Source organism: Serratia sp. CY33525 (assembly GCF_052169115.1).
GTDB classification, from domain to species: Bacteria; Pseudomonadota; Gammaproteobacteria; order Enterobacterales; family Enterobacteriaceae; genus Serratia; species Serratia sarumanii.
In genome coordinates, this window is sequence record NZ_JBJNLK010000007.1 from 1 (window position 1) to 111835 (window position 111835).

Consider the following 111835-nt stretch of genomic DNA (forward strand, 5'->3'; position numbering starts at 1 on the left):
GAAAATCGCTGTGGCGTCAGGCCTGCGGGCGCGGGATGGGCGTAATGTAGTGGCCGAGGCAATCTACGCCGAAGTTGTCGAACCATTGCTGGCGGCTAACCGGGAGGCGCAGCCGGTGGAAGATGACGGTATTTTTAGGCCTGGTGACGCCGTTGGCGTTTTCAATGTTGGTTGCGAAACCTGCCCTGATCATCTAGTCGCCTGGACTGTTAAAGGCAAGAGCTTGCCAGTTGGTAACTACTGGCTCTACACCGCCCCGCCAGCGCCAGCCAACGCCGTGGCATGGGAAATGCGCTACTGGAGCGACGGTTATAACATCTGGGGAGAGTGGGAGCGCATCACAGCAGAACAGCACGCAGAGATGAGCGTGAAGTACGCGGCGGACAACGATTACGAGTTTCGTGTGCTGTACGATGCACCGCCAGCGCCAGCAGTGCCGGAGGGTGGGAATGATCACGATACCCGACGATAACGAAATCATCTCGCGGCTCAGCATTGTCGGCTCCACGCCGGATTCTGTCGCAAGCCTACTCCGCTGTGCTGGCTACAACGGCATGACCGGTAAAGCTATCCGCCAGCGCTTGATCAAGCTGGAAAAAGAAAACGCCGTTGAGAAAGTCCGCCGTCCTGGCATCCGATCCCCATGCTGGGTGCCAATCACCAAATAGCCCACCGGTAAAAATGAAACCACGAATTCCGCAACGAATCAGCGACAAAGCTGAGGGGGTTCTATGCGCCTACAGGGAGGGCAAAAAGAAACCCAACCAAACCTATCAGCACAAGTATTTGACGCTGCCAGTGGCCCGCTGCTGGCGAATGCTTTCGAAAGACAACGGCAACTCATGGGAGGTCATGAGCCATGAGCGCTACAACAACCAAATCAGGATCTGACATGAACAATTATGAGATGCTGCAATTCCTCATTGATGACGGGGGTTATTACACAGCAGTAGGACATTTCGATTTGCTGAAATCCCAGTTCCCAGAAATTACCGAGAATCACATAAAGTCATTGCGTAGCGCTATCCAACGCTCTCCTCTTGTCGTTTCCAAAAGCAAATTTGCAGAAGGGAAAAAGGCTTTTAAGGTTATCTCCATCGATCCAAGTTACATCACTTACGCCAGGGCAAGACCGCCGACCACGCCAGGGAAAATCACCGATAGCTACATCCGCAGTGAACCGCCGGAAGTGGTGAGAATGATTCTTCTTGTCCAGCAATTCAACCAACTGATCAACCCTATTGCCCACCAGCGCGCCTACTGAACCCGGAGATAACCATGTCATTCAAATACAAATCGTTGGCCCATCAGGCGGCCGAGGCGGAACGTCGCGCGCATTTTGCAGATGCTGCAGACCTATGGCGCCAAGCGATCGATGCGGCGCGGGCGGTAGATGTCGTCTGGGTTAACGTCCGCATAGAGTTTTGCGTCAACGCGGCCGCGCGCTGCTGGGGTAATTCTCAATGATATATCAACTTATCTATGCAGATCCGCCCTGGAGTTACGGCAACACAATCAGCAATGGCGCCGCCGGCAATCACTACAACACGATGAGCATGGCAGACCTGAAGCGCCTACCAGTATGGGCTCTTGCTGCACCGGATAGCGTGCTCGCGATGTGGTACACCGGCAACCACAGCCAGGAGGCGATCGAGCTGGCCGAATCTTGGGGGTTCAGCGTCAGAACGATGAAAGCGTTCACTTGGGTGAAGCTGAACCAGCAGGCCGAACTGCGGTTCAATAAGGCGCTGACGCAGCAAACCATATTCGACTTTACCGACCTGCTCGACATGCTCAACGCAGAAACCCGGATGAATGGCGGCAATTACACGCGCGCCAACTCAGAAGACGTGTTGATCGCCGTTCGCGGCCAGGGCATCGAGCGCGCCAGCGCCTCAGTAAAACAGGTTGTGTTCAGTTGCCTCGGCGAGCACAGCGCGAAACCCTGGGAAGTCCGCCGACGCCTTGAGCTGCTATACGGCGACGTGTCACGAATCGAACTATTCAGCCGTGGCGATGCGCCTGGCTGGGATCATTGGGGGAATCAATGCCCAGTAAACAGCCTGCACCTTCAGCCGGCAGTGTTCAGCAAAACGCTCTCCGATCAGTAGCGAAACGCTGTAACGACGAACTCCACGCCGCGATTAAGCAACACCCGAAAACCCCTTTCGACACCCTATCCCGCCCTATCATCATGAAGCATTTCGCACAGGTCGAACTGCTCGGCATTTCCTTGCCGCGATTCAACTACACGATCGGCATGCTGAATGGGCGTTTTACAGAGAGATGACCATGTCAGAAATCAACATAAACGATGTGCCGTTCACGCTCCCTGAAGCGGCTGCATTCATGAAGAAGTCGCCGAGAACCATTCGAGCACTGATTAAAGAGGGGCTGCTTCATGCCAACAAAAGCGGGAAGAAAGGCGGCGGTAGATGGGAGATTTTAAAGTCCGAGTGCCTTGCATATTACGCAAGAGAGACAGAAAATCGGGCCGTGAATGCAGACGGCCATCAACATAAAGGTAACAACAGATGGCCCTCAAACAACGTTACGGAAATTGGTACTGCGATTTTGTCGAACCGGGCAGTGGTAAAAGAATTAGACGCTGCCTTAACACGACGGACAAACTCCAGGCGCAAGAACTCTACGATCAGCTAAGGGCTGAGGCTTGGCGGGTAAACAAGCTTGGGGAGATAGCGGAGCATACTTTTGAAGAGGCGTGTCTCCGCTGGCTCACGGAGAAAGAAGAGAAAAGGTCATTGGACGACGACCGAACGAAGATAGAGTTTTTCCTTCAGCACTTCGCCGGCAAAACTCTCTCATCTATCACGGAAGATCGGATTATGGCCGCTGTCGCCAAAATGCCCAACAGGAAACATCGTCAAAGATGGGAACTGAAAAAGGCCGCAGCAGAGAGGAGAGGTAAACCGGTGCCTCCATACGAGCCTAAACCAGTATCAGCGGCAACTCGAAGCCAACACCTCTCTTTCATGAGGGGGCTGATGAAAATTGCGGCCGATGAATGGAAGTGGCTACGTAAAGCGCCGGTGATAAAGGTAAGGAAACCTGCAAGCAAGCGTGTTAGGTGGCTAACAAAGGAAGAGGCGGCCACATTGATCAAGTGCATGCCGGAACAGTTTAGGCCCGTTGTCGTTTTTGCTCTGGCAACTGGCCTACGCCGTTCAAATATCATCGATCTCGAATGGTCGCAGGTTGATATGCAAAGAAAGGTGGCATGGATTCACCCAGAGAACGCCAAAGCGGGCAAGGCTATTGGCGTTGCACTGAACGATACCGCATGCCGGACATTACGCGATCAGATCGGCAAACACTCACGGTACGTCTTTGTGCATACGACAGCACGGAAACGACCTGGTGGCGGAGTGACCCCGGCAGTTAGGAAAATGCGGGTTGATGATAACTCAGCATGGAACACTGGGAAACGGAGAGCGGGAATAACTGATTTCCGCTTTCACGATCTGCGGCATACGTGGGCGAGTTGGTTGGTTCAGGCAGGTGTGCCACTTTCGGCACTGCAAGAAATGGGAGGCTGGGAGAGCATAGAAATGGTTCAGCGCTATGCTCACCTATCCCCAACCCATTTAACCGAACATGCGAGAAAAATTGACGAAGTCTTGGCGGGCAATGTCACTAATCTGGCACTTTTGGAAAATCTTGCAGTGGGGGAATGAGCGTAACTCATTGATACTTAATGGCACGCCCTATAGGATTCGAACCTATGACCTACGGCTTAGAAGGCCGTTGCTCTATCCAACTGAGCTAAGGGCGCATTGAGATGCGGCAACCTGCGGCTGCGGGTTGGGATTATACGGTCAGAGGTTAGCGAGTCAATGCCTTTTCATGGCGTTACGGCGGCGGCCGTGCTTTATGGCGTTTTTTCCGCCAGCGCCCGCGCGGCGAGGGTTCCCGTCAACCGGGCGCCGCCATGCTGAGCCAGGCCAAAGCCTATGTAAATCGGCGCACGCTCAGCCCCTTGCCGCCCATCGCCCCGCCGCAGGCAAAGGCGCACGGACTGAACGACCGCCGTAATGTCGCCCCAATCGGCATGCTCAACCACCTGCATGTTGCAGGTCGCCTCCCCTCTTTTCCCCAGAGCGGAGTCAGGGCGTGCGCTGTTTAAAGAAGCCTGGCTCCCCGATGCCCAAACCAGCAACAGCGCGCAGCCTGCCCAGGCACAGCCTTTCATGCGCACAGCCTCCGCCACAGCGCACTCAGGCGCGCCCGCCACGACGGCGCTCCTTCATGCTTGCCGAGCCGATGCAGCGCGGTGAGTTGCGCGCTGTCCGCCGGATGCAGAGAAGAATCGAACACCGTTTCCCCTATGCGTTTAGGCTCCGCCGGTTGCTCGTCAGGCTGATGATGCAACGGGTAAAGCCGGGTTATCGCCCTCATGATCCTGCCCTCTTTCGCCCAGTGAACCGCCCCAGCGTATCCAAGTGCCGGTAAAAATGGCGTAGAGGATCCTGAGGCCGGCATAAAAAAAGCGTAAATCGGCGTCGGCAACGGCCGCGAGGGTGATTCTGCGCCTGACAGCGCGCTCAGCTTCTGCCAGAATAGCGGCATCCCCGCTTTTCTTAATTGATGGATTTCCACACTGATGTCAGCAAAGATTATTGATGGTAAAACGATTGCGCAGCAGGTTAGAAACGAAGTGGCTGAGCAAGTGAAACAACGTCTGGCGGCCGGCAAACGCGCCCCAGGGCTGGCGGTTGTGCTGGTCGGCGAGAACCCGGCTTCGCAAATTTACGTCGCCAGCAAGCGCCGCGCCTGCGATGAAGTCGGCTTCCTTTCCCGCTCCTACGACCTGCCCGCTGCCACCAGTGAAGCCGAGCTGCTGGCGTTGATCGACCAGCTGAACGCCGATGAGGAAATCGACGGCATTCTGGTGCAGCTGCCGCTGCCGGCCGGCATCGATAACGTCAAGGTGCTGGAACGCATCCACCCGGACAAAGACGTCGACGGCTTCCACCCGTACAACGTCGGCCGCCTGTGCCAACGCGCCCCTAAGCTGCGCCCGTGCACGCCGCGCGGTATCGTCACCCTGCTGGAGCGTTATAACATCGATACCTACGGCCTGAACGCCGTGGTGGTCGGCGCCTCCAACATCGTCGGCCGCCCGATGAGCATGGAGCTGCTGCTGGCCGGCTGCACCACCACCGTCACCCACCGCTTCACCAAGAATCTGCGTCACCACGTCGAGAACGCCGATCTGCTGGTGGTGGCGGTCGGCAAACCGGGCTTCATCCCGGGCGACTGGATCAAACCGGGCGCCATCGTGGTGGACGTCGGCATCAACCGCTTGGAAAGCGGTAAAGTGGTGGGCGATGTCGATTTCGACGCCGCCAGCGAGCGCGCCGCCTACATCACCCCGGTGCCGGGTGGCGTTGGCCCGATGACCGTTGCTACACTGATCCAAAATACCTTGCAGGCCTGCGAGGAATATCACGACGTTCAACCTAAATAAGTAAGGCAGTATGGAAATTTTCAATCTGGACAATCATCCCCACGTCGAACTGTGCGATCTGCTGAAGTTCCAGGGCTGGTGTGAAAGCGGCGGCGCCGCCAAAGAAGTCATCGCTGAAGGGCAGGTGAAAGTCGACGGCAAGGTCGAAACCCGCAAGCGCTGCAAGATCGTCGCCGATCAGGTGGTGGAGTTCAACGGCGGCAAGGTCATGGTTAAACCCTGACCCGCAGCCATAGAAAAAGGCGCTGAATTCAGCGCCTTTTTTGTTTTTCCCTGCGGCTGGATTACTTACGGCGCCAGGTGGTGCCCTGCGGGCCGTCTTCCAGCACGATGTTCATCTCGTTCAACCGATCGCGGGCGGCATCCGCCAGCGCCCAATCCTTCGCGGCGCGCGCTTCGTTACGCTGTTTGATCAGCGCTTCGATCTCCGCCACTTCGCCGTCGTCAACCTGAGCGCCCCCTTGCAGGAACTGCTCCGGCTCCTGCTGCAGCAGGCCGAGCACCTTCGCCAGCTTGCGCAGTTCCGCCGCCATGCCGTTGGCCGCCGCCATGTCTTCACCCTTGAGGCGGTTAACCTCGCGCGCCAGATCGAACAGCGCCGAGTAGGCTTCCGGGGTGTTGAAGTCGTCGTCCATCGCTTCGCGGAAGCGGGCTTCGAACGCTTCGCCGCCGGCCGGCGCGGCGTCGGCGTCGGTGCCGCGCAGCGCGGTATAGAGGCGCTCCAGCGCGGTGCGCGCCTGCTTGAGGTTCTCTTCGCTGTAGTTCAGCTGGCTGCGATAGTGGCCGGACATCAGGAAGTAACGCACCGTCTCCGCATCGTAATGGCCGAGCACGTCGCGGATGGTGAAGAAGTTATCCAGCGATTTGGACATCTTCTCTTTGTCGATCATCACCATGCCGGAGTGCATCCAGTAATTGACGTACGGGCCGTCGTGGGCGCAGCTCGACTGTGCGATCTCGTTCTCGTGGTGCGGGAACATCAGATCGGAACCGCCGCCGTGAATGTCGAAGTGGGTGCCCAGCTGTTTGCAGTTCATGGCGGAGCATTCGATGTGCCAGCCCGGACGGCCCGGCCCCCACGGCGACTGCCAGCTCGGCTCGCCCGGCTTGGACATCTTCCACAGCACGAAGTCCATCGGGTTGCGCTTCACGTCGTCGATCTCCACGCGCGCGCCGGCCTGCAGCTGATCCAGATCCTGACGCGACAGCAGCCCGTATTGCGGATCGCTGTCGATGGAGAACATCACGTCGCCGTTGCTGGCCACGTAGGCGTGATCGCGATCGATCAGGCGCTGGGTGATCTCGATGATCTCGGCGATGTGCTGAGTCGCGCGCGGTTCTTGATCCGGGCGATCGATCAGCAGCGCGTCGAAGTCGGCGTGCATTTCCGCCAGCATGCGTTCGGTCAGCTGGTCGCAGGTCTCATGATTTTCCGCCGCGCGGCGGATGATTTTGTCGTCCACGTCGGTGACGTTGCGCACGTAGTTCAGCGAATAGCCGAGGTAGCGCAGGTAACGCGCCACCACGTCGAAAGCGACAAAGGTACGACCGTGCCCGATGTGACACAGGTCATAGATGGTTACCCCGCACACGTACATGCCCACTTTCCCGGCATGAATGGGTTTGAATTCCTCTTTTTGACGACTCAGGGTATTAAAAATCTTTAGCATCGGGAGATTCCGTGGTGTGCGTGATAACAAAAAAGATAACCGGGCTTCAGGTTTCCGCCCGGTAGCGTATTGAAACCTGAAGCCTGATCTATTGCAAGGTTAAGGCCATGCTTTGCTGATTTCACGCGAATAAAATGCGCGAAATTCGGCGGCCGGCGTAATTGTTATAATATAACACAAATGCGATTACCACAGACAGTGCGCGGTTGAGCCGCTGCTGACTCGCTGGGGCGGATATGTTATAAGGGCGGTCTGAATGTTCACTCGCTTTACGTGACGTCTCACTTCACCTTGTTAGGATTAAAACTATGGTTACTTTCCACACCAATCACGGCGATATCGTTATCAAGACCTTTGCTGACAAAGCGCCGGTTACCGTTGAAAACTTCCTGAACTACTGCCGCGCCGGTTTCTACGACAACACCATCTTCCACCGTGTGATCAACGGCTTCATGATCCAGGGTGGCGGTTTCGAGCCGGGCATGAACCAGAAAGCGACCAACGCGGCCATCAAGAACGAAGCCAACAACGGTCTGAAAAACACCATCGGCACCCTGGCAATGGCGCGCACCAACGATCCGCACTCCGCCACCGCACAGTTCTTCATCAACGTGGCTGACAACGACTTCCTGAACTTCCGTGGCGAAAACGTGCAGGGCTGGGGCTACTGCGTGTTTGCTGAAGTGGTTGAAGGCATGGACGTGGTCAACAAGATCAAAGGCGTGAAAACCGGCCGCAGCGGCATGCACCAGGACGTACCGGTAGAAGACGTGGTGATCAACAGCGTGACCGTCAGCGAGTAATCGCGGCTGCATGAGTACGCTGTTCATCGCAGATCTGCACTTGTGCGCACAGGAACCGGCAATCACTGCCGGTTTTCTGCGTTTTTTACGGCGCGAAGCGGTGCACGCCGACGCGCTGTACATCCTTGGCGACCTGTTTGAAGCCTGGATCGGCGACGACGATCCCGAGCCGCTGCACGCGGAGATCGCCGCGGCGCTGAAAGCGCTGCAACAGGCCGGCGTGCCCTGCTACTTCATCCACGGCAACCGCGATTTTCTGCTCGGCAAACGCTTCGCCCGCGCCAGCGGCATGCAGCTGCTGCCGGAAGAGAAAGTGCTGGAGCTGTACGGCCGCAGGATCCTGATCCTGCACGGCGACACCCTGTGCACCGACGATCACGCCTATCAGCAATTCCGCCGTAAAGTGCACAACCCGCTGATTCAAAAATTGTTCCTGGCGCTGCCGCTGCGCTGGCGATTGAAGATCGCCGCCAAAATGCGCGCCCGCAGCCAGCAATCCAACCAGGACAAGTCGGAAGCCATCATGGACGTCAACCCGCAGGCGGTCGAGCAAAGCATGCTGCGCCACGACGTGCACTGGATGATCCACGGCCATACCCATCGCCCGGCGGTGCACCGGCTGGCGTTGAGCAACGGCGAAGCCCATCGCGCGGTACTGGGCGCCTGGCACGTCGAAGGATCGATGATCAAAGTCAGCGCCGACGCCGTCGAGCTGATCCAATTCCCATTCTGAATTCCGGACTGGCGCGCGAGTGAAAATTCGCGCTTTCGACGGTGAAAACCGGCGACGCAACCGTTTTCCTCGCCGTGCGCTCATGGTATGCTCTACGCCCTCATTCGGCCCTCAGCCGACGCCAGACAAATCACAGGAGCCTTACACCCATGGGAGCCAACGCTGCTTCAGCCGCCACTACCGGGGCGAAAATCGCAATTGTAATGGGATCGAAAAGTGACTGGGCCACCATGCAGTTCGCCGCCGAAGTCCTGACCCAGCTCGATGTCCCCTTCCATGTCGAAGTCGTTTCCGCCCACCGCACGCCGGACAAGCTGTTCAGCTTCGCCGAGCAGGCTACCGCCAACGGTTTTGACGTGATCATCGCCGGCGCCGGCGGTGCGGCGCACCTGCCGGGCATGCTGGCGGCGAAAACCCTGGTGCCGGTGCTGGGTGTGCCGGTGCAAAGCGCCGCGCTGAGCGGCGTAGACAGCCTGTACTCCATCGTGCAGATGCCGCGCGGCATTCCGGTGGGCACGCTGGCGATCGGCAAAGCCGGCGCCGCCAACGCCGGGCTGTTGGCGATGCAGATCCTGGCGCTGCACGACGCCGCGCTGGCGCAGCGTTTGGCGGACTGGCGTCAGGCGCAGACCGAAGACGTTTTGAACCACCCCGATCCGCGGGAGGATGCATGAAGCCGGTTTGCGTACTGGGCAATGGCCAGCTGGGGCGCATGCTGCGCCAGGCAGGCGAACCGCTGGGCATCGCCGTTTACCCTGTCGGCATCGATGCCGAGCCCGAAGCGGTGCCGTATCAGAATAGCGTCATTACCGCCGAGATCGAACGCTGGCCGGAAACCGCGCTGACGCGCGAGCTGGCGACCCACAGCGCCTTCGTCAACCGCGACATTTTCCCGCGCCTGGCGGATCGCCTGACGCAAAAACAGCTGCTCGATCAGCTCGGCCTGGCGACCGCGCCGTGGCAGCTGCTGGCGAGCGCCGCCGAATGGCCGCAGGTATTCGCTTCGCTGGGCGAGCTGGCGATCGTCAAACGCCGGGTCGGTGGCTATGACGGCCGCGGCCAGTGGCGCTTGCGTCCGGGCCAGGAAGCCGAACTGCCGGCCGACGCCTATGGCGAGTGCATCGTCGAGCAAGGCATCAATTTCTCCGGCGAAGTGTCGCTGGTGGGCGCGCGCGGCCACGACGGCCGTTCGGTATTCTACCCGCTGACCCACAACCTGCATGAAGACGGCATCCTGCGCACCAGCGTGGCGCTGCCGCAGCCCAACCCGGCGCTGCAGCAACAGGCCGAGCAGATGCTGGCGGCGATCCTGAACGAGCTGAACTACGTCGGCGTGATGGCGATGGAGTGCTTTATCGTCGGCGATCGGCTGCTGATCAACGAACTGGCGCCGCGCGTGCACAACAGCGGCCACTGGACGCAAAACGGCGCGTCCATCAGCCAGTTCGAGCTGCACCTGCGCGCTATTCTCGGCCTGCCGCTGCCGCAGCCGGTGGTGAGCACGCCGTCGGTGATGGTCAATCTGATCGGCACCGCCGTCAACGAACAGTGGCTGTCACTGCCGCTGGTGCATCTGCACTGGTATGAGAAAGAGGTGCGCCCGGGCCGCAAGGTCGGCCATCTCAATCTGAACGACCCGAGCGCCGCCGTTCTGCGCCAGGCGCTGCAGGCGCTGGCGCCGCTGCTGCCGGGCGAATACCAAAGCGGGCTGGCCTGGGCGCAGCAGAAGCTGCTCTAAGGCTGCTGCCGCAGCAGCAGAAAGCAAAAGGGGCCCTGTTCATTCAGGTGCCCCTTTTCATCTTCCTGAGATTGATGTGCCCATTTCGCGATACCGGCACCCGGCCTTTCATGTCCGCTATCCTTTCTTTGTGTTTTACAGCCGCGCTTTGTTTTCAGAACACTAATTCCCCGGGCGACAAGAACGGGTAAATTTCTGTTCAGTGACGATCGTTCCCCATTGATTGCCGATTTCTTCCTGCATCAGCTCAAAGCCAAAAGATTCATACAGCCGACGTGCGGCATCCAGTCCCTTGAACGTCCAGAGATGAACGGCCGAAAAACCCAAGCGATCGCAGAAAGCCATCGCGTTACTGAGCAGTTGGCGCCCTACGCCGCTTCCACGGCATCCTTCATCCAGTATGAACCAACGCAGATGGGCAGCGTTCTGCCCCAAAGCCTGCCCATCAATGGCCACCGATCCCACGATACGGTCATTGAGCATGGCCAGCCAAATCTGATTACCTGGCGGGTCCAGACGGCCGGTGAATTCCGCGAGGCCTGCAGCCACCTGACTCTCGAAGAACGCCCCGAAACCGGCGTGGCGGGAGTAAAACTCGGCATGCATTTCAGTGATTCGACCAATCATACCTGTCTGATAACCGGAACGAATGGTGAAAGGCGTCTGCAAAGTTTGTCCGGTGGCAAGACGGTGCGTTTGCAGGGCACCGGCATAGGCGCTCAGTCCCTGAGCAACGGTTTGTTGCTGCAATGGGTGCAGATGCGCCAGCGCCGTCGTAACCTGTTGCCGCCCATAGGCGTGGATCCTGGCCACCGTCTGTCTGCCGGTTGCTGAAAGACAGAGTGGTTTCAAACGGGTGTCATCTTCTCCGGCGGTTTCAATCAGCAATCCTGCCCGCATCAGTTTACCGACCATCCGACTGACGCTGGATTTATCCAGACCGAGTACCAGTACCAGCTGAGCGGCGGTCATCATTTCCTGCCGCTCGATTTCAAGAAGCGCATGTACAGCGGATGGGGAAAATTCAGTGCCTGCCAACGTCGTACGCATGAATCCTAATTCCCGCACTATGGTTCGGGAAGCCGTACGTATCGTTTCTATCAGAGAGTCTTCATTCATGTTTATGTATCTCGCAGAGAGCCGATGAACGCCCAAATAGTTGCAATATACAACCATATAGTTGCTTTATACAACTTACTTTAAAGTTCAATCGGCCATCGTAAGCGCTAACAACCAAGGCAGCGCCACGCCCTTTGCAATTGAACAGTCTGGGTTTTGGCAAGATTGCGGCAGCCCGAGAGCTGCCCCTAATCTTGCTTTACCTCAGCCATCATAACTGCGGAACAGCGCCCGGCCGCGCAGCAGGCGCACGCCCAGCCAGCCGCCGCACAGCGACAGCAGCAGCGCGCTGGCCAGCGGCAACGCCCACCACAGCACCGGCGTCGGCGTCCACGGGAAGTCGAACACCCGGCTCTGCAGCAGCCACAGCGCCGCCTCGGCGCCCACCGCCGCCGCGATGCCCGCCACCAGCCCCAGCAGGGCGAACTCGCACCACAGCGTGCGGCGCAGCAGCCGTTTGCCGGCGCCCAGCGTGCGATACACCACCAGCTCCTGGCGGCGCTGACGCATGCCGACCTGCACCTGTGCCAGCAGCAGCAGGCCGCCGCACAGCACCACCAGCACCACCATCACCTCCAGCGCGCGACTGACCTGCTGCAGCACGCCGCCGACCTGTTTCAGGATCGCGCCGATGTCCATCAGGCTGAGCGTCGGGAACTGGCGGTTGAGCTGGGTCAGCATCTGACCGTCGCCGTCGTAGCGGAAGCTGGTAAGCCAGGTCTGCGGCTGGCCGTCCAGCCCGCCCGGCGGGAAGATAAAGTAAAAGTTCGGCTTCAGGCTTTCCCAATCCACCTGGCGCAGGCTGGTGACTTTGGCGCTGAACGCCTGGGTATCGCCGCTGAAGGTCAGCGTGTCGCCCAGCGTGATCTTCAGCCGCCCGGCAATGCCTTCATCCATCGAAACCTCGCCGGTTTTCGGCGGCCAATTGCCCGCCACCAGCGGATTGTGATCCGGCAGATCGGCCAACCAGGTCAGGTTCAGCTCGCGGTTCACCGCCTCGCCGCCCGGATCGTCTTCATGCACCCGCTCGGTCGCCAGCTGCTGGTTTATCTCGGTCAGGCGCACCCGGACGATCGGATAATAGGTTTCCGGCTTGATCTGGTGCTGCTGCAGGAAGGTTTTAACCTGCGGCACCTGCGCCTCGGTCATGTTGAGCAGGAAATAGTTCGGGCTATCCGGCGGCAGCTGTTGCTGCCAGCGGTCGAGCAAATCGCCGCGCAGCACCAGCAACAGCGCCAGCAGCATAAACGACAGCGAGAACGCCGCCAGCTGGCTGATGGTCACCCACGGCTGATGCAGCAGGCGGTTGACCGCCAGCCGCAGCGCCAGGCTCTTGAGCGTGATGCGGCGCAGCAGCTGCAGGCTGCCCCAGTCGATGCCGCCCAGCAGCAGCGCCAGCACCGCCATGCCCGCCAAGATCGCCCACAGCAGCGTGCTGGCCCCCATGAGTGTCACCAGCAGCGCCACCACGATCGCCGCCGTCACCGGCAGGAAGTAGCGCAGCGGCCAGACGTTGGCCACCACATCGCGGCGCAGCACCCGCAGCGGTTGGGTGGCCAGCAGTTGACGGTACGGCCGCAGCCCGACCAGCAGCGAAATCAGCACCAGCGCGCCGAGCGCCCACAGCCACGGCCAGGCGCCGGCGGCGGGCAACGCGGCCGGCAACACCGGCTTCAGCAGGCGAATCAACAGCGCTTCAAACGCCAGCCCGATCGCCCCGCCGCACACCGCCGCCAGCGCCATCACCGCCAGCCACTGGCCGACGATCAGCTTACGCAGCGCGCCGCGCCCGGCGCCAAGGGTTTTCAGCACCGCGATCAGATCGTAGCGGCTGCGACAATAGTGGCTCATCGCCACCGCCACGGCGGCGATCGACAACAGCAGCGTCAGCAGGGCCGACAGCAGCAGGAACTGTTGGGATCGCTGCAGCGACTTGCCGAGCGCGCTGCCGGACTCCTGCAGCCCGAACCAGCGCTGATCCGGCGTCAACTGCGGCGTCAGCCGCTCCTCGTAACGCTGAATATCCGGCTCGGCGCCGGCGAACATGTAGCGGTAGGTCAGGCGACTGCCCGGCTGCACCGCGCCGGTCTTATCGACGTCCGCCAGGTTGATCATGATGCGCGGCGCGGTCTGGAACGGGTTGAAGCCGGCGTCCGGCTCCTGAATGATTTCACCGGCGATGCGCAGCGTGGTGTCGCCCACCTCGAGCGAATCCCCCACTTTCACGTTCAGCAGCGCCAGCAGACGCGGCGCCACCAGCACGCTGCCCGGTTCGGGCTTGATGTTGGCCGGGCGCGTTTCCAGCTTGCCATACAGCGGATAGGCCAAATCGGTGGCTTTCACGTCCGCCAGCTGCGGCCGGTCGCCGGCATAGGTCATGGTGGTGAACGACAGCTGGCGGCTCAGCGTCAGCCCCTGCTGCTGCGCGTCCAGCAGCCAGCCTTCCGGCACCGGATGCGCGCTGCGCAGCACCCGATCGCCGGCGATAAAATCGCGGCTCTGCTGGCTGAGCCCTTTGTCCATGCGATCGCTGATGCTGCCCAGCGCCAGCACGCAGGCCACGGAGAGCGTCAACGCCAGCCAAACGATCAGCAGCGACGGCGAGCGCCATTCGCGCCAGAACCAGCGCCAGATCATGCTTCCTCCCACAGCTTGCCTTCACGCAGCCGCAGCCGCCGCTGGCAGCGCGCCGCCAGGGTTTCGTCATGGGTCACCAGGATCAGGGTGGTGTCAAAATCGCGGTTGAGAGAGAACAACAGGTCGGCGATGCGATCGCCGGTCTGGCGATCGAGGTTGCCGGTCGGTTCATCGGCGAACAGCACCCGCGGCCGGCCGCTGAAGGCGCGCGCCAGCGCCACGCGCTGCTGCTCGCCGCCGGACAGCTGCGCCGGCAGGTGATCGAGCCGTTTGCCCAATCCCAGCTGTTCCAGCAGCTGCACCGCCTGCTCGCGGCTCTGCCTGTCGCTCTCGCCACGCAGCAGCGCCGGCAGCTGCACGTTTTCCAGCGCGTTCAGCGTCGGCACCAGCATGAACGACTGAAACACGAAGCCGACGTTCCTGGCGCGCAGCGCGGCGCGGCCTTCTTCGTCCAGCGCGGTCAGCGACTCGCCCAGCAGGCGCACCTCGCCCTCGCTGCCGTCATCCAGCCCGGCCAAAATGCCCAGCAGGGTCGATTTCCCCGATCCGGATTCGCCGATCAGGGCGATCGTCTGCGCGGGTTTGACAAGCAGCTCGACTCCGGTAAGGATGGTGAGCTGATGCTCACCCTGACCAACGTGTTTACTAAGATGATGAACTTCAAGAACGTTTTCCGCTGGCATCTTCCCTTCCTTTTGCTGTTGGGATTATTCAGTTTACGCGCTGTCGCTGCCGATACCTTGTTGATTTTGGGCGACAGTTTAAGCGCCGGCTACCGCCTGCCGATCGAGCGGGCCTGGCCGACGCTGTTGGCCGAACAGTGGCAGAAAAAACCGGGCGCGCCGCAGCTGGTCAACGCCAGCATCAGCGGCGACACCGCCGCACAGGGGCTGGCGCGTCTGCCCGCGCTGCTGAAACAGCATCAGCCACGCTGGGTGCTGATCGAGCTGGGCGCCAACGACGGCCTGCGCGGTTTCCCGGCACCGGACATGCAGCGCGATCTCGGCCAGATCATCACGCGGGTGCAGCAGGCCGGCGCACAGCCGCTGCTGATGCAGATCCGCATCCCGCCGAACTACGGCCGCCGCTATACCGAAGCGTTCAGCGCCGTCTACCCGGCGCTGGCCAGGCAGTTCAACATTCCGCTGCTGCCGTTCTATATGGAACAGGTGGTGGTGAAGCCGGAATGGATGCAGGATGACGGATTGCACCCCAATGGGGACGCCCAGCCGTTTATCGCCACCTGGATGGCGGAGCGCCTGGAACCGCTAGTAAAACATGAGTCTAACTAAATTAGGGTCGTACACTAGGTAAAGTTATGCAAAAAGCAGTATTGATAACCGGCTGCTCCAGCGGAATTGGATTGATTGCGGCGCAGGATCTGCGCAACCGCGGCTACCGGGTGCTGGCCGCCTGCCGCAAGCCGCAGGACGTGGAAAACATGCGCCAGCTCGGGCTGGAAGGCATCGAGCTGGATCTGGACGACAGCGCCAGCGTCGGGCGCGCCGCCGCCGAGGTGATCGCGCTGACCGGCGGCCGTCTGTACGGCCTGTTCAACAACGGCGGCTTCGGCGTTTACGGCCCGCTCAGCGGCATCTCGCGCAGCCAGCTGGAGCGGCAGTTCGCCACCAACCTGTTCGGCACCCACCAGTTGACCCAGCTGCTGCTGCCGGCGATGTTGCCGCACGGCGAAGGGCGCATTATCCAGACCAGCTCGGTGATGGGCCTGGTCTCCAGCGCCGGGCGCGGCGCCTACGCCGCCAGCAAGTTCGCGCTGGAAGCCTGGTCGGACGCGCTGCGCATGGAGCTGCACGGCAGCGGCATTCAGGTCAGCCTGATCGAACCGGGGCCGATTTCCACCCACTTTAGCCAGAACGTCAATCAGACGCAGAGCGACAAGCCGGTGCATAACCCCGGCATCGCCAAGCGCCTGACGCTGCCGCCGGAGGCCATTCTGCCCAAGCTGCGCCACGCGCTGGAAAGCCCGCGCGCCAAACTGCGCTACCCGGTGACCCTGCTGGCGCACGCCATGAGCGTGCTGCGCCGCATTCTGCCGGGCCGCTGTCTGGATTGGCTGCTGCGCAGCAACGCTTAATTCGCCCGCCGGGGTTGAAGAATGGCGGCGCGCCCCCATCTACACCCCATGGCTCCGCACGATCAGAGAGAAAAAAGATGCTAGCTCAAGCTGTTGTTGATATTAACGAAACTAACCTGCACCAGACGCTGGAACAGTCGATGTCCATTCCGGTGCTGTTCTACTTCTGGTCCGAGCGCAGCCAACACTGCCTGCAGCTCACGCCGGTGCTCGACAAACTGGCGGCGGAATACGCCGGCCAGTTCATTCTGGCCAAGGTGGACTGCGACGCCGAACAGATGATCGCCTCCCAATTCGGGCTGCGTTCCATTCCGACCGTCTACCTGTTCAAAGACGGTCAGCCGGTCGACGGCTTCCAGGGCCCGCAGCCGGAAGAAGCGATCCGCGACTTGCTGCAGCGTTTCCTGCCGAAGGAAGAAGATCTGAAACTGGCGCAGGCGCAGGAACTGCTGGCCGCCGGCAACGCTGCCGAAGCGCTGCCGCTGCTGAAAGACGCCTGGCAGAGCAGCCAACAGCGCAGCGACATCGGCCTGACCCTGGCCGAAACCCAGATCGCGCTCAGCCGCAGCGAAGACGCCGAAGCGGTGCTGGCAACCATCCCGCTGCAGGATCGCGATACCCGCTATCAGGGCCTGGTGGCGCAGATTGAACTGTTGAAGCAGGCGGCGGACACGCCGGAAATCCAACAGCTGCAACAGCAGGTGCAGCAGCAGCCGGGCAACGTCGAGCTGGCGGTGCAGCTGGCGCTGCAGCTGCATCAGGTCGGGCGTAACGAAGAAGCGCTGGAACTGCTGATGGGGCATCTGAAGAAAGATCTGGCCGCCGCCAACGGCAACGCGCGCAAGACCCTGATGGACATTCTGGCCGCGCTCGGCACCGGCGACGCGCTGGCCGCTAAGTATCGCCGCCAGCTGTACTCCCTGCTGTACTGATATACCCTTCGTCTTTCCAGCCGCATCGTTGTTGGCTGCACGTTCGAACCCCAGTCACTTAGTTATCTAAGCTCCTGGGGTTTCTCACGTTTGCCGCCTAGACGCAACTGGAAATCCATTGGGTATATGTGTTGTCCCAAAGTAAATATTGAAGGGTATCCCCTAAATAGTTCGAGTTGCATCAAGGCGGCAAGTTTGTAAGTCCCCGGGAACTTACTCAAGTAAGCGACCGGGGCGCGCAAACGCAGCCAACACAGATGCAGCTTGAAATATGACGGGGATATCAGCGATAGACCCGCACCCCGCCTTCCACGCCCGCCGGGCTGAACAACACCTGCCAAAGCTGAATGTTGCGCGAACGGAACGCGCCGGCGCAGGCGTTCAGGTAATAAGTGAACATGCGTTCGAAGCGCTCGGAATAGCCGCCGGCCAACTCTGGCCACGCCCGTTTGAAGTTCTCCAGCCAGGCCATCAGCGTGCGATCGTAATCGGCGCCAAAGTTGTGCCAATCCTCCATCACGAAACGCCCTTCGCTGGCCTCGGCGATATGCCGCACCGAAGGCAGGCAGCCGTTGGGGAAGATGTATTTGTCTATCCAGGCGTCGACGTTGAGATCGGTCTGATTGGAACCGATGGTGTGCAGCAGGAACAGGCCGTCGGGCTTCAGGTTGCGCGCCGCGACGCTGAAATAGGTCTCGTAGTTTTTCGGCCCGACGTGCTCGAACATGCCGACCGACACGATGCGATCGAACTGGCGATCCAGATCGCGGTAATCCTGCAGCAAGATCTCGACGTCCAGCCCGGCGCAGCGTGCCTGCGCCAGCTTCTGCTGCTCGGCGGAAATGGTCACGCCGTGCACCGAGACGCCGTAGTTTTGCGCCGCAAACTGCGCCAGCCCGCCCCAGCCGCAGCCGATATCCAGCAGCGTCATGCCCGGTTTCAGCTGCAGTTTCTCGCAGATCATCCGCAGCTTGGCCTGCTGCGCCTGCTCCAGCGTCTGCGCCTCTTTCCAGTAACCGCAGGAGTATTGCATGTAGGGATCGAGCATCGCCCGGAACAGGTCGTTGCCGATGTCGTAGTGCTCTTTGCCCACCTGCCAGGCGCGCTTGCGCGATTGGCGGTTGAACAGCCGGGCATAGGCGATGCGCGCGATGTCGCTCAGGCTTTTCGGCAGCCGCTCATCGACGCCGGCCTGCAGAATGCGGGTGAACAGCATGTCCAGCCGTTCGCACTCCCACCAGCCGTCCATATAGCCTTCGCCGAAACCGAGCGAGCCTTCCTGCAAAATGCGTTTGAACAGCGCCGGGTTGTGCACCCGGATATCCCAGGCGCGCGGGCCGTTGATGGCGACGCCGGCTTCCGCCAACATCTCCTCCACAATGCGATACCAGCGATCCTTCTTCTGGGCGAGTTCATCAACACTGAGCGAATCCATAACAATCCTTGGCCGAAATGTCATTTCAAAAAGCATAGTCGCAAATAAAAATGACAAATTTTTGACGGTAAACACCGGGGTGTTTTTACTCTAGCCAAGGCGAGCAACATCATGAAATGAATAAAAATTATTGAAATCATGCCATTTAGGCATACTTATCCGCGCCAGCGCGGGCGCGGATAAACCGACGGCGGCTAAGGCAAAATAGAGGTGCCGGCCTGGCCCGCCAGCACCGCGTCGATATCCTGCAGGCCACCGATATGGGCCGTGCGCCCGGTGCGATCGACGAAGCGGCTGACCGCCATGATCTTCGGCCCCATGGCGCCGTCCGCCACCGCCATCGGCGCCAGCTCCTGCGTGGTGGCGCGCCGAATGGCGCGCTGGCGCGGCGTGCCCCACTCCTGATATACCGCGTCGGCGTCGGTGAGGATCACCAGATGATCGGCTCCCACCTGCTCCGCCAACAGCGCCGCCGCCAGATCTTTGTCGATCACCGCTTCGCTGCCCGTCAGCCCACGCTCGCCGGCGATCATCGGGATGCCGCCACCGCCGTTGCAGATCACGATGTGCCGCTGCGCCAGCAGCAGCGTGATCGCCTCGATGTCGAGGATCTTTTGCGGCGCCGGCGAAGGCACCACCCGGCGGATGTAGTTGCCGTCCGCCTTCAGCGTCCAGCCGTATTTGGCCTCCAGCGCCTGCCGCTGTTCCGGCGCATACACCGGCCCGATGAACTTGCTCGGCGCCAGATAATCCGCATCCTGCGCATCCACCAGCACCCGCGTCAGCAGCGTGGACACCGGTTGCTGCGGATGGCTGGCGCTCAACTGCTGCGCCAGCATATAGCCGATCATGCCCTGGCTTTCGGCCACCAGAATATCCAGCGGATAGGGCGGCACGTCGCGGTACGCCAGGTTCTGCAACGCCAGCAGCCCCACCTGCGGCCCGTTGCCGTGTACGATGGCAATGCGGTATTTCTGCGCCAGCTTGCCGATGGCGTCGGCGATGAGGGCGATGCTCTTATACTGATTTTCCGCAGAGAGCACGGCTCCGCGCTGCAACAGGGCGTTGCCGCCCAACGCAATGACCAAGGTTTTCATGGTTTGCACCCGTAGTTGAAATCATACCGTTCCGGCCGGATCCGCGATCCGGCCCTCGTGTTCACACCGCGCGCCGCACAGTGCGTTAATCGTCGTCACCCCCAGCCACACGCCCAGCAGCGTGTCCGCTCCCGAAAAGTGCCCCAGGCTCAGCACCGCCGCCACCGCCGCCGATACCTCTTCAGGCGCCCGCAGCCCCCGCGCCAGCGCATGCAGCGGCGTGGCGAACACGCCCTGTTCGGCGTAACGCAGGTAGTGCGCACTCACCAGCGTGGTCAGCGCGTCCAGCGGTGGCGTCTGGGCGAAAAACGGCGCCAGCCCGGTAACCGGGATGCGGCTGTCGAGGTAGGCGCTCAGCAGCAGGCCGAGCAAGGTGTCGTCGTTGCTCGGCGTCAGCCCCGGCCCCTTGCCCAGCGCCTGGTGCCAGTCGACCGTGTCGCCCCGCAGCCAACGGGAAAAATCCCGCGCCAGCGCGGCCGGCTCCGGCGTTAACGGCCGCTTCACCAATCGGCCCAGCTCGCCGTGTAACCCGCACTGCGCCGTGCAGCGCTGCAATACCGCCGTCAGCGGCCGATCGGCAATGGCCGCGCGCGATGTCAGCGCCAGATCCCGCGCCGCCGCGGCGGGCCGCACCAGGAGCGCATCCAACGTGATGCCTGCGGCGGAGAAGGCGCAGCGCCCTACGGACGGCACCGCACGCCGCACGCGATCGAAATCCCGCGCGCCGAGCTGCCACCCCATCGGGCTCAGGCCGCTGCCGGCGCGGTGCAGCGTCAGCAGCCGCGCGCGTTCCGTCAGGAAATTGATCGCGTTGTTGAAGCTGCCGACGCAGCGCAGCGCGCCGTAGTCTTGCGTCGCATGGCGGCTGCCGGCCAACGCGATAATGTCCATACGCCCCTCCGTTCGCTTACGCCGTGATGCCGAGCTTATCGGCCAGCGCTTCGATCGCTTTCTCGAAGCAGCCGAGCGGCGCGCGCACCGTGCCGGCGCCAATTTGCCCGACCCCGGCTTCGCGGTGGGCGATGCCGGTGTTGATCAGCGGCGTGATGCCGGTTTCCACCACCCGCCGCGCATCCAGCCCCAGGCAGGCGCCCTGGAAGTCCCAGGTCGGGATCTGCAGCATCATGTTGCGCTCGAGGTAGATCTCCGCCATTTCCTCGGAGATGTCGGTGGCGGCGCTCATGCCGCCGGAAGCTCCGACGAAGCGCGTCACGCCCGGTGCCGCGACCATCGCCGCGCCGCCAATGCCGAAGGTTTCGGTGATCGCGCTGTCGCCGATGTCCGGGTTGGCGTCCGCCTGGCTGAAGCCGGAGAAGAACAGCCCTTCCGGCGTATTGACGGGGGCGGTGAACCAACGATCGCCCATCCCGCTGATCTTGATACCGAAGTTCTTGCCGTTGCGGGTCATTACCGTGACGATGGTGCCCTGCTCAATCTCCGCTCCCGCATCCATCGCCGCCTTGCAGTAGGCCATCGCCAGATTGAGGAAGAACTGATCGGTGATGCTGAGGAACTGCATCACCTGCGCCAGCTCCGCCTTATCGCGCGGCAGCAGGCTAATCTCCGGCGCCAGCCTGCGCATCAGCAGCGCCGAGGCCGCGATATTGCGCTGGTGGAATTCGTCCCCCATGCTGATCGCCTGCGCCATCAGCGCGGTCAGATCGATCCCCTCCTCCAGCGTCGCCAGTACCGCTTTCAACACCGGGGCCAGCGAGTCGCGCATCCAGCGCAGGCGCTGCTGCACGTCCTCGCCGTAGGCGCCGAAGCGCATCACCTTGCCGATGCCTTCGTTCATGTTGCAGTAGGCGTAGTTGCCGTGAACGGTGTTCCTGACCACTACCATCGGCATGTGGGCCGAGGTGATGCCGCCCATCGGCCCCACCGCGCTCACGCTGTGGCACGGGATGAACTCGATCTCCCCCTGCTCCAGCAGCGCCAGCGCCTGCTGCTCATCCTGCGCCCAGCCTTCGAACAGGCAGGCGCCGATGCAGGCGCCGCGCACCGGGCCGCTCATCTCTTGCCAGGTGACCGGCGGGCCGGCGTGCAGCAGCTTGCGTCCTTCGGCCAGCTGCGGGATCAAACGGTGCGCCAGATCCACATCCTGCCAGTGCGGGCGCGCCTCGCGGATACGGGCGATAACGGCGGCGTTTGCTTGCTCAATCGTTGCGTACATAGCGGTTCCTTACTTTAATTTTTTCAAGATGTTGGCTAATCGTTGATCGCCACCGGCCACCGGCGCCCACTGGTAATGCACCACCGGAATGTCGCTGGTTTGCAGGTCATCGGCGAAGCTGCGCAGCCCGGCGTTGATCACCGCGACGCCGTCCAGCAAGGCCGGCCGTTCGCGTTCAGGTGCGGGTAAGACGGGGGTAATCAGCTGGTGCGCCAACGCGACCGCCGCCGGCAGCGACGGCATCACCGCGATGCCGGCCTCCTGCAGGGTGGCGATTTGCCGCGAGCGCTGCTGTGGATCCTGTTCGGTGCCGGTGACGGTGGCGATCGCCGCCAGCGGGTGGGCCGCGCCGCGCGCCGCGCGCACGTTGGCCACCTCGGCCGCCAGCGACGCCGCCGGATCGTCCTGAGCGCCGAAGCCGATCACCACGTCCAGCAGCAACACGCCGGTCTGCGGCTGCTGTGCCAGGCGGGCGATTTCTTGATTGCGGGCGGTCGGGTCAATCATCGGGTGCGGTCGCCCCTGGGTATAAAAGTCATCGCCCATGTCGATGATGCGATGGCCGTCGGCCATCAGCATGGCGCCGCGCGGGTGCTCGCTATCCACCGGCAGGGACAGTTTTTCCGCCAGCAGCATCGCGCATTCGGCCGCCAGCGTGCCGCCGGCGTACAGCCCGGCGATTTTGCCGCCGGGCACCGCGGGCTGTTGTGCCGCCTGTTGCTGCACGTAGCCCAGCACCGCCGCCAGCCGCGCCGCTTCATCCAGCGTGGCGGCGAACGTGATGTTGCCCTCCTGACGCACGGCGGACTGCGCGCCGAGGAACAGCGCCACTACCGGCTTACCGAGCGCTTTCATCTCGTCGATCACCCGCTGGCGCACCTCGGGCGCCGGCGGTTTGGACACGAACGCCAGCACCAGACTCTGCGGATCCGCCGCCAGCATGCGCAGCGCGCTGATGGCGCTGATGCCGCCGATCTCCGCCGTCAAATCTCGCCCGCCGAGGCCAATGGCGTGCGAGATGCCCTGGCCTGCCAGGGTAATTTGCGAAATCAGTTCCTGAATGCCGGTGCCGGAGGCGCCCACCACGCCGATAGATCCGGCGGGCGCCACATTGGCGAACGCCAGCGGCGCGCCGGCGATGCAGGCGGTGCCGCAGTCCGGCCCCATCACGATCAGCCCGCGTTCGCGCGCCTTGGTTTTCAGCGCCACTTCCTGCGCCACGCTGACGTTGTCGGAGAACATCATCACGTTGCAGCCGTCTTCCAGCGCGCTATCCGCCAGCTCCGCCGCGTATTCGCCGGCGATCGAGATCAGCGCCAGATTGGCGGCGGGCAGCTTCTGCCTGGCGGTGCGCCAGCTGCGCGCCCGCAGCAGTTTTTTGCCGCCCTGGCTGCCCTGCGCAATCGCCTTGAGCGCCGTCTCCAGCGCCGCGCCGATCTCCTCGGCGATCGTCTCGTCGGCGGACTCCGCCTTGATCGCCACGCAAATATCGTTCGGCGTCGCTTCGCTAAACTGCGGGTGCCAGAAACCGGTCACCTCCAATAAGGATTTATTGGCCGGTGTCCCCATCATGACGGATATTTCCTCGACCTTGGGAGATTCACTGAGTTTGCGGGAGATCAACATCAGGCTGACGGAATCCTGAAAGCTCCCCTTTTTAATAAAAGCATGGATCATGGTGATATCCTTAAGACAGCATTTAATAATATCGGCAATATTCCCGCACCGGCGGCACGGCGACGCATTGAATTCAGCGAAAAGGTTAATTATCAAGCTACAAATTAAAATCGTGCCCCGAGGTGAGTACGGTCACACTTTATCCATTGTTAGAAAAAATAACTTAATCACCTGAATATTAGTTAATCCAGAAGGGAAAAAGCATTTATAAAAAAACTTCTAACAATGGCGATTTAATTCAACGAATTTTTAATCCAATCGGATAAAACGCATCTGGATCACATTATTCCCCCCCGGTATTTATACATTACAACGCAGAGGCGAATTAAATAAACCGTAGTGATAAAAGGACTGTATATGAAGGTCTCTAAACAACAATTACATCAGCTTATCCAGCAAAAAATTCACGCCGCCGGCCTGAGCCAGGAACACGCCGGCATCGTCGCCGACGTGCTGGTTCATGCCGATGCGCGCGGCATTCATTCTCACGGCGCGGTCAGGGTCGAATACTATTCCGAACGCATCAGCAAAGGCGGCACCAATAATCACCCGCATTTCACCTTTGAGAAAACCGGCCCCTGCAGCGCCATTTTCGACGGCGACAACGGCGCCGGGCACGTGGCGGCCAAGCTGAGCATGGATCGCGCCATCGAGATGGCGAAAGAGAACGGCGTGGCGGTGGTGGGCGTGCGCCGCATCGGCCACAGTGGAGCGCTGTCCTACTTCGTGCAGCAGGCGGCGCGCGCCGGCATGGTCGGCATTTCGCTGTGCCAGTCCGATCCGATGGTGGTGCCGTACGGCGGCGCCGAGGTCTACTACGGCACCAACCCCATCGCCTTCTCCGCGCCGGGCGAAGGCGACGAGCTGATCACCTTCGATATGGCCACCACCGTGCAGGCCTGGGGCAAAGTGCTGGACGCCCGCTCGCGCAACGCCGCCATCCCCGACACCTGGGCGGTGGACGCCGAGGGCAAGCACACCACCGATCCGTTCGCCGTCAGCGGGCTGCTGCCGATCGCCGGGCCGAAAGGCTACGGCCTGATGATGATGGTCGACGTGCTGTCGGGCATTTTGCTCGGCCTGCCGTTCGGCAAACACGTCAGCTCGATGTATCACGATCTCAGCGCCGGCCGGGAATTGGGCCAATTGCATATTGTCCTGAATCCGGGTTATTTCACCAACGAATCGGCGTTCCGTAAAAATATCAGCCAGGTCATGAAAGAGTTGAATGCCGTTAAGCCGGCGCCGGGCGTCAGCAAAGTGCTTTACCCGGGGCAGAACAGCCATGCGCGTGAAATGGAAAGCGAGAAAAACGGTATCGAAATCGTCGACGACATTTATCAATACTTAATTTCAAATGCTATTTACCAGCGTTCTTACGACCATAAAGATCCCTTCGCCAGTTAACGCTCTCTTATTATCGTGGGCTTTTTACGCCGCGGCTCGCGGTTGATATTTCTGAGCCGGGGAGAAAAAAGAAAACCTTCATCAGCGCGCTCAGCGCAATAGGTCGGCCGGCGGCGAATAGCCTCCGCCCTGGCCGCATCGCCGCTGAGACACAACATGCGGGCAGGTAAACATGAAAGACTTCCAACAAGAAATCCGTGATATTTCCGGCTGGTTATCGAAAATCGGCGCCGACCCCAGCGGCGGCATGACGCGTCTGCTTTATACCCCGGAATGGATCGAAGCGCAGCACGCGCTGAAAACCACCTTCGAGGCCGCCGGGCTGAGCACCCATTTTGATGCGGTCGGCAACCTGTTCGGCCGACTGGAGGGCAGCAAATACCCCGACCAGGTGATTCTCTCCGGTTCGCACATCGACACGGTGGTCAACGGCGGCAACCTCGACGGCCAGTTCGGTATCGAAGCCGCCTTCATGGCGATCAAACACCTCAAAGACACCTACGGCCCGCCGCTGCGCAGCCTGGAAGTCATCGCGCTGGCGGAAGAAGAAGGCAGCCGCTTCCCTTATGTGTTCTGGGGCAGCAAGAACATCGTCGGCCTGGCCCGGCGGGAAGACGTGCAGCACATTACGGACGCCAAGGGCGTCGGCTTCGTCAACGCCATGCACGACGCCGGTTTCGATTTCCCTCCGCCGCATCAGCCGCTGCGCAGCGACATCGCGGCCTTCGTCGAGATCCATATCGAACAGGGCAAGGTGCTGGAAACCGAAGGCAAAACCATCGGCGTGGTGACCAGCATCGTCGGCCAACGGCGTTATGACGTGCGGCTGCAGGGCGAAGCCAACCACGCCGGCACCACCCCGATGAGCTACCGCCGGGATACCGTGCACGCCTTCAGCCGCATCTGCTGCGAATCGATCGCCAAGGCGCGCGCCGAGGGCGACCCGCTGGTGCTGACCTTCGGCAAGGTGGAGCCGAAGCCGAACACCGTCAACGTGGTGCCGGGCTTCACCCACTTCACCCTCGACTGCCGCCACACCGATCAGGCCGCGCTGCTGCGCTTCACGCAGGAGATCGAGCAGGATATCCAGCGCATCTGCGCCGAGATGGGCATCGAGGCCGAGATCGATCTGTGGATGGACGAAGCGCCGATCCCGATGAACGAACAGCTGGTGGCCTGCGTCAGCCGCCTGTGCGAAACGCAGCGGCTGAATTACCGCATGATGCACAGCGGCGCCGGACACGACTCGCAAATCTTCGCCCCGCGCGTGCCGACGGTGATGATGTTCGTGCCGAGCATCGCCGGCATCAGCCATAACCCGGCGGAAAAAACCGCCGTCGCCGATTTGAACGAAGGGGTGAAAATCCTGGCGCAGACGCTGTATCAGCTGGCCTACACCGAACAGGGGGCCGAGGCATGAGCAACGACATCGACCCGCGCTACTGGAAAAAGATCGTCGTCGTGCTCTGTCTGGGCTGGGCGGTGATCTGGATCTATCGCACCGTCCTGACGCCGATCTTCCCCGAGATCCAACAAACCATCGGCGCGCACTCCAATGCGGAAATGGGGCTGATCGCCAGCTTCTACTTCTTCGCCTACACCGGGATGCAGATCCCGGCGGGCATCCTGGTGGACAAATTCGGCAAGAAGGTGGTGCTGATCCCGGGCTTCTGCCTGTTCATCATCGCCACGCTGCTGATCGGCAACGCCACCAGCCTGACCATGGTCTATGCCGGCAGCCTGCTGGCGGGCATGGGCTGCGGCTCTTATTACGGCTCGGCCTACTCTCTGTCGTCGGAGAATATCCCGCTGGAACGCCGTGGCCTGGCGACCGCGGTGATCAACAGCGGCTCGGCGCTCGGCATGGCCATCGGCCTGATCGCCTCCAGCCTGCTGGTGAAAAGCTTCAACATGAACTGGCAGATCATGCTGTTCATCATCACCGGCCTGCTGGTAGTGATGACGCTGGTGTTCGCCGTGGTCATCAAAGGCTCGCAGCCTCAAGCCGCGGCGGCCGTCAGCCAGACCGTTGCGCCGACGGCTGCCGAGCCCGAGGAGGACGGCCAGCCCAGCGGCCTGTTCAGCCTGCGCATGATCTCCGCCTACGCGATGTACTTCGCCACCTGCTACGGCTACTACATGATAGTCACCTGGCTGCCCTCGTTCCTGCAGCAAGAGCGCGGCTTTGAAGGGGTGGCCATCGGCTTCTCCTCCGCCCTGGTGGCGTTCGCCTCGGTGCCGGGCGCGCTGTTCTTCAGCCGCATGTCCGACCGTTTCCGCAACAAGAAGGTGCAGCTGATCATTTTCCTCGAGCTGTGCGCGGCGGTGATGCTGGTTTGCACCGTCATTTCGCCGGACTCCACCATGCTGCTGATCAGCCTGATCCTGTACGGGTTGCTGGGCAAGCTGGCGGTCGATCCGATCATGATCTCCTTCGTCGCCGACAACGCGCCGAAGAAAGGCTATGGCACCAGCTTCGGCGTGTTCAACTTCTTCGGCATGTCCTCGTCGGTGATCGCCCCCTTCCTGACCGGCGTGATCTCCGACAGCACCGGCTCCAAGGTGATGGGGTTTTACATCTCCGCCGCCATCCTGCTGGTGGGCACCGCCATTTTCTTCACCGTCAACGTCTTGATGAAACGCACTACGCCAACCCGAACGGCCACCGAGGCCTGACGGCGCTTTTTTACCGGGCGCCGCCGCGGCGCCCTTTCAACGATCAGGAGAATCAACGTGGGTTACTTCAACAATCAAACCGGATATCCAACCGACATTCTGTCAACGCGCGCCATCATCAAACGCGGCAACTATGCGCTGATCCCGCCGAACGGCCTGGTGCGCAACGTCATTCCCGGTTTTGAAAACTGCGACGTCACCATCTTGTCGACGCCGAAACTGGGCGCCACCTTCGTCGATTATCTGGTAACGCTGCACGACTGCGGCCGCAACACCAAAGGCTTTGGCGGCGAAGAGATCGAAACCTTCGTGTACGTCATCGACGGCGCCATCACCGCTTCCGCCGACGCCACCGACTACCCGCTGACCGCCGGCGGCTATCTTTACTGCCCGGCGGGCGTCACCCTGCGGCTGGAAAACGCCAACGGCGGCCAATCCAGCCGCCTGTTCCTCTACAAGCGCCGCTACCAGCGCATCAAGGGTTACGAGGCGCACGTGGTCAGCAACAACGTCGCCAACCTGGAAAAGATCCACTACGAAGGCATGAGCGAGGTGATCCTGCAGGATCTGCTGCCGAAAGATCTGGGCTTCGACATGAATATGCACATCCTCTCCTTCGCCCCCGGCGCCAGCCACGGCTACATCGAGACCCACGTGCAGGAGCATGGCGCCTACATTCTCAGCGGCGCCGGTGTGTACAACCTGGACAATGAATGGATGCCGGTGAAACAAGGCGACTATATCTTCATGGGTGCCTATGTGCAGCAGGCAGGCTATGCGGTGGGCCAGGAAACCTTCAGCTACATCTACTCCAAGGACTGCAACCGCGACGTCGAGCCGTAAGCGCTTCGCCGCCAAAACCAAGGCCACCTGCTCGCGCAGCGTGGCCTTCTTTTTTATCCCAATCGCCGGCCGATGCGCATCGCGCGGGCGACGTTGGCGGCGCTGCGCTGCAGGTTGAGCTCCCCTTGCGACAGCGCGATCTCCAGCGCACTCAGGCGCGGCAGAATGCTGAACATCGCGTCTATTCCCTGCGCGTACAGCGCCTCCGCCCCTTCCTCCACCACGCCGGCCAGCGCGATGACCGGCAGGCCGCGCGCCCGCGCCAGACGGGCGACGCCGGACAGCGCCTTGCCGCCCAGCGTTTGGCTGTCGATGCGCCCTTCGCCGGTGATCAGCAGATCGGCCTCCGCCAGCGCCTGCTCCAGGCCCAGCGCCGCCATCACGATCTCGATGCCCGGCTTCAGCGTTGCGCCGAGAAACACCTGGCAGGCGATCCCCATGCCACCCGCCGCCCCGCCGCCGGCGACGTGCCGCACGTCGTGACCGGTGCTCTGGCGGATCACCTCGGCATACTGCGTCAGGCCCTGTTCCAACTGCGCCACCATCGCCGCCGTCGCCCCCTTCTGCGGCCCGAACACCGCCGCCGCGCCGCGCGGCCCCACCAACGGATTGTCTACGTCGCAGGCGACCTCGATCCGGCACTGCCGCAGGCGCGCATCCAGCGTACTGAGATCGATTCCGCTCAGCGTCGCCAGCTCGCCGCCGCCCCACGGCAGCGCCTTGCCGTCCGGGCGGTAGAAGCGCCCGCCCAGCGCCTGCACCATGCCGACGCCGCCATCCACCGTGGCGCTGCCGCCGATGCCGAGGATCAGGTGGCGAATGCCCTGATCCAACGCATGCCGGATCAGTTCGCCGGTGCCGTAGCTGGTCGCCAGCAGCGGGTTACGGCGCGCCGCCGGCGTCAACATCAATCCACTGGCCGCCGCCATTTCGATCACCGCCGTCTTGCCGTCGCCGCTGATGCCGTAAAACGCCGCCACCCGTTCCCCCAGCGGCCCCGTTGCGGCCACGCTCACTTTGCGCCCGCCGGTGGCGGCCACCAGCGCGTCCACCGTGCCTTCGCCGCCGTCGGCGATCGGCAGGCAGACGCACTCGGCATCGGGATAAACCTCGTGGAAGCCGCGCGCGATCGCCCGCGCCGCCCGTTCTGCGCTGACGCTTTCTTTAAATGAATCCGGTGCAATAACAATTTTCATGCTGCCTCCTTTATTCGAGACGAAATAAAAATGGCCATGCCTTCCCCCGCTGAAATAATCAGATGAGAAATGCATGGCGAAATAAAATAAAACTGTTGCCGACTATTTAATGAAGATGAAGGGAAGCGTTATTTATTGACCCATTTCGCCGGCACGCTGTAGGTTAATATCGCCCCCAGTATCATCATTGTCGACAAGACGCACATCGCCGCCAAATTGCTGTGGGTCAGCTGTTTGAAATAGCCGATGATATAAGGCGAAATAAAACCGCCGATGTTGGCGATGGAATTGATGAGCGCAATGCCCGCCGCGGCGCAGGTGCCGGTAAAGATGGCGTTCGGCAGGCTCCAGAACAGCGGCGACGGCACCAGGCTCGACGCCACCGCCACGCACAGCGCCGCCATCACCACGTGCTTGTTGTCCGGGAACAGGCCGATGAAGATCAGCGACACCGCGGCGATGCAGAACGGCACGATGATGTGCCAGCGCCGCTCGCGATGCTTGTCCGAACTGCGTGCGGCCACCAGCATCGCCACCACCGCCAGCATGTACGGCAGCATGGTCAGCAGGCCGATATCCATCACCGAGGTCACGCCGGTGTCGCGAATGATGGTCGGCACCCAAAACGCCAGCCCGCCCTGGCCCATCACGGTGCAGAAGCAAATCAGCCACATTTTGGTGAACGCGGACGATCTCAGCATGCTTTTCATCGTCCACTCCTGCCCGCCGGCGGCACCCTGGCGCGGCGCGCTCTGCGCCATATCCTCTTTGATCAGCGCCTTCTCCTGCGGGCTGAGCCACTTGGCGCTCTGATAGGTGTTATCCAGGAAACAGAAGATGACGATGGCGATCAGCAGCGCGCGCGGGCCGCTGATAAAGAACAGCCACTGCCAGCCGGAGAGATTCATCAGGCCGTTCATGTGCTCGATGATCCACCCGCACAGCGGGCCGCCGATGATGTTGCTGACCGGGATGCCGCACACGAACAGCGCGGTCATCTTGGCGCGCTGGCTGGACGGGAACCACAGCGTCAGATAGAGGATCACGCCGGGGTAGAAGCCGGCCTCCGCCAGCCCCAGCAGGAAACGCGCCAGATAGAATTGCCAGGGGTTGGTGATAAAGATGCTCAGCATCGAAATCGCCCCCCACACCACCATCAGCAGCGCGATGATCTTTCTGGCGCCGTAGCGGCTCAGCAGAATATTACTGGGTACCCCGGCGATGATATAGCCGATGAAAAACACCCCGGCGCCCAGCCCGTAAACGGCTTCGGCCATCGAGACATTGCCGTTCAGAATATCGGGCATCATTTGAAATTTCGAAAACGAAATGCCAACCCGATCGAGATAACCGACGATATAGCTCACTAATAAAATGGGCATAATGCGCCAGGCGATTTTTCGATATAAACGGTTTTTGTCAGGGGCGGTAAGAATATCTTTATCAATAACAGCATTATCGGTTGCCATATTCAGTGTCTCCTCGGTTGGCATCCTGCTTTTTACTTTTTATTGTGCTGAATCATTTTTTATTGGATTGGCGGGGACCCTCTTTATTTATCATAAAGAGGGCGTTATTAATGTCGAACATCTCTGATTCTAACGATAAGCCGGCGAATTAAATGCCGGGGGTACTCTTAGCCGGCCACCCGGTGGTTGCCCATGATCTCCAGCGCCCGCACCAGCGCGGAGTGATCCAGTTCGCCGTCGCCATTGGCGGCGCAGACGTTGAACAGCTCCTGGCAGGTGGCGGTATTCGGCAGGCTGAGCGCCAGCGCCTTCGCGCCCTGCAGCGCCAGATTAAGATCCTTCTGGTGCAGCGAGATGCGGAACCCTGGCGCGAACGCCCGCTTGATCATCCGCTCGCCGTGCACCTCGAGGATGCGCGACGAGGCGAAACCGCCCATCAGGGCTTCGCGCACCCGTGCCGGATCGGCGCCGGCGCGCGAGGCGAAGACCAGCGCCTCGGAGACCGCTTCGATGGTCAGCGCCACGATGATCTGGTTGGCGACCTTGCAGGTTTGCCCGTCGCCGTTGCCGCCGATCAGCGTGATGTTCTTGCCCATCAGCGCCAGCAGCGGCTGCACCCGTTCGAAGGTCGCTTCCTCGCCCCCCACCATGATGGTCAGCGTGCCCTGTTTGGCGCCCACTTCGCCGCCGGAAACCGGCGCGTCCAGGTACTGGGCGCCCAGCTGGTTGATGCGCTGCGCGAACCGCTTGGTCTCCAGCGGTGAAATGGAGCTCATGTCCACCACCACTTTGCCGTTCAGCTTGCCGGCGGCGCAGCCGCGTTCACCGAACAGCACCTCCTCCACCTGCGGCGTATCCGGCACCATGATGAAGATCACGTCCGCCTCATCCGCCACCTGCTGCGGATCGCCGCAGGCAATGGCCCCTTGCTGCAACAGCGCCGCCGGCACCTGATGCCGGGTGTGGGCGTAAAGCGTGTGCCCGCCCGCCAGCAGTTTTTCCGCCATCGGCGCGCCCATGATGCCCAGACCGATAAATCCCACTTTCATTTTCATCTCCTCAAGACAGGTATTTTTTAATCCATGACAGGCCGCTTTCCGTGGTGGTGAGCGGTTTGTATTCACAGCCGATCCAGCCGCGGTAACCCATGCGATCCAGCTGCGCGAAAATAAACTCGCAGTTGATTTCGCCGGTGCCCGGCTCGTGCCGCCCCGGGTTGTCGGCGACCTGAACGTGGTCGATCTTCGCCAGCAGGCGCTCAAGGGTCTGCGTCAGCTCTCCCTCCATGCGCTGCATGTGATAAAGGTCGTACTGCAGATACAGGTTGGGGCTGCCGATCGCTTCGATCAGTTCGATCGCCTGCCGGGAGGTTTGCAGGTAGAACTGCGGCATGTCGTAGCGGTTGATCGGCTCGATCAGCAGGCGGATATTCTGCCGCGCCAGGGTGTCGGCGGCGTAGCTCAGGTTCTCTTTCACCCGTTCGTCGGTGGTATGGCGGCCGACGGCGGGATCCGGATTGCCGATCAGGCAGTTGATGCGATCGCAGCCCAGCGCCTGCGCATACTCGATCGCGCGCCCGACGCCGTCGCGGAACTCCGCTTCGCGCCCCGGCAAGCAGGCGATGCCCCGTTCGCCCGCCGCCCAGTCGCCGGCCGGCAGGTTGAACAGCGCCTGGCTCAGGCGATGCGCCTCCAGTTCGCTGCGCAGCGCGGCGATCGGGTAGTCATAGGGGAACATGTATTCCACCGCGCTGAAGCCCTGCTCCTTCGCCCGGCGGAAGCGCTGCATAAAATCGACTTCGGTGAACAGCATGGACAGGTTGGCTGAAAATTTCGGCATGGTAAGGCTCCTCAACGGTAATCAAAGAAGTTGACCGAGGTCGGCGCGTCTTCCGGCGTTGCCGCCACCGGCTCGAACTCGTTGACGTTATCCAGCTCGGTGCCCATGGAAATATTGGTGACGCGCTCCAGGATGATTTCCACCACCACCGGCACCCGGTGCTGCTGCATCAGTTCCTGGGCCTGACGGAACGCCGGCGCGATCTCTTCCGGTTTGAACACCCGCAGCGCCTTGCAGCCCAGCCCTTCCGCCACCTTGACGTGATCGACGCCATACTCGCCAATCTCCGCGTTGTTGATGTTTTCAAACGACAGCTGCACGCAGTAATCCATATCGAACCCGCGCTGCGCCTGGCGGATCAGCCCCAGGTAGGCGTTGTTCACCAGCACGTGGATATAGGGCAGCTTGAACTGCGCGCCGACCGCCAGCTCTTCGATCATGAACTGGAAATCATAGTCGCCCGACAGCGCGACCACCTTGCGCTGCGGATCGGCGGCGCACACGCCCAGCGCCGCAGGCAGCGTCCAGCCCAGCGGGCCGGCCTGGCCGGCGTTGATCCAGTGACGCGGCTCGAAAACGTGCAGCATTTGCGCGGCGGCGATCTGCGACAGCCCGATGGTGGTGACGTAGCAGGCGTCGCGGCCGAAGGCACGGTTCATCTCTTCATACACCCGCTGCGGCTTGACCGGCACGTTGTCGAAGTGGGTCTTGCGCAGCAGCGTTTGCTTGCGCTGCAGACAGGCGGCGCACCAGGCGTCGCGATTCGGCAACTCGCCGCGCTCGAAGCGGCGCTTTGCCGTGTCCACCAGCATTTGCAGCGCGATGCGCGCGTCGGAAACGATGCCCAGATCCGGGCAGATCACCCGGCCAATCTGCGTCGGCTCGATATCGATGTGCACCACCTTGCGCCCGGCGGTGTACTTGTCCACCGAGCCGGTGTGGCGGTTGGCCCAGCGGTTGCCGATGCCGAACACCAGATCCGAATCCAGCAGGTTGGCGTTGCCGTAGCGATGCGAGGTTTGCAGGCCCGCCATGCCCGCCATCAGCGGGTGATCGTCCGGAATGGCGCCCCAGCCCATCAGCGTCGGGATCACCGGCACGTTGCAGATCTCCGCCAGCTGCTGCAGCAGATCCGCCGCGTCGGCGTTGTGAATGCCGCCGCCGGCGATGATCAGCGGTTTTTTCGCCGCGCACAGCAGATCCAGCGCTTTGTCGATCTGCGCCTGGGTGGCCGCCGGCTTATAGGCGGGCAGCGAAGAGTAGGTGTCCGGATCGAACTCGATCTCCGCCATCTGCACGTCGAAAGGCAGGTCGATCAGCACCGGGCCCGGCCGGCCGGAGCGCATCAGGTGGAACGCCTGCTGCAGCACACGCGGCACCAGCGCCGGCTCCTGCACGGTGACCGCCATCTTGGTCACCGGCTTGGCGATCGATTCGATGTCTACCGCCTGAAAATCTTCTTTGTGCAAACGCGCACGCGGCGCCTGGCCGGTGATGCACAGAATCGGGATCGAGTCGGCGGAGGCGGAGTAAAGGCCGGTGATCATGTCGGTGCCCGCCGGGCCGGAGGTGCCGATGCACACGCCGATGTTGCCGGCGGCGGCGCGGGTGTAGCCTTCCGCCATGTGCGAAGCTCCTTCCACGTGTCGCGCCAGGTAGTGTTTGATGCCGCCGTGCCGCCGCATCGCATCGTAGAACGGGTTGATCGCCGCGCCGGGCACGCCGAACGCGGTGGTGATCCCTTCTTTTTCCAGCACGTGCATTGCCGCGTCTACCGCTCGCATAATTGCCATGTGATGCTCTCCTCAATTTATTGGAAAATTTTTCCAACTTAAAATTACGCTCAAAAAAACCCGTTTGCTCATCAAACGGGGAGTCTTGCTCCGCGCCGGTTCAGCCCGGCGCGCGACGTTTACGCCTTGCTGCGCGATTCGCCCAGCGCGGCGCTGATGTCTCTGGCCACTTCACCCACCAGTTCGCCCAGCTCCTTGAACCGCTCCTTGCCGACCCGCGAACTGGGCCCGGAGATGGAGATGGCGGCGATCACGTTGTTGTTGCGATCGAAAATCGCCGAAGCCAGGCAGTTCAGGCCGAGCGCGTGCTCTTCATCGTCGATGGTGTAGCCCTGTTCCAGCGACTGATGCAGATCCTTGCGCAGCAGGTTCACGCTGGTCAGCGTCTTCGGCGTATAGGATTGCAGCCCCGAACGCACGATCAGATCCAGCATCTCCTCTTCCGCCAGCGGGTACAGCAGCGCCTTGCCGGCGCCCGAGGCGTGCAGCGGCAAACGGCTGCCCAGCGGTGCGCACATGCGCACCATCGCCTGGCACTCGCATTGGCGAATCAGCACCGCGTCGAAATTGTTGCGGATCGCCAGGTTGGCGGTCTCGCCGGACAGCAGCATCAGTCGGCGCATGAACGGCCCGGCCACCGATACCACGTCGCGATCGTTCATGTAAGCGGAACCGACGGTGAACGACTGAATGCCGATATGCCACCAGCCCAGCTGTGGATCCTGAAAGACGAATTCCGATTTCTCCAGCACTTTCAACAACCTGAAGGTGGTGGAAAGCGGCAGCTCCAGCTTTTCGGACAGCACGGAAACCGACGAACTCCCCCCGGCGTTGGCCAGGTACTGGAGGATCTCCAGCCCGCGATCCAACGCCTGCGCCCCTTTGGTGGCGCCGGCTTCGGTGGCGGGTCGTCCTTTCCTGCGTAATTCGGTCATTCAAGCTTCCTTTGTCAGTGACGGCATGGGTGACGCTATGATAAACGCCCAGCGCGGCGTGCGGCCAGCGCTATGCCAAAACTATGCGATACGGCTCCGGCAAGCGGCTGACCACGCAGTTGTCGGCGCCCGCGCGGTCGATGGTGAAAAAGTCGGTGACCTTCGCATAGGCGAACAGCGGGTGGTGCCAGACATTGCGATGATAGTTGATCCCCTGTTTGCCGTTGGTGATAAAGGCGCGCAGCGTGCCAACGGGGATGGTTTCGCCCGGTTCGGCGACGATCACCACGAAGCGTTCGCCGTTCATCGGCACAAAGGCCTGCGACGAGAGCGGATGCTTTTCCAACAGGGAAAAGGTCATCGGCAGATCGCAGGGTTCCGCCCGGTTGATGCTGGCCAGCACCCGGTTGCCGTCGGACACCTCTATCCTGGCGAGATCGTGATAACGCTCGGTTTTCCCGTCATTGATATGAAAGAAACGCGAGCCCTCTATCTGCAATACATCGCCATAAGGCGCAAAGGCCGCCGGCGTTAATTCTTCGATGACTAAATCCATGTGATTCTCCCAAGCGCATGACCCAGACGACGATTGAACGGCGATATTTCACCCAACGCCTTCACTCTAGACAGCGCGTGGTGAATTTGACAGCATTTTTTTGGAAAATTTTTCCACAACAAGATCACCAGCACACTTTATGATCGAAGAGCAATATTAGTTGCCTTAAATCAATGAATTAAAAAATCGCCTGATTCATCATCGGGCAAAATGGGGCGGCACGCGTTCATCGCTGTCGGATGATTCTGTGACCGGGATCGTGGGGTTGCGCTTTGCCGCTGCCTATCGCGCCGCAACATCAGTAGATTCTTCTCACCGATAACCGAAAAGGCGGTGTCAGCCAAGGACCCCTCATGCTGGATCACGAAACCATTCGTTCGTTTATCAAGGTTGCCGAGTGCCAAAGTTTCTCCCGCGCGGCGGAGCTGCTGCACAAAACCACCGCCACCATCAGCTACCGCATCAAAACGCTGGAAGAGAGCATCGGCACGCAGCTGTTTATCCGCACCACCCGCACCGTCAACCTGACGCCGGCCGGAGAGTATTTGCTGGAGCGCTGCCGCCAGTGGCACACCTGGCTGGACGCCATGCCGGGCGAGCTGCGTCAAATCAACGACGGCGTAGAGCATCAGGTGAATATCGTGATCAACAACCTGCTGTACGACGCCGCCGCCGTAGCCGGGCTGTTAACTCACCTGCACGACAAATACCCGTTCACCCAATTCCACATTTCCCGCCAGGTGTACATGGGCGTGTGGGACGCGTTGCTGAATGAGGATTGCCATCTGGCGATCGGCGCGGCGGGCAATGAATCGCTGGAAAACAGCATCAAGGTGCTGCCGCTGGGCAAAATAGAGTGGGTGTTCGCCATCGCGCCGACGCACCCGCTGGCCGCCGCCGCCGATCCGCTGAACGAAACGCAGCTGCGCCCTTACGCCGCGATCAACGTCGAAGATACCGCACGCCATTTGGCCAAGCGCACCGCCTGGCTGCTGTCGGGCCAGCAGGAAATCAAGGTGCCGGATCTGCGCACCAAGCTGGAGTGCCATCTGCGCGGTCTCGGGATCGGTTTCCTTCCGCGCCGGCTGTGCCAAACTTATCTGGAGAGCGGCGAGTTGGTGGCCAAACAGCTCAAATACCCGCGCCAGTCTTCTCCCCTGTCGCTGGCCTGGTCCGATGCTCGCGGCGGCGAAGCAGTGCGCACCCTTATCAACCTGTTCCAGACGCGGGATCCGCTGATCGCGGGTTTGATCGGCGCTCTGGATTAAGTCGCGGTATCGGTAGGCATTTTTCCGGCGCTGACGTAATATCTGTTTACATATGTCTGACAGGAGGTTTGCATGCTTACTTTTATCCCCATCGTGATCGTCGTCGCGCTGATTGTGGTGTTCGCCGGCGTCAAAATTGTGCCGCAGGGGTTCCAATGGACGGTAGAACGCTTCGGCCGCTACACCAAAACGCTGATGCCGGGCCTGAACCTGGTGGTGCCGTTCATGGACCGCATCGGCCGTAAAATCAACATGATGGAACAGGTACTGGACATTCCCTCGCAGGAGGTGATTTCCCGCGATAACGCCAACGTCGCCATCGACGCGGTGTGCTTTATCCAGGTGGTCGATCCGGCCCGCGCCGCCTACGAGGTCAGCAACCTCGAACAGGCGATCGTCAACCTGACCATGACCAACTTCCGCACCGTGCTCGGCTCGATGGAGCTGGACGAAATGCTGTCTCAGCGCGACAGCATCAACAGCCGCCTGCTGCACATCGTCGATGAAGCGACCAATCCGTGGGGGGTGAAAATCACCCGTATCGAGATCCGCGACGTGCGGCCGCCGGCGGAACTGATCGCCTCGATGAACGCCCAGATGAAGGCCGAACGGACCAAGCGCGCCGACATCCTCGAGGCGGAAGGGGTGCGTCAGGCGGCCATTCTGCGCGCCGAGGGGGAGAAACAGTCGCAGATCCTGAAGGCCGAGGGCGAACGCCAGTCGGCATTCCTGCAGGCGGAAGCGCGTGAACGCGCCGCTGAGGCCGAGGCGCGCGCTACCCAGCTGGTGTCGGACGCCATCGCCAGCGGCAACATTCAGGCGGTGAACTACTTCGTGGCGCAGAAATACACCGACGCGCTGCAGAAGATCGGTTCCTCCAACAACAGCAAGGTGGTGATGATGCCGCTGGACGCCAGCAGCCTGCTCGGCTCTATCGGCGGCATTACCGAACTGCTGAAAGAAAGCAAAGGCAAATAATCATGCTCGAACTGATCGCGGCGAATCCGCTGTGGTTTTGGCTCTCCCTCGGGGGCGTGTTGCTGGCGGCGGAAATGCTCGGCGCCGGCGGCTACCTGCTGTGGAGCGGCGTGGCGGCGCTGTTGGTCGGCGTGCTGATCTGGCTGCTGCCGCCGCTTTCCTGGGCGTGGCAGGGCATGATCTTCGCCGTCCTGACCGTCGTCGTCGCCTATCTGTGGTGGTACTGGCTGCGCCGGCGCCCGGCGGCCGCATCCGGCGGTTCGCCGGTGCTCAACCAGCGCAACCGCCAGCTGATCGGCACTCGCGCTACGCTGACGGAGCCGATGCACAACGGCATGGGGCGCATCAATATCGGCGACAGCAGCTGGCGCGCGCAGGCGGCGGAAGATCTGCCCGCCGGCACCGAAGTGGAAGTGGTGGCGGTGGAAGGGGTCACGCTGGTGATCCGCGCCATCGGCCGTTAATTAGAACGACAGCATCCCGCCAGGTTGTTGATGATGGGGCACTCTGCCCCCTCGTCGCCCGGGCATTGGTCGGCCAGCGTCACCAGGCGCTGGCGCATTTCGCCCAGTTCGCTGATGTGCCTGTCGATCTCCGCCACCTTCTGCAGCGTGCGCGCCTTCACGTCGGCGCTGTGGCGGGCCGGATCGTTGAACAACGCCACCAGCTCGCGGCACTCGTCCAGGTTGAAGCCCACCTGCCGCGCCTGGCGCAGCAGCGTCAGCTCTTCAACGTGCCTGGCGGAATAATGGCGGTAACCGTTATCGCTGCGGATCGGGGCGGTAATCAGCGCTTTCTCTTCGTAAAAACGAATCGTTTTGCTGGTTAACCCGGTTTTTTTCGCGACGTCGCTAATATTCATTTTCCCTCCTTGACCTTACCCTTTCTGGAAGGTTTAAGCTCCATTCTTAGTGAAAACAGGTCCGGCGGTCAACCTTTAAACACCGCCGTTTAAGCAAGGAGTTCAATCATGTCACACACCACTATGCTGGCATTGCAGGGGCTGTCCTGCATGAACTGCGCGCAGCGGGTGAAAAAAGCCCTGGAAAGCCGCAGCGATGTCGAACAGGCGGACGTTAACGTGCATTACGCCAAAGTGACCGGCGACGCACCGGACAGCGCGCTGATCGACAGCGTGATCGCCGCCGGTTATCAGGCCGAAGTCGCGCCGCACGCCGATACCGAACTGCAGCTGAGTGGCCTGAGCTGCATGCACTGCGTCGGCACCACCCGCAAAGCGCTGGAAGCGGTGCCGGGCGTGTTCGCCGCCGACGTCGCTATCGACAGCGCGAAAGTGTACGGCGATGCCGATCCGCAGGCGCTGATCGCCGCGGTGGAAGATGCCGGTTATCACGCCAGCGTGGCGAGCGCCGCCGCCCCAAAAACTGAGCCGTTGACTGACGCAACACCTTCGTTGCCGGACGTTCAGCCAGCGGCGCAATCTCCCCTTCCGGCAACCGACGGCGCGGACGACAGCGTACAGCTGCTGCTCAGCGGCATGACCTGCGCCAGCTGCGTCAATAAAGTGCAGCAGGCGCTGCAAAGCGTTCCCGGCGTTGAGCACGCGCGCGTCAACCTGGCGGAGCGCAGCGCGCTGGTGACCGGCGCCACCGATGCGCAGGCGCTGGTGGCGGCGGTGGAAAAAGCCGGCTACGGCGCCGAAATGATTCAGGACGAGACCGAACGCCGCGAGCGCCAACAGCAGACCGCACGCGCCAACATGAAGCGCTTTAGCTGGCAGGCGGCGCTGGGTCTGGCGTTGGGTATCCCGCTGATGGCCTGGGGGCTGTTCGGCGGCAGCATGACGCTGACGCCGGAAACCCAGCGCCCCTGGCTGCTGGTCGGCGTCATCACCCTGGCGGTGATGGTGTTCGCCGGCGGGCACTTCTACCGCAACGCCTGGCGCGCGCTGATGAACGGCAGCGCCACCATGGATACCCTGGTGGCGCTCGGCACCGGCGCCGCCTGGCTCTATTCGATCGCCGTCAACATCTGGCCCGATTTCTTCCCGATGGAGGCGCGCCACCTCTATTACGAGGCCAGCGCGATGATCATCGGTTTGATCAACCTCGGCCATGCGCTGGAACAGCGTGCTCGCCAGCGTTCTTCGCAGGCGCTGGAGCGGCTGCTGGATCTGACGCCGCCTACCGCACGGCTGGTGACCGACGACGGCGAGCGCGATATCCCGCTGGCGGAGGTGCAGCTCGGCATGACGCTGCGGCTGACCACCGGCGATCGCGTGCCGGTCGACGGTGAAATCGTGCAGGGCGAAGTCTGGCTCGATGAAGCGATGCTGACCGGCGAAGCGGTGCCGCAGCAGAAAGGCCTCGGCGATACGGTGCATGCCGGGACGGTGGTCGACGACGGCAGCGTGCTGTTCCGCGCCGCCGCCATCGGCAGCCAAACTACGCTGGCGCGCATCATCAAACTGGTGCGCCAGGCACAGAGCAGTAAACCGGCGATCGGCCAACTGGCCGACCGCGTTTCGGCGGTGTTCGTGCCGGCGGTGGTGGCGATCGCCCTGTTCAGCGCGGCGATATGGTACTTCTTCGGCCCGCAGCCGCAGCTGGTCTACACGCTGGTGATCGCCACCACGGTGCTGATCATCGCCTGCCCGTGCGCATTGGGATTGGCGACGCCGATGTCGATCATCTCCGGCGTGGGCCGCGCGGCGGAGTTTGGCGTGCTGGTACGCGACGCCGACGCCCTGCAGCAGGCCAGCCAGCTGGACACCCTGGTGTTCGACAAAACCGGCACCCTGACCGAAGGAAAGCCGCAGGTGGTGGAGATCCTGACCTTCAATCAGGTCAGCGAACGGCAGGCGATCGGCTGGGCCGCCGCGCTGGAGCAAGGCTCCAATCACCCGCTGGCGCGCGCCATCATGGAACGCGCCGCCGGGCAAACGCTGCCGCAGGTGGCGCAGTTCCGCACCCTGCGCGGCGCCGGCGTCAGCGGGGAGATCGACGGCGTGCCGGTGCTGCTGGGCAACGCCGCGCTGCTGGAGCAGCATCAGGTCGCGACCGCCGAACTGGAAGCGCCGATGCGCGACCAGGCCGAACGCGGCGTGACGCCGGTGCTGCTGGCCGTTGACGGTAAACCGGCCGCGCTGTTCGCGATTCGCGATCCGCTGCGCGAGGACAGCGTCGCGGCGCTGCAGCGCCTGCACCAGCAGGGGTATCAGCTGGTGATGCTGACCGGCGACAATCCGGTGACCGCCAACGCCATCGCCAAAGAGGCCGGTATCGATCGGGTGATTGCCGGGGTGCTGCCGGACGGCAAAGCGGCGGCGATCAAGCAGCTGCAGGCGCAGGGCCAACGCGTGGCGATGGTCGGCGACGGCATCAACGACGCCCCGGCGCTGGCGCAGGCCGACGTGGGCATCGCGATGGGCGGCGGCAGCGACATCGCCATCGAGACCGCCGCCATCACCCTGATGCGCCACAGCCTGCACGGCGTGGCGGATGCGGTGGAACTGTCGAAGGCCACGCTGCGCAACATGAAGCAGAACCTGTTCGGCGCCTTTATCTACAATACGCTGGGCATCCCGATCGCCGCCGGCGTGCTCTACCCGCTGACCGGCGCGCTGCTCAGCCCGGTGGTGGCGGGCGCGGCGATGGCGCTGTCGTCGATTACCGTGGTCAGCAACGCCAACCGGCTGCTGCGTTTTAAACCCAGGAAGTGATCTCAGGGGCGCCGTCATGGCGCCCCACCGTTTTCCGGGCTTTCCTGCGCGGCGGATAGCGTTTAGCATGAATGACGATTTTCCCTCGCCTTTCATGCTGAAACGCGCACCCGTTATTCAGGAGCCACGCCGTATGGGTCAACTGTTACGCCGCCTCGCCGCCTTTCTCGGCCTGATCTCGCCCAAACGATACGCTTATCCGGCGCTGGACATCACTCTGCCGGGCGATCGTCGGCTGCATCTGGTGGGCAGCATCCATATGGGCACCGTCGATATGTCGCCGCTGCCGGCGCGGCTGGCCGCCCGGCTGCAGCAGGCCGACGCGCTGATCGTCGAGGCCGATATCACCGGCGCCGCCTCCCCTTTTGACCACGCAGAACAGCAGCCGGCGCTGGAACAGCGCCTGTCCGCCGAAGAATATCAACGGCTGCTGACGCTTTGCCACGAGCTGGGCGCCGATCCGCACGCCTTCGCCACCCTGCCCGGCTGGCAGGTGGCGCTGATGATGCAGGCGCGCCAGGCTCAGCGTCTGGGGCTACGGGCGGAGTACGGCGTGGACTATCAGCTGCTGCAGGCCGCCCGCGCGCAGGACAAACCGGTGATCGAGCTGGAAGGGGCACAGCAGCAGTTGGCGATGCTGGAACAGCTGCCGGAAGGCGGCATCGCGCTGCTGCGCGATACGCTGGAGCACTGGCACACCAACGCGCGGCTGCTGCAAACCATGGTGAGCTGGTGGCTGGACGCCAAACCGCGCGGCACGCTGGACACCCTGCCCGCCACCTTCAGCGCCGGGCTGTACGATGTGCTGATGCATCAGCGCAATCGCGACTGGCGGCATCAGTTGGAGGCGCTGCCGGCGGGTGACTATGTGGTGGCGGTTGGCGCATTGCACCTGTACGGCGAGGATAACCTGCCGGCGATGCTGCAGCCACAGGGCTAAAAAAGAGGCCAATATCGCTATTGGCCAGTCAAAGAGGAATTTCTTGTATTGTAGTTATACGCATAGCAACCGTGTTAACGGTTACAACAAACAGGGTAGCAACCCGGTGAATATCTTGGCAACCCGCTTTATGTAACAGCCGCTCAGGTTGCCGGGCGGGTTGGATTTTTGTATTTTTAAGGCTGGTTATCACCCCTTCCCCGTTAGGGACATTTTGGACAATACATTATGACGCCCGCAGTCGTTCTGCTCGAGAAACAAAAGGTCGCCTTCACCCTTCATCCGTATCACCACGACAGCGACGAAACCAACTTCGGCGACGAAGCGGTGAGAAAGCTGGGGCTGGATGCCGATCGGGTTTACAAAACGCTGCTGGTGGCGCTGAACGGCGACGCCAAACATCTGGCGGTGGCGGTCACGCCGGTCGCCACCCAGTTGGATCTGAAAAAGGTTGCCCGCGCGCTCGGCGCCAAAAAGGCCGAGATGGCCGATCCGCAGCTGGCCCAGCGCGTCACCGGGTATCTGGTGGGCGGCATCAGCCCGCTGGGGCAGAAAAAACGGCTGCCGACGGTGATCGACAGCCCGGCGCAAGCGTTCGCCACCATCTACGTTTCCGGCGGCAAACGCGGGCTGGACATCGAGCTGGCCGCCGCCGATCTGTGCCGCCTGCTGGCCGGCAGCTTCGCCGACATCGCCAAACGCGACTGACGCCGCCTTCTCAGCGGCACACCACCGTGGCGTCACAGGCCGCCAGCGTCTCGACCAGGCGATCCTCCAGCGCTTTCACCTCTGCGCCGGGCACCAGGTAGTTGTTGCTGATGATGGCGAACGCCAGCGGCCGCCCGGCCGCCGAGTCGACATAGCCGCTGAGCGACGATACCCCGGTCATGGAACCGCTCTTGGCGTGGGCGCGGCCGGCAGCCGCGCTTTTCACCATGCGGCTCCGCAGCGTGCCGCCCACCAGCAGCCCCGGCTGGCCCGCGATGGGCAAGGCGTTATACCAGTCGGCGAACCACGGCTGTTTTCTGGCCGCCAGCAGCAGCGTCGTCAGCTGCTGCGGCGTGATCTGGTTCATGCGCGACAGCCCGGAACCGTCCACCTGGCGGTACGCGCCGGCCTCGATGCCCTGGCTTTGCACAAACCGGCCGATCGCCTGCAGGCCGGCGGCCCAGTCCCCCTTGCCCTGCGTCTTGCGGCCCATCGCTTTGGTCAATACCTCGCCGTAACCATTGTTGGACACTTTCAGGAAGGTGACGGCCAATCGGGAGAGCGGCGGCGAGGTTTTTTCCGCCAGCAGCCGGGCGCCCGCAGGGGTCACGCCTTCTTCAGCGTTGCCGCGCAGCGTGATGCCGTGCGCGCGCAGGGCATTTTGCAATAAGGCGCCAACCACGCGGGCGGGCTGATCGACGGTAATCAAGCGTGAGCTGGCCTCCGCCTGCGCGGCGACGGTGCCGCTGACCACGATTCGGTTGCTGCCCGGCTGGCGATCGAACGTCAGTGCGGTGTCGCCGCCGGTGGTGGTGCGGTTGACCAGCGTCACCGCGTCATTGGCGGGATAGAAACTCACCCGCCCTGGCGCACCGGCGCGGGCGCCCGGCTGCACGTCCACCCGCACCACGTTGATATCGCCGCCGGGGGTAAAGGCGTAGTTCAGCGCCGAGATCGGCGCGGCGAAGGCGAAGGGTTCATCGTCCCAGCTCCAGCCGGCGCCGAATGGCGTTTGATCGAACGCGCTGGCGTCCAGGATCAGCCGCCCATGGATATGGCGAATGCCGCGCTGCGCCAGCGTGGCGGCAAAGGTGTCGAGATCGTCCGGGTGCAGCGTCGGATCGCCGCTGCCCTGCAGATAGAGATCCCCCCGCAAAGTGTCACCGCGCTGCTCGCCGGTGGTCAGCAGCCGGGTTTCAAACCGGTAATCCGCCCCCAGCACGCCGAACGCCGCCAGAGACGTGAACATCTTCATGTTGGAAGCCGGCGCCAAACGCTGCTGCGCGTGCGCCTGATACAGCACGGTGCCGCTCTCGGCGTCGCGCACCATCACGCCGTTCGACGCTCCAATCAGCGCCTTGTCTTGGCCGAGGGCCGTCAGCGCCTGGCTAAGCGTTTGCTCATGACGTTGGCCGGATGACGAACACCCCGCCAGCGCCAGGATGGCGGGCAGCAGCCAGCCTGCGGTTTTCAACATGTCATCTTCCTGCTTGCGTTATCAAAACCAAATTGCCGCTCAGGCTATCATTGGAAGGCGGCGGTGGCGAGAATGTCCGGCCCGTTTATCATTCAGATACGCTCAGGCAACGCCAAACGGCGCTCGTTGTGCACCACCCGCCACGCCAACAGCAGCACGCACAGGCTGCAGAGCGACAGCACGGCGCCCAGGTGCTGCGACAGCCCGGCCAGCACCAAGCCACCTCCTAGCATCAGGTAATACATCAGGCCAAGGATCGCGCCGGCGGTGCCCATGCAGTCTTTATAATGCCGCAGCGCGCGCGCCAGAATATTGGGAATGGCGATGCCGTACGCCATCACCACCAGCATCATCGGCAGAACGAACCACAAGCTCCCTTCCAGCAGCAGTACCAGCAGGCCGCCGGCCAGTGATAAAACGCAGGCCAGCATCAGCAACGCGGGGAACAGCCAGTGTTTGCCGATCAAAAACTTGTTGATCGCCGCGCCGATACCGACCCCGGCCGCCAACACCAAACCGGTATAACCGAACCACTGCGCCGGCAGTTCCAACGCCGCGAAGTGGAATGGCGCCAGCTGGTAATAGCTGAACATGCAAATATTGAACAACGCCACCAGCAGCGCACTGAGCCAAATATCCCCGTCCTTGATCATCCGCCCCAGCGTGCCGAAAAATGAATGCCTCACCACCTGTTGCGGACGCGTCTCCGGCAATTGCCAACCGGCATAGCCCAGCAACAGCGCCGCCAACAGCGCCAAACCGCCAAACACCCCCTGATAGCCCCAATAGTGAGTCAGCACTGCGCCGCTCAATACGCCAACCGCCGGGCTGATCGCCATGGCGATCCCCATCACCGAGAACACCCGCGCCAACTCATAACCGTCGAAGCGATCGCGAATCGCCGTTTGCGTCCCGACCGAACCGACCGCCGCGCCAAAGGCGGCCAGCACCCGCGCCGCCAGCAGCACGCTGAAGCTGCCGCTGAACAGTGCGACGATAGAAGCCAGCAGATAGAGCGTCAGCCCGGCCAAAATGGTGGGACGGCGTCCGATGACGTCGCACATCCGCCCCCAAACCACCACGCCCAGCGCAAAGGCGAAAAAGTAGCAAGAGAGCGTTTGCGCCGCCATTTCCGCACTTACCCGGAAACCATGCGCAATGTGCGTCAATGCCGGGCTGTAGATGGTCTCCACCACCTGGGGAAACATCATCATCGACGTCGCCAATGTCAGAGTCAGCTTACGTTGCATAACAGATCCTGTAGCCAAGAATAAGCTGCACAAGGTAGCATCTGCTCCCGGCGCCGATTACAATATAAAAGACAATAAATTTACAAAATCGGACATACTATGGCGTGGCTTCAGGCGCAGGACAGTTTTAATCCGGATACGCTCGACAACGGCGTGCTCGGGATCGCCGCCGAACTGGCGCAGCACGACTCTGGCACGCATTGGCATGACAGAGGCCAGTTGCTGTTCTGTCAGCAAGGCAGCATGCGTATCACGCTCAACCAAAGCATCTGTATGCTGCCGCCGGGCAGAGTTGCCTGGATCCCGCCGCAAGTGGCTCACCGCGTTCAGGTCAACGGCGTAGTCGGTTACCGTTCGCTTTATCTCGACGCCGATCGCTATGCCTGTCTGCCTGCGCAGCTTGCCGTACTGACAGCCTCGCCGCTGCTGCGCGAGGTGTTGGAACGCATCGCGTTCGCCGCATTCGACACCGACTGGCAGCATGGGCCTCACGCCAATATTCTGGCGGTCTGCCTGGACGAGATCGCCGCCGCGCCGCGCGAACTGACGTTGCTGCCGCTGCCCAGCGACCGGCGCCTGCGCCATCTGGCCAATCTGGACATGCTTCCGCCGCTGCACGAGCTATCGCGCTACAGCGGCGCTTCCGAGAAAACCATCAGCCGGATTTTCCGCCGTGAAACCGGCCTCAGTTATCAACAGTGGCGTCAGCAATGGCGCCTGATCAAAGCAATAGAGATGCTGGCCGCAGGGCTGAGCCAATCCAACGTCGCCGGTCGGCTGGCGTTTTCCAGCGACAGCGCCTTCGCCACTTTTTTCAAGAATATGGTGGGCTGCCCGCCGAGGGCGTATATGGAGAGAAGAAAGTAAGAGGCCGTCTAAAACGGCAACGCTGACAGAAAGCGTTGATGGGGAGGAAAAAAGCGACGGCGGGAACGGCGCCCCCGCGACAAGCGAGAAACGCCGTTCCGCTACGCCCTTATCGATAGACGATCTCGCCCTTCGGCTCGTAGGCCGCCGCATCCAGCGGTGAATGTTTCTCGATGTACTGCTTCAACACCTCGGCGTCGATAAAGCCGGTGTTGACGTAGCTCGGCAGCCCGTCCAGCTTCGGATAGCCGTCGCCGCCCAGCGCGTTGAAGTTCAGCGTCGCCATGCGGTAGGTTTTATCCGCCTGCAGCGGCTGGCCGTTGATCTTCACCTCGCTGACGCCCTTGCCGTCCGCCACCAGGCTGACGTTGGCGAACTGGGCGTAGGCGCCGGAATCCGGCTTCATGTTGGCCACCACCGCCAGGTACTGCTCAACCTCGCTGCCTTTCATATCGACATGCACCAGGGTGTTGCCGAACGGCTGTACCTTGAGCACGTTCTTATAGGTGATATCGCCGCTTTCAATCGAATCGCGCACCCCGCCGCCGCTCATCACCGCGAAGTCGGCATCGGCGCGCTCCCTCTGCGCCGCCAGCATCACCCGCGCCAGGTTGGTCTGCACGAAGCGCACCTTGCTGCGATCGCCCTCCAGCTTGCCGTTAACGCTGCCGATCTTCACGCCCAACTGCGCCTTGCCCTTCTCCTGGAACGGCGTCAGCAGTTTCATCATGGCCGGGTCTTCCGCGATCTGCTGGGTGTAGTACACCCGCTCGCTGGTGCCGTCCGCCTTCTCCACCTTCTTCTTCAGGTTTACCGGGATCAGCTGATAATGCACCAGCTTCAGCTCGCCGTTGCGGAATTCGAAGTCGGCGCGGCCCACGTATTTGCCCCACTCGTGCGCCTGCACGATCCAGGTGCCGTTCTGGCGATCCGGCGAGCACGGCGTGCCCGGCACGTAATCTGCCTGTTTGCGGTTGTCGCCGGCCATGCACACCGGATCCTGCGAGTGGCCGCCGACAATCATGTCGAGATACCCGGCTGGCAGGCTGCGCGCCATTTCCACGTCGCCCGGCGCGTTCGAGCCGTGTTCGCCGTTGTCGTAGTGCCCCATATGGGTGGCGGCGATAATCACGTCCGGCTTCTCGTCCTTACGCAGTTGCTCCACCACCTGCTTCGCCTCCTGCGCCGGCACGCGGAACTCCATGTCGGTGAAGTACTCCGGGTTGCCTATCTTGGCGGTGTCGTCGGTCGTCAGGCCGATCACCGCAATCTTGATGCCCTGCTTGTCGAACAAGGCGTAAGGCTTGAATAGGCGCTGGCCGGTGCTTTTCTGATAGATATTGGCGGACAGCAGCGGGAAGGTCGCCCATTTTTCCTGCTGCCGCAGCACGCTCAGCGGGTTGTCGAATTCGTGGTTGCCGATCGCCATCGCGTCGTAACCCACCAGGTTCATGCCGCGGAAGTCCGGCTCGGCGTCCTGCAAATCCGATTCCGGCACGCCGGTGTTGATATCGCCGCCGGACAGCAACAGCAGGCTGCCGCCCTGCGCCGCCACTTCCTGACGAATGCCGTCCACCAACGTTTTCTGCGCGCCCAGGCCGTATTCGCCATGATCGTTCTGCCAGAAGTGACCGTGATGGTCGTTGGTATGCAGAATGGTGATGGCGTAGGTCTTATCCTTTTCCCAGGCACTGGCGGCCCCCGACAGCAACGTCAGGGAAACGGCCAACGCACATGCGGTGGTTTTCAGCGAAAAACGCATGGCGGATCTCCGTGTATTAAATGGCTTTTATGATGAGGGCGAAATTGTAGCGCGAATCAATGACAGCTGATTTCAAATTTTTGCGATGTGAGTCTGATTATTTCAGATATGGTAAAAATTGCGCACCCTGCCTAAGATGTCTTCTCTGTGCTCAACAACTTATCAGGCTAATAATAATATGACCGACAGTAGCCAAAGCGCGATGCCGCCCGCCAAGGGCAGTGCGGTGAAAGGCACCGCCTTCTCCATCCTCGGCGCCATCAGCGTGTCTCACCTGCTCAACGATATGATCCAATCGCTGATTCTGGCGATTTACCCGATCCTGCAAGCCGATTTTCACCTCAGCTTCGTGCAGATCGGCATGATCACCCTGACCTATCAGCTGACGGCCTCGCTGCTGCAGCCGCTGATTGGTTATTACACCGATAAACACCCGCAGCCTTATTCGCTGCCGATCGGCATGGGCTTTACCCTGTCCGGCCTGCTGCTGCTGTCGGTGGCGAGCACCTTCCCGCTGGTGCTGCTGGCGGCGGCGCTGGTGGGCACCGGCTCATCGGTGTTCCACCCGGAATCCTCGCGCGTGGCGCGCATGGCCTCCGGCGGGCGGCACGGCCTGGCGCAGTCGCTGTTCCAGGTCGGCGGCAACTTCGGCAGCTCGCTAGGCCCGCTGCTGGCTGCGCTGATCATCGCGCCTTACGGCAAGGGTAACGTCGCCTGGTTCACGCTGGCGGCGCTGCTGGCGATCGTGGTGTTGCTGCAGGTCAGCAAGTGGTATCAACATCAGCACCGGGCAACTAAAGGGCAGCCGAAAAGCCCATCAACGCTGAAACCGCTGCCAAAACGTACCGTAGTCTACTCGCTGGGCATCCTGCTGGTGCTGATTTTCTCTAAATACTTCTATCTGGCCAGCATCAGCAGCTATTACACCTTTTATCTGATACATAAATTCGGCGTTTCGGTACAGAATGCGCAAATTCACCTGTTCGCCTTCCTGTTCGCGGTGGCGGCAGGCACCATTATCGGCGGGCCTCTCGGCGACAAGATAGGGCGAAAATACGTTATTTGGGGTTCTATTCTCGGCGCTGCGCCGTTTACCCTTGTTTTACCTTATGCATCGCTCTATTGGACCGGCATTTTAACGGTGATTATCGGGGTTATTCTCGCCTCGGCGTTCTCCGCCATTTTGGTCTACGCCCAGGAGCTGATCCCCGGCAAGGTGGGCATGGTTTCCGGCTTATTCTTCGGTTTTGCTTTCGGTATGGGCGGATTAGGCGCGGCAGTTCTTGGTTATGTCGCGGATTTGACCAGTATCGAACTGGTCTACCAAATCTGTGCTTTCCTGCCGCTGATCGGCATTATCACCGCACTGCTGCCCAATATGGAGCATAAACCGCAATAACCCCGCGACTAGCCCGGATGAAATTACTTATTCGTCCGGGTTATCTTACGGATAAATCAATGTTATTTTCCATATCTGGCACAAAACCCCCTCATTGCCGCGCCTTAAGTGAAATCCTCTGCCTTTTTACAAAAAAGGCCAAATTAGCCAAGCAAGTCGCGCACAAATGCAATAAACTAAATGTATCTTTTCGTAACTTTGTTGCGTTTCTCCCGTGCCGCGATGCATAGCCAGAAGGAGTATGGATGCATAATTCAACACCGCTCATTACCACCATCGTCGGAGGGTTAGTACTCGCCTTCCTCCTCGGCATGCTGGCGAACCGCCTGCGCATCTCCCCTCTGGTGGGGTATCTGGCCGCAGGCGTGCTCGCCGGCCCGTTCACCCCCGGTTTCGTCGCCGATACCTCATTGGCGCCGGAACTGGCGGAAATCGGCGTTATCCTGTTGATGTTCGGTGTTGGCCTGCACTTCTCTTTGAAAGACCTCCTCGCAGTAAAATCTATCGCCATTCCCGGCGCCGTAGCGCAAATAGCCGTCGCCACCCTGCTCGGCATGGGGCTGTCCAAGCTGCTCGGCTGGGATCTGATCTCCGGCCTGGTGTTCGGCCTCTGCCTCTCCACCGCCAGCACCGTGGTGCTGCTGCGCGCGCTGGAGGAGCGGCAGCTGATCGACAGCCAGCGCGGGCAAATCGCCATCGGCTGGCTGATCGTCGAAGATTTGGCGATGGTGCTGACGCTGGTATTGCTGCCGGCCTTCGGCAACATGCTGGGCAACGACAACGCCAGCAGCAGCCAGCTGCTGATGGAGCTGGCGCTGACCATCGGTAAGGTCATCGCCTTTATCGCGCTGATGATCGTGGTCGGCCGCCGGCTGGTGCCGTGGATCCTGTCAAAAACCGCCAGCACCGGCTCGCGCGAGCTGTTCACCCTGGCGGTATTGGCGCTGGCGCTCGGCATCGCCTACGGCGCGGTGAAGCTGTTCGACGTCTCCTTCGCGCTGGGCGCTTTCTTCGCCGGCATGGTGCTGAACGAGTCCGAACTGAGCCACCGCGCGGCGCACGACACCCTGCCGCTGCGCGACGCATTCGCAGTGCTGTTCTTCGTCTCGGTCGGCATGCTGTTCGATCCGATGATCGTGATTAACGAACCGCTGGCGGTGCTGGCGACGCTGGCGATCATCGTGTTCGGCAAATCCGCCGCCGCGTTCCTGCTGGTGAAAATGTTCGGTCACTCCAAGCGCACCGCGCTGACCATTTCCGCCAGCCTGGCGCAAATCGGCGAGTTCGCCTTTATTCTGGCGGGCCTCGGCATTGCGCTCGGCATGATGTCGGAACACGGCCGCAATCTGGTACTGGCCGGCGCCATTCTGTCCATCATGCTCAATCCGCTGTTGTTCACCCTGCTGGAACGCTATCTGGCCAAGACCGAAACCATCGAAGACCAAATCCTCGAAGAGGCGGTGGAAGAAGAGAAGCAAATCCCGGTGGATATGTGCAATCACGCGCTGGTGGTCGGCTATGGCCGCGTCGGCAGCCTGCTGGGCGGCAAACTGGCCGAAGCGGGCATCCCGCTGGTGGTGATCGAGAACTCCCGCCCGCGGGTGGAAGCGCTGCGCGAACAGGGCATCAAGACGGTGCTGGGCAATGCCGCCAATCCGGAAGTGATGGATCTGGCGCGGCTCGACTGCGCGCGCTGGCTGCTGCTGACCATCCCCAACGGCTATGAGGCCGGCGAGATCGTCGCCTCGGCGCGCGCCAAGCGGCCGAATATCGAGATCATCGCCCGCGCCCACTACGACGACGAGGTGGCCTACATCACCGATCGCGGCGCCAACCAGGTAGTGATGGGCGAACGGGAGATCGCCAACAGCATGCTGAACATCCTGCAGCTGGACACCCTGAGCGAAGAAGAAAAAATGGGCGGCTGCCCTATCTGAAGCGCCACGCGCGCAAAAAAAGGTCCGGCATGCCGGACCTTTTCTTTTTCAGCGGGTTAACGCTCCCAGTAAGACTCTTCCAGGCTGTCTTCCCGCTCCGGCAGGCCGCGAGTGAGGCGCGGCGAATGCTGGTTCAACACCTGGTAGCTGACGCGGTTGGCGTATTTGCACACCTGCGCCAGGGAGGAGTAAGTCAGGTAGCTGCGCACGTGCTTGCTGGAGTTCGGCACGTTGTGGCGGTGATAGCCGTTGGCGGCGATATCGTGCAGCAACGCCGACAGCGCGCCGTCGCCGGCGCCGTTGGTGTTCATAATCTTCTCCGGCCCGCCCATATACGGCGCGATGTGCGAATAAACGCGCAGCGGATTTTCACAGTGTTCGCGGCGCATGGCGCGGCTGAATTCGTAGCGGTTGAACTCGGCGATATGCCCCGGCAGCAGCGGGTGCTGGGTCTGGCGCTTGTTGGCCTCTTCGGTGTAGCCCGCCATATACAGGCCGTTCGGCCCGGCGGTGCACAGCACCAGATCCACCCACTCCAGCGCCATGTCCGAGGCGGTCAGCGGATCGCTCAGCCCGGTCAGCTCCAGCGCTTCGTCTTCGTTCATCGCCAGAATCGTCACGTTTTCCTTCAGGAAGTCGCGCCACCACTGTGGGTTGTCGGCAATGACGTACTTGGTGCCCAGCGTCAACACCACCGGCACGTCGTGCTTTTTGGCGTATTCGATCGCCTGCAGGGTGGCGGCCTTCATCGGCTCCCCTTCCTTGCAGCGCACCAGATAAGAGCTCAGCACCAGCGCCGACGCGCCGGCGATCACTTCTTCAGGAATGCTTTCCGGGCGCAGCTGGTTCATTTGGCCCGGGTTGATGGCGAAGGTGCGCTCGCCGCTTTCGCCAATCAGCGTGAAACAGCGGCCGATGGCGCCGTCTACGCCCTGCAGATAGTTGAGATCGGTACGGCTGGAGGTATTGCACAGGTAACGGTAGGCGTAGCAGCCGATTTTCACGTTGCTGCACATCACGCCGAGCAGCACCGAGCGATCGTCCGCCAGCACCGAATAGTTGTGCATGGTATTGCCGATGGTGCCGCCGGCGAACTGATGAGTAACCAGGTTGTTTTCATTCAGTTCCTGATACAGCGCCTCGGCGACGTCGTCTTCGATCACCAGAGAGTGGCCCAGGCTCAGGCCGTAGCGCTGGACAAAAGCGTCGTCCACCTTCGCCTCGATATCCACCAGCGTCTGGTCGATGCCGACGATATACGAGGTGCTGATTTCACTTTCGGGCTGGGCCTGCTGCAGAAGCGGATCGCGGGCGCTCACCGGGAAATAGTGTTTGGACTTGCGTTTACCAGGAAATTTCATGTGATTGGCGGTGGTGGCGGTTTAACAAGCGGAGAATGTTAACACATTCCCGCCCGATCACGATGATTCTAATATACAGATTATTGATGATTAGAGGCGCTGCGCCACCAGCTGCTGCATCATATCGATATGCGCCGGCTCGTCGTTCAACGCAGAGATATACTCAAACTTCTCGCCGCCGGCCTCGAGGAAGATCTCGCGGTTCTGCTCCTTGATCTCTTCCAACGTTTCCAGGCAGTCCGCCGAGAAACCCGGGCAAATCAGCTGAATGTGCTTCACGCCCTGCGCCGGCAGCCCCTTCAGGGTCTCATCGGTGTACGGCGTCAGCCACGGCTCGCGGCCGAAGCGCGATTGGTACGTCATCATCACTCGCTCCGGCGCCAGCGGCAATGTGGCGCTCAGCGCTCGCAGCGTATCCTCGCAGCGCTGCGGGTAGTCGTCGCCCAGGCGTGCATAGCGTTTGGGGATGCCGTGGAACGACAGCACCAACCGATCCGGCTGGCCATGCTCGGCGAACGAGCGCTCCACGCTTTGCTGCAGCGCGGCGATGTAGGCCGGGTGTTCGGCGTAATCGCGGATGAAGGCCACAGAAGGCAAGCGGCGATAGCCTTTCAGCACCCGCGCTACGCCATCCCATACCGCCGCGCTGGTGGAACAGGAATATTGCGGATAGAGCGGCAGCACCACCAGGTTGGTCACGCCCTGCGCCAACAGCTTGTCGATGGCTTCCGCCAGGCTCGGCGAGCCGTAGCTCATGCCCAGCTCCACCGGCGTATTCGGCATGCGCGCCGCCAGCGCCCGCTGTTGGCGGCGGCTGTACACCAGCAGCGGCGAGCCTTCTTCCATCCACACCGACTGATAGAGCTTCGCCACGCGCGGCGAACGGATCGGCAAGATCGCGCCGTTGAGGATCGGCCACCAGATCAGCGGCGCCGTGTCGACCACGCGATCGTCACTGAGGAATTCCTTCAGATAGCGTTTGACCGCCGACGAGGTCGGCGCATCTGGCGTGCCCAGGTTCACCAGCAATACGCCGTGTTTCTCTTGCTTCATCTCAGTTCCCCTCATTTCCTTTCCGGCCGGCATTCCGTTCTGGGTCGGGATGTCAGCAGCCATTAATGCCGGCTATTGTAACGGAAAAGTCGAGCATCGAAACCGATAACAGCAACAGGCTATGCCTGTGGGCCTCCCCCTTGCGCCAGTCGCCACACCGCCGCCACGTTGCGCGCCGTCACCTGCAGATTGCGATCGGCGCCCGCCAGCGCTTCTTCCAGCGTCACGATGCCATCGAGCACCGAAAACGCCGCGTCGATGCCGTGTTGATGCACCACCTGGTAATCCGACGTCAGGCTGCCGGCGATGGCGATCACCGGCACGCCGTGGCGCTTGGCCACCCGCGCCACGCCGATCGGCGTTTTGCCGTGGATCGACTGGCTGTCCAGCCGGCCTTCCCCGGTGATCACCAGATCGGCATCGCGCACCGCCTCATCCAGGCGCAGGGTTTCGGTGACGATCTCGATGCCCGGCCGCAAGCGCGCATTGAGCATGCCGAGCAGCGCCGCCCCCATGCCGCCCGCCGCGCCCGCCCCTGGCTGGGTGAGCACCGCGCGGCCGGTTTCCCGTTCCAGCAGCTCGCCATAGTGATACAGCGCCGCATCGAGCTGCGCCACCATCTCCGGCGTCGCTCCCTTCTGCGGCCCGAACACCGCCGAGGCGCCCTTTTCGCCGCACAGCGGGTTATCGACGTCGCAGGCGGCGGTCACGCTCACCCGTTGCCAACGCGCATCCAGCCCGGCGAGATCGAGATGCGCCAGCTGCGCCAGCGCCGCTCCGCCCGCCGGCAGCGGCCGGCGGGCCTTATCCAGCAACTTCACGCCCAGCGCCTGCATCATCCCGGCGCCGCCGTCGTTGGTGGCGCTGCCGCCGATGCCGAGAATGACCGCCTTCACGCCGCGTTCCAGCGCCGCCAGCATCAGTTCGCCGGTGCCGTAACTGGTGGTGATGCGCGGATCGCGCCGGCCGGGCGGCGCCAGGTGCAGCCCTGAGGCGGCGGCCATTTCAATCACCGCGGTTTCGCCGTCGCCCAGCAGGCCATAGAACCCCTGCACCGGCTCCCCCAGCGGCCCGGTGACCGTCACCTGGACGATTTCACCGCCGGTGGCCGCCACCATCGACTCCACCGTGCCTTCGCCGCCGTCCGCCATCGGCAGCTTCACGTAGTGCGCCTGCGGGTAAATTTGGCGGAACCCCCGCTCGATGGCGTCGGCGACGCCGAGCGCGCTCAGGCTCTCTTTGAAAGAATCCGGGGCAATAACCACTTTTTTCAGCGTTTTCATCACTGTTCCTTATCCCGCCAGGTTAAATACGCCAAACATCAGCGCCGAGATTGCCGCAATGGTGAACCCCACCAGCGTTTCGTACGGCAGCAGCTTCAGCCGCTCGTGCACCGCCATATTGACGCTGCCGCCGGTGGCGTGGAAGAAGCTGCCGTGCGGCAGATGATCCAGCACCGTGGCGCCCGCATGGATCATCGCTGCGCCGGCCAGCCCGCTCACGCCCAGCTCAAGCAGCGTGGAGCTGAACACCCCGGAAGCCACGGCGGTGCCGGCGGTGGTCGACGCGGTCGCCATCGACATCAGCGCGCCGGACAGCGGCGCCAGCAGCCAGGCCGGCAGCCCGGTGTGCGTTAAGCCGTTAATCAAGACATCCTTCAGCGCCGAGTTGGCGATAATGCCCGCCAGCGTGCCGGTGCCGAGCAGCATGATCGCCACCGGCGCCATGCGCGACAGGCCGGAGACCATAAACTGATTGCACTGGCGGATGCGCCCCATCAGCAGCGCGCCCGCCAAGCCGCCGGCCGGCAGCGCGATCAGCGGATCGACGGCGATGCCGGCGATCGGCCGCAGCGACAGCAGCAGGATCGCCACCAGCGGCGCGCTGATCGCTGCAGCGAAGCCTGGCCGCGCCCCTTCGGCATGCTGAGTCAGCTCTTCGGCCATCACTTTGCTGCCTTTATCGCTCAGGCGGCGCGCCAGCAGATAGGCCACCACCAGGCCGCACAGCCCCGGCACGATGCCGGCCATCATTACCGAGGTGAGCGGCACGTGGAAATTGTCCGCCGCCGCGATGGTGTTCGGGTTGGGCGACATCACGTTGCCGGCCTTGCCGCCACCGATCATCGCCAGCAGGATCGCCGCGCGCGAAATGCCGGCCTTTTGGGCTATCGACAGCGCGATCGGTGCGACGGTGATCACCGCCACGTCGATAAATACCCCCACCGCCGTCAGGATCAGTGTAGCCACCGCCAGCGCCAGCAGCGCGCGGGTTTCGCCCACCTTGCGCACGATAGTTTCGGCGATGGTATGCGCCGCGCCGGATTCGATCAGCACCCCGGCCAGCACCCCCGCCGCCAGGATGCGCATCACGGCGTTGGTGATGCCCTGCGCCCCGCCGATCATCAGCGTTACGGTCTGCACCAGGTCGGCGCCGCCGCACAGCCCGCCCGCCAGCGCGCCGGCGATCATGCCGTAAGCCGGCGGCACCTTGCGTAGAATCAGGACGATGGCGACGGCTAACGCCACCAGCGCCCCCAGAGTGGATACGGTTGTCATTGTTGTTTTCTCCGTGGTTGATGTGCAGGCCAACATATCCCGCGCGCCCGGCGTTGGCCTGAGGGGAAACAACAAAAAATCGCCGGGGGAACGGCGTGGAATTTGTGGGTTGGCACAACTCAGTCGTGCATCAGCATGCCGATATATAACCGCAGAGCGTCGGTTAATTGGTTGATTTTCATGCCGGTTATCGCTTCGATACGCTGCAGGCGATAGCGCAGGGTATTGACGTGGATATGCAGCTGTGCGGCGGTCTGCGTCTGATCACAATTCTGCGAAAAATAGTGGCGCAGCGTGCCGCGCAGCACGCCTTTTTCGTCCTGTTCGCCCAGCGTCCGCCAGGGGCGACCCAGCTCCTGCGCGCGCCAATCCTCCCCCAGATCGCACAACAGCGACGGCAGCGGGTAGTCGTGGTAGAACAGCGTGGCGTGACGCAGTTTCAGGCGCTGCGCCATCGCCTGAGTGGCGCGCGCCGTCAGGCTGGAACGATAGGCGCTTTGCGGATCGTCATAAAAACCGCCGACGATCAGCCGCACCCGGAAGCGGTGTTTGAGTTGGTTTTGCAAACGCTGGGCCTGTTGGCGCTCCAGCTTCAGGCTCCATTCGCCCTGCACCATGCAGGCCGGGCGCAGCAGGGTCATTTCATTGAAGCCGGTAATGGCGATCAACGCGTCGCGCTGGGTGGCCTCCAGCTCCGCCAGCAGCTCGCGCAGCAGGTGCGGCTGCGCCTCTTGCAGCTCGACGATCCACACGATGCGCGCCTGGCGCAGATCCAATCCCAAATACGCCGCCATCGCCGCCAGCGACGCGGTGTTCGGCTGGGGCTGCAGCAGCTGATTCGCCAGCTCTTCCCGGTAGCGTTTTTCCCACTGGTGCTGATCCAGCAGCGCCGCCTGCTCCACCATCATCTCCGCCGCCATCTTCACCAGCTCGGCGTAGGCGCGCACCTCGGCCGGTTCGCCGGAGATGCCGATCACCCCCACTCGCTGGTTGCGAAAGCTGAACGGCAGGTTGATGCCGGGCCGCACGCCCTTCAGATGTTCGGCGGTGGCGCGGTCGATTTCCACCACCCGATTTTCCGCCAGCGCCAGCACCGCGCCTTCATGGCGCTGGAACAGGCGCTGCGGGTTGCCGGAGGCGATAATCACGCCGTTGCTGTCCATCACGTTGACGGAATGGCTGATGATGCCCATCGCCCGCTGGACGATCTGGCGCGCGGTGGCTTCCGCCAGAAGATTGGTTTCTCTGAGCATGCCCGCTCCCTGCTGAGGGTGAAAACGCAGGCTTGTTATACGCTATTTGGCGCGGGCGATTAACGGGCACGGCCGCAACAAGCCGCCGCGATCACAATTTGGCGGGAAAACGGCAAAAAAAACGCCGGGCCACAGGCCCGGCGTCATGCACAACGTGCTTGCGATCAACCGAGGATGGTCGCCAGCTCTGCGCTCACTTCGGCCACCTTGCGGGTGCCGTCGATTTTGCGGTATTGGGTGTTGCCCGCCGCCGCTTCTTTGCTGTAGTAAGAGATCAGCGGCGCGGTCATCTGATGGTATTCCACCAGGCGCTTGCGCACGGTCTCTTCCTGATCGTCCTTGCGCGTGGTCAGCTCTTCGCCGGTCACGTCGTCTTTGCCTTCCACCTGCGGCGGGTTGAACTTCACGTGGTATACGCGGCCGGACGGCGCGTGCACGCGGCGGCCAACGATACGGTCAACGATCAGCTCGTCCGGCACGTCGAACTCCAGCACGAAGTCCACGTTGATGCCGGCTTCTTTCATCGCGTCAGCCTGCGGAATGGTGCGTGGGAAACCGTCCAGCAGGAAGCCCTTGCGGCAATCTTCCTGAGCGATGCGCTCTTTGACCAGCGCGATCACCAGCTCATCGGTCACCAGCTTGCCGGCGTCCATGATCTCTTTCGCCTGCTTGCCCAGCTCACTGCCGGCCTTCACGGCTGCGCGCAACATATCACCGGTGGAGATTTGCGGAATGCCGTATTTCTCCATGATGAATTGAGCCTGAGTACCTTTACCAGCGCCCGGAGCGCCCAGCAGAATGATACGCATTGCGTAAATCCCCTTGCTATGTAGTTTTTATAAAATTGCGAAAACGCTCAACGATACCATTTCAGGGGGGGCAGGCTCAAGGCGCGCGAAGGAAATCGATTGCGGAATGTGCAAAAAAGCGGGCAAGCAAAAGGCGAGAAAAAGCGGGGAAAAATCGGCAATGCGCCCCTAACGGTGCCGTTAAGGGCGCATATTTTCAGTTTCAGGCGGACAGCAACTTGTTCATGCGACGGATGAACAGGTTCGGATCTTCCAGCGTGCCGCGTTCAGCCAGCAGCGCCTGATCCAATAACAGGTCGATCCATTCGGCGAAATGTTCGTTATCGCCCACATCGGATGCGCGTTTGACCAGAGCATGCTCCGGATTAAGCTCGAAAATGTACTTCACTTCCGGCGCCTGCTGGCCGGCGGCGGCGAACAGCTTGGCCATCTGGGTGCTCATTTCGTCGGCGTCGGTCACCACGATCGCCGGCGTATCGGTCAGGCGGTGCGTCAGGCGCACATCCTTCACCCGCTCGCCCAGCAGGGTTTTCACGCGTTCGATGAACGGCTCCAGCTGCTTCTCGGCGGCCTTCTGCTCTTCGGTTTCATCCGCCAGTTTATCCAGCGTTTCATCCGCTTTGCTAACCGACTGGAACGGCTTGCCGTCGAATTCGGTCAGATAGCTCATCATCCACTCGTCGATGCGATCGGACAGCAACAGCACTTCGATGCCTTTCTTGCGGAACAGCTCCAGGTGCGGGCTGCTCTTGGCGGCGGCGTAGCTGTCGGCGGTGATGTAGTAAATCTTCTCCTGCCCTTCCGCCATGCGGCCGACGTACTCTTCCAGCGACACGGTCTGCGCCGAGCTGTCGCCGTGGGTGGAGGCAAAGCGCAGCAGCTTGGCGATCGCTTCCTGGTTGCCGTGGTCTTCCGCCGGGCCCTCTTTCAGCACCAGACCGAACTGCTGCCAGAATTTCTGGTAGCCTTCGGCGTCATCTTTGGCCAGCTTATCCAGCATCTGCAGCACGCGCTTGGTCAGCGCGCCGCGCAGGTTTTGCGTCACGCGGCTGTCTTGCAGGATCTCGCGCGACACGTTCAGCGGCAGATCGTTGGAGTCGATCAGGCCGCGCACGAAGCGCAGGTAGTTCGGCATGAACTGCTCGGCGTCGTCCATGATGAACACGCGCTGCACGTACAGCTTCAAGCCATGCTTGTGATCGCGGTTCCACATGTCCCACGGCGCCTGCGCCGGGATATACAGCAGGCTGGTGTACTCCTGCTTGCCTTCTACCCGGTTGTGGCTCCAGCTCAGCGGATCGGTGAAGTCGTGGGCGATGTGCTTGTAGAACTCTTTGTACTCTTCGTCGGTCACGTCAGCCTTGCTGCGGGTCCACAGGGCCTGCGCCTTGTTGATCTTCTCCCAGGTGACGGTGTCGTCTTCTTCGTTTTTGCTTTCGATCTCTACCGGCAAGGCGATGTGATCGGAATATTTGCCGATCACCGAGCGCAGGCGCCAGGCGTCGAGGTATTCATCTTCGCCTTCGCGCAGATGCAGGGTGATTTCGGTACCGCGCGTCTCTTTGGTGATGTCGGCGATGGTGTAGTCGCCTTCGCCGGCGGACTCCCAGAACACGCCTTCGTCATCGGCGGCGCCGGCGGCGCGGGTGCGCACGGTCACTTTGTCCGCCACGATGAACGCCGAGTAGAAACCGACGCCGAACTGGCCGATCAGCTGGCTGTCTTTCGCCTGGTCGGAACCGATGGATTCCAGGAACGCTTTGGTGCCGGACTTGGCGATGGTGCCGAGGTTTTCGATCACTTCTTCGCGGCGCATGCCGATGCCGTTGTCGGCGATGGTCAGGGTGCGCTGCTCTTTATCGAAGGACAAGCGGACGCGCAGCTCGCCGTCGCCGGCGTACAGCTCTGGCGCGGACAGGGCGCGGAAACGCAGCTTGTCGGCGGCGTCAGAGGCGTTGGAAATCAGCTCGCGCAGGAAAATTTCTTTGTTGGAGTACAGCGAATGGATCATCAAATGAAGCAGCTGTTTTACTTCAGACTGGAACCCGCGGGTTTCTTGACCTTTCATACTCATTGATTACCTCAAAAGACAATGGCTACCAAAATCGAACAATAAGGATCAGATGAGGGTCAGGGTCTTGTTTTTCAAGCGGACGGCGGGAGATTTTTGGCAAAAAAATGACGGGGCCGAACGGCCCCATCCGGGAAAACATCAGAACTTGATGGCATGGCGCCCGGCCAGCGAATGCGACAGCGTGGTGCCGTCGACCATCTCCAGCTCGCCGCCCACCGGCACGCCGTGGGCGATGCGGCTGGCGAGCACACCATACTGGCCGCACATCTCGGCGATATAGTTGGCGGTCGCTTCCCCTTCCACCGTCGGGTTGGTGGCGAGGATCACTTCGGTGATGCTCTCCTTTTCCAGCCGTTGCTCCAGGCGATCCAGACCGATATCGCCCGGCCCGATGCCGTCCAGCGGCGACAGATGCCCCATTAGCACAAAGTAGCGCCCGGCGAACTGGCCGGTCTGCTCGATGGCATGGATATCCGCCGGGCTTTCCACCACGCAAATCTGGCCGTTTTGCTGACGGCGCGGATTGGCGCAGATGGTGCAGACGTCCTGCTCGGTGAAGGTGCGGCAGTCGGCGCAGTGGCCGATTTCCGACATCGCGCGCGTCAACGCCTGCGCCAGGCGCATGCCGCCGCTGCGATCGCGCTGCAGCAGCTGAAACGCCATGCGCTGCGCCGATTTCGGGCCGACGCCCGGCAGGCAGCGCAGCGCCTCCATCAGGGATTCAAGGAGCGGGCTGGTTTGCATCAGAACGGCATCTTGAAGCCAGGCGGCAACTGCATGCCGCTGGAGACGGAGGCCATCTTCTCTTTCTGGGTCTCTTCGATGCGGCGCGCGGCGTCGTTGAACGCGGCGGCGATCAGATCTTCCAGCATCTCTTTGTCGTCTTCCATCAGGCTAGGATCGATCTCCACGCGGCGGCAGTTGTGCGCGCCGTTGATGGTGACCTTCACCAGGCCCGCGCCAGACTCGCCGGTCACTTCCAATTTGGCGACTTCTTCCTGCATCTGCTGCATTTTTTCTTGCATTTGCTGGGCTTGCTTCATCAGGTTGCCCAGACCGCCTTTACCAAACATAGTCGTCTCTCGTCGCTAGGGCCGCGCACCTCGCGCGGCGTTTAAAGGGGGCGGATACTCTCTTCATCCAGATCCGCGTCGAAGAACCGGCACAGCGTCTGAATATGGGTATCCGCAACGATGGACTGGCGCGCCTGCGCCAGCTTTTCTTCATAGATGGCTTGTCGCCATTCCAGCGGGGTGCGCTCCGCCGGATTATCGTCCTCTATCACGGTCAGCTCGATCGGGCTGCCGTACAGCTCGCCGAGCGCTTCGGCCAGCGTCTTCTGCGCCGAAGGCGAATTCAGATGACGCTGCGAAGACCGCAGATGGAGGCAAATCTTGCCCGCTTCCGGCTGCTGCTTGAAGGCGTTCAACGCCAGCTGCTGCACCAGTTTCGGAATCTTGAGCTTATCGATTTCCGCCGCCCAGGCGTCGCGCTCCAGCGACTCCACCACCAGCTTGGCGGCCAGCTCCGGCGTTTTCTCGTGCTCCAACGCCGTGCGCAGCGCTTTCGGCGTCGCCAGCGGTTCCGGCGCCGCTTCCGGCTCGGTCTGCGCGCGCCAGCGATAGGCTTCCGGCTTGGCCGGTTTTTCCGGCACCTTCTTCTCCGCCAGACGCTGCTGGCTACGCTCGGTCACGGAAGCCAAACGCCCCAGCGCCGAGTTTGCCGGCCGCGCTATTCCTGGCGCCGCCGGCTCATTCTTTTTTGGTGTGGATGCTCCCTGCTGCCGCTGCAGCTGGGACCGCGCTTTCAACAGCTGGGCGGTGGCATCCGGTAATGGGGTCGATGATTGCCGCGGTGGCGCGGCCGGCTGCCCTAGCGGCGGCGGTGCGTCCTGAAACTGCGGCGGCTGTTGCGATGCGGCGGCCTGCGGCTGCGCCATCGGCGCCGGCGCGGTCTGCACCAACGCCACCGGCTCCGGGATCACCGCTTTCGGGTGAAACGCCAGCGCGCGCAGCAGGGTCATCTCAACCCCCATGCGGCGATCCGGCGCATAGGCCAGCTCTTTGCGGCCGACCAACAGCGTCTGGTAGTAAAGTTGCACATCGGCCGGCGGCAGGGTGCGCGCCAGCTCGCGCAGCCGTTGTTCCACGGCGGCGTACTGATTGTCGAGCATCGAAGGCAGCAGCTGCACCATCGCAATGCGGTGCAGCAGCGCCAGCGTCTCCACCAGCAGGTTTTCCCAGTCCACGCCGCGCGAAGCGGCCTGTGCGACCTGAGCCATCACCTTTTCGCCGTCGGCGCTGACCAGCGCTTCGAGGATCGCCAGCGGCTGTTCGTCATCGAGCGTGCCGAGCATCTGGCTGACGGTGGCGGCGGTCACCTGCCCCTGCCCCATGGCGATCGCCTGATCGGTCAGGCTCAGCGCATCGCGCATGCTGCCGTCGGCGGCGCGCGCCAGCAGCTGCAGCGCGCGGGCGTCGCTGGTGATCTGCTCCGCCGTCAGCACCGTTTCCAGCTGCTGGCGGATCTGATCGACGTCCAGCGCCTTGAGGTGGAATTGCAGACAGCGCGAGAGAATGGTCACCGGCAGCTTTTGCGGATCGGTGGTGGCCAACAGGAATTTGACGTGCGGCGGCGGCTCTTCCAGCGTCTTGAGCAACGCGTTGAAGCTGTGGCGCGAGAGCATGTGCACTTCATCGATCAGGTAGACCTTGAAGCGGCCGCGCGCCGGCGCGTACTGAACGTTGTCCAGCAGATCGCGGGTATCTTCCACCTTGGTTCGGGAAGCGGCGTCGATCTCGATCAGATCGACGAAGCGCCCCTGCTCGATCTCGCGGCAGTTGTCGCATTGGCCGCACGGCGTGGCGGTGATGCCGGTTTCACAGTTCAGGCCTTTGGCCAGCAGGCGCGCGATGGTGGTTTTCCCCACGCCGCGCGTGCCCGAGAACAGATAGGCGTGATGGATCCGCCCCAGCGAGAGGCCGTTGGCCAGCGCGGTCAGGACATGTTCCTGGCCGACCACGTCTGCGAACGTTTGAGGGCGCCACTTACGGGCGAGAACCTGATAGCTCATTAATACCGGAGAAGTCGAGGAATCTGGAGGGTCATGCTAACACAGCCCCGCGGCGATCCGCGAGGCCGTTGTGCCCAAGGGGCAATGCCGCATCAATGGCCGGCGAAGTCCACCAGGCAGTAGCAGTCGATGCCCAGCTTGTTCAGACGCGCTTCCCCGCCCAGATCCGGCAGGTTGATGATGAATGCGGCGTCGTTCACTTCACCGCCCAGGCGGCGGATCAGTTTGGTGGTCGCTTCGATGGTGCCGCCGGTCGCCAGCAGATCGTCCACCACCAGCACTTTGTCACCCGCGGTGATGGCGTCGGTGTGGATCTCCAGCTTGTCGGTGCCGTACTCCAGCTCATAGCTTTCGCTGAGCGTGGCGCGCGGCAGTTTGCCCGGTTTGCGCACCGGCACGAAACCGACGCCCAACGCCAGCGCGACGGGCGCGCCGAACAGGAAACCACGCGCTTCGGTACCCACCACCTTGGTCACGCCCGCTTCGCGATAGCGCTCAACCAGCAGCTCGATGCTGGCGGCGTAGGCCAACGGGTTTTCCAGCAGGCTGGTCACGTCGCGGAACAGGATGCCCGGCTTCGGATAATCCGGGATGGTTTTGATACTGTCTTTAATAAACTGAAGCTGCTGCGCAGTAGCGGTCATAATTGTTGCCTGATAAAACTGCCTGAAAACCGGCGCGCCGCTCACCCGCCGCCGCCGGGTGAAACACACCGGAGATGAAATGGCAGGCGATCCGCGCACGAAAACGCCCAAATCTATGCAAACTGGCGGACAAATGCAACTCTCCCCTGCATCTTTCAACCCGCAGCGTTGTTGACTGCACGCATTCCCCCCGGTCACTTACCTAAGTAAGCTCCCGGGGATGCCTGCGTTTGTCGTCTAGCTGCGGCTTGAAAGCTATTGGGGAGTTTAAGGGACAATCAGCGCTGTTTTTGTTGCGGCAGGTCAGTAACCGGCAGGCGCAGCATAAAGGTCAGCAAAATGGCCAGCATCAGCAGCAACAGCCCGCGCACCCACCAGATTTTCACCAGCCACAGCGAACAGGCGAAGGTGAGCACGATCACCAGCACCGCCTTCCACTTCGCTCCCGGCGGCAGCGCGCGATGCTGTTGCCAGTGGCGCAGGTAGGGGCCGAACCAGGAGCGGTGCAGCAGCCAGTGATGAAAGCGCGGCGAAGAGCGGGCGAAACACCAGGCGGCCAACAGCAGAAACGGCGTGGTCGGCAACAGCGGCAGCACCACGCCCAACGTCGCCAGCACCACCGCCAGCCAGCCCAAAATGATCAATACCCCACGCGTCATGCGGCTCTTCGCTCCTCAATCGGTTGCCGCCTACTGTAGCATCGGCGCCGCGCCGGCGGAATATGCGTGCAGCGCTTGTTTCACGGCAGGATCGCGGGCAAGCTTACGCCTGTTGAAATCAAGAGGGAGCTTATGTGAGCACTCAGCGTCTATTACAGGTGTTGGCACAGCAGATCGCGGCGCTGGCGGCCGAAGTGACCCCGCGCGGCGACGTTCCGATCCCGCAGGCGCGCTTCGACGCCGCCCTGTTCGCCAACCGCGGCACGCGGCTGCGCGACTACCTGGCCGAGGTGGAGAAGAATTTCGCCCAGCTGCAAAGCGCCGCCAACGACAGCCGTACCAGCCAGGTGGCCTTTCTGGCCGAAAAACTGGTGGCTCAGATCGCTGCCCTGCAGCGCGAGTTGGCCACCCAGGCGCTGCGGCGCAAGAACCAGCCGAAAGAAGCCCCCGAGGCCGATCTGTACCACAAGCTGGCCGAGCATCAGGACTACGAACGCCGGCTGATCGCCATGATTCAGGATCGGGAAAGCCTGCTCGGCCGCCAGACCACGCTGGCGGCACAGCAAAAGCTGCAGCACGAGCTGGCGGCGCTGGAGGGGCGCCTGATGCGCTGCCGCCAGGCGCTGGCGCGCATCGAGCGCAATATCGAGCGCAAAGAAAACGGTTTTTGAAGATTTATCACAATATTTTAATGATTATTCCCGGTTGCGCGCCGGGTTCACTATACTCTGCCGGTACGCGAGTTATTCATTCCATTAATTAAGCGCAGGTGCTATGTCTCTGGAAAACGCCTCACCCGAACTGCAGCTGGCGGTAGACTTGATTTACCTGCTGGAATGCAACGAGATCGATCCGGCCACCGCGCTGGCGGCGCTGGATATCGTCAAACGGGATTATCAGGAAAAACTGCAGCGCGCCGGCGTCACCTCTCCCTATCTGCCTGCCGGACAGTAATCAGGGACAGCGCCGCTGTCCCTTTCGTCTTTCAACGCTCATCAGCCCGCCGTCTGGCCGCCTTCGTCCGGCGAGCTGAGCGCGCAAATAAACAAGGAAAAAAAAGCGTATCGCGGCGGCGATGCGCCGACAAACGTGAGCGGCGCCAGAGAAGGCAGAATCAATCAGCGCTGCATGATTTAGCTTCGGATCGGTTAAGAAGCCTGAAGATTGTCACGGCCACCGGCGGGCAACGAACAACAAAAGCGTTGCAGCTGATGGCCCGTTGCAGCGGAATCAGAAAGTCAGCACTTTTTCCGCCGCCAGCGTCCACTGCGCCAGCTCGACCAACGTACCGATCGCCACGCCGTCCGCCAGCGGCAAGCGGCTGACGCCGCGCGCGTCGGCACAGGTCTTGCACAGCTTGACCGGCACCTGCTGCGCGGTGAGGATCTCCAGCATCTGCTGCAGGTGGTATCCCTCGTGCGGCTGCTGCCCGGCCAGCCCGGCCACCACCGCATCGGACATCAGAAACAGCCGCAGGTCGAGACTGCTCTGCTGCTCTTTCATGGCGATGGCCAGCCGCAGCGCATTGAACAAGGATTCATGGCCATAGGCGGCGCCATTGGCGATGAGAACAATGGATGACATGAAATCTCTCCTTATAAAGGAAGGCGGTCGGCGTCAGGCGTCGCCGCGTCGGGTTTGAGGCGCAAGGTGGGGCAAAACTGCAGCATTTCCAAAAACGCGTCCACCAGCGCTTCGGCTTCGGCCCGCAGATCGAAACTTTCCGGCATAAACAGCCAGTTTTCCATCAGGCCGGTGATATAACCGCGCAGGATGATCGCCGCGCGGCGGGTATGTAAATCGGCGGGTAATTGCCCGTGGTGAATGCAGTTATACAGCACCGCTTCGATGCGTTCGTAGCCGGCGAGATACAGCACCTTGCGCGAATCCAGCAGCGGCATCATTTCACCGACAAACTCGCATTTGTGGAATATAATTTCCATCAACGCCCGCCTACGGCCGTCTTCAACCGTAGACGTCAGAATGTAAATCAGAATTTCTCGGATAACCCGCAGTGGATTATCGGGAAACTTTGCCTGATACTCTGTTTCGAGCTGGTCAATTTTCGGCTCGGTAGATTCCCAAACTTCATTAAACAGGTCTACCTTATTCTTGAAGTGCCAGTAAATGGCTCCACGCGTAACCCCGGCAGCGGTGGCAATATCTGTCAGTGACGTTGCAGCAACGCCACGTTCAGAGAACTCTCTCACCGCAGCATCAAGGATTTGCTGTCGGGTTTCTTGCGCCTGCTGTTTGGTTTTTCGTGCCATGGCATTGTTATTTAGGGGGAGTGTGATTTACATACATTCGCGAATGTATGTACCATAGCACGCACATATAATTAACGCAGCAATGGGTTTTAAAGCTTGTGATCCATTGATCATTTTGAAATCGGACACTTGAGGTTTTTCTATGAACAAAAACAGAGGGTTAACGCCTCTGGCGGCCGTTCTGATGCTTTCAGGCAGCTTAGTGCTAACAGGATGTAACGATAAAGAAACCCAACAGCAAGGCGCCCAACAACAGGCGCCTGAAGTGGGCGTAGTCACCTTGAAGGCCGAGCCTCTCAACATCACTACCGATCTTCCTGGCCGCACCGCTGCGTATCGTATCGCCGAAGTTCGCCCTCAGGTCAGCGGCATCATCCTGAAGCGCAACTTCGTTGAAGGCAGCGATATCAAGGCCGGGACGTCTCTGTACCAAATCGATCCCGCCACCTATCAAGCCAGCTACGACAGCGCGAAAGGCGATTTGGCCAAAGCACAGGCCAGCGCTTCCATCGCACGCGTGACGGTAAACCGCTACAAGCCATTGCTGGGTACCAGCTACATCAGCAAGCAGGACTACGACAACGCCGTCTCCACCCTGCAGCAGGCGGATGCCGCCGTGGTGGCCGCCAAGGCCGCCGTGGAAACCGCGCGCATCAACCTGGCGTACACCAAGGTGACCTCCCCGATCTCCGGCCGCATCGGCAAGTCCGCCGTGACCGAAGGCGCGCTGGTCAGCAACGGCCAGGCGACCGCCCTGTCCACCGTGCAGCAGCTGGATCCGATGTATGTCGACGTCACCCAGTCGAGCACCGACTTCCTGCGCCTGAAGCAAGAGTTGGCCAGCGGCGCGCTGAAGCAGGAAAACGGCAAGGCTAAAGTGAAACTGCTGTTGGAAAACGGCACCGAATACGCGCAGGAAGGCACGCTGGAATTCTCCGACGTCACCGTCGACGAGACCACCGGCTCCATCACCATTCGCGCCCTGTTCCCTAACCCGAACGATACGCTGCTGCCGGGCATGTTCGTGCGCGCCCGTCTGGACGAAGGCGTGCGCAGCGATGCGCTGCTGGTGCCTCAGCAAGGCGTCACCCGCAACCCGCGCGGCGAAGCGACGGCGTTGGTGGTAGGGGCAGACGACAAAGTTGAGCTGCGCACGCTGAAGGCGGACCAGGCGATTGGCGACAAATGGCTGGTTACCGATGGCCTGAAAGCCGGCGATCGCGTGATCGTCTCCGGCCTGATGAAAGTGCATCCGGGCGCGCAGGTAAAAGTGCAGGAAGTTGACACTCAGGCGCAAAAACAGCCGCAGTCTGAAGCGCAGAAGTCATAAAAAGGAGCCTGTAATACATGGCTAAGTTCTTTATAGACCGCCCAATTTTCGCCTGGGTAATCGCCATCATCGTCATGTTGGCGGGGGTGCTTGCAATAATGAAACTGCCTATTGCGCAGTATCCCACTATTGCACCGCCGGCGGTGAGTATTTCCGCCAACTACCCGGGCGCAGATGCCAAAACGGTGCAGGATACCGTCACGCAGATTATCGAACAGAACATGAACGGTATCGATAACCTGATGTACATGTCCTCCACCAGTGATTCCTCTGGTAGCGTCACCATTACCCTGACGTTTGAATCCGGCACCGATCCTGACATCGCGCAGGTTCAGGTCCAGAACAAACTGTCGTTGGCCACCCCGTTGCTGCCGCAAGAAGTTCAGCAACAGGGCCTGAAAGTAGAAAAATCCAGCAGCAGCTTCCTGATGGTGGCCGGCTTCGTTTCCGACGATCCGAACATGACTCAGGACGATATTGCGGACTACGTGGCGTCCAACATCAAGGATCCGATCAGCCGTTCGTCCGGCGTGGGTGAAGTGCAGCTGTTCGGTGCCCAGTACGCGATGCGTATCTGGCTGGATCCGAACAAGCTGAACAACTACCAGCTGACGACCACGGACGTGACCTCCGCCATCACCGAGCAGAACAACCAGATCGCCGCAGGCCAGCTGGGCGGCCTGCCGCCGGTACCGGGGCAGCAGTTGAACGCCTCGATCATCGCGCAGACCCGTCTGACTTCGCCGGAAGAGTTCGGCAAGATCCTGCTGAAGGTGAATACCGACGGTTCCCAGGTACGCCTGCGCGACGTCGCTCACATCGAGCGCGGCGCGGAAAGCTATGCCGTTACCGCTCGCTATAACGGTAAGCCTGCCGCCGGTCTGGGTATCAAACTGGCAACCGGCGCCAACGCCTTGAACACCGCCAAAGGTGTGAAAGACGAGCTGGCCAAGATGACGCCATTCTTCCCGCAAGGGATGAAAGTGGTTTATCCGTACGACACCACCCCGTTCGTTAAGATCTCCATCAACGAAGTGGTGAAAACGCTGATCGAAGCCATCATCCTGGTATTCCTGGTGATGTATTTGTTCCTGCAGAACTTCCGCGCGACGCTGATCCCAACCATCGCGGTGCCGGTGGTGCTGCTGGGGACCTTTGCGATACTCGCGGCGTTCGGCTTCTCGATAAACACCCTGACGATGTTCGGCATGGTGTTGGCGATCGGCCTGCTGGTGGATGACGCCATCGTGGTGGTGGAAAACGTCGAGCGCGTCATGGCCGAAGAGGGGCTGCCGCCGAAAGAAGCTACCCGTAAATCGATGGGCCAGATTCAGGGCGCGCTGGTGGGTATCGCCATGGTGCTGTCGGCGGTATTCGTGCCGATGGCGTTCTTCGGCGGTTCAACCGGCGCCATCTATCGCCAGTTCTCGATCACCATCGTGTCCGCGATGGCGCTGTCGGTGCTGGTGGCCTTGATCCTGACGCCGGCGCTGTGCGCCACCATGCTCAAACCGATCCCGAAAGGCGATCACGGGGTTAAAACAGGCTTCTTCGGCTGGTTTAACCGCATGTTCGAGAAAAGCACGCATCACTATACCGACAGCGTGGGCAACATCCTGCGCAGCACCGGTCGCTATCTGATCATCTACCTGCTGATCGTGGTTGGCATGGGCCTGCTGTTCCTGCGCCTGCCTTCCTCGTTCCTGCCGGACGAAGATCAGGGCATCCTGTTGACCATGGTGCAGCTGCCTGCCGGCGCCACCGAGTCCCGCACCAACAAAGTGCTGGAAGAAGTCTCCGACTACTTCCTGAACAAGGAAAAGGACAACGTGGTTTCGGTGTTTACCGTCGCGGGCTTCGGCTTCAACGGTAACGGCCAGAACAACGGCCTGGCATTCGTCAGCCTGAAAGACTGGGGCGAGCGTCCAGGGAGCGAGAACAAGGTCGAAGCGATCGCGGGTCGCGCCATGGGCGCATTCTCGCAGATTAAAGAAGGCCTGGTATTCCCGTTCAACCTGCCGGCGATCATCGAACTCGGTACCGCAACCGGCTTCGACTTCGAGCTGATTGACCAGGGTGGCCTGGGGCACGAGAAACTGACCGAAGCGCGTAACCAGCTGTTGGGCATGGTTGCTCAACATCCGGACGTGCTGGTGGGCGTGCGCCCGAACGGCCTGGAAGATACGCCGCAGTTCAAACTGATCGTCGATCAGGAGAAAGCCAAGGCGCTGGGCGTCAGCATCACCACCATCAACAGCACGCTGAGCACCGCGCTGGGCGGCTCGTACGTCAACGACTTCATCGACCGCGGTCGTGTGAAGAAGGTATACGTACAGGCCGACGCGCCGTTCCGTATGCTGCCGGAAGACATCAACAAGTGGTACGTGCGCGGCACGAGCGGCCAGATGGTGCCATTCTCCGCCTTCTCTTCGGCGAAATGGGAATACGGCTCACCGCGCCTGGAACGCTATAACGGCTTGCCGTCGATGGAAATTCTGGGCCAGGCCGCACCAGGCAAGAGTACCGGTGAAGCGATGAACCTGATGGAACAGCTGGCGTCCAAACTGCCAAGCGGCATCGGTTACGACTGGACCGGCATGTCCTATCAGGAACGTCTGTCGGGCAACCAGGCGCCGGCGCTGTACGCCATCTCGATTCTGGTGGTGTTCCTGTGTCTGGCGGCGCTGTATGAAAGCTGGTCCGTGCCGTTCTCGGTCATGCTGGTATTGCCGCTGGGGGTTATCGGTGCGTTGCTGGCCGCGACGATGCGCGGCATGAACAACGACGTGTACTTCCAGGTGGGGCTGCTGACCACCATCGGTCTATCGGCGAAGAACGCCATCCTGATCGTGGAATTCGCCAAGGATCTGATGGAGAAAGAAGGCAAAGGCCTGATCGAAGCGACGTTGGAAGCGGTGCGTATGCGTCTGCGTCCAATCCTGATGACGTCTCTGGCCTTCATCCTCGGGGTTCTGCCGCTGGTTATCAGCAGCGGTGCTGGCTCCGGCGCACAGAACGCGGTAGGTACCGGCGTAATGGGCGGGATGATCACCGCCACCGTCTTGGCGATCTTCTTCGTGCCGGTGTTCTTCGTGGTGGTTCGCCGCCGCTTCAGCAAGAAGAACGAAGACCTGGAACACAGCCATCCGGTAGAGCACCACTGATCGCTCAGTGATGTGACATTCACCCGATAATCGAAAAGGCCGCGCATGCGGCCTTTTTCTTTTGCTTCAGTTGCTTAATGCAAACCGTTCTCATTAATTCACTCGTGGGCGCAATTTACGCTTGATCGCGACGCCGGGTCGGCGCATAATTATTGTTATAGTATAACATTACACGAGAGAGCCATTATGAAACCCGGCATCCATCCCGATTACCGCACCGTGGTCTTCCACGACGTCAGCGCCAACGCCTACTTTAAAGTGGGATCGACCATCAAAACCGATCGCACCATCGAGCTGGACGGCGAAAGCTGGCCGTATGTCACCCTCGACGTCTCTTCCGCTTCGCATCCGTACTACACCGGCAAGCAGAAAGACTATTCCAAAGAAGGCAGCACGGCGCGCTTCCAGCAGCGCTTTGGCCGCTTTATCGGCAATAAGTAACAAGGAAATCCCATGCAGGTATTGAGTTCATTGCGTTCGGCGAAAAATCGCCACCCGGATTGCAAAGTCGTGCGTCGTCGTGGCCGCATCTATGTGATCTGTAAAAGCAATCCGCGATTCAAAGCGGTACAGGGACGTAAGAAAAAGCGTTAACTCCCCAGTGTCATCTGTCGCAAAGCCCCGTTGCTGCTCAACGGGGCTTTTTTTATGGCGAGAAAGTGCCTGCAAGCTGTCCCCCGCCTGCCGGCGGGGGCAGAGGTTACTTCATGCTGCTCAGCAGCGCGTCGACATTGTGTTTGAACGCCTGTTCATAGGTGGCCGCCGGGCCGCCCGTACGGGAGAGCGCTTCAGGGTACAGCTCGCCGCCCGCCTTGGCGCCGGTGGCGGCGGCAATCTGTTTCACCAACCGCGGATCGGTCTGATTCTCGATAAAGTAAGCGTTGACCTTTTCCTGTTTGATCTGCTTGATCAGGCCGGCCACGTCGCTGGCGCTGGCTTCGGCCTCGGTGGAAAATCCGACCGGGGCAAGGAAGGTGACGCCATACTCTTGCCCAAAGTAACCAAAAGCATCATGGCTGGTCAGCACTTTACGTTTCTGTGGCGGCACTGCGGCGAACTGGGTTTTGGCCCACAGGTCCAGCTTTTGCAGTTGCTGAATGTATTCGGCCCCGCGCTGGCGAAAATAGTTGGCATCCTCGGGATCGGCGGCAATCAGGGCGTTCATCACGTTGGTGGCGTACTGCACGCCGTTTTTCATGCTGTTCCAGGCGTGAGGATCGGTAATCGCTTTGCCGTCCTCCTCCATCTGGCGGGTGCTGATGCCCTGTGAAGCGGTGATCACCTGCCCTTTATAACCCGAAGCGCTGACCAGGCGATCGATCCACCCTTCCAGCCCTAGTCCGCTGACGAATACCACATCAGCCTGAGCCAACTTTTTGCCGTCCTGCGGCGAAGGCTCGAAACTGTGCGGATCGCCATCCGGCCCCACCAGCGTGCTGACCTTGACGTGATCGCCCCCCACCTGTTTGACGATATCGCCCAGAATGGAAAAGCTGGCGACGGCGTCGACGGTCTTCGCCATCGCCAATGGGCTGGCCAGCAGCGCAGCGACCGCCAGCGATATAGGTAAACGTTTCATACTTTCTCCTTGCAAATGGCACTTCTCAACGGCGCGCGAAGGCGTAAATGCCTCCGCGCGTTCCAAACAGGATCGAGACGAAAAAGATGACGCTGGCGCTGAGCACGATCGCCGGGCCGGCGGGCAGCGAAGCGTAATAGGACCACACCAACCCAATCAGGCTGGAAAGCGCGCCGATGCCCATCGCCGTCGCCAGCGTCTGCGGCAGATTGCGCGCCCAGAAGCGCGCGCTGGCGGCGGGCAGCATCATCAGCCCCACCGACATCAGGGTGCCGAGGATCTGGAATCCCGCCACCAGATTGACCACCACCAGCGCCAGAAACAGGCCGTGGATCAGCGCCAACCGGCGCGGCGCGTTGACGCGCAGGAACGTGACGTCGAAGGACTCGATCACCAATGCACGGTACAGCGCCGCCAGCGCCAGCAGCGAAACCGAGGCGATCGCTCCGACCATCAGCATCGCCTGCGCATCCACCGCCAGGATCGAACCGAACAGCACGTGCAGCAGATCCACGCTGGAGCCGCGCAGCGAGACCAGCGTGACCCCCAGCGCCAGTGAGCCCAGATAGAACCCGGCGAAGCTGGCGTCCTCTTTCAGCGGCGTGCGGCGGCTCACCAGGCCGGACAGCATCGCCACCGCCAGCCCGGCGATAAAACCGCCCACCCCCATCGCCACCAGCGACATGCCGGAGATCAGATAGCCGATCGCCGCACCCGGCAACACCGCGTGGGACAAGGCATCCCCCACCAGGCTCATGCGGCGCAGCAGCAAAAACACGCCCAGCGGGGCGGCGCTGAGCGACAACGCCAGGCACGCCATGAGCGCGCGGCGCATAAAACCGAAAGAGAGGAAAGGATCGATAAGCCCATGCCACAGCATCATGGCGCCACCGCCCGCAGATCCGGCTGCCGTTCGGCGGCGTGATACCTCGGCACCTGTTCCAATACCCGCTCGGCCGCGCCCCAGTGGCAAGCCTGCGGCGTCAGCAACAGCACCTGTGGAAAATGCTCGGCGACCATCGACATATCGTGCAGCACGGCGATCACCGTTTTCCCCTGCCGATGCAGTTGCGCGATCGCCTGCAGCAGGATCTGCGTGGTGGCGCTGTCGATGCCGGTAAAAGGTTCATCCAGCAAAATCAGCGGCGCCGGTTGAACCAGCAGGCGCGCAAACAGCACCCGCTGCAGCTGGCCGCCGGACAGTTCGCCCACCGGGCTGCGCGCCAGCGCGCTCATGCCAACGTTCGCCAGCGCCTCATTGACCTGGCTTGCCGCGCGCCTGTTCATACCGCCGAACATGCCGCTTTGCGGCCAACAGCCCATCGCCACCAGATCGCTTACCGCGATCGGGAATTGCCGATCCAACTCGGCCTGCTGCGGTAAATAAGCCCTGCGCGGTGGCTTGCCGCCGCTAAAACTCAGACTGCCGCCCAGCGGCGGCAACAATCCGGCGAGCGTTTTCAGCAACGTCGATTTCCCGGCCCCGTTGACGCCCACCACCGCGGTTAACGAACCGGCGCTGAACTGCCCGCTCAGCGGCGGGAAAAGCGGCGTGACGCCATAGCCTATAGCCAGTTGGCGCAAGGAGATCATGGCAGCGATACCGCCCAGAAGATGCCGAGCCATAGCAGGGCCAGCAGCGCAACGCCCCCCGCACAGCGCGCGGCGGCGGAGGTGGTAAACAACGAATTCAGTGACGGCGCGGCGTCATGTTGTGAAGAGGGAGTCAATGTGGTGACCAAAATGATGGGTTAATAGTTATAATATAACATCACACCCATTACCACATCTCAAGCTATGGCGCGACAATAATGCAACGGAACGTAACAGTCCTTCGCGCAGCGGCGCTTCCCCCGCAGCCTCCTTATCAAATCCAGGGATATTCCCATTCGGTTGAAATGTTGGCATAAGGTAAAGAACAGCGGTAAATCGAAAAATTTACCGGCGTGAGTGAAAAAGGAGTAAGATAAGCAGATAACATTGCTGTTGGCCGAGATTAATGCTTGTTACCCTTGCCTGTAACCTGGACGTCAACGCACTTTCTGTTAAAAAATTAAAGAAAGTGATTAATGACAATATAGCGGAGTTAGTGCCGGCGCTGACCAGCGGACTGAGTTTTTATTCTGAAAGCGCACGCTATGCCGAAGATTCATTAGAAATACTTGATATAGTACGACAAGGTGACGGCGATTATTCAATGAGTTATCGCTATAAGTGGGGCATTTTTAATGCCTGTCTGGATATCAACAGCGAAGATATCATCAACGACAGCGTACGGTTCCGAGTGACGGAGCGGGGTTTAATCTTCGACATCATTGATAACTCACGGCCATCAACTGCGGATGAATTGTAAGTTTACGTAATAACTGCAGGCCAAACGCGAAAAAATGATTTATATTCATTTTACGGGAAGTTTATTTAACCACCGTTAAGCTGCCTCCGTCCATGATGTAAATCAGCTTACTCACATAGTGTTATCACACCGCAATTAAGACTTACGGAGGGGATGATATGGATGAGTATTCGCCTAAGCGACACGACATTGCTCAGCTCAAATTCTTGTGCGAAAATTTGTATGATGAAGGTATCGCTACCCTGGGAGACAGTCACCATGGATGGGTCAACGATCCGACGTCCTCCGTCAACCTGCAGCTTAATGAGTTGATCGAACATATCGCTTCGTTTGTGATGAGTTATAAAATTAAATACATGGACGAATCAGACCTGTCGGAGTTAGTCGAAGAATATCTCGACGATACCTATACGCTGTTCAGCAGCTACGGTATCAATGATTCCGACCTGCGCCGCTGGCAAAAAACCAAGGCGAGATTATTCAGAATGTTCTCAGGAGAGGACATCTGTACGACAATGAAAACTTAGGGGATAATTATTCCCGAGCTATTTTACGGTTATTAAACTAAAGGCCACCATGACTAAAACCGACTATCTGATGCGTTTACGTAAATGCACCACGATTGATACTCTCGAACGTGTTATTGAGAAAAATAAGTACGAGCTTTCCGATGATGAACTGGAGCTGTTTTACTCAGCGGCCGATCACCGTCTGGCGGAGCTCACCATGAACAAACTGTATGACAAAATCCCCACCTCCGTTTGGAAATATGTCAGATAATCATCCCCAACGCGTTGAGCCGATGCTTTTATCGGCTTCAATGTTCAAACTGAATACGTATTTTTCCTATTGACAATGAAATGTTAATTACGTTCATTTTTATCGTTAATAATAAATAGAAACAATTCTCTGTTCCTGTCCAGGGTATTACGCCTTAATGCGATTAACGCGTGCTGTCTCTCGCACTCCCTGCTTATCGGCCACACGCGTCACGGTCATGCCGTCGCTCTTCCCTATTACCTTCGCGGCCACGCCGCCGCACTGCCTCGCCGGGCGGCGTGATCGCCCCGTAAAATCAGAGCATGCGGCGCAAAATCGCCTGCCCGGCGAAGCAGTGGTGTTTAATCACCGCCGTTATGTGCAGCACGATCATGGCCGACAGCGCGATGCACGAATAACGGTGCACGGCGAAAAAGAAGCGGTTAACGTCGAGATTTGCTATCGGGCGAGGGAAGTCGATCGCGCCGAAAACGGCAAAGCCGTGCTCCAGCATAAGGAATCCACTGAGCAGCACCACGAAAATCAGCAGGTAGAATATTTCGTGCAGCAAATGCACCAATCCCTTCTCGTGCCCTTGCAGCATATCGCCATAGGGCACCTTAGGCCGGAAAAAACGCCAGATAAAGCGCGCCGCCATCAGCGGTGTCAGCACCAAGGCCAGCGACATATTGGTCACGGAGAAAAAGGCGAAGATGCGTGCATCCGTCATAAAATGCAGTGAATAACCAACGATCATTACGTAGATCATCACGGCGGCAATGCCCCAATGCAGTAACCGACTGAAAAGATCGTAACGGGCAGGTTCGTATGACATAAAACTCCTTTAAAAGCGGCCATCGCTGGCCGCTTGGCTATCCGATTTACGCTTACTTTTTCACGACCCAGGCATCCTGCCAGTTGGAACCCACGCCCGGCTCAAAGTGAGTCGCGCCGCTGTTCCACTGCATGCAGTAACCGCTGTAAGGGAAAGGTTTGCACTGATATACCTTGCCGTCTTTCGGTTGCAGCACCGTGGTGCCGGCAGTGTATTTACTCAGCGCGTTCGGGAAGACGAAGTTATAGTCGCCGTTGCCGCCGCCACCACCGCCGGTGGATTCCACCTCCAGGTTGAAGTTTTCGATATCTGGTTGAATGCTCTGCCCGTTGTCGTTGCTGGCGATCACTTTCAGCATGTGGTGGCCTTCGCTGACGTTGCTCAGCGCCATAGTCAGCGGCTGGCTGGCGTCTTCCAGCGTCGCTTTCAGGTAGCCTTTTTCCGTCTGGCCGTGGTCGTAAACGCGCGCTTCAACCGTCAGTTTGCCTTTGACCTCGGCATTGAAGGTCAGCTGAGCTTTGCCGTCCTTGATTTTGGTGCTGGACAGGTTGCCGATGCGGATCTCTTCGGTGATAGCCGGCGTTTCTTCCTCATAGGAAATCACCACGCTCTTCATCGTGCTGCCCTGCTTGGCGTAGACCGCGTTGTTGCCGAATACCGGATTGACGTTGCCTTTGCCGTCTTTCACCCCGGCACGCACCGCTTTCTGTTCGGCGTTGATCTTGCTGGCCAGCGCGTGACCCCAGCGGTTTTTGTCGGTCAGCGTCTCACTGTCGATCGCCAGTTCGGTTTTCATCGTCAGCACTTCACCGTCCGCATCGAAGAAGCGGGCAATCACCTTGTCGCCAACCTGCAGGTTTTTACCGGTGAGGGAACCTTGCAGCTGCTTGCGCCATTCCGACACGACGCCGTCGTCTTCGAAGTTGACGTCAACCACCTGATAGAAACTGTTTACCGTGTCATTGATTTCCCACACGCCGTAAATCACCTGATAGCCGGTTCTCTCCGGCACCACGCACTGGTGCACTTCGCGATCTTTTGGCGGCTTGGCATGGCCATCAATCTCGCAGAACGGCTCTTTTTCGAAGGCCTCGCGCGACAGCGGCTTGTTCACGTCCCAGTCCTGTTTGGTGATGTAGTAACGCCAGTTATTGGTTTTGTGCTTGGCGGTGTGGTACCAGGTAAACGTCTGTGGCCCCGGCTTCATGGTATTCAACGCCCAGACGTTGACGCCCTGGCGATCCAACGACTCGAAGCCGTTCACCCCGCCGCTGGCCAGCTGGCCGTCGAGCGGCGTCGCGCCGCCAGGGAAGCCGGAAACCTGCTCGACGCTCTGCGGTTCCCACTGCGCCCGGCCGCAGTCGGTGTTGCTGCCCAGCTTGCACTTGTAGGCGCGGCTCTCGGGCACTTCGATATAACCGTGCGACCAGGCGGCCGAGGAGGCCGCGAGCGTTGCCATCATCAGGGCGATTTTGGATAATTTCATTACGACTCCAGTTAAATTTATTGGATTCCAACTGAGTGAGAAGAAACTCAAAGAGATGCGGCGATACCGCGAGAGGAATAATAAGTAGAAGCCCTGAACGCCCGGCACTTAGAATGCATTAAAATAATAAAACCTAATATCGTCATGATATTAAATGGCATGACAAACGTTTAAAATAATCCGGAAAGCGTGAAATACCGTAGCACCGAGCAAGAAAATAAATACACCGTACCAACACCGCAGAGAAAATAACGTGACATTGAAAAATATTGCCGCAGCGATCGTGGCATCCCTGCTGTTATCCGGCTGCCAGCACGCCGCCAAATCGGCTCCTGACGCCGCCACCCAACGCGACCAGCTGTCGTCGCTGGTCGGCGCCGGTCAATTTCTAAGAGACAGGTGCAACCGCGCCGATATTCCGGCCGGCGATAAGCTCGCGGCGGCGGCGCTGCAGGAAGCGAAGGAAAAAGATTGGACGCCGGCGCTCAATCGCGCCCAACTGCTTGCGGCGGGTAAACACGTCGCCGCGCAGCTGGAGGCCGACGCCACGCCGCTGCAGGAAAAGTGCCGTGGACTCAACCGCTCGCTGGCGCCTTTTTTAGCCCAGCTGCGTTAGCCCCCTATCGGCAGCGCAAGCCACTGACAGGCCACCGCGCCGGCGCCCGCCGTCGCCAGCCCCGGCCCGAAAGGCAGGGGTTGGGCCGCATCGCCGCCGCGCCACGCGCACAGCAACAGCCACAGCAGGCTGCCGGCGGAGGCGAACAGCAGGATCGACGGCAAAGCGGCATAGCCGCCCCAGGCGCCAAGCGCCGCCAACAGTTTGAAATCGCCGTATCCCAGCCCCTCGCGGCCGGTCGCCAAACGAAATCCCCAATACAATAGCCAGAGCGCCAGATAGCCCGCCATCGCGCCAATGACCGCCGCCGGCAAAAAGGCCGGGTGCGCCAGGCAATGCCACAGTAAGCCGATCCACAGCAGCGACAGCGTCAGGCAATCCGGCAGCAGCTGACATTGGCTGTCGATCGCCGCCAACGCCAGCAACAGCGCAACCAACGCCAGCATGAAAAACCAATCCACCCCGATGCCGAGCCGCCAGGCCAGCGTTATCCCCATCAGCATCAGAAATAATTCCAGCAGTGGATAACGCACGGCAATAGGACGGCGGCAATAACGACAGCGGCCACGCAACAGCAGCCAACTTAATAAAGGAATATTGTCGAACGCCGATAATTTTTTTGTGCATGACGGACAGAATGAACGCGGCCAAAAGAGATCGAACCGCTCGGCCTGCGCCGTTTCCATTTCGCGCTCAAGCATAATGGGCAGCCGATAAACGACTACGTTAATAAAACTGCCGACGCACAGACTCAACACGGCGCTAAATAACAGCCAGTGTTCATCTGCCGCCGCGTTTATAGCAAATAGCATGATTTTTTCTGATCCCTGATGATTCTTTCGCGTTGGTTACATCGACGGCTGCGTCGTTACCCGCAGCAGGTTGACCTGCACTACGCCCGGCGCCTGCTCCGCGCGCTCCACGGCGAGCGCCAGCACGCGGATGCCATGCTCACGCTGCAGGGCGGCCAGCCACGACAGCAGGCTTTCAAACGGCACGGGCGGCAGCCCCACCTGCATCTGCGCATCACTTTCCGTCAGGGCGACGATGGGGATGCGGAACGCCTGCGCGCTCTGCCGCAGCCGCTCCGGCAGTTGCTCGCGCGCAGCGGCGTCCGGCGGCAAGCGCGCCTGCAGTTGCTGGATGACGCGTGCCTGCCCCTGCAGCGCGGCCAGGCGCTGTGCGCTTTTCTGCGCCTGTGAAAACTGATACAGGCAGTAGCCGCAGGCTGCCAGCAGCAACAGGCTTAACAGCACCGCCCGCCGCAACGCCTTATCGCGCCACCCGATATTCATCGCTCACCTCTCACCGTCAGGATCGCCTGGTTGGACGCACCGCTTTCGCTGAACGCCATGCTGACCTCGCCGTCGTTAACCGGCGCCGGCAGCGGCACGTCGTTTCTGTTCACCGTCACCACCAGACGATCGTCGGCGGCGTCGAAAGCCAGCGCCTGCAGCTGCGGGGGCGCCCATAACGCGAGCGCCCCGGCCGCGTAGGGCAACAGCCTGAACAGCTGCGGCGCATTCAGGGCATCCTGCATACGCCGCACCCGCGCTTTCGCCGCCTGCTCGGCAAACGCCGACGCGGCCTGGCCCGGCAGCAGGTGCCGTGAGAGCGCCGCAATCTGGCTCTCGTTCTGCCGGGCCATCTGTTGGTGATGCAAACCGCCCACCAGCAGCGAACCGCTGAGCAACAGCAGCGCGCAGGCGGTCTTGTCGGGCAGGCGGCGCGGCCAGCGTACGCTCGGTTTGAAACGTCCCTGCAGCAGCGTGAATGTACTGTTCCAGGCCTCTTCCGCCAGTCGCCAGAGCGGATCCTCGTCAATGCGCGCCGCTTCCCAGCCCGCCGGAACCTCCCCGCCGCGGTGCAGACACCAGTCCGGCGTCGGCAGTGAAGCGCAGCCCAGCCAGGCGTCGGGCAGCTGCATTCCCTGCCCGCTTCCCGTTCGGATCAACCAGTGGTTGCGCCAATGCAGCGCGCTGCATTGGCCGGGCAGCGGCAATGCCAGCACGTCGGGCAGCATTTTATCGGCGCGAATGCCGCTGGCGCTCAGGCGCTCGACCCATTCCTGCATCTGCGTCAGCGCGACGCCGGCGAGGGTGAAATCGCGCTGCGCCTTGTCCAGCACCGCCCAGTGCATCTGCTCGGCATCGGCCAATAACCCGGCCTCATGGGCGTAGGCCAGCGCCAGCGGCGTCGCCTGCCGGGCCTTGCCCTGGAATGTCGTTTGCCTCAGCGCCACATGACGGGCAGGCACCAACACCACGACGCGGCTGCCCTGCGCCATGGCCGCCAACTCGCCGCCGCCTTCGGTCAGATCGAGGTGGGCGGCGAAACGGCAACTTGTCTCGCCGACGCGGCCCCAGCGCACATCGGCCATCAAGTCCTCGCTCAGCGCGATAAGCAGGATTGTATTCGCCACCCTTTACCCCTCCCCTCTGTCGAACAGGCGTCCGCTGACCGTGACGCCTGACTGGCCCGATTGCAACGCGCTGACGAGCCGATAGCGCCCGTCGTTCAGCGTCAGCTGCAGCTGCGCAATCCAGCGGCTATCGTCGAACGTCAATCGCTCGCCGAGATCGTCGTCACCCAAGTCTTGCAGCGCTTTTTCCTGCGACAAAAACGCCAGCGTCTGCCAGCCCTGCGGCGGACGGGCCGCCAGCAGCGCCCGCAGCCGTTCATCGCTCAGGGCGTTCATCAGCATCGCCCGCAGCAGCGGTAATTGCGCCTCGCTCACGGCATCCGGGTTGATGCGCAGTTCGGCATCCGGCGCCGCACAAAGCTGCGGTGCCAGGCGCAGGTAAAGCTCACGATCGATGCCGGCCAGCTCCCGCAGTTCGCTGACATTCCCCATCAGATACCCCTCGTCATCGCCCCTGGCGACGATGGCCTCGGCAATCGCGCCCGCCTGCGCGTCGTCGATCCCCAGGTTGTTCAGTAACAGCATGAATATCCGCCTCTCCTTATTGGGGGGCCCCCCCTCGCTATCCCCGGCCTCCGTTGGGCCGGCGGCGCGGATCAGGGCATTTAGGTTGAAACAGGCATCGACGTGGCGCAGGCGTATCGCCACCTCCCCCTCTTCGGTACGCATACTGAACGCCGCTCCTGATGCTCCCCAGGCCTTGCGCTTCTCTCCCGCCTGCCGCAATCGCTGTTGGGCGTAGCTCTCCCCGCCCAGCAGCAGCCATTTGGCCTTCAGCCGATCCTGTTGAGACTGGGTGCGCGCCAGCGAACGCTGCCAGTTGTCGTTGATATTGATCGCCACGATCGCCATCAGCGACATCAGCAGCAGCACCATCAACAGCGCCATACCGCGTTGTTTTTTCATGATGGCCTCGCGGCGGGCACCGTGACGATGCGGCGCACCTCCCCCAGCGCGGGGGTTTCGACGACGATCTCCACCGCCTGCGGCAGCAGCCCGCCGGCGCGCCAGGCCGTCAACCATTCGCCCTGCAGGTAAAAACGCAGGCGGAACCGCGTCACCTCCGGCAGCAGCAGCACGCTGCGCGCCGCCGCCTGCGGGCTGTCCAAACTCGGATAGCTGAGACGCTCGAGCCGCCCCTGCCGGTAGCGATACACCACCCGCTCCAGCGTGGCGCGCGGCAGCCGAGCGTGTGGATTCGGCCAGCCGTTTCGGATCAGCAGCAGCTGTATATCCGCGTCCTCGCCCACCGTCTGCCGCACCGCGAACTCCGGCACCGCCGGCAAGCGCTTATCGCCAATCGGCGCCCGCGCCTGCGCATGAGTGAAATCGCGTTCGACGATCGCCAGCGCCCGTTGCAGCTGGGTCAGCTGCGTCGATTTGCGCCGGGTGATTTCATCGCTTTTCAGCACGCCCCTAAAGACCGCCAGCGCGGTGAGCGACAGCATGGCGAACAGGGCGATGGCCAGCAGCATTTCCACCAGCGTAAAACCGCATTGCGAACCGCGTTTCATGGCAGTGCCCTGTAGGCCAGCATCTCCACCAGCGCGTTGCGATCCTGCGGATCGCGCCGGACTTCAATCGCGATCGCCCGCATTCCGGCGTCGCTGGTCTCCTGCCCGCGATAGCGCCAGTGCCAGGTTTCACCGGCCATCGCCGCAGTGCCCGAATGCCAGGCCAGCGTCGGCGGATACGGGTCGAGCTGCAGCAGCGTCAACTGGTTGTCCGCCACCCACAGCGCAACGGTCTTGGCTTCGATCGCGCTCAGGCTGCGCACCTGGCCGCCGGTGCTGTTGATCAGCGCCAGGCAGCCGATGGCGAAGATCATCAAGGCCACCATTACCTCCAGCAGCGTCATACCCCGCTGGCGTTTAATTTTCCGCGTCATCGCAACCAATATCCGTCGTTTCAAATACGAAGTAACCGGGTGCCTGCAATCGCCACTGGCACTTGCCCTGCGACAGCGCCACGCTGAACGCGGTGGTTTCGCCCCCCGGATACAGCCACACCTGCGGCATCTGCGCCGCCGCGTCGTCAAGCGTGACGGTTTGCCCCTCAACGCTCAGCCGCAGCGCGATGCCCTCCGGCAAAACGTATTCATCCCGCCCCTCTTCGGCGACGACGCTGCGCCAACCGCCGCTGGCGAACGCCACGCCATAACTCACCCCTTCACGTTCGGCCCGCTCGGCGAGGGCATACAGCCAATGGTTCAGCCGCTCCCCCTGCCGCGCCAGCGGCTTCTCATCCGCAGGAAAACTCAGCATCACCAGGCCGCTGGTCACTCCCAGCAACAGCAATACCAGCATGATCTCCAGCAGCGTAAAGCCGCGTATGCGCCTCATGGCGCGTCGGCGTCGGCCACCCAGTTGCCGATGTCGTCATCGGTGTCGGCAACGCCGTCCGGCCCCAGAGAAAACACGTCCAGCTTGCCGTGACGCCCCGGATTACGCAGACGATACTCCTGCCCCCAGGGATCTTGCGGCAACCGGCGGATATAACCGTCTTCGGGATAATTTCTCGGGATCGGTGCCAGCGCCGGCCGGGTCACCAGCGCCGCCAGCCCCTGTTCCGCGCTGGGATAACGCCCGTTGTCCAGCTTGTACATATCCAACGCGTTCTCCAACGCGACGATATCGCTGGCGGCCTTTTGCCGATCGGCCTTCTCCTTATTTCCCATCAGGCTTGGAATGGTCAGGCTGGCCAACAGCCCCAGAATGACGATCACCACCATGATTTCCAGCAGCGTAAACCCTCGCTGCCGAGACCTGCTTGTCTTGCTGATATAACTCACTTTACTCTCCATTAATGGCATGATTAGCCGACCATATTATTGAGCTGCAATATCGGCTGTAGGATGGCCAAAATGATGAACAGCACCGAACCGGCCATCGCGATCACCAATAAAGGCTCGAACAACCCCAGCGCCAGCGTGATTTGCCGGCTGAAGGCCTCCTGCTGCATAGCCGCCGCCCGCTCGAGCATCATGTCCAGCTCACCGCTGCGCTCGCCGGACATGATCATGTGCCGCATCATCGGCGAGAACAGCGCGGTACCCTCGAGCGACGGCGATAACCCTTCGCCCTCCCGCACCCGCTCCATCGCCGCCAGCAGCCGTTCGCGGGCGGCGTCGTTGCCCAACACACCGGCGCTGATGCGCATCGCCTCCAGCAACGGCACCGCGCTGGCGTTCAAAATGCTCAGCGTTTTGGCGTAGCGCGCCGTATTCACCGCCAGCGACAGCTTGCCGACCACCGGCAACCGCAGGATGAACGCATGCCAGCGCACGCGCCGCGCCGGATCCCGCAGGCGATAGCGGAAAGCGCCGAGACTCGCCAGCGCCAACATCAGCGCCAATGCCCCCCATTGGCGCAGCCCGTCGCTGGCGCCGAGCAGCATCCGGGTCGACAGCGGCAAGGTCTGCTTCATATGCACAAACTGTTCGATCACCTTCGGCACCACCGCCGTCAACAGGATCGCCACCACGCCGATCGCCACCGCCGTCAGCACCATCGGGTACACCAGCGCCTGCACGATCTTGTTCTTCATTTGCTGGCGCTGTTCGACGTAGTCGGCCAGCCGCTCCAGCACCGGCGCCAGATGACCGGAAATCTCACCGGCCGCCACCATGGCGCAGTAGAGACGGTCAAAAATCCGCGGATGCTGCCCTAGAGCCTGCGCCAGCGGGAAGCCCTCCAGAATGCGCTGCCGCACCTGAGCCAACGCCGCCTGCAGGCCTTTTTTCTCCGTTTGCCGCGCCACCGCCATCAACGCTTCCTCGAGCGGCAGCGCAGCGGAGAGCAGCGTCGCCAGCTGCCGGGTCAACAGCGCCACATCGCCGCTGCTCACGCCGCTCATCCAGCGGCCGGCCAACATGCCGGCGAAAACGGGCCGCCCGCGCGCTTGCACCGCCAGCACCTGCCACCCCTTTTCACGCAGGCGATCGCGGGCGTGGCGCAGAGAATCCGCCTCCAACACGCCGCGCTGGGCGCGCCCCTCTCGGTCGCAGGCGCGATAATCAAACTTCATCGCCGTCCCCTTCGCGCGTCACCCGCAGCACTTCCTCCAGGCTGGTCTCCCCGGCGCGCATTTTGGCGATCCCATCCTGGCGCAGCGGCAGGTAGCGTTCGGCGGCCAGTTTCGCGATGTCCAGCTCGCCGTCACCGCGATGGATCGCCATGCGCATCGGTTCATCCAGCACCAACAGTTCGTGCAAGCCGATTCGACCGTGATATCCCTGCCCGCCGCAGGCCTCGCACCCCAACGGACGCCAGCAGGTCACCGCCTGCGTCGGTGGCAGCCCCAGCAGGCGCCGCTGCGCGTCAGACAGCGCATAAGGCTCGCGGCACTGCGGACAAAGCCGACGCACCAGGCGCTGCGCCAACACGCCGCTGAGCGAACTCGAAAGCAGAAACGGTTCGACCCCCATGTCCCGCAGCCGGGTCACGGCGCCGATCGCCGTGTTGGTATGCAGGGTCGACAGCACCAAATGCCCGGTCAATGAGGCCTGCACCGCGATCTGCGCCGTTTCGCCGTCGCGGATCTCGCCGATCAGCACCACGTCGGGATCCTGCCGCAACAGCGCGCGCAGCCCGCGCGCGAAGGTCATGTCCACCTTGGGATTCACCTGCGTCTGCGCGATGCCGGCCAACTCATACTCGACGGGATCTTCGATCGTCATGATGTTGCGCTGTTCATCGTTGATCTGGCTCAGCAAGGTATAGAGCGTGGTGCTCTTGCCGGAGCCGGTCGGCCCGGTGACCAAAATGATGCCGTGCGGCTGGCGGATCAGGCGCAGCAACGCCTGCTGGTGCGCCGGCACCATACCCAGGCTGGGCAGTTCGAGCCGCACGCCCTGTTTGTCCAACAGGCGCATGACCACGCGCTCGCCGTGGCTGGCCGGCATCACCGACACCCGCACGTCGATCGCCCGCCCGCCCACCTTCAGCGCCATACGCCCATCCTGCGGCACGCGCTTCTCGGCGATATCCAGCTTCGACATCACCTTGATGCGCGACACCAGCAGCGCCGCCAGCTTGCGCTGCGGCGCCAAAATCCGCCGCAGCGCGCCGTCGATGCGAAAGCGGATCACCAGCTCGCTCTCGTAGGTTTCGATGTGGATATCGGAGGCGCGCTCTTTGATCGCCTCGCTCAGTAAAGCGTTGATCAGGCGGATAATCGGCGCATCATCCTGTTCGTCCAACAGGTCTTGCTGCTGCGGCAGCTCCTCCGCCAACGCGTAAAAATCCAGTTCGCCGCCCAGATCGTCGATCATTTTCTGCGCCTGGCCGCTTTCCTGCTGGTAGTGCGCCACCAGCCGTTGATCAAAAGCCTCCGCCTCCAGCCTGGCCAGCGCCGGCTCGCCGGGTAGGCAGCGGTAGGCCTCCATCAATGCGGCGAGGCTGGTGTCAGGGCGACAATAAATTTGGATGCCGCTCTGCCCATCGACGGCCAGCACGCCATGCTGGCGCGCCCAGGCGAAAGGCAGCAGCGGCCCCGCGGAACGGCGCTTCACGGGCGGGCTCCCCGCGGATAAAACGCGTCGATACTGGCAACGGTGGCGAGAAACGCCCGATTGTCGAGCGCCTTCTTATCGCCGGCGATCTCGCCGCGCAGCGCGTCATTCAGCTCACGATCGTCCTGCTGCTCGGCGTCGAACTTGCCTAACTTGCGTTGGCTCTGCCGGGCATACCCCTCGGTGCTGCGAATGATGGTCGGGCGGATAAACAGCATCAAATTGCGCTTGCTCGCTTTGGTGGCGGTCGAGCGAAACAGCGCCCCCACCAGCGGGATCTTGCCGAGGATCGGCACGCGGCTCTCCAGCTCCGAGTTGGACTTGTCCAACAGGCCGCCCACCACCACGGTTTCGCCGCTGTCCACCAGCACCGTGTTGTTGACCGTGCGGATATTGAAGGTCGCCCCCAGCGAATCCGGCGTGGCGCCGGCGCTGTCGGCAACGCTGGAGACCTCCTGTTCGATCTGCAGCAGCACGGACTGGCCCTGGTTGATCTGCGGTTTGACCTTGAGTTTGATCCCCACCGTCTTGCGCGACACGGTGTTGAAGACGTTATCGCTGTTGGTGGTTTGCGAACCGGTCAGGATTGGCACATCCTGCCCGACGCTGAACTCCGCCTCGGCGTTATCCAGCGTGACGATGCTCGGCGTGGCCAGGATATTGTTTTGGTTGTTGCTGGCGATGGCGGACAGCAATACGCCCCAGTTACCGCTGTAGAAACCGGTCATCAGGCCGTTGGCCTTGCCGAACACGTCGCTCATGCCGTTTTCGAACCCCGCCGACACCCCGGGCGCCGAGCCGGCGAACTGCGTGCCGCCGCCGTATTTGTTGGCCCACTGCACGCCGATGTTCAGCCCCTGCCCATCCTGCACTTCGACGATCACCGCTTCGACCAGCACCTGCGCGCGGCGCACGTCGAGCTTGGCGACCACCGCCTCCAGATCGCGCATCACGTCCGGCGCGGCGGTGATGATCAGCGCATTGGTCTGCTCATCGGCCTTGATCACCACGTTTTTCAGCAGCGCCACGTTGGCGGCGGCGCTCTCTTTCTCGTTTTGCAGGCCCGCACTCACGCCGGTCAATACCTCGACCAGGCTCTGCGCCTTGGCGTATTTGAGCGGAATAACCTGGGTATTGCCCTGGGTGACGCTCTTGTTATCCAGCTGATCAATCAGTTCTTTGGCGTGTTCGCGGGCCCGATCGTCCCCGGCGATCATCACGCTGTTGGTTCGCTCATCCGCCACCAGCCGCAGCGAGCTCGCGCCGGCCGTACGCCGCTTGCCCTCTTCGCGAAACAGTTCATTCACCATGCGCGCGATCTCCGGCGCCGCCGCATGCTTCAGCGCGAGGGTCTCGACCCGATTGCCGTCGTCCTGATCCATCTCCCTGACCAGCTCGAGCAGGCCGTTGACCACGCTGGCCCGCCCGGTGATCAACAGCGCGTTGCCCTGCTCGTAATGCGCCACGCTGCCCACGCCGATGCTGTCGTTAAGCTGGCGCAATATCGGCGAAACGTCCTTGGCCGCGATATTGCGCAGCGGCACCACGCGCATTACCACCTCATCCCCTTCGGCGATCGCCTCTGCGCCGTTTTGCGCCAGCGCGGCTCTTTTTCCCTCTTTGGCGGCAATCACCTTCAGGACGTTGTTGGGCATGCCGATGACCGTATAGCCATAGACGTCCAGCACGTTGAGAAAGAACTGGTAATACTGTTTCTCGTCGAGCTGTTCGTAGCTGCGCACCGTGACCTTACCTTTCACCGCCGGATCGATAATGATGGTTTTGCCCAGGTTTTTACTGACCGTATTGATAAATTCCTGAATGTCCGTGCCTTTGAAATTGGCAGAGAATTGCTCCGCGCGCGCCGCGCCGCCCAGCGCGATCATGACGGCCGCCGCCGCTAATGCGCGCCATAAGCCGGCGCTCCAGCCTGGGCCGGAACGATAAATGAAATGCGTAATCACAATGTCGCCTTATGCTATGAAACACCCCGCGCCGAAACGGCGCGCCGGCTACTCTTTAAACGTCAGCGTGGCGTAATAGCCGTTTTCATCGAGCAGTATTTTATTTTTCACTATCCGCACGATAACGGCATTGCTGCCGGCCAGACGGTCGCCAACGCCATAACCGGTTTGCTTGCCGCCATGCTCGACGATGACCAGGCTTTTTTTGGCGTTGTCGCTGAACAGCAGGCCGGCTATCTTGCCGAGCGCTGCGGCTTCCGGCGCGTTAGCCAGCAGCTCGGCACCGATCGCCCATTCGCCGACTTTATACCCGTGCGCCTTTTCGCCGTTTTTCGCCGCTTGATAGCGGCCAAACCAGTGCGCGTCATTAATTTTTCCGATGTCATCTTCCTGAGGAAAGACACTATGACGCACCGGCCCGCGCGCGTTTTCACGGCTCGGCTCAACGGGCGCGCCATCCCCGGCCACCATTCGCCATCCCAGCTGGAGCATGAATGCCAGATTTATCAGGCAGAAAAGTAGAATAAGAAGGTCTGTCAACCGCTTGCTCACGTGCCCCCCGGTTATTCAACGGTGTCAACGCTAAGCGGAAATACCGACCACCATCGCGACAGAAAACAGCAGCGTGATGATCAGGGCCACTTTATAATTCACGGCGTCCAACCACGTTCGCCGGCGCTTATTAGCCGATGGCGACGGGCATTCCCCCTGCAAATTAGCGGCCGCGCGCTCGCAGGCCTGAAAGCTCAGCATCACGCCAAATCGGGGAATGGTCTTGATCACCTCGCCGGGAATACCGTGGCGTGAGAGCAAAGAGCGGCATTGGAATATCATCTGATAATAATTGTTGTCGCTGATGGTCTCATGATTGCAAAACCAGACCGCGCGAATAATGTCGTTCTTCTTATAAATACCGCTCAACAGGCACAGCATGAAGCGCCGCTGTAATTCGGTCATTTCAATGAGCACATTCTCTTTTTTAAACAACAGCGTTTTTTCATTGTTGTTTAATATCACCAACTCATTTTCCAACAGAGTCTCGTTCAGGGCAATGTTATGTATGTCCATCTCTCGCCTATCAGTTTAATGAAGTCCAAAGGCTCTTGTGCCATCACCTTTGCACGCATGCGGCGAGATGCATTTTCAATGAAAATTAATAGTTCGCCGTTTCAAGAGCGGCCTCAATTAATCATGCGAAAAACATTCATGCAACTTATTTCTTTAATATAAACAATATAAAATTAATATGGCTACACCGCATCGCCTTAGATTCATTAAATCATTTAAAAACATGATGATAGCCGTTTTTGTAAAATAGCTAAATCACCATTAAATTTGATTAACAATGAAAAAATAGGCATTCACGCATAATAACCCATGTTATTAGCTGCGTGCGAAAAAGGCAGGACACGAGGATATAAAAGGTAACCAGAATACACCTTAACCCATATAAAATAACATGCACATCAGGATTCAATATTGCATAAAAACATCGGCGAGTAGGCATCGCTAAACATCAACGTATTCTTATCCACGCTGCGAATATGATAAAACGTCGATTCAGTGCTGAAAAAGTAAGTATACACCTCGTCCGGCAAGGTATCACGCGGCGAATAATTCATCTCGCCATAGTGGAAGCGATAAAAACTGCCTTGCGAGACGTAGCTGAAGTTAACCCGTCGGTTGACGAAATACTTCTCTTCGCCATCGTTGGCCAGGCCCGACAGCATCATCACGCCCTTATCGCCGGACAAAAAGATGTAGTTTATTTTTAGCGACAGCTGGATATCATTGTGCGCCGCCTGCGCGTCCAGCGAATTGAAATAATTAAACGTGGCGTTCGCTTCGCAGGACAAATCGCCGAAGCCATGATGGCTGCGCACCAGGGAATACACCACGCTGCCGGTCAACACGCACAGGCCGACCAGCGTGGCTGACAAGATATTTAACTTTTTTTCCATGCCCGGATGTACTCGCTCTCACAATTATGCAAAACGGCCGCACTGTCCTTCGTGCATTTGGCGATAAACTGGCGTCCGCTGTCTTCACTGGCATTATGAGAACGGTTAACCTTGGTGATGATAATCTCACTGGGGCGGCAACGCTGGCCATAAAGATCCTTACGGCTCAAGAACTGCAAATAGTCGTCCTGATGATTCTCCAAAAAATGGCCGGCATAGTAGATCGGGCAGCCGTTCACCGTACCGACGTAAGACAATACCTGCTTCTTTTCACTGTCGCGATGATGTTTGTAATAGATGAAGCACAGCGCCAGAAAAGATAATGGCACGACGATCGATAAGCTGCGCAGCAGAATAAAAAAATAATGGTGGGTATTTTTTGACGCCGCGGCGGATGCGGGCGATGTAGTGGGAACGTCCGCGGCGTGGGGAGGCTCAGGCAAATCAATCCGCAGCCGCTCTATCGATATTATTCTATTGAGTCTATACCCCTTTTTAGAGAGGGTAACGATCAGGCGCTCGTTGAAACCGACAGACGTCAAGGCCCGCCGCGTCAGGCTGATATATTGATTTAACGTCGCGGAAGAAGCGCTCAAGCCGTGATCGCTCCAAACCTGTTGCAACAGCGTTTCCCGGCTTACCGCCTCGTGGCCATGCTCGAGCAAGCATTTGAATACTCTCGAATTGACGCTGGATAAGAAAACTTCCCGTCCCTTCTTTATACTCTTCAATGAACCGTTTTCAGTGTTAAATGTAATATCTTTATCAATGATATAAATCATGTTCAGCCTGACAGCGCACACGGGTTATTATTTAAACTTATTCAGCCAGTTCGTCGACCGCCGCGAAGCGCGGATAGTTTTTTCGCAACGAGAATAAACCATACTAACGCCATCCCAACAGGCGTGCAACTTTAAGAATTTTCCCTATCCCTGCGTCATTATTTGTCCCACAAATAACGATATAAACGCTATTTTTTCACCGTCATCGGATCTGTTGGCAACAATACATTTGGTCACGGGAGGAGAAGGGCAAAAACGGCGCAGAGGAAAAGATTCACGCTCGCGGCGTGCGAAATGACGCTTGCGCAGCTTGTCGACATGAGGAATAACGGGGATAAGCATTTTGCGGGCCGCAAAATGGGTGGGGACCCTGCCAGCTACATCCCGGCACACACGTCACCTGCTGCGGCTGCTTCCTTCCGGACCTGACCGAGTTCACAAGTTAGTGTTGCGGGAGAACCAACAGGGCCCCCATTGACGGCTTCTGTACTCCGAAGCGGTGGGCATTATCGGCGATGCCCCATCAAATAGCAAGCCAACCGGGGTTAACCGCTGTTTTCTTACCCACCTGCGCTGTGGCACACTCTTCGCCTGGGTTTTGAGTCACGCAGGAACAGCAATATGCAACCAGAAGACGCCTCTTTCAGCCAGCGGGTTTTCCATATCGTGGCCGCCATCCCGTTCGGCAAAGTCACCACCTACGGCGAAGTCGCCCGGCTGGCCGGCTCGCCGCGCGCCGCGCGTCAGGTCGGGGGCGTGCTGCGGCGTTTGCCGGAAGGCAGCACGCTGCCCTGGCACCGGGTGATCAACCGGCACGGACAGATCTCGCAGCAGGGGGAGGATTTTCAACGGCAACGGCAGGCATTGCTGGCGGAGGGGATTATTTTCGGCCCGCACAGCACGGTCGATTTCGATCGCTACGGCTGGCGCTGGTAAAACAAAACAGCCTTTGGCCGAAGCGCAAAGGCTGCTGATTTCATCTTGCTGTACCGCAGTAAGCTTACTGCATGGCGGTTGGCGCAGCCTGAATCGGCACACCCTGAACCGGAACCAGCAGCAGATCGGCACGGGTGCCGTTGCGGTTAACCACTTCCTGGATGGTGTCGGTAATAAACATCAGTCGCCCGTTGACCGTCACCGCCGCGCTCAGAATGATACGCGCATTCGGTTGGATGTCGGACGGGTTGTACGGCAGCGTAAAGCTGAATGGCGCCTGCTGCCCTTCAGTACGTACCGCGCGCTGTGCAATCACTTTGGACGGCGCATCTGCCAGCGAGGCATCAGAGAGGGTGACCGTCAGTACGGCGTCCGGCGGCAGCGCAATGCGCTGACGTATATTAACCGAACCTGTCACCACCGGGCCCTGAATCTGCGTTTGCGCAGCCGCCGGGTTACCGGCCGCCTGGGTAGGCACATCAGCACTCTTTTGCGCGCATCCCGCCAGCGTGATCGTCAGTGCCGCGGCACCGCCTACGATTTGCCAGAGTTTCATGGATCGGTCTCCTTTTTTATTATCAACATGTTGGTGGCTTTCACCACCTCACCTATTAAACCTAGCACAAAACACTGATAAATCCACTTTACCCTGCCTATTAATCACTTAAACAACCCAAGGCGTCCACGATTAAGAGCATTCTCATCGGCCCTTTAACGCAAAATGTTGACGCCGCGCCGTGATATTCCGCACACTGCGCAAAATGATTATTAGAAAGGTAATAACTTTATGAGCCAGGCATTGCAAAACCTCCTCGATCTGCTGGATCTGGAGAAAATCGAAGAAGGGCTGTTCCGCGGCCAGAGTGAAGATCTGGGGCTGCGCCAGGTGTTCGGCGGGCAAGTGGTCGGCCAGGCGCTGTACGCAGCCAAACAGACGGTGCCGGACGAACGCAGCGTGCATTCGTTCCACAGTTACTTCCTACGCCCAGGCGACAGCAGCAAGCCTATCGTTTACGACGTGGAAACCCTGCGCGACGGCAACAGTTTCAGCGCGCGCCGCGTCAGCGCCATCCAGCACGGCAAACCTATCTTCTATATGACCGCTTCCTTCCAGAGCCCGGAAGCGGGTTTCGAGCATCAGAACCTGATGCCGGACGTGCCGCCGCCGGAAGGGTTGCTGTCCGAGTCAGAGATCGCCCAGAAACTGGCGCATATGCTGCCGGAAAAAGTGCGCGAAAAATTTATCGGCCAGAAGCCGATCGAAATGCGCCCGGTGAAATTCCACAACCCGCTGAAAGGCAGCGTGGAAGAACCGCATCGCTACGTGTGGTTCCGCGCCAACGGCAGCATGCCGGACGATCAGCGCATCCACCAATATCTGCTGGGCTACGCGTCGGACTTTAACTTCCTGCCGACGGCGCTGCAGCCGCACGGCGTCGGCTTCCTCGAGCCGGGCATGCAGGTGGCCACCATTGACCACTCGATGTGGTTCCACCGTCCGTTCCGCATGGATGACTGGCTGCTGTACGCGGTGGAGAGCTCCTCCGCCTCCGGCGCACGGGGCTTTGTGCGCGGCCAGATCTACACCCGCGACGGCGTACTGGTCGCCACCACCGTGCAGGAAGGGGTGATTCGCCAGCGCGACGCCTGATCCGCAATATAAAGAAAGGGGCGATGTTTCCATCGCCCCTTTTGGCTTCATCATTATTTTAGTCTTTAGCGCACTGCCCTGCTTCGAGTCTTATTGGTTGTAGGCGCTTTCGCCGTGGCTGTTGACATCCAGCCCTTCGCGTTCCTGCTCTTCCGGCACTCTCAGCCCCACCATGGCGCCCGCGATCTTGAAGGCGATAAAGGCGGCGACGCTCGACCACACCAGCGTGATCAGCACGCTCACCAGCTGGATCCAGACCTGGTGGCCCATCGTCACGCCTTCGGCGTAGCCGGTGCCGCCCAGTGAAGAGGCGGTGAACACGCCGGTCAGCAGGCAGCCGACGATGCCGCACACCCCGTGCACGCCGAATACGTCGCAGGTGTCGTCCACTTTCAGCCATTTTTTCAGCGTTACGACGCCCCACAGGCCGGCGACGCCGCCCACCAGGCCGATGATCAACGCCCCGCCCACGCCCACGGTGCCCGCCGCCGGCGTCACCGCAACCAACCCGGCGATCATGCCGGAGCAGGCGCCCAGCAGCGAAGGCTTACCGCGCAGCACCCACTCGGCGAAGGTCCAGGAGAGAATGGCGCCCGCGGTGGCAACCACGGTGTTGAGGAATGCCAGGGCCGCAATGCCGTTGGCCGCGCTGGCGGAGCCGGCGTTAAAGCCGAACCAGCCGATATACAGGATCGACGCCCCGGTAAACACCATCGGCAGGTTGTGCGGTTTGAAGGCCTCTTTACCGAAGCCGGCGCGCTTGCCGATCAGGTAGGCGCCGATCAACCCGGCGCTGGCGGCGTTGATGTGCACCACGGTGCCGCCGGCGAAGTCCAATGCGCCGTCGGCGGCCAGGTAGCCGCCGCCCCACACCATGTGCGCGATCGGCAGGTAAGACAATGTGAACCACAGGATCGCGAAGATCAGCACCGCCGAGAAGCGAATGCGTTCGGCGAAGCCGCCCACCACCAGCGCCACGGTAATGCAGGCGAAGGAGGCCTGGAAGGCGACGTGGATCATCTGACTGATGCTGCCGGTGACGCTGTCGATGCCGATGCCTTTCAGCATCGCCGTTTCGAACCCGCCGAACACCGCATTGCCCTCGCTGAACGCCAGGCTGTAGCCATACAGCACCCACAGCACGCAAACCAGCGCGAAGGTGACGGTGACCTGCGTCAGCATCGACAGCACGTTTTTGCCGCGCAGCAGGCCGCCGTAAAACAGCGCGATGCCGGGCAGCGTCATGAACAGCACCAACGCGGTGCAGATCATCATAAAGGCGTTGTCGGCCTTATCAGCGACCGCCGGAGCGGCCAGGGCCAAAGAAGGAACCAGGGTTACCGAACTCAGGCCCAACATGGATAACAGTCTTTTCATTATCAATCATCCCCATCACTTAACTGAGTTCGCGGTTACAGTGCCGATTCGTCGGTTTCGCCGGTGCGAATGCGGATCACGCGTTGCAACTCGGCAACGAAAATTTTGCCGTCGCCGATTTTGCCGGTGTAGGCGGCTTTGCTAATCACATCAACCACTTCATCCAACTGATCGTCGGCGATGGCGATATCGATTTTGACCTTGGGCAGGAAGTTGACGTTATATTCAGCGCCGCGATACAGCTCGGCGTGCCCCTTCTGGCGGCCAAAGCCCTTCACTTCGGTTACGGTCAACCCCTGAATGCCCACGGAGGACAGGGCCTCGCGCACGTCCTCCAGCTTGAACGGTTTGATTACCACGGTCACCAGCTTCATATTGCCCCTCCACGAATTAAGCCCAAACTCACCCCTGGTACACCTCTTGTGTAGCAAGGGCTGTGCCAAATTTAATTTTTCATGGCGATTCAGCGGATTAGCGGGCGCGCGGGCGCCCCCGCGACGCAGCGCAGCACCGATACCTTGAATGGGTTAAATAATGCGCACTGATTTGGTGCGCATCGCGTCGAAAAAGTGCAGAAAGGGGGCGTGACGCAGGCGGGTTGCCTGCTTGTGGTGCGAGGGGAAGAAACAAGGGCCGCGATCGCGGCCCATGCTCAGGCGGGTTGGCTCTCTTCGCGCACCGCTTCCGCCAGCTGCTCGCCCGCCAGCTGCAGCTGGTACATCTGGTAGTAGCGCCCCTGCTGCGCCAGCAGCTGCTGATGGTTGCCCTGCTCTTCCGCCTGGCCTCGATGCAGCACCAGGATGGAATCGGCATCGACGATGGTCGACAATCGGTGGGCGATCACCACCAGCGTGGTGTGCTCGCGGATCGCACGCAGCGCGCGCTGGATCGCCTGTTCGGTGCCCGAGTCGATATTGGCGGTCGCCTCGTCGAGGATCAGGATCTGCGGCGCCTGCACCAACACCCGCGCCATCGCCAGCAGCTGTTTCTGCCCGACCGACAGGTTATTGCCCTGCTCTCCCAGCCGGGTGTGAATGCCCTGCGGGAAGCCGCGCACCAGATCCGCCAGCTGCACCGTTTCCAGCGCCCGCCACACGGCCTCTTCCTCGATGTTGCGCCCCAGCGTGACGTTGGCCAGCACCGAATCGGCGATCACCACCGGATCCTGCTGCACCATCGCCACGCCCTGGCGCAGCGTGCGGTGCGACAGGCTGGAGATCGGGCGGCCATCGAGGCGCACTTCCCCTTCGCTGACCGGGTAATAGCCCATCAGCAGGTTGGCCAAGGTGCTCTTGCCGCTGCCGGTATGCCCGACCAGCGCCACGAAGCCGCGCGACGGCACCGCCAGCGAAATGTGCTGCAGCACCTTTTTGTCCGCGCGGTAGGCGAAGCTCAGATCGGTGATGTCGATGCGGCCACCGGCCAACGGACGATCGTCGGCGCCGTAACTCTGCTGGCTGCGATCCATCAGCTCGAAGATGCGTTCGCCGGCCACCACCGCCTGCTGCAGGATCGACTGCTGTGACGTCAGCTCGATCAGCGGTTCGTTCAGGCGCCCCAGGTAATTGATGAAGGCGTAGAGCACGCCGACGCCAATCACGCCTTCGCCGCTGAAGCCGAACAGCATCAGCAGGCCGCACAGCACCAGCGCCGAAAACAGGCTGAGCAGCGGCCGCAGCAGAAAACCGTCGAGCCGCAGGGTCTGCATGCGTGCAAGATAGTGCGACTGGCTGGCGGCGCTCATGCGCTCGCCGAAGCGCACCTGCTGGCGGAACTGCTGGATCACGCCCATGCCGTTGATCACTTCGTTGAAGCCGTCGTTGATGTCCGCCAGATAGCTGCGCACCCGGCGCACGATCGGCGTGCTGTAGTATTGATAGATGCCCATCACCACGAACACCGCCGGGAAGATGCAGACCGCCACCAGCGCCATGCGCCAGTCGAGGCTGAACATCGCCACCAGCATGGCGCCGATCAGCGCGGCGCTTTTCAGCACCGTGGAAACCACCATCACGTACAGATCCTTGATCACCTCGGTGTCGTTGGTGACGCGCGAGATCAATTGCCCGACCGGCTGCGTGTCGAAGGCGCTGAGCGGCTGGCGCAACGCGGCGTCCATCACGTCGGTGCGCAGCCGCTGCACCACGCCCACCGCAGCCTGGTTGAACAGCAGCGCCTGGAAGTAGTGCAGCGCCGCCGCCAGCAGCTCCAGCAGAATGTAAGCCGCCGCCAGCCCGCCGACGATCGTCAGCGGCAGCTGCCCTTTGGCGACGTAGTTATCGATGAAATAGCTCACCAGGATCGGCCCGGCGACTTCAGCCGCCGCCGCGATCCACAGCATCAGCACCGCCAGTCCCAGCGGTTTGCGGTACGGCGAGCCGTAGGCCAGCAGCCGCTTCAGCGTCGGCCACAGCTTTTGCACTTTATTCATCGGCCAACGCCTCCTCGCCGTTTTCCGGCGCTTCGTCCAGCGCCGCTTCCAGCTGCTGATAACGGTACATATCGCGATACCAGCCCGACTGCGCCGCCAGCGCCGCATGATCGCCGCGCTGCGCAACGCCGCCGTGCTGCATCACCAGGATCTCGCCGGCTTCGGTCAACGCCGACAGCCGGTGCGCGCTGATGATCACCGTGCGATCTTGCCCCCAGCTGCGCAGGTTGTGCAGGATCTGGTGTTCGGTGCGGCCGTCCACCGCCGACAGCGCGTCGTCAAGGATCAGGATCTCCGCATCCAGCAGCAGCGCGCGCGCAATGGAGATTCGCTGTTTCTGCCCGCCCGACAGCATCACGCCGCGTTCGCCCACTTCGGTGTCATAGCCCTGCGGCAGCCGCAGAATGTCCTCATGGACGCTGGCCAACCGCGCCGCCTGTTCGATCTGCGCCTGCGTCGCGCCCGGATGACCCAGCGCGATGTTGTTCGCCACGGTATCGGAGAACAGGAACGGCGTTTGGCTCACCACCGACAGCCGCGAACGCCAGTCGTCGAGTTTGACCTGCGGCAGCGGTAGGCCGTGATAGCGGATCTGCCCTTGATCGACGTCGAACTGGCGCTGGATCAGCGACAGCAGCGTCGATTTGCCGGCGCCGGTCGGCCCGCACAGCCCCAGCATTTGCCCCGGTTTCAGCGTCAGCGCCACATCATGCAGCGCCGGGTGCGGATTTTCCGGGTAGTGGAACGCGCGGATATCCACGTCCAGCACGCCGCGCCCGGCCGGCAACGCCTGCGGGCCGTCCTGCACCGCCGGCGCCTCGTCGAGCAGGCTGCGGATGCGGCTGTAGGCCGCGCTGCCGCGCTCGACGATGTTGAACATCCAGGCCAGCGCCAGCATTGGCCAGATCATCAGGCCGAGGTACATCACAAAGCTGGTCAGCTGCCCGAGCGTCAGCGACCCGTTCACCACCATCCAGCTGCCGCCGCCGATGGCCAGCAGGTTGGAGGCGCCGATGGCGATATAAATGGTCGGATCGAAGCGCGCATCCACCCGCGCCACGTGCATGTTCTTGGCGCCGGTCTGCGCCGCGACGTCGGCAAAGCGGTTGGATTGGTGATCTTCCAGCCCAAAGGCCTTGATCATGCGGATGCTGGTCATGCTTTCCTGCGCCTGATCGTTCAGGCTGGAAAACGCCGCCTGCGCCGATTTAAAGCGCTGGTGCAGCTGGTCGCCGTAATATTTGATGGCGATCGCCATCAGCGGCATCGGGATCAACGCCAGCACCGTCAGCTGCCAGCTGATTTGGGTGCTCATCACCACCAGCACCACCAACCCCATCACCAGCGAATCCACCAGCGTCAGCACGCCTTCGCCGGCGGCGAACACCACGCGGTCCACGTCGTTGGTGGCGCGCGCCATCAGATCGCCGGTGCGGTGGCGCAGGTAGAACGCCGGGTTTTGCCGGCTGAGCTGGCGGTAAAAGTTCTCGCGCAGCTCGACCGCCAGCTGGTAGGACGCGCCGAACAGCAATACCCGCCACACATAGCGCAGCAGGTAAACGACGATCGCGGTGCCGATCATCAGCCCGAGCCAGGCCATCAGCACGCCGGTAGACATTTGTTTTTCGGTGACGCCGTCCACGATGATGCCGACCAGCTTAGGCGGCAACAGTTGCAGGATGGCGATGACGATCAGCAGCACCACCGCCCCGAGGTAGCGGCGCCACTCCCGGCGGAAGTACCAGCCGATTTGAGCAAATAATCTCACGCAGTTTGATTCCAGGATTTTATGGGATTTGTCTCTTTTTCTGCTTCAGCGGAGCAGGATACCACCGTTGAGCCGCCCGTCCGGTGAACTTTTCACTCCGGCACCGGCAATGCAGTGGTGTATTTGATTTTTTCCATGGCAAAGCTCGAGGTGACGTCGATGAGGCCCGGTACGCCGTTCACCAGGCGCTTATAAAAGCCGTCGTAGCTTTTCATGTCCGCCACTTCGACCTGCATCAGGTAATCGTACTCCCCCGCCATGCGGTAGAACGCCAGCACCTCGGGCATCTGGCTGGTCAACTGCACAAACGCCTGATACCACTCGCTGCTGTGCTGCTGGGTCTTGATCAGCACAAACGCCGTCAGCCCCAGGCCGAGCTTTTCGTTATCCAGCAGCGCCACCCGGCCGCGGATATAGCCCTCGTCTTCCAGGCGCTTCAGCCGTTTCCAGCACGGCGTCGAGGTCAAATTGACCGCATCGGCCAGCGCCTGCAGCGACTGGGTGCAATCTTGCTGCAGCATGCACAGCAGCTTACGGTCTGTTTTATCTAACATAGCGGCTACCAGGAGAAAAATTTTCTCCCATTAGGCGATTAAACAGGGAAAATGGCAATCCTTTTTTCCTGCCGACAGGCTATGCTACGCCATAAACCAGCCCCCTATTCTGAGGCCAAATCATGACAAACTCTTGGGTAAAATATGCTATCGGTGAAATAGAAGCGGATTTTCAGCGCTCCGCCGATACGCACCTGATCCGCCTGAACCTGCCGGCGTTTCCCGGCATCTGCCTGTATCTGAAAGATGAGAGCACCCACCCGACCGGCAGCCTGAAACACCGCCTGGCGCGCTCGCTGTTCCTTTATGGCCTGTGCAACGGCTGGATCACCGAGAACACCACCATCATCGAGGCCTCTTCCGGCAGCACCGCGGTCTCCGAAGCCTACTTCGCCCGTCTGATCGGCCTGCCGTTCATCGCGGTGATGCCGTCCTGCACCGCGCGCCGCAAGGTGGAGCAGATCGCCTTTTACGGCGGCCGCTGTCACTTCGTCGATCACGCCGCCCAGATCTACGCCGCCTCCGAACAGCTGGCGAAAGAGCTGAACGGCCACTATATGGATCAGTTCACCTACGCCGAGCGCGCCACCGACTGGCGCGGCAACAACAACATCGCCGACAGCATCTTCCGCCAGATGGCGCGCGAACCCTTCCCGGTGCCGAAACACATCGTGATGAGCGCCGGCACCGGCGGCACCTCCGCCACGCTGGGGCGCTACATCCGCTATCAGGGGCACGATACGCAATTGACGGTGGTCGATCCGGAAAATTCGGTGTTCTATGACTGCTTCCACCACGGCGATCGCACCCTGATCGGCAGCTGCGGCAGCCGCATTGAAGGCATCGGCCGCCCGCGCGCCGAGCCGTCGTTCATCCCGTCGGTGGTCGACAACATGCTGCGGGTGCCGGATGCCGCCAGCGTCGCCACCATTCACTGGCTGGAAGGCGTGCTCGGCCGCAAGGTTGGTGCTTCCACCGGCACCAACGTCTGGGGGGCGCTGCAATTGGCGAAACAGATGCGGGAAAACGGCGAGCAAGGGTCGATCGTCACCCTGCTGTGCGACAGCGGCGAGCGTTATCTGGATACCTATTACAACCCGGAATGGGTCAGCAATAACATCGGCGATCTGCAGCCGTATCTGGCGCAGCTGGCGGATTTGTAACGCCAGGCTGCGGATAAAAAAAAGCCGGGTAGTCATACCCGGCCGGCTGTAAGGAGAACCTCATTCTTCGGGGGAATAGGTGAGGCAAGGTGAACGCAGCCAATGTTGTAAATAGTGGGCCACCGCCTGCTGCTGGCAATGGCCGATAACCGGTAGCTGCGGCAGCAGGGATTTCAGCTGCGGCAGGGCGTTGCCCATCACCACGCCGTGCCCCACCGCCCCCAGCATCTCTTTGTCGTTCATCGCGTCGCCGAACGCCATGCAGTCGGCCATCGTCAGCCCCAGATGGCGGCTCAGCCGGTCCAGCGCCGTGCCCTTATTGCAACCGAGCGGCAGCACCTCCAGGCAATCGTAGGCGGAAAAGCACAGGTCTGCCTCGTCGCCCAGCTGTGCCCGCAGCTGCACCTGCAACGCCAGCAGCTCCTCATGCGGCGCGACAAAGCACACCTTGCTGTTGCCGAACGCCGGCAGGCGGCGCACGTCGGCCAGCTGAAAACGAAAGCCGCTCAGGTGGTGCGCCCGCAGCATCTCTTCCGGCACGGGAAACTCGGTCAGCCAGCCTTCGTCGCGGAACACGTGCATGCTGGCGCGGGTGCGCCAATGATGATGCAAAACCTCCTCGGCGACCGCCGCCGGCAGATCGGTAGCGTGCAGCTGTTGGCCGCGGTTGTCATACACCCGCGTGCCGTTGCCGGTGATCAGGTAGCCCTGCAGCCCCAGCTGCGCCATGATCGGCTGCGCGTCGAGGTAGTGCCGCCCGGTGGCGAACGTCACCACCATCTCCCGTTCCACCAGCTGGTTCAGCACCGCCAGCGTTTCCGGGCCAACCCGGTGATCCGGCATCAACAGCGTGCCGTCCATATCGAAAGCTGCCAGGCGATACATAAAGACCTCTTGAATGTGAACGCGATTGCAATCAATGCAGTATGGGATGGCATTTACGGAAGTAATAGTGAACAATTTGAAAAAACCGTTCCGGATTTCTGCCCATGCGCCTGGTTCACCGCCTCAGCCAATATCAACGCCTGTACCATCAGCTCGGCAGCGCGCCGGTCGCCGTGACCATCGGCGAGCTGGCGGCGATGTTCTACTGCAGCGAGCGGCACGCCCGCACGCTGGTGCAACAGCTGCAGGATCAGGGCTGGCTGAGCTGGCATTCGCAGCCCGGCCGGGGCAAACGCGCTCGCCTGCACTGCCTGAAAACCCCGGATGAGCTACGCGCGCAGCTGTTGCAACAGCTGCTGCAACAGGGCAACCATCAGGGGGCGCTGGAGATGGCGCAGCTCGATCCGCAGCACCTGCAGGATCTGCTCAGCCCGCACCTCGGCGGGCAATGGCAGGCCGGCAGCCCGACGCTGCGCATTCCCTATTACCGCACGCTGGAAGCGCTCGACCCGCTCACGCTGACCGGCCGCGCCGAGCAACACCTGGTGTCGACCCTGCACGCCGGGCTGACGCGCCTGATGACCGGTAACCCGGAACCGCAGCCCGATCTGGCGCACCATTGGCAGATTAGCGATCGCGGCCTGCGCTGGCGCTTCTTTCTGCGCAGCCAGCTGCGCTGGCACAACGGCGAACCGTTGACCGGCCACCAGCTGCTGCAAACGCTGGAAAAACTGCAACACCACCCGCGCAGCCAACCGAGCCTGGCCAACGTCGCGCGCATCAGCCTGCCGCATCCGCTGTGCGTTCAGTTCGATCTGCATCTGCCGGATTACTGGCTGGCCCACCGGCTGGCGGAACTGCCTTGCCTGATGACCCACCCGGAGCTGCCGGCCATCGGCGCCGGCCCGTTCAAGCTGACGCTGAATGAACCGCAGCTGGTGCGGCTGGAACAGCACGCCGGTTACCACCTGCAGCATCCGTATCTGGACACCATCGAATACTGGATCACCCCCGATCTGCCCACCGCCGCCCCCTACACCAGCTGCCAGCATCCGGTGCGCATCACCATCGGTCAACAAGACGATTTGGCGCAGGCCCGGCCGGTGCAGCGCAGCATGAGCCTGGGCTGGTGTTATCTGGCGCTGAACCTGCGCCACGGCGTGCTGAGCGAAGCCCAGGGGCAAAAGCTGCTGATGCTGATCCAGCAGTCCGGCCTGCTGAGCCATCTGCCGATCCCCAACAGCGTGATCACCCCCAGCCATGAAATGCTGCCCGGCTGGCGCATCCCCCGCCAACAGGTCGAAGAGGACGTCGCCCTGCCCGCCCGGCTGACGCTGCTGTATCGGCCGCCGGTCGAGCTGGAAACGGTGACGGCCGCGCTACAGCGGCTGCTCGCGCAGCACGGCTGCGAGCTGGAAGTGCGCTACTACGCCGGCAAGCGCTGGCAAAGCGAGGAACAGATCGCCCAGGCCGACCTGCTGCTGGCGGACAACCTGATCGGCGAAGCGCCGGAGGCGACGCTGGAGAGCTGGCTGCGGCAGGATACGCTGTGGCGCGGCATCCTGACGGAAAGCCGCTGGCAACAGCAACAGGGCACGCTGCGGCAGATCCAGCAGCTGCAGGCGCAGCAACCGCGCTTCGCACAACTGCAGGCTTATTATCAACGGCTGATGGCCGCCGCCATCATCACGCCGCTGTTTCACTACCAGTATCAGATCAGCGCGCCGCCGCGCATGCATGGCGTCACGCTGACCGCTCACGGCTGGTTCGATTTTTGCCAGGCGTGGCTGCCGCCGCCGGTGGACGACGCCCCGGCCTGAGCCGAACCGCCCTGCGCCTGGCGGCCCTTTCTGCTACTATTGTCGCCGCAACGCAATTTTATCCTGCCGCCCGAATGTGTATCGGGAGAGGCCAAAGCCCAAAAAGGTGATTTTATGAAGCGCGCGGTTGTCGTTTTCAGCGGTGGACAAGACTCCACGACCTGCTTGATCCAGGCATTGCAACAGTATGACGAAGTTCACTGCGTCACGTTCGATTACGGCCAGCGCCATCGCGCCGAGATTGAAGTGGCTCAGGAGCTGTCGGTGGCCCTCGGCGCCAAGGCGCACAAGGTGCTGGACGTAACGCTGCTCAACGAGCTGGCCGTCAGCAGCCTGACGCGCGACAATATCCCGGTTCCCGCCTACGACCCCAATCAGAAAAATGCGCTGCCGAGCACCTTCGTGCCGGGCCGCAACATCCTGTTCCTGACGCTGACGGCGATCTACGCCTACCAGGTGGAAGCGGAAGCGGTGATCACCGGCGTGTGTGAAACCGATTTCTCCGGCTACCCCGATTGCCGCGACGAGTTCGTTAAAGCGTTGAACAAGGCGGTGACGCTGGGCATCGCCCGCGATATCCGCTTCGAAACGCCGCTGATGTGGCTGAACAAGGCCGAGACCTGGGCGCTGGCGGACTATTACCACCAGCTGGATCGCGTGCGCCAGGATACGCTGACCTGCTACAACGGCATCAAGGGTGACGGCTGCGGCGAGTGCGCCGCCTGCAACCTGCGCGCCAATGGCCTGACGCAGTATCGCGCCAATCAGGCGGAAGTGATGGCCGCGTTGAAACAAAAGGCCGGTCTGGCCTGAGGCAGTGACGGCGGCAGCTTCTGCCGCCCGTTCTCCCCCTGTTTACCGTGAGTTTTCCTGCGGCACAAGCGCCTCCAGATGCGCACGCAGTTCCCCCTCGAGCGGCAGCGCACGCTGCGTTTTCAGATCGACGCACACGAAAGTCAGCAGCGCGTCGGCCACCGGCGTCCCCGCCGGATCCTGCGTCACCTTTTGGCTCAGCACGCCGCTCTTGCCGTTGAGCTGCACCATCTGGCTGTCGATACGCAGCTTATCCCCCAATACCGCCGGGCTGCGGTAATTGATATTGATGTTCACCACGATGAAAGCGATGTTGTTTTCCGTCATCCAGCGGAACCCGGCCTCGTTCTCCAGCCACTCCCAACGCGCCTCTTCCAGAAACTCCAGATAGCGAGCATTGTTAACGTGCTGGTAAACATCAAGATGATAACCGCGAACTTTGATAAAGGTTTGCATAGGGAACGATCGCTCCTGCCTGGTGATTACAGAAAGAGGGAGCCGCGCTGGCTCCCTCGCCCGTTTGGTCAACGCGCCAAACTGGTAAGACCTGTAAAATGTAGCAGAGGAGTTTCGGCCTCAGCGGCATTTTGCCACGCAGCCGCGACCGGGATCACATTTTCAGCCGGGCGCGGTTCTTCTCAAACAGCGCCGGCCCGATGCCCGGCACCTCCTGCAACTGCTCAACCTGGGTGAATGGCCCATTCTGCTCGCGGTAGCGCACGATGCCTTCCGCCTTCTTCAGGCCGACGCCGCTCAAGGCGGCGGCCAGCTGTTCGGCGGTAGCCTGATTGATGCTGACCGCCGTTTCTTCGGCCACCCTGGTCATCGTCTGTTGCCCGCCATTGCTCGTCGGCGTTGAGAGCATGGGCGCCGGCGCCTCGGTTTTTTCCGCCGCGGCGCCCGGCCCAGCCAGGCATAACAACAGCGCGGTCAGCGCGGCGTTAACGTGACGACGGTAACCGAAAAACGCTTTTTTCTCTGAATGTTGCATGCTGTATCCTCCTTGTGTGTGACAGCACGGTTACCTTGCCGCGGCGGCGGATATTCAGCAATCGGCGGATATCAGATGTGGAAAAGGCCGCGAAAGCGGCCTTTGTTTGTTGCACTGCGTTGCAGAAAAATGCGGCGATTACTGAGGCTGTTGCTCAGCGGCGCCCATTTTGATCTCGGCTTCTTTACGCAGGCTCGCCAGCAGCGAATCGAAGGAGACGCCGGTCGCGCCCTCTTCCATCTTGCCAACGAAGGTTTTCATTTCGTCTTCCGGCAACGTGCCTGGCTTCACCGCATCGAGCGCGATCAGCACCACGTTGTCCTGACGATCCTGCGACATGCCGTATACCGGTTTACCGTCCTGCGGGTGCGGCAGCGCGAACACGCTCTCTACCAGCTGGCTGTCTTCCGGCGCGCGCGCCATCTTCTGCACGGCGCCAAAGCTCAGGCCGGCGGCTTTCATCGCCTCGTCGCCCTTGCCCTGCTTCAGCTCAACCAGCAGCTTCTCGCCCTGCAGTTTCGCTGCCTGCAGCGCCTTGTTGCGCTTCACCAGTTCCGCCACGCGGTCTTTCACCTGGTCGAACGGTTCGATGCCTTCCGGCTTGTGGCCGCTCACGCGCACCACGAAGGCGCGGTCGCCGTCTACGGTGATCACGTCGGAGTTGCTGCCCGGCGCGCCGTTCTCGCCGATCAGCGAGCCGTCGAAGATCGCCTGCACGACCGGCTTGAAGTTCAGCGCGGCAGGAATGTTGTCACGGGTGAACCAGTCGCTTTGCGCCGCTTTCACGCCGGCCGCTTCTTCAGCCGAGGCCAGAGATTCGTTGTCGCTGGTCGCCGCTTCGCTCACCTTCTGCTGCAGCGCGTAATACGCGTCTACCGCTTTCTCCTGCTGCACCTGCTTGGCGATGGCGTCATGCACTTCGCTCAGCGGCTTCACTTTCTCAGGTTCGATATCGTTCAAACGCACGATCAGGTAGCCGACGGAAGACTTCACCACGCCGGACAGCTGCCCTTTCTCGGTCAGGTTAGCCTGCTTCAGTTCGTCGGCGGTGGTTTCCGGCTCCAGCCAACCCAGCTCGCCGCCGGTGCGGCGTGAGATGATATCGGTGGATTTCTCTTTCGCCAGCGTGGCGAAATCGGCGCCCTTCTTCAGCTCGTCCAGCGCCGCGTTGGCTTCCGCCTCGGTTTTCAGCTGGATCACGCTGTAGTTTTTACGCTCCGGCTGGCCGTAGCTGCTCTTGTGCTGGTCGTAGTAAGCGCTGATGTCTTCTTCGCTCACTTTCACCTTGTCCTGCATGGACGCAGCGTCCAGCGGGATATAGCTCACCTTCACCTGCTCAGGTGCGATGAAGCTGTTCTTGTTCTGATCGTAATACGCCTTCAGTTCGTCGTCGCCGGCGCTCTGTTTCGCCTGCAGCGCTTTCAAATCGATGGTCGCCAAGCGCACGTCGCGCTCCTGCAGCACCAACGCCGCCATGGCTTGCGATTCAGACGGCAGCACGAAGCCGGAATCGCCGAAGGCCTGGATCACCTGCTGATTGACCAACTGCTGGCGCATCGACTGCGCGAAGTTGTCGGCGGTGTAGCCCATGCGGCCGATCAGGTCGAGGTATTTGGCGTTATCGAACTGGCCGTTGGTCTGGAAGTAAGGCGCCTTGCGGATGGCGTCCTTGATCTGATCGTCGCTGACCGCCAGGCCCAGCTTCTTGGCGTACTGGTCGAGCAGCATGTTGTCGATCAACTGGGACAACACCTGACGGCGCATCTGCTGCATATAGCCTTCGTTGCCGGCCAGCGCGGAGAACTGGTCACCCAGCTGCTGCTGCATGCGGCTACGCTCGCTTTGGAAAGCCTGTTCCAGCTGAGCGCGCTCGATCGTCTGACCATTTACTTTCGCAGCATAATCGCCGGAGCCGCCGATCAGGTAGTTACCCACCCCGGTCAGAACGAATGACAGGATGATCAGGGCCAGGATGATTTTGAGCACGACGTGATTAGCAGCCGCGCGTAAATTGTCCATCATAGTGTGACAACACTCCGCTGTGATGTGGATTAACAACCCTTGTGCAGGCGCGTTCCCTGCGACAAAAATAAAAAAAGCGCATCAGTCCGATGCGCCTTGTATCTTACCTTACCAGCACCGCTGCGTCAGGTGATTGTTTATTACAAAACCCTGTTACGCTAAACGGTTAGACGCTAAATCAGTTTACAGCGTCTTTCAGCGCTTTCCCTGCACGGAAGGCCGGTACTTTGGCTGCCGCGATTTTGATCTCTTTACCGGTCTGCGGGTTGCGGCCGGTACGAGCCGAACGTTCACGCACAGTGAAGGAACCGAAACCTACCAGAGCCACGTCATCCCCTGCTTTCAGAGAGTCGGTAACGGAAGCGATTACTGCGTCTAAAGCACGTCCCGCTGCCGCTTTGGAAATATCAGCACCTGCGGCAATCTTGTCGATCAGTTGTGACTTATTCACTCTATCATCCCCTCTAGAATTCTATCGTCGCACCGAAAAATCCCTACGGTTGCGACAGCGCAGCTGTTATATCAATCCCATCGAACCTTGGCAAGCCACCGACTGCGTGGCAAAACGCGGGCCGACAGAGATCTAACTTAGCGGTACAAAAAAATACTGGCAAGTCCGAAATGGCTTGCCAGTATAAGTTTTATCAATGGTTTTTGCGATTCGTCACTATTTTGCCGCTACCGGCAGTGCGCCGAAGGCCGGGTTTTGCAACGCAATGTTCAAAACTTCATCGATTCGCTGCACCGGATGAATCTCCAGATCGGCGATAACATTGTCCGGAATCTCTTCCAGATCGCGCTTGTTCTCGTAAGGGATCAGCACGGTTTTGATGCCGCCACGATGCGCCGCCAACAGCTTTTCTTTCAGGCCGCCGATCGGCAACACCTGACCGCGCAGCGTGATCTCCCCGGTCATCGCCACATCGGCGCGTACCGGGTTGCCGGTCAGGCAGGAGACCAGCGCGGTGCACATCGCAATACCGGCGCTCGGGCCGTCTTTCGGCGTCGCCCCTTCCGGCACGTGCACGTGGATGTCGCGTTTCTCGTAGAAATCGGCGTTGATGCCCAATTTCTCCGCGCGCGCGCGCACCACGGTCAGCGCCGCCTGAATCGATTCCTGCATCACTTCACCCAGGGAACCGGTGTAGGTCAGCTTGCCTTTACCCGGTACGCAGGCGGTTTCGATGGTCAGCAGATCGCCGCCCACTTCCGTCCACGCCAGCCCGGTGACTTCGCCCACGCGGTTTTCGGTATCCGCACGGCCGTAATCGACGCGCTGCACGCCCAGGTAATCCTTCAGGTTGTCGCCGTTGATCTCGAGATGCTTGAGCTTCTTGTCCATCAGCAGCGTTTTCACCGCTTTACGGCACAGCTTGGAGATTTCACGCTCCAGGCTGCGCACCCCGGCTTCGCGGGTGTAGAAGCGAATGATGCCGATGATGGCGCTGTCGTCGACCGTCAGCTCGCCTTTTTTCAGCGCGTTGCGCTCAAGCTGCTTCGGCAGCAGGTGCTGCTTGGCGATGTTGAGCTTCTCGTCCTCGGTGTAACCCGACAGGCGGATCACTTCCATACGGTCCAGCAGCGGCGCAGGAATGTTCATCGAGTTCGAGGTGGCGACGAACATCACGTCGGACAGATCGTAATCCACTTCCAGGTAGTGGTCGTTGAACGCCACGTTCTGTTCCGGATCCAGCACCTCCAGCAGAGCGGAGGCCGGATCGCCGCGCATGTCGGAAGACATCTTGTCGATCTCATCCAACAGGAACAGCGGGTTCTTCACCCCAACCTTGGCCATCTTCTGGATCAGTTTGCCCGGCATCGAACCGATGTAGGTACGACGGTGGCCGCGGATTTCCGCTTCGTCACGCACGCCGCCCAGCGCCATGCGCACGTACTGGCGGCCGGTCGCTTTGGCGATCGACTGCCCCAGCGAGGTTTTACCCACGCCCGGCGGCCCCACCAGACACAGGATCGGCCCCTTGATTTTGCTGACGCGGCTCTGCACCGCGAGGTACTCGAGAATGCGATCCTTGACGCGCTCCAGGCCGTAGTGATCGGTATCGAGCACTTCCTGCGCCTTGTTCAGGTCTTTTTTCACCTTGCTGCGCGCATTCCACGGCACCTGCAGCATCCAGTCGATGTAGCCGCGCACCACGGTCGCTTCCGCCGACATCGGCGACATCATCTTCAGCTTTTGCAGTTCCGCTTCGGTTTTCTCGCGCGCCTCTTTCGGCATTTTCGCCGCATCGATCTTGCGCTTCAGCGCTTCGTGCTCGTCCGGCGCGTCGTCCATCTCGCCCAGTTCTTTCTGAATCGCCTTCATCTGCT

Annotated in this window: 112 protein-coding genes, 1 tRNA gene, 1 other RNA gene, 1 pseudogene and 1 other annotated feature (1 of these 116 cut by a window edge); of the genes and pseudogenes, 45 read left to right on the forward strand and 70 right to left on the reverse strand. The window is 61.1% G+C overall.

The annotated features are described in order from the left end of the window. The 8 genes and pseudogenes from ACJ8IM_RS17000 to ACJ8IM_RS17035 all read left to right on the forward strand — a co-directional run. The coding region (locus tag ACJ8IM_RS17000; RefSeq protein WP_442516241.1) for a hypothetical protein at positions 1–472 on the forward strand (472 nt) is incomplete at its 5' end. Next, the gene (locus ACJ8IM_RS17005) at positions 450–668 is read left to right on the forward strand and encodes a hypothetical protein (protein ID WP_442516242.1); all 219 of its coding nucleotides are present in this window, start codon (positions 450–452) and stop codon (positions 666–668) included. The genes ACJ8IM_RS17000 and ACJ8IM_RS17005, both read left to right, overlap by 23 nt. Positions 669–681: 13 nt before the next feature. After that, positions 682–891 (forward strand): ParE family toxin-like protein, encoded by a 210-nt coding sequence (locus ACJ8IM_RS17010; RefSeq protein WP_442516243.1) that lies wholly within the window; start codon positions 682–684, stop codon positions 889–891. Position 892: 1 nt separating this feature from the next. Next, complete coding sequence (locus tag ACJ8IM_RS17015) at positions 893–1264, forward strand: hypothetical protein (RefSeq protein WP_442516244.1); 372 nt, start codon at positions 893–895, stop codon at positions 1262–1264. Between the two features lie 14 nt (positions 1265–1278). After that, positions 1279–1467 carry an ANR family transcriptional regulator gene (locus tag ACJ8IM_RS17020; RefSeq protein WP_442516245.1) on the forward strand — a complete coding sequence of 63 codons (189 nt, stop codon included), beginning with the start codon at positions 1279–1281 and terminating at the stop codon, positions 1465–1467. Further along, a complete protein-coding gene (locus ACJ8IM_RS17025) occupies positions 1464–2111 on the forward strand; it encodes an MT-A70 family methyltransferase (protein ID WP_442516246.1) in 648 nt (215 codons plus the stop codon). Before ACJ8IM_RS17020 ends, ACJ8IM_RS17025 begins: the two co-directional genes overlap by 4 nt. 181 nt (positions 2112–2292) lie before the next feature. Next, positions 2293–2457 (forward strand): annotated as a pseudogene (locus tag ACJ8IM_RS17030) (helix-turn-helix domain-containing protein); the annotation flags it as partial. A gap of 77 nt (positions 2458–2534) precedes the next feature. Further along, a complete protein-coding gene (locus ACJ8IM_RS17035; protein WP_354620529.1) occupies positions 2535–3695 on the forward strand; it encodes a tyrosine-type recombinase/integrase in 1161 nt (386 codons plus the stop codon). 21 nt (positions 3696–3716) lie between these two features. Here the strand turns inward: ACJ8IM_RS17035 and ACJ8IM_RS17040 are convergent. From ACJ8IM_RS17040 to ACJ8IM_RS17050, 3 genes are all read right to left on the reverse strand, one after another. Continuing rightward, positions 3717–3793, reverse strand: a tRNA-Arg gene (locus ACJ8IM_RS17040). A 96-nt stretch (positions 3794–3889) separates the two neighbouring features. Further along, on the reverse strand, positions 3890–4087 hold the full coding sequence (locus ACJ8IM_RS17045; RefSeq protein WP_141240924.1) for a hypothetical protein: 198 nt from the start codon (positions 4085–4087) through the stop codon (positions 3890–3892). A 119-nt stretch (positions 4088–4206) separates the two neighbouring features. Beyond that, a complete protein-coding gene (locus tag ACJ8IM_RS17050) occupies positions 4207–4416 on the reverse strand; it encodes a hypothetical protein (protein ID WP_072008393.1) in 210 nt (69 codons plus the stop codon). Positions 4417–4621: 205 nt separating this feature from the next. Between ACJ8IM_RS17050 and folD the strand changes: the two genes are divergently transcribed. Together folD and ybcJ are read left to right on the forward strand one after the other, a co-directional pair. Beyond that, complete coding sequence (gene folD, locus ACJ8IM_RS17055; RefSeq protein ID WP_004940177.1) at positions 4622–5488, forward strand: bifunctional methylenetetrahydrofolate dehydrogenase/methenyltetrahydrofolate cyclohydrolase FolD; 867 nt, start codon at positions 4622–4624, stop codon at positions 5486–5488. A 10-nt stretch (positions 5489–5498) separates the two neighbouring features. Further along, the gene (ybcJ, locus tag ACJ8IM_RS17060; protein WP_033637394.1) at positions 5499–5711 is read left to right on the forward strand and encodes a ribosome-associated protein YbcJ; all 213 of its coding nucleotides are present in this window, start codon (positions 5499–5501) and stop codon (positions 5709–5711) included. 61 nt (positions 5712–5772) lie between these two features. On the opposite strand, the gene cysS is transcribed toward ybcJ, so the two are convergent. After that, the gene (gene cysS, locus ACJ8IM_RS17065; RefSeq protein ID WP_033637393.1) at positions 5773–7158 is read right to left on the reverse strand and encodes a cysteine--tRNA ligase; all 1386 of its coding nucleotides are present in this window, start codon (positions 7156–7158) and stop codon (positions 5773–5775) included. A 308-nt stretch (positions 7159–7466) separates the two neighbouring features. Here cysS and ppiB point away from each other — a divergent pair, with 308 nt between their 5' ends. From ppiB to purK, 4 genes are all read left to right on the forward strand, one after another. Then, positions 7467–7961, forward strand: a complete 495-nt coding sequence (gene ppiB / locus ACJ8IM_RS17070; RefSeq protein WP_016928800.1) for a peptidylprolyl isomerase B — start codon at positions 7467–7469, stop codon at positions 7959–7961. A 10-nt stretch (positions 7962–7971) separates the two neighbouring features. Then, a complete protein-coding gene (locus tag ACJ8IM_RS17075; RefSeq protein WP_033653218.1) occupies positions 7972–8694 on the forward strand; it encodes a UDP-2,3-diacylglucosamine diphosphatase in 723 nt (240 codons plus the stop codon). A gap of 149 nt (positions 8695–8843) precedes the next feature. Beyond that, complete coding sequence (gene purE / locus ACJ8IM_RS17080; RefSeq protein WP_033653219.1) at positions 8844–9368, forward strand: 5-(carboxyamino)imidazole ribonucleotide mutase; 525 nt, start codon at positions 8844–8846, stop codon at positions 9366–9368. Next, positions 9365–10432 (forward strand): 5-(carboxyamino)imidazole ribonucleotide synthase, encoded by a 1068-nt coding sequence (gene purK / locus ACJ8IM_RS17085; RefSeq protein WP_033653220.1) that lies wholly within the window; start codon positions 9365–9367, stop codon positions 10430–10432. The genes purE and purK overlap by 4 nt, the downstream gene beginning before the upstream one ends. A gap of 162 nt (positions 10433–10594) precedes the next feature. On the opposite strand, the gene ACJ8IM_RS17090 is transcribed toward purK, so the two are convergent. The 3 genes from ACJ8IM_RS17090 to ybbA all read right to left on the reverse strand — a co-directional run bounded on the left by ACJ8IM_RS17090 (position 10595) and on the right by ybbA (position 14871). Beyond that, complete coding sequence (locus ACJ8IM_RS17090; RefSeq protein WP_033653358.1) at positions 10595–11551, reverse strand: bifunctional helix-turn-helix transcriptional regulator/GNAT family N-acetyltransferase; 957 nt, start codon at positions 11549–11551, stop codon at positions 10595–10597. A gap of 204 nt (positions 11552–11755) precedes the next feature. Further along, a complete protein-coding gene (gene ybbP / locus ACJ8IM_RS17095) occupies positions 11756–14188 on the reverse strand; it encodes a putative ABC transporter permease subunit YbbP (RefSeq protein ID WP_442516247.1) in 2433 nt (810 codons plus the stop codon). After that, positions 14185–14871, reverse strand: a complete 687-nt coding sequence (gene ybbA, locus ACJ8IM_RS17100; RefSeq protein ID WP_004940192.1) for a putative ABC transporter ATP-binding protein YbbA — start codon at positions 14869–14871, stop codon at positions 14185–14187. The genes ybbP and ybbA overlap by 4 nt, the downstream gene beginning before the upstream one ends. Between ybbA and tesA the strand changes: the two genes are divergently transcribed. From tesA to ACJ8IM_RS17115, 3 genes are all read left to right on the forward strand, one after another. Next, entirely contained in the window at positions 14842–15480 is a 639-nt protein-coding gene (gene tesA, locus ACJ8IM_RS17105; RefSeq protein ID WP_160866764.1) for a multifunctional acyl-CoA thioesterase I/protease I/lysophospholipase L1, read from the forward strand. The two genes, ybbA and tesA, sit on opposite strands and share 30 nt — an antisense overlap. A 26-nt stretch (positions 15481–15506) precedes the next feature. Continuing rightward, the gene (locus ACJ8IM_RS17110; protein WP_033653222.1) at positions 15507–16283 is read left to right on the forward strand and encodes an SDR family oxidoreductase; all 777 of its coding nucleotides are present in this window, start codon (positions 15507–15509) and stop codon (positions 16281–16283) included. A gap of 77 nt (positions 16284–16360) precedes the next feature. After that, complete coding sequence (locus ACJ8IM_RS17115) at positions 16361–17215, forward strand: co-chaperone YbbN (RefSeq protein ID WP_033647233.1); 855 nt, start codon at positions 16361–16363, stop codon at positions 17213–17215. Between the two features lie 283 nt (positions 17216–17498). Here the strand turns inward: ACJ8IM_RS17115 and cfa are convergent, their stop codons facing one another. From cfa to ACJ8IM_RS17140, 5 genes are all read right to left on the reverse strand, one after another. Then, positions 17499–18650: a cyclopropane fatty acyl phospholipid synthase gene (gene cfa, locus ACJ8IM_RS17120; protein ID WP_033637384.1), complete on the reverse strand. Its 1152-nt coding sequence runs from the start codon at positions 18648–18650 to the stop codon at positions 17499–17501. 194 nt (positions 18651–18844) lie between these two features. After that, positions 18845–19747, reverse strand: a complete 903-nt coding sequence (locus ACJ8IM_RS17125; protein WP_033653223.1) for a carbamate kinase — start codon at positions 19745–19747, stop codon at positions 18845–18847. Between the two features lie 21 nt (positions 19748–19768). After that, positions 19769–20638 (reverse strand): DUF2877 domain-containing protein, encoded by an 870-nt coding sequence (locus ACJ8IM_RS17130; protein WP_033653224.1) that lies wholly within the window; start codon positions 20636–20638, stop codon positions 19769–19771. Positions 20639–20654: 16 nt separating this feature from the next. After that, positions 20655–21920 (reverse strand): DUF1116 domain-containing protein, encoded by a 1266-nt coding sequence (locus ACJ8IM_RS17135; protein ID WP_015376903.1) that lies wholly within the window; start codon positions 21918–21920, stop codon positions 20655–20657. Between the two features lie 9 nt (positions 21921–21929). Then, positions 21930–23597: an acyl-CoA synthetase FdrA gene (locus ACJ8IM_RS17140; RefSeq protein WP_033653225.1), complete on the reverse strand. Its 1668-nt coding sequence runs from the start codon at positions 23595–23597 to the stop codon at positions 21930–21932. Positions 23598–23954: 357 nt separating this feature from the next. Here ACJ8IM_RS17140 and allD point away from each other — a divergent pair, with 357 nt between their 5' ends. The 4 genes from allD to allE all read left to right on the forward strand — a co-directional run bounded on the left by allD (position 23955) and on the right by allE (position 28523). Next, on the forward strand, positions 23955–25004 hold the full coding sequence (gene allD / locus ACJ8IM_RS17145) for an ureidoglycolate dehydrogenase (protein ID WP_015376901.1): 1050 nt from the start codon (positions 23955–23957) through the stop codon (positions 25002–25004). 172 nt (positions 25005–25176) lie between these two features. Next, the gene (gene allC / locus ACJ8IM_RS17150; protein ID WP_033653226.1) at positions 25177–26424 is read left to right on the forward strand and encodes an allantoate deiminase; all 1248 of its coding nucleotides are present in this window, start codon (positions 25177–25179) and stop codon (positions 26422–26424) included. Further along, complete coding sequence (locus tag ACJ8IM_RS17155; RefSeq protein ID WP_033653227.1) at positions 26421–27680, forward strand: MFS transporter; 1260 nt, start codon at positions 26421–26423, stop codon at positions 27678–27680. Before allC ends, ACJ8IM_RS17155 begins: the two co-directional genes overlap by 4 nt. 57 nt (positions 27681–27737) lie before the next feature. Further along, positions 27738–28523, forward strand: a complete 786-nt coding sequence (allE, locus tag ACJ8IM_RS17160; protein ID WP_033637377.1) for a (S)-ureidoglycine aminohydrolase — start codon at positions 27738–27740, stop codon at positions 28521–28523. A gap of 53 nt (positions 28524–28576) precedes the next feature. Here the strand turns inward: allE and ACJ8IM_RS17165 are convergent, their stop codons facing one another. From ACJ8IM_RS17165 to ACJ8IM_RS17195, 7 genes are all read right to left on the reverse strand, one after another. Then, the gene (locus ACJ8IM_RS17165) at positions 28577–29719 is read right to left on the reverse strand and encodes a glycerate kinase (RefSeq protein ID WP_033653228.1); all 1143 of its coding nucleotides are present in this window, start codon (positions 29717–29719) and stop codon (positions 28577–28579) included. 128 nt (positions 29720–29847) lie between these two features. Further along, positions 29848–31101, reverse strand: coding sequence for an MFS transporter (locus ACJ8IM_RS17170; protein ID WP_223307168.1), 1254 nt, complete (start codon positions 31099–31101; stop codon positions 29848–29850). A 254-nt stretch (positions 31102–31355) separates the two neighbouring features. Continuing rightward, positions 31356–32237 carry a 2-hydroxy-3-oxopropionate reductase gene (gene glxR, locus ACJ8IM_RS17175; RefSeq protein WP_033653229.1) on the reverse strand — a complete coding sequence of 294 codons (882 nt, stop codon included), beginning with the start codon at positions 32235–32237 and terminating at the stop codon, positions 31356–31358. Between the two features lie 10 nt (positions 32238–32247). Next, positions 32248–33027 (reverse strand): hydroxypyruvate isomerase, encoded by a 780-nt coding sequence (hyi, locus tag ACJ8IM_RS17180; protein ID WP_033653230.1) that lies wholly within the window; start codon positions 33025–33027, stop codon positions 32248–32250. 11 nt (positions 33028–33038) lie between these two features. Next, on the reverse strand, positions 33039–34820 hold the full coding sequence (gene gcl / locus ACJ8IM_RS17185) for a glyoxylate carboligase (RefSeq protein ID WP_033637372.1): 1782 nt from the start codon (positions 34818–34820) through the stop codon (positions 33039–33041). Positions 34821–34939: 119 nt separating this feature from the next. Continuing rightward, positions 34940–35755, reverse strand: coding sequence for an HTH-type transcriptional repressor AllR (gene allR / locus ACJ8IM_RS17190; protein WP_015376892.1), 816 nt, complete (start codon positions 35753–35755; stop codon positions 34940–34942). A gap of 70 nt (positions 35756–35825) precedes the next feature. Then, positions 35826–36311, reverse strand: coding sequence for an ureidoglycolate lyase (locus ACJ8IM_RS17195; RefSeq protein ID WP_033653231.1), 486 nt, complete (start codon positions 36309–36311; stop codon positions 35826–35828). Between the two features lie 353 nt (positions 36312–36664). Between ACJ8IM_RS17195 and allS the strand changes: the two genes are divergently transcribed. The 3 genes from allS (at position 36665) to ACJ8IM_RS17210 (ending at position 39021) form a co-directional block, all read left to right on the forward strand. Further along, a complete protein-coding gene (allS, locus tag ACJ8IM_RS17200) occupies positions 36665–37579 on the forward strand; it encodes an HTH-type transcriptional activator AllS (RefSeq protein ID WP_033653232.1) in 915 nt (304 codons plus the stop codon). Between the two features lie 72 nt (positions 37580–37651). Then, positions 37652–38557: an SPFH domain-containing protein gene (locus tag ACJ8IM_RS17205; RefSeq protein WP_004940203.1), complete on the forward strand. Its 906-nt coding sequence runs from the start codon at positions 37652–37654 to the stop codon at positions 38555–38557. Between the two features lie 2 nt (positions 38558–38559). Continuing rightward, on the forward strand, positions 38560–39021 hold the full coding sequence (locus ACJ8IM_RS17210; RefSeq protein WP_033637369.1) for an NfeD family protein: 462 nt from the start codon (positions 38560–38562) through the stop codon (positions 39019–39021). On the opposite strand, the gene cueR is transcribed toward ACJ8IM_RS17210, so the two are convergent. Beyond that, the gene (gene cueR / locus ACJ8IM_RS17215; RefSeq protein ID WP_033637368.1) at positions 39018–39419 is read right to left on the reverse strand and encodes a Cu(I)-responsive transcriptional regulator; all 402 of its coding nucleotides are present in this window, start codon (positions 39417–39419) and stop codon (positions 39018–39020) included. The two genes, ACJ8IM_RS17210 and cueR, sit on opposite strands and share 4 nt — an antisense overlap. Before the next feature lie 108 nt (positions 39420–39527). Between cueR and copA the strand changes: the two genes are divergently transcribed. The 3 genes from copA to ybaK all read left to right on the forward strand — a co-directional run bounded on the left by copA (position 39528) and on the right by ybaK (position 43887). Then, entirely contained in the window at positions 39528–42239 is a 2712-nt protein-coding gene (gene copA, locus ACJ8IM_RS17220) for a copper-exporting P-type ATPase CopA (RefSeq protein ID WP_033653233.1), read from the forward strand. Positions 42240–42372: 133 nt separating this feature from the next. Next, the gene (locus tag ACJ8IM_RS17225) at positions 42373–43179 is read left to right on the forward strand and encodes a TraB/GumN family protein (RefSeq protein ID WP_033653234.1); all 807 of its coding nucleotides are present in this window, start codon (positions 42373–42375) and stop codon (positions 43177–43179) included. 228 nt (positions 43180–43407) lie between these two features. Then, complete coding sequence (gene ybaK / locus ACJ8IM_RS17230; protein ID WP_004940240.1) at positions 43408–43887, forward strand: Cys-tRNA(Pro)/Cys-tRNA(Cys) deacylase YbaK; 480 nt, start codon at positions 43408–43410, stop codon at positions 43885–43887. Between the two features lie 10 nt (positions 43888–43897). On the opposite strand, the gene dacB is transcribed toward ybaK, so the two are convergent. Both dacB and ACJ8IM_RS17240 read right to left on the reverse strand, forming a co-directional pair. Then, positions 43898–45364, reverse strand: coding sequence for a D-alanyl-D-alanine carboxypeptidase/D-alanyl-D-alanine endopeptidase (dacB, locus tag ACJ8IM_RS17235; RefSeq protein WP_033653235.1), 1467 nt, complete (start codon positions 45362–45364; stop codon positions 43898–43900). 92 nt (positions 45365–45456) lie between these two features. Further along, complete coding sequence (locus tag ACJ8IM_RS17240; protein ID WP_033653236.1) at positions 45457–46614, reverse strand: MFS transporter; 1158 nt, start codon at positions 46612–46614, stop codon at positions 45457–45459. Positions 46615–46713: 99 nt separating this feature from the next. Between ACJ8IM_RS17240 and ACJ8IM_RS17245 the strand changes: the two genes are divergently transcribed. Continuing rightward, positions 46714–47481 carry an AraC family transcriptional regulator gene (locus ACJ8IM_RS17245; protein ID WP_033653237.1) on the forward strand — a complete coding sequence of 256 codons (768 nt, stop codon included), beginning with the start codon at positions 46714–46716 and terminating at the stop codon, positions 47479–47481. 109 nt (positions 47482–47590) lie between these two features. Here the strand turns inward: ACJ8IM_RS17245 and ushA are convergent, their stop codons facing one another. Further along, positions 47591–49243 (reverse strand): bifunctional UDP-sugar hydrolase/5'-nucleotidase UshA, encoded by a 1653-nt coding sequence (gene ushA / locus ACJ8IM_RS17250; protein WP_033653238.1) that lies wholly within the window; start codon positions 49241–49243, stop codon positions 47591–47593. A 178-nt stretch (positions 49244–49421) separates the two neighbouring features. Between ushA and ACJ8IM_RS17255 the strand changes: the two genes are divergently transcribed. Together ACJ8IM_RS17255 and ybaL are read left to right on the forward strand one after the other, a co-directional pair. Then, on the forward strand, positions 49422–50642 hold the full coding sequence (locus ACJ8IM_RS17255) for an MFS transporter (protein ID WP_033637357.1): 1221 nt from the start codon (positions 49422–49424) through the stop codon (positions 50640–50642). Positions 50643–50887: 245 nt separating this feature from the next. After that, positions 50888–52579 (forward strand): YbaL family putative K(+) efflux transporter, encoded by a 1692-nt coding sequence (gene ybaL, locus ACJ8IM_RS17260; RefSeq protein WP_033637356.1) that lies wholly within the window; start codon positions 50888–50890, stop codon positions 52577–52579. A 56-nt stretch (positions 52580–52635) separates the two neighbouring features. On the opposite strand, the gene ACJ8IM_RS17265 is transcribed toward ybaL, so the two are convergent. The 12 genes from ACJ8IM_RS17265 to ACJ8IM_RS17320 all read right to left on the reverse strand — a co-directional run bounded on the left by ACJ8IM_RS17265 (position 52636) and on the right by ACJ8IM_RS17320 (position 66063). Next, positions 52636–53940 carry an inosine/guanosine kinase gene (locus tag ACJ8IM_RS17265; protein WP_101455754.1) on the reverse strand — a complete coding sequence of 435 codons (1305 nt, stop codon included), beginning with the start codon at positions 53938–53940 and terminating at the stop codon, positions 52636–52638. Positions 53941–54030: 90 nt separating this feature from the next. Further along, complete coding sequence (gene hemH, locus ACJ8IM_RS17270; protein WP_033637355.1) at positions 54031–54993, reverse strand: ferrochelatase; 963 nt, start codon at positions 54991–54993, stop codon at positions 54031–54033. A gap of 119 nt (positions 54994–55112) precedes the next feature. Continuing rightward, positions 55113–56276: a glycerate kinase gene (locus tag ACJ8IM_RS17275; protein WP_033647266.1), complete on the reverse strand. Its 1164-nt coding sequence runs from the start codon at positions 56274–56276 to the stop codon at positions 55113–55115. A 9-nt stretch (positions 56277–56285) separates the two neighbouring features. Beyond that, complete coding sequence (locus ACJ8IM_RS17280) at positions 56286–57551, reverse strand: GntP family permease (protein WP_015376868.1); 1266 nt, start codon at positions 57549–57551, stop codon at positions 56286–56288. A gap of 119 nt (positions 57552–57670) precedes the next feature. Then, entirely contained in the window at positions 57671–58804 is a 1134-nt protein-coding gene (locus ACJ8IM_RS17285) for a sugar diacid recognition domain-containing protein (protein WP_033653239.1), read from the reverse strand. Between the two features lie 164 nt (positions 58805–58968). After that, entirely contained in the window at positions 58969–59613 is a 645-nt protein-coding gene (adk, locus tag ACJ8IM_RS17290; protein WP_004940261.1) for an adenylate kinase, read from the reverse strand. A 202-nt stretch (positions 59614–59815) separates the two neighbouring features. Further along, positions 59816–61681, reverse strand: a complete 1866-nt coding sequence (gene htpG / locus ACJ8IM_RS17295; RefSeq protein ID WP_033637352.1) for a molecular chaperone HtpG — start codon at positions 61679–61681, stop codon at positions 59816–59818. Between the two features lie 144 nt (positions 61682–61825). Next, positions 61826–62431: a recombination mediator RecR gene (recR, locus tag ACJ8IM_RS17300; protein ID WP_004940263.1), complete on the reverse strand. Its 606-nt coding sequence runs from the start codon at positions 62429–62431 to the stop codon at positions 61826–61828. Beyond that, positions 62431–62760 carry a YbaB/EbfC family nucleoid-associated protein gene (locus tag ACJ8IM_RS17305; protein WP_004940264.1) on the reverse strand — a complete coding sequence of 110 codons (330 nt, stop codon included), beginning with the start codon at positions 62758–62760 and terminating at the stop codon, positions 62431–62433. The genes recR and ACJ8IM_RS17305 overlap by 1 nt, the downstream gene beginning before the upstream one ends. A gap of 41 nt (positions 62761–62801) precedes the next feature. Next, a complete protein-coding gene (gene dnaX, locus ACJ8IM_RS17310) occupies positions 62802–64760 on the reverse strand; it encodes a DNA polymerase III subunit gamma/tau (RefSeq protein ID WP_033653240.1) in 1959 nt (652 codons plus the stop codon). Beyond that, positions 63405–63469: a sequence feature (DnaX frameshifting element), on the reverse strand. It overlaps the preceding gene by 65 nt. Before the next feature lie 92 nt (positions 64761–64852). Continuing rightward, a complete protein-coding gene (apt, locus tag ACJ8IM_RS17315) occupies positions 64853–65404 on the reverse strand; it encodes an adenine phosphoribosyltransferase (RefSeq protein WP_015376864.1) in 552 nt (183 codons plus the stop codon). Between the two features lie 278 nt (positions 65405–65682). Then, complete coding sequence (locus tag ACJ8IM_RS17320) at positions 65683–66063, reverse strand: DUF454 family protein (protein ID WP_033653241.1); 381 nt, start codon at positions 66061–66063, stop codon at positions 65683–65685. Positions 66064–66197: 134 nt separating this feature from the next. Between ACJ8IM_RS17320 and priC the strand changes: the two genes are divergently transcribed. Both priC and rsmS read left to right on the forward strand, forming a co-directional pair. Beyond that, positions 66198–66734: a primosomal replication protein PriC gene (gene priC, locus ACJ8IM_RS17325; RefSeq protein WP_033653242.1), complete on the forward strand. Its 537-nt coding sequence runs from the start codon at positions 66198–66200 to the stop codon at positions 66732–66734. Positions 66735–66837: 103 nt separating this feature from the next. After that, positions 66838–67017, forward strand: coding sequence for a pleiotropic regulatory protein RsmS (rsmS, locus tag ACJ8IM_RS17330; protein ID WP_016928837.1), 180 nt, complete (start codon positions 66838–66840; stop codon positions 67015–67017). A gap of 276 nt (positions 67018–67293) precedes the next feature. On the opposite strand, the gene ACJ8IM_RS17335 is transcribed toward rsmS, so the two are convergent. Both ACJ8IM_RS17335 and acrR read right to left on the reverse strand, forming a co-directional pair. Further along, positions 67294–67647, reverse strand: a complete 354-nt coding sequence (locus ACJ8IM_RS17335) for a DsrE/DsrF/TusD sulfur relay family protein (RefSeq protein WP_033647269.1) — start codon at positions 67645–67647, stop codon at positions 67294–67296. 11 nt (positions 67648–67658) lie between these two features. After that, positions 67659–68333 carry a multidrug efflux transporter transcriptional repressor AcrR gene (gene acrR / locus ACJ8IM_RS17340; protein WP_033653243.1) on the reverse strand — a complete coding sequence of 225 codons (675 nt, stop codon included), beginning with the start codon at positions 68331–68333 and terminating at the stop codon, positions 67659–67661. Between the two features lie 142 nt (positions 68334–68475). On the opposite strand from acrR, the gene sdeX reads away from it, so the two are divergent. From sdeX to ykgO, 4 genes are all read left to right on the forward strand, one after another. Continuing rightward, complete coding sequence (gene sdeX, locus ACJ8IM_RS17345; protein WP_033637347.1) at positions 68476–69663, forward strand: multidrug efflux RND transporter periplasmic adaptor subunit SdeX; 1188 nt, start codon at positions 68476–68478, stop codon at positions 69661–69663. Positions 69664–69680: 17 nt separating this feature from the next. After that, positions 69681–72827, forward strand: coding sequence for a multidrug efflux RND transporter permease subunit SdeY (gene sdeY / locus ACJ8IM_RS17350; protein ID WP_033637346.1), 3147 nt, complete (start codon positions 69681–69683; stop codon positions 72825–72827). 186 nt (positions 72828–73013) lie between these two features. After that, positions 73014–73268: a type B 50S ribosomal protein L31 gene (locus ACJ8IM_RS17355; protein WP_004940303.1), complete on the forward strand. Its 255-nt coding sequence runs from the start codon at positions 73014–73016 to the stop codon at positions 73266–73268. Positions 73269–73280: 12 nt separating this feature from the next. After that, complete coding sequence (gene ykgO / locus ACJ8IM_RS17360) at positions 73281–73421, forward strand: type B 50S ribosomal protein L36 (protein ID WP_004940304.1); 141 nt, start codon at positions 73281–73283, stop codon at positions 73419–73421. A gap of 106 nt (positions 73422–73527) precedes the next feature. Here ykgO and ACJ8IM_RS17365 read toward each other — a convergent pair whose 3' ends face one another. From ACJ8IM_RS17365 to ACJ8IM_RS17375, 3 genes are read right to left on the reverse strand one after another with little or no spacing between them, the layout of a single operon-like run. Next, complete coding sequence (locus tag ACJ8IM_RS17365; protein ID WP_041033680.1) at positions 73528–74406, reverse strand: metal ABC transporter substrate-binding protein; 879 nt, start codon at positions 74404–74406, stop codon at positions 73528–73530. Positions 74407–74431: 25 nt separating this feature from the next. After that, entirely contained in the window at positions 74432–75289 is an 858-nt protein-coding gene (locus ACJ8IM_RS17370) for a metal ABC transporter permease (protein ID WP_033637343.1), read from the reverse strand. Further along, positions 75286–75999 carry a metal ABC transporter ATP-binding protein gene (locus ACJ8IM_RS17375; protein WP_033647273.1) on the reverse strand — a complete coding sequence of 238 codons (714 nt, stop codon included), beginning with the start codon at positions 75997–75999 and terminating at the stop codon, positions 75286–75288. The genes ACJ8IM_RS17370 and ACJ8IM_RS17375 overlap by 4 nt, the downstream gene beginning before the upstream one ends. Positions 76000–76405: 406 nt before the next feature. On the opposite strand from ACJ8IM_RS17375, the gene ACJ8IM_RS17380 reads away from it, so the two are divergent. The 3 genes from ACJ8IM_RS17380 (at position 76406) to ACJ8IM_RS17390 (ending at position 77539) form a co-directional block, all read left to right on the forward strand. After that, positions 76406–76759 carry a hypothetical protein gene (locus tag ACJ8IM_RS17380; RefSeq protein WP_033653245.1) on the forward strand — a complete coding sequence of 118 codons (354 nt, stop codon included), beginning with the start codon at positions 76406–76408 and terminating at the stop codon, positions 76757–76759. Between the two features lie 158 nt (positions 76760–76917). Beyond that, positions 76918–77286 carry an Hha toxicity modulator TomB gene (gene tomB / locus ACJ8IM_RS17385; RefSeq protein ID WP_004940312.1) on the forward strand — a complete coding sequence of 123 codons (369 nt, stop codon included), beginning with the start codon at positions 76918–76920 and terminating at the stop codon, positions 77284–77286. Between the two features lie 49 nt (positions 77287–77335). Next, the gene (locus ACJ8IM_RS17390; RefSeq protein WP_004940313.1) at positions 77336–77539 is read left to right on the forward strand and encodes an HHA domain-containing protein; all 204 of its coding nucleotides are present in this window, start codon (positions 77336–77338) and stop codon (positions 77537–77539) included. 295 nt (positions 77540–77834) lie between these two features. Here the strand turns inward: ACJ8IM_RS17390 and ACJ8IM_RS17395 are convergent, their stop codons facing one another. Together ACJ8IM_RS17395 and gbpA are read right to left on the reverse strand one after the other, a co-directional pair. After that, on the reverse strand, positions 77835–78353 hold the full coding sequence (locus ACJ8IM_RS17395) for a cytochrome b (protein ID WP_033653246.1): 519 nt from the start codon (positions 78351–78353) through the stop codon (positions 77835–77837). A gap of 52 nt (positions 78354–78405) precedes the next feature. Beyond that, positions 78406–79839, reverse strand: coding sequence for an N-acetylglucosamine-binding protein GbpA (gbpA, locus tag ACJ8IM_RS17400; RefSeq protein ID WP_033653247.1), 1434 nt, complete (start codon positions 79837–79839; stop codon positions 78406–78408). Between the two features lie 253 nt (positions 79840–80092). On the opposite strand from gbpA, the gene gspS reads away from it, so the two are divergent. Next, positions 80093–80455 carry a type II secretion system pilot lipoprotein GspS gene (gene gspS, locus ACJ8IM_RS17405; RefSeq protein ID WP_033653248.1) on the forward strand — a complete coding sequence of 121 codons (363 nt, stop codon included), beginning with the start codon at positions 80093–80095 and terminating at the stop codon, positions 80453–80455. Here the strand turns inward: gspS and ACJ8IM_RS17410 are convergent. From ACJ8IM_RS17410 to ffs, 16 genes are all read right to left on the reverse strand, one after another. Next, entirely contained in the window at positions 80452–81267 is an 816-nt protein-coding gene (locus tag ACJ8IM_RS17410) for a prepilin peptidase (protein WP_051917604.1), read from the reverse strand. The genes gspS and ACJ8IM_RS17410 overlap by 4 nt on opposite strands. Positions 81268–81303: 36 nt before the next feature. Next, positions 81304–81750 (reverse strand): type II secretion system protein GspM, encoded by a 447-nt coding sequence (gspM, locus tag ACJ8IM_RS17415; RefSeq protein WP_033653249.1) that lies wholly within the window; start codon positions 81748–81750, stop codon positions 81304–81306. Then, positions 81747–82877: a type II secretion system protein GspL gene (gspL, locus tag ACJ8IM_RS17420; protein ID WP_033653250.1), complete on the reverse strand. Its 1131-nt coding sequence runs from the start codon at positions 82875–82877 to the stop codon at positions 81747–81749. Before gspL ends, gspM begins: the two co-directional genes overlap by 4 nt. A 3-nt stretch (positions 82878–82880) precedes the next feature. After that, the gene (gene gspK, locus ACJ8IM_RS17425) at positions 82881–83783 is read right to left on the reverse strand and encodes a type II secretion system minor pseudopilin GspK (RefSeq protein ID WP_033653251.1); all 903 of its coding nucleotides are present in this window, start codon (positions 83781–83783) and stop codon (positions 82881–82883) included. Further along, entirely contained in the window at positions 83780–84391 is a 612-nt protein-coding gene (gspJ, locus tag ACJ8IM_RS17430) for a type II secretion system minor pseudopilin GspJ (protein WP_033653252.1), read from the reverse strand. The genes gspK and gspJ overlap by 4 nt, the downstream gene beginning before the upstream one ends. After that, positions 84388–84765, reverse strand: a complete 378-nt coding sequence (gene gspI / locus ACJ8IM_RS17435) for a type II secretion system minor pseudopilin GspI (protein ID WP_223307169.1) — start codon at positions 84763–84765, stop codon at positions 84388–84390. Before gspI ends, gspJ begins: the two co-directional genes overlap by 4 nt. Then, a complete protein-coding gene (locus ACJ8IM_RS17440; RefSeq protein WP_033653254.1) occupies positions 84749–85219 on the reverse strand; it encodes a prepilin-type N-terminal cleavage/methylation domain-containing protein in 471 nt (156 codons plus the stop codon). Before ACJ8IM_RS17440 ends, gspI begins: the two co-directional genes overlap by 17 nt. Beyond that, positions 85216–85680 carry a type II secretion system major pseudopilin GspG gene (gspG, locus tag ACJ8IM_RS17445; protein WP_051917605.1) on the reverse strand — a complete coding sequence of 155 codons (465 nt, stop codon included), beginning with the start codon at positions 85678–85680 and terminating at the stop codon, positions 85216–85218. The genes ACJ8IM_RS17440 and gspG overlap by 4 nt, the downstream gene beginning before the upstream one ends. Positions 85681–85691: 11 nt before the next feature. Further along, entirely contained in the window at positions 85692–86903 is a 1212-nt protein-coding gene (gene gspF, locus ACJ8IM_RS17450) for a type II secretion system inner membrane protein GspF (protein ID WP_033647285.1), read from the reverse strand. After that, entirely contained in the window at positions 86893–88389 is a 1497-nt protein-coding gene (gspE, locus tag ACJ8IM_RS17455; protein WP_033653255.1) for a type II secretion system ATPase GspE, read from the reverse strand. Before gspE ends, gspF begins: the two co-directional genes overlap by 11 nt. After that, on the reverse strand, positions 88386–90275 hold the full coding sequence (gene gspD, locus ACJ8IM_RS17460) for a type II secretion system secretin GspD (protein ID WP_033653362.1): 1890 nt from the start codon (positions 90273–90275) through the stop codon (positions 88386–88388). Before gspD ends, gspE begins: the two co-directional genes overlap by 4 nt. A gap of 126 nt (positions 90276–90401) precedes the next feature. Continuing rightward, on the reverse strand, positions 90402–90905 hold the full coding sequence (locus ACJ8IM_RS17465) for a type II secretion system protein N (protein ID WP_033653256.1): 504 nt from the start codon (positions 90903–90905) through the stop codon (positions 90402–90404). A gap of 30 nt (positions 90906–90935) precedes the next feature. Next, positions 90936–91421, reverse strand: a complete 486-nt coding sequence (locus ACJ8IM_RS17470) for a winged helix-turn-helix domain-containing protein (protein WP_033647291.1) — start codon at positions 91419–91421, stop codon at positions 90936–90938. A 398-nt stretch (positions 91422–91819) separates the two neighbouring features. Continuing rightward, positions 91820–92314 carry a FidL-like protein gene (locus ACJ8IM_RS17475; protein ID WP_033653257.1) on the reverse strand — a complete coding sequence of 165 codons (495 nt, stop codon included), beginning with the start codon at positions 92312–92314 and terminating at the stop codon, positions 91820–91822. Continuing rightward, complete coding sequence (locus tag ACJ8IM_RS17480) at positions 92299–93096, reverse strand: winged helix-turn-helix domain-containing protein (RefSeq protein WP_033653258.1); 798 nt, start codon at positions 93094–93096, stop codon at positions 92299–92301. Before ACJ8IM_RS17480 ends, ACJ8IM_RS17475 begins: the two co-directional genes overlap by 16 nt. 368 nt (positions 93097–93464) lie before the next feature. Beyond that, an RNA gene (ffs, locus tag ACJ8IM_RS17485) (signal recognition particle sRNA small type) lies at positions 93465–93561 on the reverse strand. Between the two features lie 156 nt (positions 93562–93717). Here ffs and ACJ8IM_RS17490 point away from each other — a divergent pair. Next, positions 93718–94032: an MGMT family protein gene (locus ACJ8IM_RS17490; RefSeq protein WP_033647296.1), complete on the forward strand. Its 315-nt coding sequence runs from the start codon at positions 93718–93720 to the stop codon at positions 94030–94032. Positions 94033–94096: 64 nt separating this feature from the next. Here ACJ8IM_RS17490 and ACJ8IM_RS17495 read toward each other — a convergent pair whose 3' ends face one another. Beyond that, the gene (locus tag ACJ8IM_RS17495; protein ID WP_049196364.1) at positions 94097–94588 is read right to left on the reverse strand and encodes a YbaY family lipoprotein; all 492 of its coding nucleotides are present in this window, start codon (positions 94586–94588) and stop codon (positions 94097–94099) included. A 231-nt stretch (positions 94589–94819) separates the two neighbouring features. Here ACJ8IM_RS17495 and tesB point away from each other — a divergent pair, with 231 nt between their 5' ends. After that, positions 94820–95683, forward strand: a complete 864-nt coding sequence (tesB, locus tag ACJ8IM_RS17500; RefSeq protein ID WP_004940320.1) for an acyl-CoA thioesterase II — start codon at positions 94820–94822, stop codon at positions 95681–95683. A gap of 90 nt (positions 95684–95773) precedes the next feature. On the opposite strand, the gene amtB is transcribed toward tesB, so the two are convergent. The 5 genes from amtB to ACJ8IM_RS17525 all read right to left on the reverse strand — a co-directional run bounded on the left by amtB (position 95774) and on the right by ACJ8IM_RS17525 (position 101813). Continuing rightward, positions 95774–97060, reverse strand: coding sequence for an ammonium transporter AmtB (gene amtB, locus ACJ8IM_RS17505; protein WP_004940322.1), 1287 nt, complete (start codon positions 97058–97060; stop codon positions 95774–95776). 35 nt (positions 97061–97095) lie between these two features. Continuing rightward, positions 97096–97434, reverse strand: coding sequence for a P-II family nitrogen regulator (glnK, locus tag ACJ8IM_RS17510; RefSeq protein ID WP_004940327.1), 339 nt, complete (start codon positions 97432–97434; stop codon positions 97096–97098). Positions 97435–97712: 278 nt separating this feature from the next. Then, on the reverse strand, positions 97713–99491 hold the full coding sequence (gene smdB / locus ACJ8IM_RS17515; RefSeq protein WP_101455752.1) for a multidrug efflux ABC transporter permease/ATP-binding subunit SmdB: 1779 nt from the start codon (positions 99489–99491) through the stop codon (positions 97713–97715). Further along, positions 99484–101259 (reverse strand): multidrug efflux ABC transporter permease/ATP-binding subunit SmdA, encoded by a 1776-nt coding sequence (gene smdA / locus ACJ8IM_RS17520; RefSeq protein WP_060429538.1) that lies wholly within the window; start codon positions 101257–101259, stop codon positions 99484–99486. Before smdA ends, smdB begins: the two co-directional genes overlap by 8 nt. A 92-nt stretch (positions 101260–101351) precedes the next feature. Further along, entirely contained in the window at positions 101352–101813 is a 462-nt protein-coding gene (locus ACJ8IM_RS17525) for an Lrp/AsnC family transcriptional regulator (protein WP_004940330.1), read from the reverse strand. A 122-nt stretch (positions 101814–101935) separates the two neighbouring features. On the opposite strand from ACJ8IM_RS17525, the gene ACJ8IM_RS17530 reads away from it, so the two are divergent. Beyond that, on the forward strand, positions 101936–102976 hold the full coding sequence (locus tag ACJ8IM_RS17530) for a PLP-dependent cysteine synthase family protein (protein WP_015376851.1): 1041 nt from the start codon (positions 101936–101938) through the stop codon (positions 102974–102976). A gap of 60 nt (positions 102977–103036) precedes the next feature. Here ACJ8IM_RS17530 and cof read toward each other — a convergent pair whose 3' ends face one another. Next, complete coding sequence (gene cof, locus ACJ8IM_RS17535; protein WP_033647299.1) at positions 103037–103861, reverse strand: HMP-PP phosphatase; 825 nt, start codon at positions 103859–103861, stop codon at positions 103037–103039. Positions 103862–103965: 104 nt separating this feature from the next. Between cof and ACJ8IM_RS17540 the strand changes: the two genes are divergently transcribed. Both ACJ8IM_RS17540 and queC read left to right on the forward strand, forming a co-directional pair. Beyond that, on the forward strand, positions 103966–105681 hold the full coding sequence (locus ACJ8IM_RS17540) for an SgrR family transcriptional regulator (protein ID WP_033647300.1): 1716 nt from the start codon (positions 103966–103968) through the stop codon (positions 105679–105681). A gap of 114 nt (positions 105682–105795) precedes the next feature. Continuing rightward, positions 105796–106494 carry a 7-cyano-7-deazaguanine synthase QueC gene (queC, locus tag ACJ8IM_RS17545; protein WP_101455751.1) on the forward strand — a complete coding sequence of 233 codons (699 nt, stop codon included), beginning with the start codon at positions 105796–105798 and terminating at the stop codon, positions 106492–106494. Positions 106495–106536: 42 nt separating this feature from the next. Here queC and ACJ8IM_RS17550 read toward each other — a convergent pair whose 3' ends face one another. The 5 genes from ACJ8IM_RS17550 to lon form a co-directional block, all read right to left on the reverse strand. Next, entirely contained in the window at positions 106537–106950 is a 414-nt protein-coding gene (locus ACJ8IM_RS17550; RefSeq protein WP_033637318.1) for an acyl-CoA thioesterase, read from the reverse strand. 154 nt (positions 106951–107104) lie between these two features. Then, complete coding sequence (locus ACJ8IM_RS17555) at positions 107105–107485, reverse strand: ComEA family DNA-binding protein (RefSeq protein ID WP_039566993.1); 381 nt, start codon at positions 107483–107485, stop codon at positions 107105–107107. 138 nt (positions 107486–107623) lie between these two features. After that, positions 107624–109507, reverse strand: a complete 1884-nt coding sequence (gene ppiD, locus ACJ8IM_RS17560; protein ID WP_033637316.1) for a peptidylprolyl isomerase — start codon at positions 109505–109507, stop codon at positions 107624–107626. Positions 109508–109685: 178 nt separating this feature from the next. Further along, a complete protein-coding gene (hupB, locus tag ACJ8IM_RS17565; RefSeq protein WP_004940351.1) occupies positions 109686–109958 on the reverse strand; it encodes a nucleoid-associated protein HU-beta in 273 nt (90 codons plus the stop codon). Positions 109959–110174: 216 nt separating this feature from the next. Then, on the reverse strand, positions 110175–111835 hold the 3' portion of the coding sequence (gene lon, locus ACJ8IM_RS17570) for an endopeptidase La (protein WP_033653263.1). The gene runs 694 nt beyond the window's last position; only the last 1661 of its 2355 coding nucleotides appear in the window; its start codon lies beyond the right edge, outside the window — the gene reads right to left on this strand; its stop codon occupies positions 110175–110177.

Excerpts from the sequence above, each read along its gene's own strand:
- ACJ8IM_RS17005 (WP_442516242.1), top strand. The coding sequence starts at position 450 with ATGATCACGATACCCGACGATAACGAAATCATCTCGCGGCTCAGCATT.
- ACJ8IM_RS17010 (WP_442516243.1), top strand. The coding sequence starts at position 682 with ATGAAACCACGAATTCCGCAACGAATCAGCGACAAAGCTGAGGGGGTT.
- ACJ8IM_RS17015 (WP_442516244.1), top strand. The coding sequence starts at position 893 with ATGAACAATTATGAGATGCTGCAATTCCTCATTGATGACGGGGGTTAT.
- ACJ8IM_RS17020 (WP_442516245.1), top strand. The coding sequence starts at position 1,279 with ATGTCATTCAAATACAAATCGTTGGCCCATCAGGCGGCCGAGGCGGAA.
- ACJ8IM_RS17025 (WP_442516246.1), top strand. The coding sequence starts at position 1,464 with ATGATATATCAACTTATCTATGCAGATCCGCCCTGGAGTTACGGCAAC.
- ACJ8IM_RS17035 (WP_354620529.1), top strand. The coding sequence starts at position 2,535 with ATGGCCCTCAAACAACGTTACGGAAATTGGTACTGCGATTTTGTCGAA.
- ACJ8IM_RS17045 (WP_141240924.1), bottom strand. The coding sequence starts at position 4,087 with ATGCAGGTGGTTGAGCATGCCGATTGGGGCGACATTACGGCGGTCGTT.
- ACJ8IM_RS17050 (WP_072008393.1), bottom strand. The coding sequence starts at position 4,416 with ATGAGGGCGATAACCCGGCTTTACCCGTTGCATCATCAGCCTGACGAG.
- folD (WP_004940177.1), top strand. The coding sequence starts at position 4,622 with ATGTCAGCAAAGATTATTGATGGTAAAACGATTGCGCAGCAGGTTAGA.
- ybcJ (WP_033637394.1), top strand. The coding sequence starts at position 5,499 with ATGGAAATTTTCAATCTGGACAATCATCCCCACGTCGAACTGTGCGAT.
- cysS (WP_033637393.1), bottom strand. The coding sequence starts at position 7,158 with ATGCTAAAGATTTTTAATACCCTGAGTCGTCAAAAAGAGGAATTCAAA.
- ppiB (WP_016928800.1), top strand. The coding sequence starts at position 7,467 with ATGGTTACTTTCCACACCAATCACGGCGATATCGTTATCAAGACCTTT.
- ACJ8IM_RS17075 (WP_033653218.1), top strand. The coding sequence starts at position 7,972 with ATGAGTACGCTGTTCATCGCAGATCTGCACTTGTGCGCACAGGAACCG.
- purE (WP_033653219.1), top strand. The coding sequence starts at position 8,844 with ATGGGAGCCAACGCTGCTTCAGCCGCCACTACCGGGGCGAAAATCGCA.
- purK (WP_033653220.1), top strand. The coding sequence starts at position 9,365 with ATGAAGCCGGTTTGCGTACTGGGCAATGGCCAGCTGGGGCGCATGCTG.
- ACJ8IM_RS17090 (WP_033653358.1), bottom strand. The coding sequence starts at position 11,551 with ATGAATGAAGACTCTCTGATAGAAACGATACGTACGGCTTCCCGAACC.
- ybbP (WP_442516247.1), bottom strand. The coding sequence starts at position 14,188 with ATGATCTGGCGCTGGTTCTGGCGCGAATGGCGCTCGCCGTCGCTGCTG.
- tesA (WP_160866764.1), top strand. The coding sequence starts at position 14,842 with ATGAACTTCAAGAACGTTTTCCGCTGGCATCTTCCCTTCCTTTTGCTG.
- ybbA (WP_004940192.1), bottom strand. The coding sequence starts at position 14,871 with ATGCCAGCGGAAAACGTTCTTGAAGTTCATCATCTTAGTAAACACGTT.
- ACJ8IM_RS17110 (WP_033653222.1), top strand. The coding sequence starts at position 15,507 with ATGCAAAAAGCAGTATTGATAACCGGCTGCTCCAGCGGAATTGGATTG.
- ACJ8IM_RS17115 (WP_033647233.1), top strand. The coding sequence starts at position 16,361 with ATGCTAGCTCAAGCTGTTGTTGATATTAACGAAACTAACCTGCACCAG.
- cfa (WP_033637384.1), bottom strand. The coding sequence starts at position 18,650 with ATGGATTCGCTCAGTGTTGATGAACTCGCCCAGAAGAAGGATCGCTGG.
- ACJ8IM_RS17125 (WP_033653223.1), bottom strand. The coding sequence starts at position 19,747 with ATGAAAACCTTGGTCATTGCGTTGGGCGGCAACGCCCTGTTGCAGCGC.
- ACJ8IM_RS17130 (WP_033653224.1), bottom strand. The coding sequence starts at position 20,638 with ATGGACATTATCGCGTTGGCCGGCAGCCGCCATGCGACGCAAGACTAC.
- ACJ8IM_RS17135 (WP_015376903.1), bottom strand. The coding sequence starts at position 21,920 with ATGTACGCAACGATTGAGCAAGCAAACGCCGCCGTTATCGCCCGTATC.
- ACJ8IM_RS17140 (WP_033653225.1), bottom strand. The coding sequence starts at position 23,597 with ATGATCCATGCTTTTATTAAAAAGGGGAGCTTTCAGGATTCCGTCAGC.
- allD (WP_015376901.1), top strand. The coding sequence starts at position 23,955 with ATGAAGGTCTCTAAACAACAATTACATCAGCTTATCCAGCAAAAAATT.
- allC (WP_033653226.1), top strand. The coding sequence starts at position 25,177 with ATGAAAGACTTCCAACAAGAAATCCGTGATATTTCCGGCTGGTTATCG.
- ACJ8IM_RS17155 (WP_033653227.1), top strand. The coding sequence starts at position 26,421 with ATGAGCAACGACATCGACCCGCGCTACTGGAAAAAGATCGTCGTCGTG.
- ACJ8IM_RS17165 (WP_033653228.1), bottom strand. The coding sequence starts at position 29,719 with ATGAAAATTGTTATTGCACCGGATTCATTTAAAGAAAGCGTCAGCGCA.
- ACJ8IM_RS17170 (WP_223307168.1), bottom strand. The coding sequence starts at position 31,101 with ATGCCCATTTTATTAGTGAGCTATATCGTCGGTTATCTCGATCGGGTT.
- glxR (WP_033653229.1), bottom strand. The coding sequence starts at position 32,237 with ATGAAAGTGGGATTTATCGGTCTGGGCATCATGGGCGCGCCGATGGCG.
- hyi (WP_033653230.1), bottom strand. The coding sequence starts at position 33,027 with ATGCCGAAATTTTCAGCCAACCTGTCCATGCTGTTCACCGAAGTCGAT.
- gcl (WP_033637372.1), bottom strand. The coding sequence starts at position 34,820 with ATGGCAATTATGCGAGCGGTAGACGCGGCAATGCACGTGCTGGAAAAA.
- allR (WP_015376892.1), bottom strand. The coding sequence starts at position 35,755 with ATGACCGAATTACGCAGGAAAGGACGACCCGCCACCGAAGCCGGCGCC.
- ACJ8IM_RS17195 (WP_033653231.1), bottom strand. The coding sequence starts at position 36,311 with ATGGATTTAGTCATCGAAGAATTAACGCCGGCGGCCTTTGCGCCTTAT.
- allS (WP_033653232.1), top strand. The coding sequence starts at position 36,665 with ATGCTGGATCACGAAACCATTCGTTCGTTTATCAAGGTTGCCGAGTGC.
- ACJ8IM_RS17205 (WP_004940203.1), top strand. The coding sequence starts at position 37,652 with ATGCTTACTTTTATCCCCATCGTGATCGTCGTCGCGCTGATTGTGGTG.
- ACJ8IM_RS17210 (WP_033637369.1), top strand. The coding sequence starts at position 38,560 with ATGCTCGAACTGATCGCGGCGAATCCGCTGTGGTTTTGGCTCTCCCTC.
- cueR (WP_033637368.1), bottom strand. The coding sequence starts at position 39,419 with ATGAATATTAGCGACGTCGCGAAAAAAACCGGGTTAACCAGCAAAACG.
- copA (WP_033653233.1), top strand. The coding sequence starts at position 39,528 with ATGTCACACACCACTATGCTGGCATTGCAGGGGCTGTCCTGCATGAAC.
- ACJ8IM_RS17225 (WP_033653234.1), top strand. The coding sequence starts at position 42,373 with ATGGGTCAACTGTTACGCCGCCTCGCCGCCTTTCTCGGCCTGATCTCG.
- ybaK (WP_004940240.1), top strand. The coding sequence starts at position 43,408 with ATGACGCCCGCAGTCGTTCTGCTCGAGAAACAAAAGGTCGCCTTCACC.
- dacB (WP_033653235.1), bottom strand. The coding sequence starts at position 45,364 with ATGTTGAAAACCGCAGGCTGGCTGCTGCCCGCCATCCTGGCGCTGGCG.
- ACJ8IM_RS17240 (WP_033653236.1), bottom strand. The coding sequence starts at position 46,614 with ATGCAACGTAAGCTGACTCTGACATTGGCGACGTCGATGATGATGTTT.
- ACJ8IM_RS17245 (WP_033653237.1), top strand. The coding sequence starts at position 46,714 with ATGGCGTGGCTTCAGGCGCAGGACAGTTTTAATCCGGATACGCTCGAC.
- ushA (WP_033653238.1), bottom strand. The coding sequence starts at position 49,243 with ATGCGTTTTTCGCTGAAAACCACCGCATGTGCGTTGGCCGTTTCCCTG.
- ACJ8IM_RS17255 (WP_033637357.1), top strand. The coding sequence starts at position 49,422 with ATGACCGACAGTAGCCAAAGCGCGATGCCGCCCGCCAAGGGCAGTGCG.
- ybaL (WP_033637356.1), top strand. The coding sequence starts at position 50,888 with ATGCATAATTCAACACCGCTCATTACCACCATCGTCGGAGGGTTAGTA.
- ACJ8IM_RS17265 (WP_101455754.1), bottom strand. The coding sequence starts at position 53,940 with ATGAAATTTCCTGGTAAACGCAAGTCCAAACACTATTTCCCGGTGAGC.
- hemH (WP_033637355.1), bottom strand. The coding sequence starts at position 54,993 with ATGAAGCAAGAGAAACACGGCGTATTGCTGGTGAACCTGGGCACGCCA.
- ACJ8IM_RS17275 (WP_033647266.1), bottom strand. The coding sequence starts at position 56,276 with ATGAAAACGCTGAAAAAAGTGGTTATTGCCCCGGATTCTTTCAAAGAG.
- ACJ8IM_RS17280 (WP_015376868.1), bottom strand. The coding sequence starts at position 57,551 with ATGACAACCGTATCCACTCTGGGGGCGCTGGTGGCGTTAGCCGTCGCC.
- ACJ8IM_RS17285 (WP_033653239.1), bottom strand. The coding sequence starts at position 58,804 with ATGCTCAGAGAAACCAATCTTCTGGCGGAAGCCACCGCGCGCCAGATC.
- adk (WP_004940261.1), bottom strand. The coding sequence starts at position 59,613 with ATGCGTATCATTCTGCTGGGCGCTCCGGGCGCTGGTAAAGGTACTCAG.
- htpG (WP_033637352.1), bottom strand. The coding sequence starts at position 61,681 with ATGAAAGGTCAAGAAACCCGCGGGTTCCAGTCTGAAGTAAAACAGCTG.
- recR (WP_004940263.1), bottom strand. The coding sequence starts at position 62,431 with ATGCAAACCAGCCCGCTCCTTGAATCCCTGATGGAGGCGCTGCGCTGC.
- ACJ8IM_RS17305 (WP_004940264.1), bottom strand. The coding sequence starts at position 62,760 with ATGTTTGGTAAAGGCGGTCTGGGCAACCTGATGAAGCAAGCCCAGCAA.
- dnaX (WP_033653240.1), bottom strand. The coding sequence starts at position 64,760 with ATGAGCTATCAGGTTCTCGCCCGTAAGTGGCGCCCTCAAACGTTCGCA.
- apt (WP_015376864.1), bottom strand. The coding sequence starts at position 65,404 with ATGACCGCTACTGCGCAGCAGCTTCAGTTTATTAAAGACAGTATCAAA.
- ACJ8IM_RS17320 (WP_033653241.1), bottom strand. The coding sequence starts at position 66,063 with ATGACGCGTGGGGTATTGATCATTTTGGGCTGGCTGGCGGTGGTGCTG.
- rsmS (WP_016928837.1), top strand. The coding sequence starts at position 66,838 with ATGTCTCTGGAAAACGCCTCACCCGAACTGCAGCTGGCGGTAGACTTG.
- ACJ8IM_RS17335 (WP_033647269.1), bottom strand. The coding sequence starts at position 67,647 with ATGTCATCCATTGTTCTCATCGCCAATGGCGCCGCCTATGGCCATGAA.
- acrR (WP_033653243.1), bottom strand. The coding sequence starts at position 68,333 with ATGGCACGAAAAACCAAACAGCAGGCGCAAGAAACCCGACAGCAAATC.
- sdeX (WP_033637347.1), top strand. The coding sequence starts at position 68,476 with ATGAACAAAAACAGAGGGTTAACGCCTCTGGCGGCCGTTCTGATGCTT.
- sdeY (WP_033637346.1), top strand. The coding sequence starts at position 69,681 with ATGGCTAAGTTCTTTATAGACCGCCCAATTTTCGCCTGGGTAATCGCC.
- ACJ8IM_RS17355 (WP_004940303.1), top strand. The coding sequence starts at position 73,014 with ATGAAACCCGGCATCCATCCCGATTACCGCACCGTGGTCTTCCACGAC.
- ykgO (WP_004940304.1), top strand. The coding sequence starts at position 73,281 with ATGCAGGTATTGAGTTCATTGCGTTCGGCGAAAAATCGCCACCCGGAT.
- ACJ8IM_RS17365 (WP_041033680.1), bottom strand. The coding sequence starts at position 74,406 with ATGAAACGTTTACCTATATCGCTGGCGGTCGCTGCGCTGCTGGCCAGC.
- ACJ8IM_RS17370 (WP_033637343.1), bottom strand. The coding sequence starts at position 75,289 with ATGATGCTGTGGCATGGGCTTATCGATCCTTTCCTCTCTTTCGGTTTT.
- ACJ8IM_RS17375 (WP_033647273.1), bottom strand. The coding sequence starts at position 75,999 with ATGATCTCCTTGCGCCAACTGGCTATAGGCTATGGCGTCACGCCGCTT.
- ACJ8IM_RS17380 (WP_033653245.1), top strand. The coding sequence starts at position 76,406 with ATGCTTGTTACCCTTGCCTGTAACCTGGACGTCAACGCACTTTCTGTT.
- tomB (WP_004940312.1), top strand. The coding sequence starts at position 76,918 with ATGGATGAGTATTCGCCTAAGCGACACGACATTGCTCAGCTCAAATTC.
- ACJ8IM_RS17390 (WP_004940313.1), top strand. The coding sequence starts at position 77,336 with ATGACTAAAACCGACTATCTGATGCGTTTACGTAAATGCACCACGATT.
- ACJ8IM_RS17395 (WP_033653246.1), bottom strand. The coding sequence starts at position 78,353 with ATGTCATACGAACCTGCCCGTTACGATCTTTTCAGTCGGTTACTGCAT.
- gbpA (WP_033653247.1), bottom strand. The coding sequence starts at position 79,839 with ATGAAATTATCCAAAATCGCCCTGATGATGGCAACGCTCGCGGCCTCC.
- ACJ8IM_RS17410 (WP_051917604.1), bottom strand. The coding sequence starts at position 81,267 with ATGCTATTTGCTATAAACGCGGCGGCAGATGAACACTGGCTGTTATTT.
- gspM (WP_033653249.1), bottom strand. The coding sequence starts at position 81,750 with ATGAATATCGGGTGGCGCGATAAGGCGTTGCGGCGGGCGGTGCTGTTA.
- gspK (WP_033653251.1), bottom strand. The coding sequence starts at position 83,783 with ATGAAAAAACAACGCGGTATGGCGCTGTTGATGGTGCTGCTGCTGATG.
- gspJ (WP_033653252.1), bottom strand. The coding sequence starts at position 84,391 with ATGAAACGCGGTTCGCAATGCGGTTTTACGCTGGTGGAAATGCTGCTG.
- gspI (WP_223307169.1), bottom strand. The coding sequence starts at position 84,765 with ATGACGCGGAAAATTAAACGCCAGCGGGGTATGACGCTGCTGGAGGTA.
- ACJ8IM_RS17440 (WP_033653254.1), bottom strand. The coding sequence starts at position 85,219 with ATGAGGCGCATACGCGGCTTTACGCTGCTGGAGATCATGCTGGTATTG.
- gspG (WP_051917605.1), bottom strand. The coding sequence starts at position 85,680 with ATGGAGAGTAAAGTGAGTTATATCAGCAAGACAAGCAGGTCTCGGCAG.
- gspF (WP_033647285.1), bottom strand. The coding sequence starts at position 86,903 with ATGAAGTTTGATTATCGCGCCTGCGACCGAGAGGGGCGCGCCCAGCGC.
- gspD (WP_033653362.1), bottom strand. The coding sequence starts at position 90,275 with ATGATCGCGCTGGGCGGCGCGGCGCGCGCGGAGCAATTCTCTGCCAAT.
- ACJ8IM_RS17470 (WP_033647291.1), bottom strand. The coding sequence starts at position 91,421 with ATGGACATACATAACATTGCCCTGAACGAGACTCTGTTGGAAAATGAG.
- ACJ8IM_RS17475 (WP_033653257.1), bottom strand. The coding sequence starts at position 92,314 with ATGGAAAAAAAGTTAAATATCTTGTCAGCCACGCTGGTCGGCCTGTGC.
- ACJ8IM_RS17480 (WP_033653258.1), bottom strand. The coding sequence starts at position 93,096 with ATGATTTATATCATTGATAAAGATATTACATTTAACACTGAAAACGGT.
- ACJ8IM_RS17490 (WP_033647296.1), top strand. The coding sequence starts at position 93,718 with ATGCAACCAGAAGACGCCTCTTTCAGCCAGCGGGTTTTCCATATCGTG.
- ACJ8IM_RS17495 (WP_049196364.1), bottom strand. The coding sequence starts at position 94,588 with ATGAAACTCTGGCAAATCGTAGGCGGTGCCGCGGCACTGACGATCACG.
- tesB (WP_004940320.1), top strand. The coding sequence starts at position 94,820 with ATGAGCCAGGCATTGCAAAACCTCCTCGATCTGCTGGATCTGGAGAAA.
- amtB (WP_004940322.1), bottom strand. The coding sequence starts at position 97,060 with ATGAAAAGACTGTTATCCATGTTGGGCCTGAGTTCGGTAACCCTGGTT.
- glnK (WP_004940327.1), bottom strand. The coding sequence starts at position 97,434 with ATGAAGCTGGTGACCGTGGTAATCAAACCGTTCAAGCTGGAGGACGTG.
- smdB (WP_101455752.1), bottom strand. The coding sequence starts at position 99,491 with ATGAATAAAGTGCAAAAGCTGTGGCCGACGCTGAAGCGGCTGCTGGCC.
- ACJ8IM_RS17525 (WP_004940330.1), bottom strand. The coding sequence starts at position 101,813 with ATGTTAGATAAAACAGACCGTAAGCTGCTGTGCATGCTGCAGCAAGAT.
- ACJ8IM_RS17530 (WP_015376851.1), top strand. The coding sequence starts at position 101,936 with ATGACAAACTCTTGGGTAAAATATGCTATCGGTGAAATAGAAGCGGAT.
- cof (WP_033647299.1), bottom strand. The coding sequence starts at position 103,861 with ATGTATCGCCTGGCAGCTTTCGATATGGACGGCACGCTGTTGATGCCG.
- ACJ8IM_RS17540 (WP_033647300.1), top strand. The coding sequence starts at position 103,966 with ATGCGCCTGGTTCACCGCCTCAGCCAATATCAACGCCTGTACCATCAG.
- queC (WP_101455751.1), top strand. The coding sequence starts at position 105,796 with ATGAAGCGCGCGGTTGTCGTTTTCAGCGGTGGACAAGACTCCACGACC.
- ACJ8IM_RS17550 (WP_033637318.1), bottom strand. The coding sequence starts at position 106,950 with ATGCAAACCTTTATCAAAGTTCGCGGTTATCATCTTGATGTTTACCAG.
- ACJ8IM_RS17555 (WP_039566993.1), bottom strand. The coding sequence starts at position 107,485 with ATGCAACATTCAGAGAAAAAAGCGTTTTTCGGTTACCGTCGTCACGTT.
- ppiD (WP_033637316.1), bottom strand. The coding sequence starts at position 109,507 with ATGATGGACAATTTACGCGCGGCTGCTAATCACGTCGTGCTCAAAATC.